Source organism: Archangium lipolyticum (genome assembly GCF_024623785.1).
GTDB lineage: Bacteria > Myxococcota > Myxococcia > Myxococcales > Myxococcaceae > Archangium > Archangium lipolyticum.
Window position 1 is genome coordinate 1 of record NZ_JANKBZ010000030.1, and the last position, 114001, is coordinate 114001.

The 114001-nt window shown below is 69.7% G+C and carries 104 protein-coding genes and 1 other RNA gene (1 of these 105 cut by a window edge); 44 read left to right on the plus strand and 61 right to left on the minus strand.

All coding sequences use genetic code 11. The features are described 5' to 3' along the window. Window positions 1-219: 219 nt before the first annotated feature. On the plus strand, window positions 220-345 hold the full coding sequence (locus NR810_RS40415; RefSeq protein ID WP_257460463.1) for a hypothetical protein: 126 nt from the start codon (window positions 220-222) through the stop codon (window positions 343-345). 53 nt (window positions 346-398) lie between these two features. On the opposite strand, the gene ssrA is transcribed toward NR810_RS40415, so the two are convergent. After that, window positions 399-761: a transfer-messenger RNA gene (gene ssrA / locus NR810_RS40420) on the minus strand. Between the two features lie 201 nt (window positions 762-962). On the opposite strand from ssrA, the gene NR810_RS40425 reads away from it, so the two are divergent. The 5 genes from NR810_RS40425 (at window position 963) to NR810_RS40445 (ending at window position 8623) form a co-directional block, all read left to right on the plus strand. Then, entirely contained in the window at window positions 963-2321 is a 1359-nt protein-coding gene (locus NR810_RS40425) for a M16 family metallopeptidase (protein ID WP_257460464.1), read from the plus strand. Then, window positions 2321-3937: a M16 family metallopeptidase gene (locus tag NR810_RS40430; RefSeq protein ID WP_257460465.1), complete on the plus strand. Its 1617-nt coding sequence runs from the start codon at window positions 2321-2323 to the stop codon at window positions 3935-3937. The genes NR810_RS40425 and NR810_RS40430 overlap by 1 nt, the downstream gene beginning before the upstream one ends. 169 nt (window positions 3938-4106) lie before the next feature. Further along, window positions 4107-5819, plus strand: coding sequence for an OmpA family protein (locus NR810_RS40435; RefSeq protein ID WP_257460633.1), 1713 nt, complete (start codon window positions 4107-4109; stop codon window positions 5817-5819). Window positions 5820-5925: 106 nt separating this feature from the next. Continuing rightward, window positions 5926-7248 carry a pyridoxal phosphate-dependent decarboxylase family protein gene (locus tag NR810_RS40440; protein WP_257460467.1) on the plus strand — a complete coding sequence of 441 codons (1323 nt, stop codon included), beginning with the start codon at window positions 5926-5928 and terminating at the stop codon, window positions 7246-7248. Between the two features lie 22 nt (window positions 7249-7270). After that, a complete protein-coding gene (locus NR810_RS40445) occupies window positions 7271-8623 on the plus strand; it encodes an outer membrane protein assembly factor (protein ID WP_257460469.1) in 1353 nt (450 codons plus the stop codon). Between the two features lie 13 nt (window positions 8624-8636). Here NR810_RS40445 and NR810_RS40450 read toward each other — a convergent pair whose 3' ends face one another. The 3 genes from NR810_RS40450 to NR810_RS40465 are packed head-to-tail and all read right to left on the minus strand — an operon-like array spanning window position 8637 to window position 11139. Next, window positions 8637-9446: an SAM-dependent methyltransferase gene (locus NR810_RS40450; protein ID WP_257460471.1), complete on the minus strand. Its 810-nt coding sequence runs from the start codon at window positions 9444-9446 to the stop codon at window positions 8637-8639. A gap of 11 nt (window positions 9447-9457) precedes the next feature. Further along, entirely contained in the window at window positions 9458-10072 is a 615-nt protein-coding gene (locus tag NR810_RS40455; protein WP_407653879.1) for a TlpA family protein disulfide reductase, read from the minus strand. Beyond that, the gene (locus tag NR810_RS40465) at window positions 10069-11139 is read right to left on the minus strand and encodes a CFI-box-CTERM domain-containing protein (protein WP_257460473.1); all 1071 of its coding nucleotides are present in this window, start codon (window positions 11137-11139) and stop codon (window positions 10069-10071) included. The genes NR810_RS40455 and NR810_RS40465 overlap by 4 nt, the downstream gene beginning before the upstream one ends. Before the next feature lie 114 nt (window positions 11140-11253). Between NR810_RS40465 and NR810_RS40470 the strand changes: the two genes are divergently transcribed. The 3 genes from NR810_RS40470 (at window position 11254) to NR810_RS40480 (ending at window position 13256) form a co-directional block, all read left to right on the plus strand. Continuing rightward, a complete protein-coding gene (locus NR810_RS40470) occupies window positions 11254-11559 on the plus strand; it encodes a hypothetical protein (protein ID WP_257460475.1) in 306 nt (101 codons plus the stop codon). 88 nt (window positions 11560-11647) lie between these two features. Continuing rightward, entirely contained in the window at window positions 11648-12847 is a 1200-nt protein-coding gene (locus NR810_RS40475) for a S1C family serine protease (RefSeq protein WP_257460476.1), read from the plus strand. Window positions 12848-12989: 142 nt separating this feature from the next. Next, window positions 12990-13256 (plus strand): vegetative protein, encoded by a 267-nt coding sequence (locus NR810_RS40480; protein ID WP_257460477.1) that lies wholly within the window; start codon window positions 12990-12992, stop codon window positions 13254-13256. Here the strand turns inward: NR810_RS40480 and NR810_RS40485 are convergent. After that, window positions 13253-14032: an RNA methyltransferase gene (locus NR810_RS40485; protein ID WP_257460478.1), complete on the minus strand. Its 780-nt coding sequence runs from the start codon at window positions 14030-14032 to the stop codon at window positions 13253-13255. The genes NR810_RS40480 and NR810_RS40485 overlap by 4 nt on opposite strands. Window positions 14033-14156: 124 nt before the next feature. On the opposite strand from NR810_RS40485, the gene NR810_RS40490 reads away from it, so the two are divergent. Together NR810_RS40490 and NR810_RS40495 are read left to right on the plus strand one after the other, a co-directional pair. Beyond that, window positions 14157-14672, plus strand: coding sequence for a hypothetical protein (locus tag NR810_RS40490; protein WP_257460480.1), 516 nt, complete (start codon window positions 14157-14159; stop codon window positions 14670-14672). Window positions 14673-14720: 48 nt separating this feature from the next. Beyond that, window positions 14721-15677, plus strand: coding sequence for a phosphoribosylaminoimidazolesuccinocarboxamide synthase (locus tag NR810_RS40495; protein WP_257460482.1), 957 nt, complete (start codon window positions 14721-14723; stop codon window positions 15675-15677). 138 nt (window positions 15678-15815) lie between these two features. On the opposite strand, the gene purB is transcribed toward NR810_RS40495, so the two are convergent. The 15 genes from purB to NR810_RS40575 form a co-directional block, all read right to left on the minus strand. Further along, window positions 15816-17129 (minus strand): adenylosuccinate lyase, encoded by a 1314-nt coding sequence (gene purB, locus NR810_RS40500; RefSeq protein ID WP_257460484.1) that lies wholly within the window; start codon window positions 17127-17129, stop codon window positions 15816-15818. Next, window positions 17126-18070, minus strand: a complete 945-nt coding sequence (locus tag NR810_RS40505; RefSeq protein ID WP_257460485.1) for an ABC transporter substrate-binding protein — start codon at window positions 18068-18070, stop codon at window positions 17126-17128. Before NR810_RS40505 ends, purB begins: the two co-directional genes overlap by 4 nt. Continuing rightward, entirely contained in the window at window positions 18067-20328 is a 2262-nt protein-coding gene (locus NR810_RS52365; protein ID WP_306818922.1) for a protein kinase domain-containing protein, read from the minus strand. Before NR810_RS52365 ends, NR810_RS40505 begins: the two co-directional genes overlap by 4 nt. Before the next feature lie 103 nt (window positions 20329-20431). After that, a complete protein-coding gene (gene dut / locus NR810_RS40520; protein WP_257460486.1) occupies window positions 20432-20887 on the minus strand; it encodes a dUTP diphosphatase in 456 nt (151 codons plus the stop codon). A gap of 43 nt (window positions 20888-20930) precedes the next feature. Continuing rightward, window positions 20931-21941, minus strand: coding sequence for a M23 family metallopeptidase (locus NR810_RS40525; protein ID WP_257460487.1), 1011 nt, complete (start codon window positions 21939-21941; stop codon window positions 20931-20933). Between the two features lie 12 nt (window positions 21942-21953). Further along, a complete protein-coding gene (locus tag NR810_RS40530) occupies window positions 21954-22742 on the minus strand; it encodes a hypothetical protein (protein WP_407653880.1) in 789 nt (262 codons plus the stop codon). A 303-nt stretch (window positions 22743-23045) separates the two neighbouring features. After that, window positions 23046-25232 carry a polyribonucleotide nucleotidyltransferase gene (pnp, locus tag NR810_RS40535; RefSeq protein ID WP_257460489.1) on the minus strand — a complete coding sequence of 729 codons (2187 nt, stop codon included), beginning with the start codon at window positions 25230-25232 and terminating at the stop codon, window positions 23046-23048. 396 nt (window positions 25233-25628) lie between these two features. Further along, window positions 25629-25901, minus strand: a complete 273-nt coding sequence (gene rpsO, locus NR810_RS40540) for a 30S ribosomal protein S15 (protein ID WP_204226295.1) — start codon at window positions 25899-25901, stop codon at window positions 25629-25631. Window positions 25902-26097: 196 nt separating this feature from the next. After that, entirely contained in the window at window positions 26098-26967 is an 870-nt protein-coding gene (gene truB, locus NR810_RS40545) for a tRNA pseudouridine(55) synthase TruB (RefSeq protein WP_257460493.1), read from the minus strand. Window positions 26968-26972: 5 nt separating this feature from the next. Further along, window positions 26973-27332, minus strand: coding sequence for a 30S ribosome-binding factor RbfA (gene rbfA, locus NR810_RS40550; RefSeq protein ID WP_204226293.1), 360 nt, complete (start codon window positions 27330-27332; stop codon window positions 26973-26975). Further along, window positions 27329-27946: a DUF503 domain-containing protein gene (locus tag NR810_RS40555; RefSeq protein WP_257460496.1), complete on the minus strand. Its 618-nt coding sequence runs from the start codon at window positions 27944-27946 to the stop codon at window positions 27329-27331. The genes rbfA and NR810_RS40555 overlap by 4 nt, the downstream gene beginning before the upstream one ends. A gap of 84 nt (window positions 27947-28030) precedes the next feature. Then, window positions 28031-31336 (minus strand): translation initiation factor IF-2, encoded by a 3306-nt coding sequence (gene infB / locus NR810_RS40560; RefSeq protein ID WP_257460498.1) that lies wholly within the window; start codon window positions 31334-31336, stop codon window positions 28031-28033. Between the two features lie 102 nt (window positions 31337-31438). Next, window positions 31439-31753 (minus strand): DUF448 domain-containing protein, encoded by a 315-nt coding sequence (locus tag NR810_RS40565; RefSeq protein WP_257460500.1) that lies wholly within the window; start codon window positions 31751-31753, stop codon window positions 31439-31441. A gap of 37 nt (window positions 31754-31790) precedes the next feature. Then, window positions 31791-33476 carry a transcription termination factor NusA gene (nusA, locus tag NR810_RS40570; RefSeq protein WP_257460638.1) on the minus strand — a complete coding sequence of 562 codons (1686 nt, stop codon included), beginning with the start codon at window positions 33474-33476 and terminating at the stop codon, window positions 31791-31793. A 60-nt stretch (window positions 33477-33536) separates the two neighbouring features. Continuing rightward, entirely contained in the window at window positions 33537-34019 is a 483-nt protein-coding gene (locus tag NR810_RS40575) for a ribosome maturation factor RimP (RefSeq protein ID WP_257460502.1), read from the minus strand. A 214-nt stretch (window positions 34020-34233) separates the two neighbouring features. Here NR810_RS40575 and NR810_RS40580 point away from each other — a divergent pair, with 214 nt between their 5' ends. The 6 genes from NR810_RS40580 (at window position 34234) to NR810_RS40605 (ending at window position 40347) form a co-directional block, all read left to right on the plus strand. Continuing rightward, the gene (locus NR810_RS40580; protein ID WP_257460504.1) at window positions 34234-35037 is read left to right on the plus strand and encodes a carbon-nitrogen hydrolase family protein; all 804 of its coding nucleotides are present in this window, start codon (window positions 34234-34236) and stop codon (window positions 35035-35037) included. Window positions 35038-35113: 76 nt separating this feature from the next. After that, a complete protein-coding gene (locus NR810_RS40585; RefSeq protein ID WP_257460505.1) occupies window positions 35114-35584 on the plus strand; it encodes a FecR family protein in 471 nt (156 codons plus the stop codon). Then, complete coding sequence (locus tag NR810_RS40590) at window positions 35581-36468, plus strand: LysM peptidoglycan-binding domain-containing protein (protein WP_257460506.1); 888 nt, start codon at window positions 35581-35583, stop codon at window positions 36466-36468. The genes NR810_RS40585 and NR810_RS40590 overlap by 4 nt, the downstream gene beginning before the upstream one ends. 15 nt (window positions 36469-36483) lie before the next feature. Next, window positions 36484-38184, plus strand: a complete 1701-nt coding sequence (locus NR810_RS40595; protein WP_257460507.1) for an HD domain-containing phosphohydrolase — start codon at window positions 36484-36486, stop codon at window positions 38182-38184. An 87-nt stretch (window positions 38185-38271) separates the two neighbouring features. After that, the gene (locus NR810_RS40600) at window positions 38272-38610 is read left to right on the plus strand and encodes a DUF971 domain-containing protein (RefSeq protein WP_257460508.1); all 339 of its coding nucleotides are present in this window, start codon (window positions 38272-38274) and stop codon (window positions 38608-38610) included. An 18-nt stretch (window positions 38611-38628) separates the two neighbouring features. After that, the gene (locus tag NR810_RS40605; RefSeq protein ID WP_257460509.1) at window positions 38629-40347 is read left to right on the plus strand and encodes a serine/threonine-protein kinase; all 1719 of its coding nucleotides are present in this window, start codon (window positions 38629-38631) and stop codon (window positions 40345-40347) included. 19 nt (window positions 40348-40366) lie between these two features. On the opposite strand, the gene NR810_RS40610 is transcribed toward NR810_RS40605, so the two are convergent. The 5 genes from NR810_RS40610 to NR810_RS40630 all read right to left on the minus strand — a co-directional run bounded on the left by NR810_RS40610 (window position 40367) and on the right by NR810_RS40630 (window position 43997). After that, on the minus strand, window positions 40367-40903 hold the full coding sequence (locus NR810_RS40610; protein WP_257460511.1) for a ClpXP protease specificity-enhancing factor SspB: 537 nt from the start codon (window positions 40901-40903) through the stop codon (window positions 40367-40369). Between the two features lie 30 nt (window positions 40904-40933). Next, a complete protein-coding gene (gene smpB, locus NR810_RS40615; protein WP_257460513.1) occupies window positions 40934-41416 on the minus strand; it encodes an SsrA-binding protein SmpB in 483 nt (160 codons plus the stop codon). Window positions 41417-41428: 12 nt separating this feature from the next. Beyond that, complete coding sequence (panC, locus tag NR810_RS40620) at window positions 41429-42283, minus strand: pantoate--beta-alanine ligase (protein WP_257460515.1); 855 nt, start codon at window positions 42281-42283, stop codon at window positions 41429-41431. Window positions 42284-42286: 3 nt separating this feature from the next. After that, complete coding sequence (panB, locus tag NR810_RS40625) at window positions 42287-43186, minus strand: 3-methyl-2-oxobutanoate hydroxymethyltransferase (protein ID WP_257460517.1); 900 nt, start codon at window positions 43184-43186, stop codon at window positions 42287-42289. A 166-nt stretch (window positions 43187-43352) separates the two neighbouring features. Further along, entirely contained in the window at window positions 43353-43997 is a 645-nt protein-coding gene (locus NR810_RS40630; RefSeq protein WP_257460518.1) for a deoxynucleoside kinase, read from the minus strand. A 175-nt stretch (window positions 43998-44172) separates the two neighbouring features. Here NR810_RS40630 and NR810_RS40635 point away from each other — a divergent pair, with 175 nt between their 5' ends. Then, window positions 44173-44454, plus strand: coding sequence for a hypothetical protein (locus NR810_RS40635; RefSeq protein ID WP_257460519.1), 282 nt, complete (start codon window positions 44173-44175; stop codon window positions 44452-44454). 4 nt (window positions 44455-44458) lie between these two features. Here NR810_RS40635 and NR810_RS40640 read toward each other — a convergent pair whose 3' ends face one another. The 6 genes from NR810_RS40640 to NR810_RS40665 form a co-directional block, all read right to left on the minus strand. Further along, the gene (locus NR810_RS40640) at window positions 44459-44857 is read right to left on the minus strand and encodes a hypothetical protein (RefSeq protein WP_257460520.1); all 399 of its coding nucleotides are present in this window, start codon (window positions 44855-44857) and stop codon (window positions 44459-44461) included. 57 nt (window positions 44858-44914) lie between these two features. Then, window positions 44915-45745: a 16S rRNA (adenine(1518)-N(6)/adenine(1519)-N(6))-dimethyltransferase RsmA gene (gene rsmA / locus NR810_RS40645; protein ID WP_257460521.1), complete on the minus strand. Its 831-nt coding sequence runs from the start codon at window positions 45743-45745 to the stop codon at window positions 44915-44917. A gap of 18 nt (window positions 45746-45763) precedes the next feature. After that, complete coding sequence (tsaD, locus tag NR810_RS40650; RefSeq protein ID WP_257460522.1) at window positions 45764-46762, minus strand: tRNA (adenosine(37)-N6)-threonylcarbamoyltransferase complex transferase subunit TsaD; 999 nt, start codon at window positions 46760-46762, stop codon at window positions 45764-45766. Between the two features lie 34 nt (window positions 46763-46796). After that, entirely contained in the window at window positions 46797-49529 is a 2733-nt protein-coding gene (locus NR810_RS40655; RefSeq protein WP_257460524.1) for a response regulator, read from the minus strand. Window positions 49530-49762: 233 nt separating this feature from the next. Beyond that, window positions 49763-54589, minus strand: coding sequence for a J domain-containing protein (locus tag NR810_RS40660; RefSeq protein ID WP_257460525.1), 4827 nt, complete (start codon window positions 54587-54589; stop codon window positions 49763-49765). Between the two features lie 33 nt (window positions 54590-54622). Next, window positions 54623-55126: a tRNA (cytidine(34)-2'-O)-methyltransferase gene (locus tag NR810_RS40665; RefSeq protein WP_257460526.1), complete on the minus strand. Its 504-nt coding sequence runs from the start codon at window positions 55124-55126 to the stop codon at window positions 54623-54625. A gap of 18 nt (window positions 55127-55144) precedes the next feature. Between NR810_RS40665 and NR810_RS40670 the strand changes: the two genes are divergently transcribed. From NR810_RS40670 to NR810_RS40685, 4 genes are all read left to right on the plus strand, one after another. Then, entirely contained in the window at window positions 55145-55501 is a 357-nt protein-coding gene (locus tag NR810_RS40670) for a DUF192 domain-containing protein (protein ID WP_257460527.1), read from the plus strand. Between the two features lie 124 nt (window positions 55502-55625). Further along, window positions 55626-56390, plus strand: coding sequence for a Stp1/IreP family PP2C-type Ser/Thr phosphatase (locus NR810_RS40675; RefSeq protein ID WP_257460528.1), 765 nt, complete (start codon window positions 55626-55628; stop codon window positions 56388-56390). Between the two features lie 400 nt (window positions 56391-56790). Continuing rightward, window positions 56791-57486 carry a hypothetical protein gene (locus tag NR810_RS40680; RefSeq protein WP_257460529.1) on the plus strand — a complete coding sequence of 232 codons (696 nt, stop codon included), beginning with the start codon at window positions 56791-56793 and terminating at the stop codon, window positions 57484-57486. 201 nt (window positions 57487-57687) lie between these two features. Beyond that, a complete protein-coding gene (locus NR810_RS40685) occupies window positions 57688-58059 on the plus strand; it encodes a helix-turn-helix domain-containing protein (RefSeq protein WP_257460530.1) in 372 nt (123 codons plus the stop codon). Here the strand turns inward: NR810_RS40685 and NR810_RS40690 are convergent. The 6 genes from NR810_RS40690 to NR810_RS40715 all read right to left on the minus strand — a co-directional run bounded on the left by NR810_RS40690 (window position 58049) and on the right by NR810_RS40715 (window position 65332). After that, window positions 58049-58510, minus strand: coding sequence for a helix-turn-helix domain-containing protein (locus tag NR810_RS40690; RefSeq protein WP_257460532.1), 462 nt, complete (start codon window positions 58508-58510; stop codon window positions 58049-58051). The genes NR810_RS40685 and NR810_RS40690 overlap by 11 nt on opposite strands. Before the next feature lie 8 nt (window positions 58511-58518). Next, the gene (locus NR810_RS40695; protein ID WP_257460534.1) at window positions 58519-59679 is read right to left on the minus strand and encodes a serine/threonine protein kinase; all 1161 of its coding nucleotides are present in this window, start codon (window positions 59677-59679) and stop codon (window positions 58519-58521) included. Window positions 59680-59921: 242 nt separating this feature from the next. Continuing rightward, a complete protein-coding gene (locus NR810_RS40700) occupies window positions 59922-60863 on the minus strand; it encodes a DUF2381 family protein (protein WP_257460536.1) in 942 nt (313 codons plus the stop codon). Window positions 60864-60971: 108 nt separating this feature from the next. Next, on the minus strand, window positions 60972-62939 hold the full coding sequence (locus NR810_RS40705; RefSeq protein WP_257460538.1) for a serine/threonine protein kinase: 1968 nt from the start codon (window positions 62937-62939) through the stop codon (window positions 60972-60974). Window positions 62940-63243: 304 nt separating this feature from the next. Then, the gene (locus NR810_RS40710) at window positions 63244-64272 is read right to left on the minus strand and encodes a nucleotidyltransferase family protein (protein WP_257460540.1); all 1029 of its coding nucleotides are present in this window, start codon (window positions 64270-64272) and stop codon (window positions 63244-63246) included. A gap of 22 nt (window positions 64273-64294) precedes the next feature. Continuing rightward, window positions 64295-65332 (minus strand): aminoglycoside phosphotransferase family protein, encoded by a 1038-nt coding sequence (locus NR810_RS40715; protein WP_257460542.1) that lies wholly within the window; start codon window positions 65330-65332, stop codon window positions 64295-64297. 267 nt (window positions 65333-65599) lie between these two features. Between NR810_RS40715 and NR810_RS40720 the strand changes: the two genes are divergently transcribed. From NR810_RS40720 to NR810_RS40740, 5 genes are all read left to right on the plus strand, one after another. Next, a complete protein-coding gene (locus NR810_RS40720; protein ID WP_257460544.1) occupies window positions 65600-66964 on the plus strand; it encodes a cystathionine beta-synthase in 1365 nt (454 codons plus the stop codon). Between the two features lie 256 nt (window positions 66965-67220). Further along, window positions 67221-68834, plus strand: a complete 1614-nt coding sequence (locus NR810_RS40725) for a hypothetical protein (RefSeq protein WP_257460546.1) — start codon at window positions 67221-67223, stop codon at window positions 68832-68834. Window positions 68835-68850: 16 nt separating this feature from the next. Further along, window positions 68851-69075 carry a hypothetical protein gene (locus NR810_RS40730; RefSeq protein ID WP_257460548.1) on the plus strand — a complete coding sequence of 75 codons (225 nt, stop codon included), beginning with the start codon at window positions 68851-68853 and terminating at the stop codon, window positions 69073-69075. Further along, window positions 69072-69860 carry a subclass B1 metallo-beta-lactamase gene (gene bla, locus NR810_RS40735; protein WP_257460550.1) on the plus strand — a complete coding sequence of 263 codons (789 nt, stop codon included), beginning with the start codon at window positions 69072-69074 and terminating at the stop codon, window positions 69858-69860. Before NR810_RS40730 ends, bla begins: the two co-directional genes overlap by 4 nt. 117 nt (window positions 69861-69977) lie before the next feature. After that, complete coding sequence (locus NR810_RS40740; protein WP_257460552.1) at window positions 69978-71537, plus strand: DUF4403 family protein; 1560 nt, start codon at window positions 69978-69980, stop codon at window positions 71535-71537. Between the two features lie 126 nt (window positions 71538-71663). Here the strand turns inward: NR810_RS40740 and NR810_RS40745 are convergent, their stop codons facing one another. Next, the gene (locus tag NR810_RS40745) at window positions 71664-72806 is read right to left on the minus strand and encodes a cystathionine gamma-synthase (protein ID WP_257460553.1); all 1143 of its coding nucleotides are present in this window, start codon (window positions 72804-72806) and stop codon (window positions 71664-71666) included. Between the two features lie 134 nt (window positions 72807-72940). Between NR810_RS40745 and NR810_RS40750 the strand changes: the two genes are divergently transcribed. Further along, window positions 72941-73936, plus strand: coding sequence for a class I SAM-dependent methyltransferase (locus tag NR810_RS40750; protein ID WP_257460554.1), 996 nt, complete (start codon window positions 72941-72943; stop codon window positions 73934-73936). Window positions 73937-73945: 9 nt separating this feature from the next. Here the strand turns inward: NR810_RS40750 and NR810_RS40755 are convergent, their stop codons facing one another. Further along, entirely contained in the window at window positions 73946-74788 is an 843-nt protein-coding gene (locus NR810_RS40755) for a DUF7107 domain-containing protein (protein WP_257460556.1), read from the minus strand. 214 nt (window positions 74789-75002) lie between these two features. Between NR810_RS40755 and NR810_RS40760 the strand changes: the two genes are divergently transcribed. From NR810_RS40760 to NR810_RS40775, 4 genes are all read left to right on the plus strand, one after another. After that, a complete protein-coding gene (locus NR810_RS40760) occupies window positions 75003-75749 on the plus strand; it encodes an RNA polymerase sigma factor (protein WP_257460559.1) in 747 nt (248 codons plus the stop codon). After that, window positions 75736-77154, plus strand: coding sequence for a FecR domain-containing protein (locus tag NR810_RS40765; RefSeq protein WP_257460561.1), 1419 nt, complete (start codon window positions 75736-75738; stop codon window positions 77152-77154). The genes NR810_RS40760 and NR810_RS40765 overlap by 14 nt, the downstream gene beginning before the upstream one ends. Before the next feature lie 236 nt (window positions 77155-77390). Next, window positions 77391-77537, plus strand: coding sequence for a hypothetical protein (locus NR810_RS52920; protein WP_306818925.1), 147 nt, complete (start codon window positions 77391-77393; stop codon window positions 77535-77537). 9 nt (window positions 77538-77546) lie between these two features. Then, on the plus strand, window positions 77547-78266 hold the full coding sequence (locus tag NR810_RS40775) for a hypothetical protein (protein ID WP_257460563.1): 720 nt from the start codon (window positions 77547-77549) through the stop codon (window positions 78264-78266). 21 nt (window positions 78267-78287) lie between these two features. Here NR810_RS40775 and NR810_RS40780 read toward each other — a convergent pair whose 3' ends face one another. Genes NR810_RS40780 through NR810_RS40790 form a run of 3 tightly spaced genes read right to left on the minus strand, consistent with a single transcriptional unit; the run spans window position 78288 to window position 79979 of the window. Further along, complete coding sequence (locus tag NR810_RS40780) at window positions 78288-78827, minus strand: FxsA family protein (protein ID WP_257460564.1); 540 nt, start codon at window positions 78825-78827, stop codon at window positions 78288-78290. Window positions 78828-78836: 9 nt separating this feature from the next. Next, window positions 78837-79541, minus strand: coding sequence for a DUF1499 domain-containing protein (locus NR810_RS40785; RefSeq protein WP_257460566.1), 705 nt, complete (start codon window positions 79539-79541; stop codon window positions 78837-78839). A gap of 42 nt (window positions 79542-79583) precedes the next feature. Further along, the gene (locus NR810_RS40790) at window positions 79584-79979 is read right to left on the minus strand and encodes a hypothetical protein (RefSeq protein WP_257460568.1); all 396 of its coding nucleotides are present in this window, start codon (window positions 79977-79979) and stop codon (window positions 79584-79586) included. Between the two features lie 148 nt (window positions 79980-80127). Here NR810_RS40790 and NR810_RS40795 point away from each other — a divergent pair, with 148 nt between their 5' ends. The 4 genes from NR810_RS40795 to NR810_RS40810 are packed head-to-tail and all read left to right on the plus strand — an operon-like array spanning window position 80128 to window position 83309. Then, complete coding sequence (locus NR810_RS40795) at window positions 80128-81420, plus strand: class I SAM-dependent rRNA methyltransferase (RefSeq protein WP_257460569.1); 1293 nt, start codon at window positions 80128-80130, stop codon at window positions 81418-81420. Window position 81421: 1 nt separating this feature from the next. Further along, window positions 81422-81907 carry a YkgJ family cysteine cluster protein gene (locus NR810_RS40800; RefSeq protein ID WP_257460571.1) on the plus strand — a complete coding sequence of 162 codons (486 nt, stop codon included), beginning with the start codon at window positions 81422-81424 and terminating at the stop codon, window positions 81905-81907. Between the two features lie 2 nt (window positions 81908-81909). Continuing rightward, entirely contained in the window at window positions 81910-83025 is a 1116-nt protein-coding gene (locus NR810_RS40805; RefSeq protein ID WP_257460572.1) for a glycerate kinase, read from the plus strand. Next, window positions 83022-83309, plus strand: coding sequence for a hypothetical protein (locus NR810_RS40810; protein ID WP_257460573.1), 288 nt, complete (start codon window positions 83022-83024; stop codon window positions 83307-83309). Before NR810_RS40805 ends, NR810_RS40810 begins: the two co-directional genes overlap by 4 nt. 63 nt (window positions 83310-83372) lie before the next feature. Here NR810_RS40810 and NR810_RS40815 read toward each other — a convergent pair whose 3' ends face one another. The 3 genes from NR810_RS40815 to NR810_RS40825 all read right to left on the minus strand — a co-directional run bounded on the left by NR810_RS40815 (window position 83373) and on the right by NR810_RS40825 (window position 87842). After that, the gene (locus NR810_RS40815) at window positions 83373-84290 is read right to left on the minus strand and encodes a hypothetical protein (protein ID WP_257460575.1); all 918 of its coding nucleotides are present in this window, start codon (window positions 84288-84290) and stop codon (window positions 83373-83375) included. Between the two features lie 3 nt (window positions 84291-84293). Next, a complete protein-coding gene (locus NR810_RS40820) occupies window positions 84294-86960 on the minus strand; it encodes a TonB family protein (protein WP_257460576.1) in 2667 nt (888 codons plus the stop codon). Between the two features lie 75 nt (window positions 86961-87035). After that, on the minus strand, window positions 87036-87842 hold the full coding sequence (locus NR810_RS40825) for a methylase (protein WP_257460577.1): 807 nt from the start codon (window positions 87840-87842) through the stop codon (window positions 87036-87038). Window positions 87843-87870: 28 nt separating this feature from the next. On the opposite strand from NR810_RS40825, the gene NR810_RS40830 reads away from it, so the two are divergent. Both NR810_RS40830 and NR810_RS40835 read left to right on the plus strand, forming a co-directional pair. After that, a complete protein-coding gene (locus NR810_RS40830) occupies window positions 87871-88629 on the plus strand; it encodes an AraC family transcriptional regulator (protein ID WP_257460578.1) in 759 nt (252 codons plus the stop codon). Window positions 88630-88693: 64 nt separating this feature from the next. Further along, entirely contained in the window at window positions 88694-89755 is a 1062-nt protein-coding gene (locus tag NR810_RS40835; RefSeq protein WP_257460579.1) for a C45 family autoproteolytic acyltransferase/hydolase, read from the plus strand. Between the two features lie 6 nt (window positions 89756-89761). On the opposite strand, the gene NR810_RS40840 is transcribed toward NR810_RS40835, so the two are convergent. The 4 genes from NR810_RS40840 to NR810_RS40855 all read right to left on the minus strand — a co-directional run bounded on the left by NR810_RS40840 (window position 89762) and on the right by NR810_RS40855 (window position 93634). Further along, complete coding sequence (locus NR810_RS40840) at window positions 89762-90214, minus strand: hemerythrin domain-containing protein (RefSeq protein ID WP_257460580.1); 453 nt, start codon at window positions 90212-90214, stop codon at window positions 89762-89764. Window positions 90215-90448: 234 nt separating this feature from the next. Next, entirely contained in the window at window positions 90449-91195 is a 747-nt protein-coding gene (locus tag NR810_RS40845) for an NUDIX hydrolase (RefSeq protein ID WP_257460581.1), read from the minus strand. Next, window positions 91192-92163, minus strand: coding sequence for a nicotinamidase (locus NR810_RS40850; RefSeq protein WP_257460582.1), 972 nt, complete (start codon window positions 92161-92163; stop codon window positions 91192-91194). Before NR810_RS40850 ends, NR810_RS40845 begins: the two co-directional genes overlap by 4 nt. A 25-nt stretch (window positions 92164-92188) precedes the next feature. Continuing rightward, window positions 92189-93634, minus strand: a complete 1446-nt coding sequence (locus NR810_RS40855; RefSeq protein ID WP_257460583.1) for a nicotinate phosphoribosyltransferase — start codon at window positions 93632-93634, stop codon at window positions 92189-92191. A 110-nt stretch (window positions 93635-93744) separates the two neighbouring features. Here NR810_RS40855 and NR810_RS40860 point away from each other — a divergent pair, with 110 nt between their 5' ends. After that, the gene (locus NR810_RS40860) at window positions 93745-94899 is read left to right on the plus strand and encodes an energy transducer TonB family protein (RefSeq protein WP_257460584.1); all 1155 of its coding nucleotides are present in this window, start codon (window positions 93745-93747) and stop codon (window positions 94897-94899) included. Between the two features lie 12 nt (window positions 94900-94911). Here NR810_RS40860 and NR810_RS40865 read toward each other — a convergent pair whose 3' ends face one another. After that, entirely contained in the window at window positions 94912-96066 is a 1155-nt protein-coding gene (locus NR810_RS40865; protein WP_257460585.1) for an MBL fold metallo-hydrolase, read from the minus strand. 130 nt (window positions 96067-96196) lie between these two features. Here NR810_RS40865 and NR810_RS40870 point away from each other — a divergent pair, with 130 nt between their 5' ends. After that, window positions 96197-96694, plus strand: a complete 498-nt coding sequence (locus NR810_RS40870) for a TetR/AcrR family transcriptional regulator (protein WP_257460587.1) — start codon at window positions 96197-96199, stop codon at window positions 96692-96694. 19 nt (window positions 96695-96713) lie between these two features. Here the strand turns inward: NR810_RS40870 and NR810_RS40875 are convergent, their stop codons facing one another. Both NR810_RS40875 and NR810_RS40880 read right to left on the minus strand, forming a co-directional pair. Then, window positions 96714-97712, minus strand: coding sequence for an alpha/beta fold hydrolase (locus NR810_RS40875; protein WP_257460588.1), 999 nt, complete (start codon window positions 97710-97712; stop codon window positions 96714-96716). 15 nt (window positions 97713-97727) lie between these two features. Beyond that, entirely contained in the window at window positions 97728-98660 is a 933-nt protein-coding gene (locus tag NR810_RS40880; protein ID WP_257460590.1) for a LysR family transcriptional regulator, read from the minus strand. 74 nt (window positions 98661-98734) lie between these two features. On the opposite strand from NR810_RS40880, the gene NR810_RS40885 reads away from it, so the two are divergent. Beyond that, window positions 98735-99736: an aldo/keto reductase gene (locus NR810_RS40885; protein ID WP_257460591.1), complete on the plus strand. Its 1002-nt coding sequence runs from the start codon at window positions 98735-98737 to the stop codon at window positions 99734-99736. 73 nt (window positions 99737-99809) lie between these two features. Here NR810_RS40885 and NR810_RS40890 read toward each other — a convergent pair whose 3' ends face one another. Then, complete coding sequence (locus NR810_RS40890; protein WP_257460593.1) at window positions 99810-100478, minus strand: inorganic pyrophosphatase; 669 nt, start codon at window positions 100476-100478, stop codon at window positions 99810-99812. A gap of 37 nt (window positions 100479-100515) precedes the next feature. Further along, window positions 100516-101502, minus strand: coding sequence for an EF-P lysine aminoacylase EpmA (epmA, locus tag NR810_RS40895; RefSeq protein ID WP_257460594.1), 987 nt, complete (start codon window positions 101500-101502; stop codon window positions 100516-100518). A gap of 30 nt (window positions 101503-101532) precedes the next feature. On the opposite strand from epmA, the gene NR810_RS40900 reads away from it, so the two are divergent. Beyond that, complete coding sequence (locus tag NR810_RS40900; RefSeq protein ID WP_257460596.1) at window positions 101533-103395, plus strand: chromosome segregation protein SMC; 1863 nt, start codon at window positions 101533-101535, stop codon at window positions 103393-103395. Between the two features lie 68 nt (window positions 103396-103463). Here the strand turns inward: NR810_RS40900 and NR810_RS40905 are convergent, their stop codons facing one another. The 6 genes from NR810_RS40905 to NR810_RS40930 all read right to left on the minus strand — a co-directional run bounded on the left by NR810_RS40905 (window position 103464) and on the right by NR810_RS40930 (window position 111116). Then, window positions 103464-104522 (minus strand): SPFH domain-containing protein, encoded by a 1059-nt coding sequence (locus tag NR810_RS40905; protein ID WP_257460597.1) that lies wholly within the window; start codon window positions 104520-104522, stop codon window positions 103464-103466. Window positions 104523-104702: 180 nt separating this feature from the next. Next, on the minus strand, window positions 104703-105503 hold the full coding sequence (locus tag NR810_RS40910) for an ABC transporter permease (protein WP_257460598.1): 801 nt from the start codon (window positions 105501-105503) through the stop codon (window positions 104703-104705). A 2-nt stretch (window positions 105504-105505) separates the two neighbouring features. Next, window positions 105506-106423, minus strand: a complete 918-nt coding sequence (locus NR810_RS40915; protein WP_257460599.1) for an ABC transporter ATP-binding protein — start codon at window positions 106421-106423, stop codon at window positions 105506-105508. Further along, a complete protein-coding gene (locus NR810_RS40920; RefSeq protein WP_257460601.1) occupies window positions 106420-108714 on the minus strand; it encodes an ArnT family glycosyltransferase in 2295 nt (764 codons plus the stop codon). The genes NR810_RS40915 and NR810_RS40920 overlap by 4 nt, the downstream gene beginning before the upstream one ends. Before the next feature lie 159 nt (window positions 108715-108873). After that, window positions 108874-110340, minus strand: a complete 1467-nt coding sequence (locus NR810_RS40925; RefSeq protein ID WP_257460603.1) for a DUF1302 domain-containing protein — start codon at window positions 110338-110340, stop codon at window positions 108874-108876. Continuing rightward, window positions 110337-111116 (minus strand): outer membrane lipoprotein-sorting protein, encoded by a 780-nt coding sequence (locus tag NR810_RS40930; protein ID WP_257460605.1) that lies wholly within the window; start codon window positions 111114-111116, stop codon window positions 110337-110339. The genes NR810_RS40925 and NR810_RS40930 overlap by 4 nt, the downstream gene beginning before the upstream one ends. Before the next feature lie 203 nt (window positions 111117-111319). Here NR810_RS40930 and NR810_RS40935 point away from each other — a divergent pair, with 203 nt between their 5' ends. Together NR810_RS40935 and NR810_RS40940 are read left to right on the plus strand one after the other, a co-directional pair. Then, complete coding sequence (locus NR810_RS40935) at window positions 111320-113086, plus strand: FHA domain-containing protein (RefSeq protein ID WP_257460607.1); 1767 nt, start codon at window positions 111320-111322, stop codon at window positions 113084-113086. An 82-nt stretch (window positions 113087-113168) separates the two neighbouring features. After that, the gene (locus NR810_RS40940) at window positions 113169-113762 is read left to right on the plus strand and encodes a response regulator (protein ID WP_108074968.1); all 594 of its coding nucleotides are present in this window, start codon (window positions 113169-113171) and stop codon (window positions 113760-113762) included. 21 nt (window positions 113763-113783) lie between these two features. Here the strand turns inward: NR810_RS40940 and NR810_RS40945 are convergent, their stop codons facing one another. Next, window positions 113784-114001 carry the end of an enoyl-CoA hydratase/isomerase family protein gene (locus NR810_RS40945; RefSeq protein WP_257460608.1) on the minus strand. Its footprint extends 556 nt past the window's final position, so the window shows 218 of its 774 coding nt (coding positions 557-774); its start codon lies off the right edge, out of view — the gene reads right to left on this strand; it ends in the stop codon at window positions 113784-113786.

The following is a 114001-nucleotide window of genomic DNA, read 5'->3' on the forward strand; positions in this document are numbered from 1 at the left end:
CGCCGGGCGCCAACGGCTCGTCCGCTTACTTGTCGAGCGGGTCATCGTGCTGGGGGAGGACGTCACCATCGAGCATGCCGTGCCCCTCTCCGGTCGTTTTTGTCGTTTGCGTCCTGATGATCGACGTGTTCGCCTGTCTGCGGTGTGGAGGCAGGCTCACTCAGGGGATGGCCCGAGATGATGGGCCGCTCACCGACGCCCGAAGACCTCGTGGTCCCCATGCCCCGGCCGACCAACCGAGGCCCCCGCGTGGAGTTCGGCGGAATGCGGACGGACCACCACTCCTACAAGCGGCTGGTGAAGGACATGGAGGCGCTCGGCCCGCGGCACCGGCGGGGGGCATGACCTGCGCCGACAAAGAAAAAGGCCCCAGGTTCCAGAGAACCTGAGGCCCTGAAGAGTGGAGGCGGCGGGAATCGAACCCGCGTCCGAAAGCCTTCCGTCCTTTGACCCTACGTGCGTAGTCCGCGGTTTGTTACGTCCCGCAGGCTCCCACGGACGGGATCCTACGAGCCGGTCCTGGTTGATCTCACCGCCGAGAGTCCAGGCACCCTCGACGGCCAGCCCGCATTATGACGGTCCTACCCCACCCCACGGGCCGAGAGCGGGAGGACCGCGCACTAGGAACTGTTGTTAGGCAGCCAGCGCGAGCTCAACGTTGTCGTTGGCTTTTGTGTCTTTGTCGGTGGTTTTACGAGCGAACCAACAAGCTCGGCACGCGTCTCGAACTTCCATGCCCCCGTCGAAACCAGGTCGCCCCCTTCGGGCACTTCAACTTCGCTCACTTCCTCGTTGCTCCATTCACCTTAACCGCTGACGGCACCGGGTCAATCCTTCTGACGACCCCCGGTGTCGTTCTCCAACACCCACTTCCCACGCACGCCCGCCCGTGGGAATAGCAACCAGGCTGCTACGTTCTCCGGCCCCCACCTCGTGGGTGCTTCAGCGACATGAGAACGCGCATGACCCAACGCCTCCTTCCCCTCCTGCTCCTCTTGCTGGGAGTCGCCCTCCCGGCCGCAGCCGAGCAGGTCCCCGCTTCCCCCTTCTTCCCCTACCCCATGCAGGTCGACCGCCTCCCCAACGGGCTCACGGTCGTCCGCGTGCCCTTCAAGTCGCCCGGCCTCATCGCCTACCAGACCGTGGTGCGCGTGGGCTCTCGCAACGAGGTCGAGCCCGGCCGCACCGGCTTCGCCCACTTCTTCGAGCACATGATGTTCAAGGGCACGAAGAACTTCCCCGAGGGCGAGCGCGAGAAGGTCATCAGCACCTACGGCTTCGATGACAACGCCTTCACCTCCGACGACATCACCGTCTACCACTCGTACGGCCCCACCGCCGGCCTCGAGAAGCTCGTGGAGATCGAGGCCGACCGCTTCCGCAACCTCGAGTACTCCGAGCCCTCCTTCCAGACCGAGGCCCTCGCAGTGCTCGGCGAGTACCACAAGAACGCCGCCCAGCCCTACCTGAAGATCGAGGAGGAGCTCGGCCGCACCGCCTTCACCAAGCACACCTACGGGCACACCACGCTCGGCTACTACGAAGACGTCAAGGCCATGCCCCAGGCCTACCAGTACAGCCGCACCTTCTTCGAGCGCTGGTACACCCCGGACAACGTCCTCCTCTTCGTCGTCGGCGACTTCGATGACGACAAGCTCATGCAGGCCGTGCGCAAGCACTACGGCCCGTGGGATCGCAAGGTCGCCTCCGTCAACGTGCCCACCGAGCCGCCCCAGACCAAGGAGCGCTCCGTCCACATCGACTGGCCCCAGAGCACCCAGCCCCGCCACTTCCATGCCTGGCGCACCCCCGCGGCCCGGCTCGACACCGCCAACGCCGCCATCCAGGCCGTGCTCGCCGACTACCTCGTGGGCTCCACCAGCCCCCTCTACAAGGAGCTCGTGCTGGACAAGCAGCTCGCCCAGGACATCGGCAGCGACTTCGGCCTCCACCGCGACCCGCACCTCTTCAGTGTCGTCGCCGTCCTCCAGAAGGAAGAGAACCGCGCCGCCGTGGCCAGCGCCTTCAACGCCGCGGTGAAGGAGCTCGCCACCGGCAAGGTGGATGCCTCCCGCGTCGAGGCCATCAAGAGCAACACCCGCTATGGCCTCCTCATGGGCATGGAGACGGCCAAGTCCGTGGCCACCCAGCTCTCCGTGTACGCCGGCATCTACGGCACGCCCGACGCGCTCGCCCGCCACTACCAGAGGGTCTCCGAGGTGAAGCCCTCCGACCTCGTCACCTTCGCCAAGAAGTACCTCACCGCCGCCAACCGCACCGTGCTCACCCTCACCCCCAAGACGGCCGGAGGTCAGAAGTGATGCGTTCCCTCATGTCCCGCTCCCTCTTCCTCTCCGCCGCGCTGAGCCTCGGCGGCTGCGCCACCACCTCCCAGACCTCTCCCCCGCCCGAGGCCCCCGCGCCCCAGGCCACGCAGCAGGAGCAGGCACAGGCCCCCGCCGAGCCCCAGGTTCCGGCCACCGTGCCCTCGGTGCCCCTCCACCGGCCCGCGCCCATGCAGCTCGTCGTGCAGGCCAATCCCGCCAGCCCCATCGTCAGCTTCCGGCTCGTCTTCCACTCGGGCTCGGTGGATGACCCGAAGGGCAAGGAGGGCCTCACCGCCCTCACCGCCGACGTTCTCTCCGAAGGTGGCACGCGCAGCCTCACCTCCGCCCAGCTCCTCGAGGCCCTCTTCCCCATGGCCGCCGAGCTGAACGCCTCCACCGACAAGGAGCTCACCGTCTTCTCCGGCCGCGTCCACAAGGACCACCTGGCCCGCTTCCTCGACATCTTCACCGACGTGCTCCTCGCGCCCCGTTTCTCCCCGCAGGAGTTCGAGCGGCTCCGCGCCCGCGCCCTCAGCGACGTGCGCAACGGGCTGCGCAGCGAGAACGACGAGATGCTCGGCAAGGTGGCCCTCGATGCCCTCCTCTACCAGGGCCACCCCTACGCGCACTTCGTGGGCGGCACCGAGAAGGGTCTGGAGTCCATCACCCTCGACGACGTGAAGGCCCATGCCGCCCGCGTCTTCACCCAGGACCGGCTCGTCATCGGACTCGCCGGCCCCGTGGACGAGGCGCTCCAGAAGACCGTCGTCTCGCGCCTGTCCGCCCTCCCGGCCACCGGCGCGCCCCGCGTGGAGCTGCCGCCCGTGCCCACCACCGCCGGCCGCGCCATCGTGGTGCAGAAGCCCACCCTCTCCACCGCCGTCTCCCTGGGCTACGTCACCCCCATGCGCCGCGGGGATCCGGACTTCTTCCCCGTGTCCTTCGCCCTCTCGTACCTCGGTGAGCACCGCCAGTCCTCCGGCGTCCTCTTCAGCGAGCTGCGTGAGAAGCGCGGCCTCAACTACGGCGACTACGCCTACGCCGAGCACTTCATCGAGCACCCCGGCACCACCTACAACCGCACCAACATCGCGCGCACCCAGCAGGACGTCACCGTGTGGATCCGCCCGGTGGTGCCCGGCAATGGAATGTTCGCCACACGCGGCGCCCTCTACTTCCTCGACCGGCTGGTGAAGCAGGGCATCCCCCAGGACCAGTTCGAGCTCCGCCGCGGCTTCCTCCTCGGCTACACCCGCCTGTGGGAGCAGACCGATCAGCGCCGGCTCGGGTACGCCATCGACTCGCTCTTCTACGGCACGCCGGACTTCCTGGAGCAGTACCGCGCCGCGCTCGCGAAGATGACTCCCGAGTCCGTCCAGGCCGCCGTCCGCCGGCAGATCCGCCCCGAGTCCCTCAACTTCGCCTTCGTCACCCAGGACGCCGACGGGCTCGCGAAGCTGTTGAAGGAGCAGCCTCCCTCTCCCATCTCCTATGCCTCGCCCAAGCCGCCCGAGCTCCTCAACGAGGACAAGGCCATCATCGCCCTGCCCCTTCCCATCCGGGCCGATGCCGTCCAGGTCGTGCCCGCGCAGACCTTCATGGAGAAGTAGCGCACGGCTGTAGTGCTTCCGGACACTCCCGAGGGGGTTTTCTTCCGCCCCCCGGGAGTGGGTGGTATGAGCCGCCACGACAGGCCCGAATTTCCGGGCCTCTCCCTGGGAGCGGTCCTTGCGAAGCGCAGCAACCCGACTCGCAGTGGTGTGCCTGCTGCTGGCCGGTATGGCCGCGCGGGCGGACCATGATCCCTTCGCGCGCGGCTTCGACGCCGTGCCGCTGAAGGCCACCCCTGCCCAGAGGAGTGGCATCGCCCTCGAAGGCGCCGCGGCCGACCCCGCCGGCAGCTTCCGGGGTGCCCTCCTCTTCGACTACAACCGCGGCATCCTCGCCCTCAAGCTGGGCGACGAGAAGCTGGGAGATCTCCTCCCCTACCGGCTCGACGCGCACGCGCTCTTCGCCTGGCAGCTCCACCGCCGGCTGGAGATCGCCGCGGACGTGCCCTTCACCCTCACCCAGGGTGACCGCTTCCAGTTGCTGCGCGATGCCCTCAACGCCCAGGACTTCCCCGGCGCCGCCGGCGTGAACACGTACGGCTTCGGCGACGTGCGGCTCCAGCCCCGCGCCTTCCTCCTGCTGCCCGAGGACTTCCCCGTGGGCGTCGCGCTCTCCGCCGAGGTGCGCCTGCCCACCGGGAATGGCGACAGCTTCCTCGGTGAGCGCAGCGTCCTGGTGGCCCCGCGGCTCGCCGTGGAGCGCGCCTTCGGCCCCGTGCGCGTGCTCGGCAACCTGGGCCTGCGCCTGCGCCCCCAGCATGCCCAGTACCTCAACCTCTACGTCGGCAACGAGGTGACCTTCGGCGCTGGCGCCATCGTGGACCTGCCCGACGTCGGCCCCCTCTTCAACGTGCAGGCCATCGCCGAGATGCACCTCGCCACGCCCACCTCCGCCCCCTTCAACTTCCGCCAGGCCGACTCCCTCAAGACGCCCTGGGAGGTGCTCGGCGGCGTGCGCGCCCACCTCTACCAGGGCTGGGGCCTGGAGCTGGACGTGGGCCGCGGCGTGACGCTCGGCAGCGGCTACGGCCGCGAGGAGCTGCGCGTCATCTTCGCCCTCCGCTACGACGAGACGTTCCTCGACTCCGACGGAGATGGCGTCCGCGACTCGTTCGACAAGTGCCCCAACGAGCTCGAGGACACCGACGGCTTCCAGGACAACGACGGCTGCCCGGAGCCGGACAACGATGGCGATGGCGTCGTCGACGGCCAGGACCAGTGCCCGGATTCCGCCGGCGACCCGGCCCAGGGTGGTTGTGGTGACGCCGATGGGGATGGTGTGCCCGACGGCCAGGATCTCTGCCCCGACAAGGCCGGCCCCAAGGGCTATGACGGCTGCCCCGACGCCGATGGCGACGAGGTGCCCGACAACGTCGACGAGTGCCCCGACCAGTCCGGCACTCCCGAGGCCGATGGCTGCCCCATCGACAACCCGCCGCTCGTGGTCGTCGAGTCCGACCGCATCCGCATCAAGGGCAACATCCTCTTCGAGACGGGCTCCGCCACCATCCAGAAGCAGTCGCTCAAGCTGCTCGACGAGGTGGCCATCGTGCTCGCACGCAACCCCGAGCTCGGGCCCGTCCTCATCGAGGGTCACACCGACAACGTCGGCTCCGACACCCTCAACCTGAACCTGTCCCAGCGGCGCGCCCAGTCCGTCATGAACTACCTCATCTCCAAGGACATCGACGCCGAGCGCCTGCGCGCCAAGGGCTTCGGTGAGTCCAGGCCCATCGCCACCAATGGCACGTCGCTCGGCCGCGCCAAGAACCGCCGCGTCGAGTTCCGTCTCATCAAGTCCGAGGTGGAGACGCCCGCGCGCACCGTGCCCGCGGAGAAGAAGGGCACGGGCAACGACAAGGGCAACGGCGGAAAGCAGTAGAGGGGCTCGCCCGGGGAGGTACCAGCGGGTGGAGGGGTGGGCAATCCCAGCCCCCTCCCCCCTATAGTGCGGGAAACCACCCCGCTTCCCCACTCCCGGAGTCGAGATGTCGAAGAGTCCCCGCCTGGCGTCCCAGGGTCTGAGTCACCAGGATGTGCTCTCGCGGATGCGCGAGATGCGCACCGAGGATGCCCGTTGGCAGGAGGGGCGGACCTGGAGCCTCGTCTACAACGCGGGCGAGGATCTCCGCCGTCTGGCCGCCGAGGCGTACACCGAGTTCATGTCCGAGAACGGCCTCAGCCCCCTGGCCTTCCCCAGCCTGAGGCGCTTCGAAGCCGAGGTGCTCACCATCGCGGCGGAGCTCTTCCACGGCGAGACCGCCGCGGGGACCATGACGTCCGGAGGCACCGAGTCCATCCTCATGGCCGTCAAGACGGCCCGGGACTTCGCTCGCGCCGAGCGCGGCATCTCCGAGCCGGAGATGGTGCTGCCCGCCACCGTCCACCCCGCCTTCCAGAAGGCCGCCCACTACTTCGGGGTGAAGGCCATCAACGTCCCCGTGGGGCCCGACTTCCGCGCGGACGTGGCCGCCATGCGCGCCGCCATCGGCCCTCGCACCGTGCTCGTCGTCGGCTCCGCTCCCGCCTACCCGCACGGGGTGATCGATCCCATCTCCGAGCTCGCCGCCCTGGCCCAGGAGAAGGGTGTCCTCTGCCACGTGGATGCCTGCCTCGGCGGCTTCCTCCTGCCCTTCGCCAGGCGGCTCGGCCACGCCATTCCCGACTTCGACTTCGCCGTGCCCGGCGTCACCAGCCTCTCGGCGGACCTGCACAAGTACGGCTACGCCGCCAAGGGCGCCTCCATCGTCCTCTACCGCACCCCCGAGCTGCGCCGGCACCAGTTCTTCACCTTCGCCAACTGGAGCGGCGGCATCTACGCCTCGCCCTCCATGGCCGGCACCCGCCCCGGTGGTGCCATCGCCGCCGCCTGGGCCGTCCTCAAGTACCTCGGCGAGGAGGGCTACCTGCGACTGGCCGGCACGGTGCTCGACACCTCGAGGGCCCTGCGCGAGGGCATCGCCGCCATCCCCGGGCTGAAGCTGCTGGGAGACCCCCGGCTCAGCGTCTTCGCCTTCTCCTCGGACTCCCTGGACGTGTACGCGCTGGGCGATGCCATGGAGGCCCGCGGCTGGAAGCTGGACCGGCAGATGATGCCCCCCGCGCTGCACCTCATGGTGACGCCCGCCCATGCCGCCGTGGTCGAGCCCTTCCTCGCGGACCTGCGCGCGTGCGCCGCCAGCCTCGCCTCCGGTGAGCCCGCTCCGGACGGCAGTGCCGCCATGTACGGCATGCTGGGCGCCATCCCCGACAAGAGCGAGGCCGAGGGCTTCATCCTCCAGTTCATGGACGCGCTGTACGCCAACGAGTGATGGAACAGGCCGGGGGGCCACCATGCATCCGACGCCGACGACGTGGGGAGTGGTGCTGTGCGCCGTGATGTTCGCGCTTCCGGTGGGGGCGGAGGAGCCCTCGCCGGAGGCACTGGAGGCTCCCGGAACCGGGGTGGAGGCGGCGCCCGCCGAGCCTCCCCGGACGGGGTGGCACGTGCTGGGCCTGCCGCTCGTCAGCTTCAACAGCGACGAGGGCTTCGGCTACGGCGCGCGGCTGATGCTGGTGGACTCGGGCGACGGCAGCCAGCGGCCCTACCGCTACTCCGTGGTGGCGCAGTTCTTCCAGTCCACGCGCGGCATCGCCCAGCACCGCCTCATGCTGGATGCGCCCAGCTTCCTCTCGTCGTCCTGGCGGCTGGGCGTGAGCCTGAGCATGCTCAATGACCGCTTCTCTCCGTACTTCGGCCTGGGCGGCGGAGCGGCCTACGTGCCGGCCTTCGAAGCGTGCGAGGACCGGAAGGCGCTGGAGTCGGACCCGAATGTCTGCCCGGGCAACCCGGACTTCCGCGGCCTGCGGTACTACAACTTCGAGCAGCGCACCCTCCCGAGCGTGGTGCTGAACGCGCGCCGGCCCCTGAGCGGTCCCTGGCAGGTGGCGCTGGGCTACCGCTTCCGCCTCACCACGGTGCGCACGCGCTACGGCGCGGAGGACCTCGGACAGGCCCGGGACTCGCGGGTGGTGGAGGACGCCCGCGCGGGGCTGCTCTCGGGGCTCGATGGCGTCGAGGACGGGGAGGCCGTCTCCCGCACGGCCGAGGTGACGGCGAGCCTGCTCCTGGACACGCGCGACAACGAGCCCGCCCCGGTGCGCGGCATGTTCCACGAGCTCGCGCTGCGCGGGGCCTCCACCGTCACGGGGAGTGGTTCGAATTACTGGGGGGCCACGGCCAACCTGCGCTTCTACCACCCCTTGGTGAGCGACCGGCTCGTGGCCGCCCTGCGGCTCTTCGTCGATGTGATGGGCGGTGACGTGCCCTTCTACCACCTGTCCTCGTTCGGCGGCGTGGAGTGGCTCGACGGTTGGGGCGGCATCGGCGGCGTGTACACCGCGCGCGGCATCCTGAAGAACCGGCTGCAGGGGCAGGCGAAGGCGCTCGCCAACGGGGAGCTGCGCTGGAACTTCCTCTCGGTGTCACCCTGGCAGCAGCGCCTGGACTTCACCCTCATCGCCTTCTTCGACGCGGGGCAGGCCTGGACGGATCTCCGCTTCGCCGATGGCGGCCTCCCCCGCTATGGCGGCGGCGGCGGCCTGCGCATCGCCTGGCAGAACGACTTCATCCTCCGCGTGGACTACGGCATCAGCCCTCGCGACGGCACCACGGGCTTCTACCTGGACTTCGGCCACATGTTCTGAGCCCGGCGCGGCATCACCGCTTCTCCAGGACGACGGCGTAGAACTCGATGCCGACGCCCTCGTGGTCCTCCTCCGTGATGTGCTCGGGCGGCAGGCCCAGGAACTCCCGGACCGTCAGCACCCCCATGGCATCCGGCTTCCAGGGCTCGCAGAACTCCAGGTACTCGTCGAGCGAGTACAGCTGGAACGACTCCCCCATCCGCTGGAACATGCCCACGAACTGCTCCCACCGGGGCGTCGTCTTGTCCGGGGCCTTCGTCTCGAACGTGGTGAAGAGCTTCGAGCCCGGTGCCACCTGGTCATAGAGGTCCCGGTAGAACTTCCGGTTCTCCTCGGCCGACAGGAACACGCCGATGCCACTGCCGCCGATGGCGAGCCGGCGCTCGCCGCCCAGGAACGACTGGACGTCGGGCCGCTGGAGGAGCTCCCCCGCCTTCTTGATGTCGCACTCCAGGTAGCGCACCCGCGGGTTGTCCCCGAGGAGCGCCCGCCCCTGGGCGATCGTCAGCGGGTTGATGTCGGAATAGAGCACCCGGGCTTGTGGCATCACCGCATGGACGTGATCGCCGGTCGGCAGCCCCGAGGCGAAGTCCACCCAGTGCGTGAAGCCCTCCGACGACAAGCGCCGGGCCGCAGCCTGCAGGCACGCCCGCAGCATCCGCATCCACTTCCGGGTGGAGGGCACCAGCGAGTACATGTACTCGGCCGCCTGGCGATCGGCTGGGAAGTTGTGCGACCCTCCCAGGGTGTAGTCGTAGATGCGCGCCGCGTTCGGCACCTCCGGGTTCACTCCCGGGATGCGGGCCAGCTCTTCCACGTTCATCCGCTCCTCCGTCACAAGCCCAGGGCCTGTTCGATGCGCCGGCGCAGCGCGGCCTCGTCCAGCATGCCCCGCTGCGCGTCCACCACCCGCCCCTCCCTGTCCAGGAAGTAGAGCGTCGGCAACGCCGTCACCTGGAAGGCCGCCGCCATCTCGTCCGGCGCGTACACCACGTACGGCGCCAGCTCCGGCATCCGGCTCAGGATGAATTCCTGCACGAACATCGGCGCGTCCGGCATCTCGTCCCGGCTCGCCGCCACGAACACCAGCCCCTTCCCCTCGTACTCCTTGGCCAGCTTCACCAGCGACGGCATCTCCGCCTGACACGGCGGGCACCACGTCGCCCAGAAGTCCAGCATCACCACCTTGCCCTTCAAGTCCGCCAGCGACAGCGTCCCGCCCTCGTACCGCTCCAGCTTCATCGTGGGCGCCGCCATGCCGTCCGACGCCAGCCTCGCCCTCAGCGCCTCCTGCACCCCCAGGTACGCCAGCGCCCCCACCCCGCACAGCCCCGTCACCAACAGTAGCACCCAGCTCCACCCGTGACGTTCCGGCTTCGGCCCGCTCCCCGTGCCCTCCTGCCCCACTCCGGGCCGCTGCCCGTCGCCTGCGTTTCCCTGCTCCGTCACGTGCGTCCACTCCTCGTCGTCGTCAATACCCGGTGCACCTGCTTCAACACCCGCCGCACTCCTCGCCGCACCCCCGGCCTCGCCACCACCCACTCCGCCAGCCCCGGCCCATACCGGTAGTACACCCGGATGAATTCCCGCCCCACCCCGTGGCGCCGCAGCACCTCGTCCCGGAACTCCCGGAACGCCACCAGCTCCGGCGCTCCCTCTCCGAACGCCGCCGTCACCACGAAGCACGAGCTGGCCGGCGAAATCCACATCAGCCGGTTGTTCGTCAGGTTCACCACCGCCTTCAGCTCGCGCGCCTCGGTGTACAGGAAGACCAGCAGATCCCTCCGCGCCACCGGGAAGTCCTCGCCGCTCGCCTCCTCGAACTCGATGCGCGAGCCACCCGCGCCCCTCACCTCGTCCACCGTGAAGAAGAAGCGCTTGGAGCTGCTCTTGTGCTCGATCTCCAGCCCGCGCAGCTCGCCGAAGTACGCCAGGAAGGGCGTGTTGCACGCCGGGCACACGTAGCGGCGCGTCCCCGGCCCCGGCACGTACCCGTAATCGTTGATGCGCTTGCAGCCCGTGTTGGGGCAGATGAGCTTCACCTGCGCCACCGGCTCCTGCCTCGGGTCGTACCGCGAGGCCCCCGTCGCCCGGTCGTACACCGGCGCCACCACCGTCTCCTTCGTCCCCAGCGCCCGCGTGGGGTGCGCCACCCGCTCCAGCTCCAGCGCCCGCCGCCACGCCTCCTCGGCCTGCACCAGCCGCCCGTCCACCGAGTGCACCAGCGCCTCGCCATGCGCCTTCAGCGCCTCGAGGATGCGCTCCGTGCCCTCCCGGCGCCCCACGTCCCGCTCCACCGCCAGCCCCAGCGCCAGCACCTTCTCCAGCTCCGGCAGCAACCCCTCCGCCGCCTTCCTCGCCGGGTCCTCCAACCGGTGGTACACCGGGGGCTCCGGCATCCGGGCGAAGAGCGCCAGCGCCTGCGCGCGCAGCTGCTCCTGCGCCTCCTGCGCTCGGGGAATGGACAGTGTCACCGCCCTCTGCTGGGCGGCCTGGAAGAGCTCGTCGGGCTGCAAGGCCGACGCACATTAGAGGGCCCCCCGCCCGCTGTCAGCGCTCTTCCCCTCCCCTCGCCGGAAACTGGCCACCTCCCCCACCTCGATGTATGAGGTGGTAGGAGGATGTGAACAATGGGCTTCCTGAAGTTCCTGGTGTGGACGGGTTGCGCGGTGGGGCTCGGAGTCTTCCTGGCGACAGCGGACATCGATGGCCGCTCGCCCCTGGAGTACGTGCAGCGGCAGTGGAAGCGCCACGTGCAGCCGTCCCAGGTGGACCGGCAGGTGGATCGGGTGAAGGACGGCCTGCGCGAGGCGATCGACGAGGCCAAGGTCACCGTCGACCGGACGACGAAGCAACAGGCCAAGGCGACGCCGCGCGAGCGCATCACCAACGAGGATCGCGCGGCCATCGATCGGATCATCGCCCAGAAGAAGTAGCTTTCCCCACCTTCGCCAGCCGCCCCGCTTCCCCCCGCGTGCCCCCCTCCCTAGCTTCTCCCGAGGTGGCTGGGGTGGAGGCGGGACGATGGTCGGTGGACGGTGGTGGGTGGGGGTCTCGCTGGCGCTGTTGTGTGGCCTGGGAACACCGGCCTGGGGCGCCCGGCAGGAGACGAATCGGCGGCTGTGGGTGGAGGCGCAACAGCGCAGCGTCCGCAAGGAGCGCTCCATCCTCAGTCAGGTAGCGCAGGCGGCCATGCCCGCGGTGGTGTCCATCACCACACGCCAGGCGAGCACCGGCGCCGAGGGGGAGTCGCAGAAGGGCATCGGCTCCGGGCTCATCATCCACGAGGACGGGTACATCCTCACGAGCGCCCACGTCATCGAGGGCGCCGAGGACATCACCATCTCCGTCTACTCCGAGCGGGGCTACCCCGAGGACTTCCCCGCCGAGCTGGTGGGAGAGGACACGCGCACGGACTTCGCGCTGTTGAAGATCCACGCGCCCCGGAAGCTGCCCGTGCTGAAGCTGTCCTCGGCCACGCGGGTGGAGGTGGGAGATCACGTCGTGGTGATCGGCAACCCGTTCGGGCTGGCGCACTCGGTGACGGCGGGCGTGGTGAGCGCCAAGGGCCGCACGGACGTGACGCCCAACGGGCGGGACGGCGACTTCGACTACATGCAGGTGGACGCCTCCATCAACCCGGGCAACTCGGGCGGACCGGTGTTGGATCTGAACGGGGACGTGGTGGCCATCGCCAACGCGGTGAACGTGGCGGGCCAGGGCATCGGCTTCGCCATCCCGGTGGACATCGCCAAGGCGATCATCCCGCACCTGCGCAAGTACGGGCGGGTGCGCCGCGGGTGGATGGGCGTGTCCGTGCAGGACTGCACCCCCACGGTCGTCGAGGCCTACGGGCTGGTCCACGCCCGGGGCGTGGTGGTGTCCGAGGTGCAGGATGGAGGCCCCGCCGCGCGCGCCGGGCTTCAGGTGGGAGACGTCATCGAGGGCCTGGACACCGGCCGGGTGGAGCGCGCCCACAAGCTGCGCTGGCAGGTGGCGGCCCGGGGGGTGGGCCGGAACGTGGTGCTCCACGTCCGCCGGGGGGAGCGCCCCATGAAGCTGCGGGTGAGGCTCGAGGACATGCCCGGGGAGGTGGATCAGCTGGCCCCGGCCGTCGCCACGCCGTCGTTCCATGGGCCCGAGGAGGCGCCGGGGACGGGGGGTGGAGGTGCCGAGGGGCAGGCGAACGGCCGTGCCCCTGGTGGAAAAGCTCCCACCCCGTGAGCTGGAAAACGGGGGTTGCGCCCGCATCCCCGCCTGCCTCCTTGCGTTCCGTTTCGGCCAGCGCTACACGATGCGCCTTTGCAAGCCTCGCGGGTTCTCCGCATGGAGATGCGGGGCAGCGTTTCGCAACAGGAGCATTTCCATGGCTGATGCACAGAAGACGACCCTGAAGGCTTGGCCGCGCCAGGCCAAGGGCGGTGGCAAGAAGGCGTGCAGCGTCGAGGGCTGCAAGCGCCCCTACCGCGCCAAGAGCTACTGCTTCTTCCACTTCAAGAAGTGGCGGCAGGGTGAGCTGCCCCACTCCCGCTACCGCACCTGCTCCAAGCCGGACTGCCGCGTGAAGGTGCTCAAGGGCGGTCTGTGCGAGAAGCACTACAACGAGACGTACAAGCCGGCCGCCGCGGCCTAGCCGTTCCGGTCCGGGCCTCGCGAGGGCGCTCCCTTCCCGGGAGTGCCCTTGCCCCCGGCCATCGCTCGTCCCAGGTGCTTGAAGGCCGTGAGCCACAGCTCCGCCTCGCGCTGGGTGAGCCTCGCACGCAACAGACTCCGCTCCAGCTCACGCAGGATGTGATCCGGCGCCTGCGGGTTGAGGAACTGCGCCTCCAGCATCACCTGGCGCATCCGCTCGCTCAGCGCGTGCACCGTCCCCATCTTCGCGCCCTCCTCCACCGCCGGGGCCGCCTGCTCGGCTGGCTTCCGGCCCTCGCGCGAGCACAGGTAGAGCAGCACCGCCGCCGCCTGCGCCAGGTTCATCGAGGGCTGCACCTCGCTGGTGGGGATGACGAGGATGTCGGTGCAGAACGCCAGCTCCTCGTTGGACAGCCCCCGCTGTTCGCCGCCGAGCACCAGCGCCACCCTCCCCCGCTGGCTGTGATCCGCCAGCCGGGCCATCGCCTCCTCCGGGGTGAGGGCCGTCCGCCCGTCCAACTGGGTGCGAGAAGTGGTGCCAACCGCGTACACGCAGTCCTTGAGGGCCTCGGGCAGGTTCCGGGCCACGGACATGGCGTCCAACACCGCGTCACCCTTGACCGCGAGCCGCTCGGCCCCTCGGAAGGCGTAGGTGGCGGGATCTGAGAGGATGAGACGCGAGAATCCGAAATTGGCCATCACCCGGGCCACCGCCCCGAGGTTCTCGGGTGATCGTGTCTGGTGGAGGATGACGGTCATGTTGTCGGCCGCGAGCATGCCTCCGAGTTTAGCTTTCCGTGTCAGACCCGCATCGGTATATTCCCGGGTGATGCGTCGCTGGGTCGCTGGCCTGCTCCTATCTCTCGTTACCCTGACGGGTTGTGGCGTCGGGGGTGCCCCCGTGCGCGCTTCCATCGGTGCGCGGCAGGCACTCACCAGCCCTCCCGAGATGCTCGAGTTCGAGAGCCCCTCCACCCGCCTGGAGCTGTACCGCGAGGTGGCCCGCCTCTCCGAAATGGAGTCGGGCCAGGCCGCGCAGGCGCTGGTGCTGTTCCCCATCAGTCAGAGCGGTGAGCTGGTGGCCGCTCCGGGCTTCGAGGCCCGCACGGATCTGCTCCAGTCTCCGGACGCGGGCGCGCCGCTGCAGCTGAGCTTCGATGGCCGGGCGGGCGAGCGCTGGCCGGAGGATCGCCGCGAGAGCCTGCAGGGTCTCTCCGAACGCGAGGCGGCCGAGCTGGTGGCCCGGACGCTGCTCGCCCACTGGAAGATCAATCCCGCGGGCGTCGTGCAGGTGGATCGCGCCTCGGGCGCGCCGTACGCGGCGGCGTACGTGGATGGAATCCTGCGTATCAATCCCGCTTTCCTGTACATGGCGGCGGCCTACGGTCCCGCTTCCCAGGCGGGCGCGGTCCAGTAGAGTCGCGCCTCCTTTCGCGCCCCGTGTCGGGGCCCCGAGGCGCCTCTCGTGAACACCTCCGCACTCCACGCGCAGCTTCCGCACACCCTCCGGCAGACGCACCTGTCAGCCCTGGGCCAGCACTACCAGGGCAAGGTCCGTGACACCTACCGCCAGGGCGACCGGCTCGTCCTGGTCACCTCGGACCGGTTGTCCGCGTTCGACCACGTGCTCACCACCATCCCCTTCAAGGGCGAGGTGCTCAACCGTCTGGCCACGTTCTGGTTCGAGCGCACGAAGCACATCGTCGCCAACCACGTGCTGGACGTGCCGGACGCGAACGTGACCGTGGCGCGCGCCTGCGAGCCCTTCGCCGTGGAAGTGGTGGTCCGTGGATACCTGACGGGCAGCCTGTGGCGCGACTACCAGAAGGGCACGCACACGGCTTACGGGGTGCCCTTCCCGGACTCGATGCGCAAGGACGAGGCCTTCCCCTCCCCCATCATCACCCCGTCCACCAAGGCGCAGTACGGACAGCATGACGAGCCCATCTCCGAGAAGGAGATCCTCGCGAAGAACCTGGCCAGCGCGCGCGACTGGGCCCGCATCACCGAGGCGGCCCGGGGGCTGTTCCTCGAGGGCCAGAAGTGGGCGCGCACCCGCGGGTTGATCCTCGTGGATACGAAGTACGAGTTCGGCAAGGTGGGCGATGACCTGTACGTCATCGATGAGATCCACACGCCGGACTCGAGCCGTTACTGGGTGGCCGACGAGTACGAGGCGCGCTTCTCCAAGGGTGAGGACCAGCGGATGCTGGACAAGGAGAACATCCGCCAGTGGCTCATCCGCGAGCGCGGCTTCCAGGGCCACGGCACGCCGCCGGCGATTCCGGATGAGGTGCGCGTGTCGCTCGCGGAGAAGTACATCGCGGCCTACGAGCGGATTACCGGCACGACGCTGGAGCTGAACGTGGGGGATGTGCACGCGCGCATCGAGAAGAACCTGAAGGCGCGCGGGTATCTCTAGAGTGAAGACCCTCACCCCAGCCCTCTCCCAGAGGGAGAGGGGGCATACACGGTGAGGAACCTGGTTGGACCCTCTCCCCCTGGGAGAGGGACGGGGTGAGGGTATGGGGTGGACTCGGGTTCCACCCCTCCTCCGTCACTACTCGCTCCGCCCGAAGACCCGCTGGAAGATGTCGTCCACGTGCTTGATGTGGTAGCCGGCCGAGAAGCAGTCCTCGATCTCCGCTGGCGTCATCACCTTCAGCAGATCCTGATCCTCCAGCAGCGCCTTGCGGAAGGACACGCCCTGCTCGTACATGCGCATGGCGTTGCGCTGGACGATGACGTACGCCGCCTGGCGATCCATCCCCTTGCGCGCCAGCTCCAGCAGGATGCGCTGTGAGTTCACCACGCCGCCGAGCAGCTCCAGGTTCTTCTGCATCTGCTCCGGGTAGACGCGCAGGTTCTCCATCAGCCCGGAGAAGCGGTGCAGCATGAAGTCCGCCACGATCGTCGCGTCCGGGCCGATCACCCGCTCCACCGACGAGTGCGAGATGTCCCGCTCGTGCCAGAGCGCCACGTCATCCAGCGCGCTCACCGCGTAGCCGCGCAGCAGCCGGGCCAGGCCCGACAGGTTCTCCGAGAGGATGGGGTTGCGCTTGTGCGGCATCGCGCTCGAGCCCTTCTGGCCCGGGGTGAAGGGCTCCTCGGCCTCGCGCACCTCGGTGCGCTGCAGGTGGCGGATCTCCACGGCGAACTTCTCGATGCTCGCGCCCAGCAGCGCCAGCGCGGAGAAGAACTCGGCGTGCCTGTCGCGCTGGACGATCTGACTGGAGGCCGGCGCGGGCGACAGCCCGAGCTTCTTGCACGCGAACACCTCCACCGCCGGAGGCAGGTGCGCGAACGTGCCCACGGCGCCGGAGATCTTCCCCACGGCGATGACCTCGCGGGCCCGGAGCAGACGGGCCTCGGCGCGGCGCAGCTCGTCGTACCAGATGGCCAGCTTGTGGCCGAAGGTGATGGGCTCGGCGTGGATGCCGTGGCTGCGGCCCATCATCACCGTGCGCTTGTGCTCGAAGGCGCGCTTCTCCACCGCGGCCATGGCGCGCCCCACGCCTTGGAGGAGGAGGTCCGCCGCGTCGCGCAGCGTCATCCCCAGCGAGGTGTCCAGCACGTCCGAGGACGTCATGCCCAGGTGCAGCCAGCGCGCGCTCGGCCCGATGCGCTCCTCCATGAAGGTGAGGAACGCGATGACGTCGTGCTTGGTGGTGCGCTCGATCTCCTCGATGCGAGCGACATCCGCCTCGGTGAAGTCACCGGCACGCGAGAGGCAGTCCTGGAGCGCCTCGCGCGGCGCGATGCCGTGCTCCACCATGCCCTCCAGGGCGGCCAGCTCCACGTCGCGCCAGCGGCGCATGCGGGCCACGTCGGACCAGAGGGAAGACATCTCCTTGCGGCTGTAACGAGGAATCACTCGAAGACCCTCACGGGGAAGTCCCGCTTCGCCGCGAACCGGAGCAGCTCCAACACCACGTCCTTGGAGCCGCCCAGCTTCCCGGCGGCGGAGAGGTTGACGGCCAGGTCCAACCCCTCGGGCTGCGATACCGCCAGCGCACCGGGGTCGACCTTCTCGTGGATGATGCGATTGGCCAGCCGTCCCGCCTGCTGCCCGATGGCGGTGGGGCTGGGAGCGAGCGCCACCGTGGCACCCTCCCGAACCTGGCTGGGAGTGAGCCCCACCAGCGGCAGGCGTTGGGCACTGGCGAAGGAGATGAGCTGCTGGACGACGGCGGCGTTGCCCACCGTCTTGTCCGCCACCATCAGCAGCGCATCCACCTTGTCCTTGGAGCCGGCGAGCACCTTCTCCGCCTTGGCCTGCCCGTCCGCCTCGAGCGGCACGATGGAGAGGCCCAGGGTGCCCGCGGCCGACTGCGCCGCCTCCACCAGCCCGGCGGAGAAGCGCGGATCATGCAGGATGCCCACCCGCTTCGCCGTGGGGGCCAGGGACTTGAGCGCGGCCAGCTCGGGGCGGAAGTCGCTGGTGAGGGCGATGCCGGTGATGTTGGGGCCCTCCAGACCGTACTTCTCGTAGTAGGGCACCATGGCGAAGAGCACGGGCACGTCCGGGCCCAACGCGCGGCGGGCGGTGTTGGCGGCGAGCGGCCCGAGCGCCAGCACCAACGCCGGCTTCTGCGCGGCGATGCGCTGGAAGGCGCGCTCCGCGGCCTGCTTGCTCTCCTCCAGCGTCACCTCCACCACCTCGGCGTGGACCTCGGCGCCGAAGCCGGCCACCACCGCCGCATAGGGCGCGAGCGCGGCGGACTTCACCACCACCACCCGGGGACGCGCCTGCTGCGCGCTGGCCACCAGCGGCAGCACGACCCAGAGCAGGAACAGCCATCCGCACCGTCTCATCGCGACACCCCCGCGCAGCAACGGAAGCCCACCGAATGGGAACGCGCGCTGGGGACACCGTTCTTCCGGGCCGCGCAGCGCGCCGCGTACTCGGGCCGCTCGAAGGAGCCGCCCTTCAGCGTCCGATCCTGCGTGTCGCCATAGCGCGAATCGGTCCACTCGGCCACGTTGCCGGAGAGGTCCGCGATGCCATAGCCCGAGCGGCATCCCGCGAAGCTCCCCGCGCCCGTCAGCTCGCGGTACTGCCCGGGGGCAATGGCCGTGTTGCACTTCTCCACGTCGAACGTGGAGCCATACGGGAAGCGCGCGTTGCCGGGGCCCTTGCAGGCCTTCTCCCACTCGGGCTCGGTGCACAGGCGCTTGCCGAGCGTCTCGCACTCGGCCTTCGCCTCCTCCCACGTCACGCCTACCCGGGGCGGCTCACCCGCCTTGTTGGGGTACTCGAACTCGTCGATGCAGAAGGAGGCGACCTGCACGGAGGCGAGCGGGAGCTCGTCCATGCCCACCGTCGGAGTGTCGGTGCCCATCTTGAAGGCCCCACCACTCACCAAGCGCATCCCCTGCGGACACGCCCCCACGGGCGCCACGACCCCCGACGGCTCCGCTCCACCCGGGCCCGCGCCTCCCCCCTGCACTGCGGCCTCGGAGGGCTGACGGGGCTTCCACAGCAACCCGTACCCCACCGCCACGCCCACTCCGAGCCCCGCGATCGTCAGCAGCACCAGCCCCAAGGGGAAACGGGAGCGGGGCGCCGCCACGGGAACTGGCGCGGCCCGGGGAGCCGTCCGTGAGGGAGCGGCCTGCGGTGCGGGCCGGGGCTCGGCACGCGGAGCCGGACGCGGCTTGGGAGCCGGACCCGGCGCGGGCGCGGGCTTGTGGGCGTTACCCATGATCCTCGCGAGCGTCTCCGCGTCGAGCGGCTGCGTGGCGTCCGGGGGAGGCGGCTCCTCCTCCTGCTCCTTCTCCTTGGACTTCGCGGCGACCCGCTGCGCGATGCTCGCGGCGGACAGCGGCTCGGTGGGCCCACCCGACACGGGCATGTCGAGCGTGGGGGCACTCGAGATGGGCGCCTCCAGGGTTTCCCGAGGTGCTTCCAGCGTAGTCGCCCGGGGAGCCTCTCGCGTGGGGCTGCCCCCCCCCACCACGGGCACCTGGATCGTCGGGGCGGCCAGGGACGGCAGCTCCGTCGTGGGCACGGGCGGGGGCGGCATGTTCGAGCCCAGGTTGGACGCCGTCGCCAGCTCGGCCGTGAGGCTGAAGGGAACCGGCTTCGGACGCGGGCGGGGAGGCACCGGGGTCTGCGCCGCCCCCGCGGGCTTCACCGAGCCCGGCGGCCGCGGACGCGACAGGGCCGCGGAGTACTCCGCGAGGAACTCACCGGCCGTCTTCGGCCGCGCGAGCAGGTTGGCGTTGGTGGCTCGCCGGTAGAGCGCCTCCAGGCCGGGCGGCAGCTCGGACTCATAGGCCAGCAGCTCCGGCACCTGGCCCTCCTCGGGCGTCTGGCCGGTGAGCAGCTCGCCGACGATGACGGCCAGCGAGTAGAGGTCCATCCGCGTGTCGAGCTCGCCGCCCTCGGCGTACTCGGGAGCCACGTAGCACGCCGTCCGCCAGCCCTTCTGGGCCTGGATGAAGGGCAGACGGGGAATCCCCAGCGCCAGCCCGTAGTCCGTCACCTTCAGCATGTCCGGCAGGACGATGATGTTCTCGGGCTTGAGGTCCGAGTGCGGCCCGTACTTGTGGGCGCTGTCCAGGGCCTCGACGAGCTGCGCGAGGAGCGGCTCCACCTCCTTGGGGGTGAAGCGCTGTCCCTGCGCCGCGCGCTGCTCCATCATCCGCCGCAGCGTCATGCCCTCCAGCAGCTGCGTGGTGAAGAAGGGCCGGTTGCGCTCCTCGCCCTCCTCGTAGACGCGCACGTGGTGGGGGTGGGTGAGCTTCTTGCCCGCGCGCAGCGCCAGCGAGAACTGGGTGCGCTCCTCGGGCATCTGCACCAGACGGGGGTTGATGATCTTGAGCGCGACCTCGACATCCATCTCCTGGTCGAGCGCGCGGAAGACGTGACCCACCGGGCCCGGCCCGAGCACCTCGCGGATGGCGTAGCGCTTCGCGAAGACGTCCCCGGGCTTGTAGGGCGCCTCCACGCTGCCCGGACGGCGGCGAGGGGCCGCGCCGCCCGGCGCCGCTCCCGCGAGCTTCAGCCCGCAGGTGGCGCAGGATTCGCTGTTATCGGGGACAGGGCTGCCGCAGCGGTAGCAGAGCAAAACGGTCGGACTCCCGGAGGTGGGGGGACGAAACGGGGCCCTCCAGAAGGCACCCGAAACCCTCTTAACCCGCCGCGCTGACAGTGGGCAAGGAACGCGGGGTTCAACGCCCCGTCGAGCCGAAGCCACCCTCCCCTCGCTCGGTGGACTCCAGCACGGCGACCTCCTCGAGTACCGCCTGGGTCACGGGCGCCACGACCATCTGGGCGATGCGCTCGCCCCGGCGCAGGGTGAAGGGCTCGTTCGAGAGGTTGACGAGCAGGACGTGGACCTCGCCCCGGTAGTCCGCGTCGACGGTCCCCGGGGGGTTCAACACGGTGAGGCCGTGCTTGAGCGCCAGCCCCGAGCGGGGCCGCACCTGGGCCTCGTAGCCGGGCGGCAGCGCGAGGGCGAGCCCGGTGGGAACCGCCGCGCGCTCCAGCGGCCCGAGGGTGAGCTCCCCGTCGATGTCCGCGCGCAGGTCCATGCCCGCGGCGAGGGCGGTCTCGTAGCGAGGCAGAGGCAGCGGCTCGGAGTGGGTGCGCACGCGGCGCACCTTCACGGTGACGGGCGAGGACATGCGGCCCGCTGTACCACACACGTCACACGGGCGGCGTGGGCATTCAGCGCACCGTCTCGTCCGCCACGGCGTGGCGCCTGGGACGGAAGCGCAGCGGGTCCACTGGCTGCGCGGCCAGCTCGAGCTGGTAGTGCAGGTGGGGCCCGGTGGAGCGGCCGGTGTTGCCCGAGAGGGAGATGAGCTCGCCCCGCGCCACGCGCTGCCCCCGCCGCACCAGCAGCTCCGAGTTGTGGCAATAGGCCGTCGTCACCCCGCGGCCGTGGTCGATGACGAGCACCTTCCCATTCACGTCGTCCTCGCTCGCGCGACGGACCACGCCATCCGCCACCACGTGCACCTCGGAGCCCTCGCGGAGGGAGAGGTCCACGCCCGTGTGCAGCTTGCGCACGCCCAGCACGGGGTGGAGGCGGTAGCCGAAGGGGCTCGATACCGGCGTGTGCTCGGGCACGGGCCACGCGAGCCCGAAGGCCGTGGCCAGCGCGAGCGCCTGGGCGGCCGCCACGGTGGCGTCCTCGAAGCCTGGGGGCAACTGCCGGGAGAGCCGCTCCAGGCTCGGGGTGCCGCCCTCGGCCGCCACGCGCTCGAGGGCATAGCGCGCCGGGACGCGGCCGGCGAAGACGGCGGTGAGGCGGGACTCGTCCTGGGGAAAGGACTCGGCGAGGGCCTCGTGGAGCCGACGGGCGGAGGCGGCACCCCGGGCCGCGTCCAGCAGGGAGGCGGGGGGGATGCCCAGTTCCTGGGCGAGCGCGAGCGCGGGAGCCCGAGCCGCGGGTGAGAGGCCCTTCAGCGCCAGGTGGGTGCCATACGCGAGCGCCTCCGCGCCGGTGAAGGGCCGGAGGGGCGGCGTGCCGGGCGCGAGCGTGGGCGCGGACACGCCGGTGCCACTGACACCGTCGTAGTAGGCCAGCAGCGGGCGTGCGGTGCTGCGCCCTCCGAAGGCCCACGCCGAGGCCCGTCGTACCAGGGCACCAGCGGGCGTGTGGTGCCAGGCGGTCCAGAGACACAGGAGGGCCAGGGAGAAGTCGAGCAGCCCTCGGGCGTTGCGCGAGAACATGGGGCCTCCTCCTCAACGCACGAAGGACAGCAGGGGCGAGGCATCGAGCGCGGCGGCGAGCGCCAGGGGGGCCACCAGCGCGGAGCCGAGCAGCCCGTATGTGAGGGCCCGGGCGAAGCCACGCGCATGGGCCTCGGAAGCCGCATCGGCGTGCTGGAGGTTGCGCAGCACCGCGCGCCAACCGAGCCGCCACAGCAGCCCCACCAGGGCCGCGAGCGCGAGGCCCCGAGCCACCCCATCCGCCGCGCCTTCGCCGAGCAGCTCGCGCCAGGAGAGATACACCGTGCCCTGGACGAGCCGTGCCACGGTACAGGCACCCGCCACGGCCACGAGCGCGGTGGCGAGCGGGCGGATCCACCGCATCGAGGTGGGTTTGCGCAGGCACCGGGCCAGCATCGCGCGCCAGCCGTGGTGCGGAGCGACGTGGAACGTGCCCCAGGAAGGGCCCCGGGGAGCCGACTCCTCGCGGTAACCGAGCGCGGGCAGGGCGAGCACCACGTCCGCCATCAGCTCCCAGGACAGGGCGAGGGCCCGCGCCAGGATGGTGCGGCGCTCCAGGGAGAGCAGCTCCACGAGGGACTCGGTGAGGGAGTAGCGGCCCACGACGCGGTCGAACGCGGCATCGGCCAGGTCGACCACGGCGAGGAGCCGATCATCGAGCGTGTCCGCGGCCGCATGGACGCCCACGGCGATGAGCGCCAGCAGGCCAAGCGGCATGAAGGCCCAGCGGAAATGACCGAGGAAGCGCGAGAACGCGTTGAAAGGGCCCTCGGGCCGGGGGACGGTCGGCGAGCGGTTCACGCGGGGCTCCGGGAGAGGACCCGCGCATCAACGCACGAGCCCGCGGGAAGATCTTTCCTGGAAGGAGCCCGCAAAGGAAGACGCCCTCCCCCGCCGGAGCGGAGAGAGGGCGTGGACCGTGGCCCCCTACCGGAGGCCGTGCCTCTCTCCCCTCTCCCTCTGGGAGAGGGAAAGGGTGAGGGTATCCATCACGGTGTTCAAATCCCTGGGGCACCAGGTACAGGTGGAACCCGAGTCCACCCCTAGACCCTCACCCCGACCCTCTCCCAGAGGGAGAGGGAGGAAGGGAGGGGAGGTAGAACCTCAGGCCTTGGCGCCGGGCTGGGTGGCCTCGGGGGACTGAGCGGCGGCCGGGGTGGCCTCGGCGGCGGGAGCGGGGGTGCCCTGCTGAGCGGCGGCGCGCTCGGCCATGGCCTCCTTGCGCGACAGACGGATCTTCCCCGTCTTGTCGATGCTCACCACCTTCACCAGCACCTCATCGCCCTCCTTCAGCACGTCCGACACGCTCTTCACGCGCTTGTCGGACAGCTCGGAGATGTGGATGAGGCCGTCGGTGCCGGGGAACAGCTCCACGAAGGCGCCGAACTCGGCGATCTTCCGCACCGTGCCCGTGTAGATCTTCCCGATCTCCGCCTCGCGCGTGAGCGCCTGGACCATGGCGATGGCGGCCTTCACCGACTCCACGTTGGCGCTGGCGATGTCCACCCGGCCCGAGTCGTCGATGTTGATGACCGCACCCGTGCGGGCGATGATGTCCTTGATCACCTTGCCGCCCGGCCCGATGACGTTCTTGATGAACTCGGGGCGGATCTGGATGGTGGTGATGCGCGGCGCGTAGGAGCTGATCTCCTTGCGCGGCTCGGCCATCGTCTTGAGCATCTCACCCAGGATGTGCAGACGGCCCTGACGCGCCTGCTCCAGCGCGCGGCTCATGATCTCCGTGGTGAGGCCGGTGATCTTGATGTCCATCTGGATGGAGGTGATGCCCTTCGAGGTGCCGCACACCTTGAAGTCCATGTCGCCCAGGTGGTCCTCGTCGCCGAGGATGTCCGAGAGGATGGCGATCTGGTCCCCCTCCTTCACCAGGCCCATGGCGATGCCGGCCACCGGCGCCTTGATGGGGACGCCCGCGTCCATCAGCGACAGCGTGCCACCGCACACCGAGGCCATGGAGGACGAGCCGTTGGACTCGAGGATGTCCGAGACGAGCCGCACCGTGTACGGGAACTTCTCGCTGGCGGGCAGCATGTTGCGCAGCGCGCGCTCGGCCAGGGCACCGTGACCGACCTCACGCCGGCCAGGGCCGCGCAGGGGCTTGGTCTCGTTCACGCTGAACGGGGGGAAGTTGTAGTGCAGCATGAACCGCTTGAAGGACATGCCGCCGAGCAGCTCCAGGCGCTGCTCGTCCTCGGAGGTGCCCAGCGTCGTCACCACCAGCGCCTGCGTCTCGCCACGGGTGAAGATGGCGCTGCCGTGGGTGCGCGGGAGCACGCCCACCTCGCAGGTGATGTTGCGCACCTCGGCGTGACCACGGGCGCCGATGCGGCCACCGTTCACCGTCAGCGTGCGCATGTGCTCGTACTTCAGGTCCTCCACCACCTGCTTGGCGTGCTTCTCCACCTGGGAGGTGTAGCCCTCGCCCAGCTGCTCCTTGAGCTTCGCCAGGGCCTCCTTCTTGGCCTTGGAGAGCGCCTCGTAGCGGGCCGCCTTCTCCTTGATGGTGTAGCCATGGACGATGCCGTCCCAGGCCAGCGCACGCACCTTGGCCTTCAGGTCCTCGGCCACCGCGGGGATGCGGTCGTAGTTGCGCACCGTCTTGTTCAGCGCGCGCCGCAGCTCGTCCTGGAGATCCAGCGCGGGCAGGGCCGCCTGCTTGCCGAACTCGAGCGCGGCCACCATGTCCGCCTCGCTCACCTCCTCGGCACCACCCTCCACCATGACGATCGCCTCGCGGCTCACGGCCATGACGAGGTCGATGTCGGACAGCTCGCGCTGCTTGAGCGTGGGGTTGGCGATGAGCTTGCCGTCCACGCGGCCCACGCGGATGCCCGCGATGGGGCCGTTGAAGGGGATGTCCGACACCCAGAGCGCCGCGGAGGCGCCGGTGATGCCGTGGATGTCACCCTCGTGCTCCGGGTCCGCGGAGATGACGCTCGCGATGACCTGGGTCTCGTAGGCGTACCCATCCGGGAAGAGCGGACGGCAGGAGCGGTCCACGATGCGGCTGGCCAGCGTCTCCTTCTCCGTCAGGCGCCCCTCGCGCTTGAAGTAGCTGCCGGGGATGCGGCCGGCCGAGTACAGCTTCTCCTGGTACTCCACCGTGAGCGGGAGGAAGTCCACGTCCTTCTTCTCGCGCGCGCTCACCGCGGTGACGAGCAGCATGGTGTCGCCGTAGCGAACCACCACCGAGCCGTCCGCCTGCTTGGCCATGTGGCCGGTCTCGATGCTCAGCTCGGTGTCGCCAATCTTGACGCTCTTCTTCAAGTGCATATCCGTCTCGCCTTGTAACTGCCTGATGGCCACGCGACGCGTGCCCTGCCTTTTCCAAAAGGTGAGGGCCCACGCGCCTCATTGCGAGGCCTGTGGGGTGATGCGGTCGCCGGGCCTGGAACAGGCAAAGACGGGCAACCGCGGTCTGACTGCGGAGGGGCGCCTCGGAAGCGCCGGCAGGGATGAGTCGGAGCTTTGATCCCTGATCGCGCGGGCCGACCCGGCTGCATCGGTCGGCCCGTCCGAACGGAAACCAAAACCTCCGTCCACATCACGCCCTTGCTCCCTCCCTCGCCCCGCTCCTACTTCCAAACTGGGGTGCTGCGACTGCGTACCGCGACTGGCTGGAACGACTCGGGGCGCTGACCTGCGCCAGCGCCCCGATTTGCTGCGGGCCTACTTGCGGATGCCGAGGCCCTCGATGAGCTTCTTGTAGCGGTTGGCGTCCTTGCTCTTCAGGTAGTCGAGCAGGCGACGACGCTGACCCACCAGCTTGAGCAGACCGCGACGGGAGTGGTGGTCCTTCTTGTGCGTCTTGAAGTGCTCCGTGAGCATGGTGATGCGCTCGGAGAGCAGCGCCACCTGGACCTCGGGGGAACCCGTGTCCGTCTCATGGGTGCGGTACTTCGAGACGACCTCTGCCTTGCGGTCCTGATGCAATGCCGACATGTGCTTCCTGACTCTCTGCCCGCTCCGGGGGGTGGGTACTGCGGTCGCCACGGTCCGCGGAGGGGTACAGACCGGGCTTCCTCCTACTAACGAATCGACGGCTTATAAGCATCGCCCGTGCGGGCGGTCAACCTCTAGCGTCTGGCTGGCCGCCTGGAGGCGGACGGGAGAGGCCGAAAGGACACAGAGGCCGGAATCAGACGAGCACTCGCAGATAACGCAGCCGGCCACGGACCACCTCGGCCACGGCGAGCAGCGTCCCCGAGGGGCCCACCACGCGCACCCGGCCAGGATGGGCGGGGGCCTCCACCGGCACCCCGTGGGACACGCGCGCCGCGTCCGCCTCGCTCACCCGCACCGCCGGCAGATCCACCAGGGCCTCGGACACGGGCAGCAACCGCTTCGCCAGGGCCTCGGGCTCCCTGGCCAGGGCGGGCAGGTCCGCCAGCGGCAGCGACTGGGCCAGGGCGAAGGGACCGCTCATGGTGCGCCGCAGCGCCTCCAGGTGGGCCCCGCAGCCCAGCGCCCGGCCGATGTCATAGGCGAGCGTGCGCACGAAGAAGCCCTTGGAGCAGCGCACCGACAGGCGCAGCTGCGTGGCGTTGAAGTCGCGCAGCACCAGCTCGTACACCGTGACCTGGCGGCTGGCGCGCTCCACCTCCTCGCCGGCGCGGGCGAGCTCGTACAGACGCTTCCCGCCCACCTTCACCGCCGAGTACATGGGCGGCACCTGCTCGAAGGTGCCACGGAAGCGCCCCAGCACCTCTTCCAGCAGCGCGGAGGTGAGCGCGGGCACCGGGGCCTCGGACACCACCTTGCCCTCGGCATCCTGGGTGTCCGTCTCGGCGCCCAGACGCACCACCGCGTCATAGGCCTTGTCGCCCTCGGTGATGAAGCCGGCCACCTTGGTCGCCTCGCCCAGGCACAGGGGCAACACCCCCGTGGCCATCGGATCGAGCGTCCCGGTGTGGCCCACCTTCTTCACCTTGAGCAGAAACCGGACCTGCCGCACCACGTCGAACGAGGTGGGCCCGGTGGGTTTGTCGATGACCAGAACGCCGTCCATGCTGACTACCAGCCTTCCTTCTCCTTCACCTCGCGCAGCAACCGCTCGATGCGGTCACCCCGCTCCACTGACTCGTCGAAGGTGAAGAAGACCTCCGGCGACACGCGCAGATTCACCGCCTCGGTGATTTCCCGGCGGATGTAACCCTTGGCCGCCTCGAGACCTTTCTGGGTCTCCTTGCGCTCCTCCTCGGTGCCCATCATCGAGTAGAAGACGCGCGCCACCTTGAGGTCCGGCGACACCTTCACGCCGGTGACGGTGATGAAGCCGATGCGCGGGTCCTTCAGCTCGCCCCGGGTCAACATCCTCCCGAGGGCCGCCTGGATCTCCTGCCCCACACGCTCCGGCCGATTGCTGGTGCTCATTTCTTCTCCCAATCCCTCGGGTTGCGCAGGCTCCGGGCACGCGCCCGGGCCTCGTCCAGCGAGACGGCGCCCGAGCGATCCGTGCCCTTGCCCGCCCGCTCGCCCTCACGCCCATTGTGCCGGCGCTCCCAGTCCCCCATCCCCTCGGCCTCGGCCATGGAGCGATTGCTCCGGCCCATGCCCGCGATGAGATCCTCCAGGTCCGCTTCCGGCCCGGCCTCCTCGTCGTCCCCGCCCTCCTCGAGCTCCTCCGCGGCCTCGTCGTCCTCCTCGTCCTCGTCCCGTTCGGCCGCGCGGGGCCGCCCGGGGAGGGTGTAGAGCGTGTCCCCGAAAGCCATGATCTCCGTCTGACGGGAGATGAGAGGGGCCACGTACATCTCCTCCACGAAGTGGATGATCTTCTCCATCTGCTCGTCGACATGGCGGCGGTCGTTGCCCACCACCGCCAGCGCGAGCGAGGCCTTCTGCCAGAGATCCTGGTCATCGACCTCGGCCACGGCCACGTTGAACCGGGCCTTCACGCGGTCCGTTATCCGGCGGAGAACCTGCCGCTTGGCCTTGAGGGAGCCACTCTCCGGAATCTGCAGGGTCAGACGCGCGACACAGACGAACATGGCACCAACCCCTCTCCCGGTGACCGCGCCAGGACGGCGGGCCACCGGGTGCGTTCCGGTGAGGGAGAACAGCGGCCCGAGCGACTAGCTCAGGCTGGGCCGCGTCTCCTCGATCTCATAGGCCTCGATGATGTCGCCGGGCTTGAGATCATTGTAGTTCTCGATGCCGATACCGCACTCGAAGCCCTGGGCGACTTCCTTCACGTCGTCCTTGAAGCGGCGGAGCGAGGCCATGCGGCCGGAGAACAGCTGCTTGCTGTCGCGCATCAGCCGGACGAAGGCGCCACGCTTCATCACACCATCGAGCACCGCCGCACCGGCGATGGTGCCCAGCTTCGGCACGTTGAAGGTGTTGCGCACCTCGGCGCGGCCCAGCTTGCGCTCGGTGCGGATGGGCTCCAGGAGGTCTTCCATGGCCTTGCGCACGCCGTCGATGAGCTCGTAGATGATGCTGTACGTCTGAAGCGTCACCTCTTGAGCCTTCGCGGCGGCCTCGGTACCGGACTCCGGCTTGACGTTGAAGCCCAGCACCAGACCCTTGGAGGCGGCCGCGCGCATCACGTCGCCCTCGGTCATGGCGCCCACGCCCGAGTGGATGATCTCCACGCGGACCTTGTGGGTGGAGAGCTTCTTGACGGCCTCGCTGACGGCCTCGGCCGAGCCCTGCACGTCCGCCTTGATGACGAGCCGCAGCTCCTTGGGACCACCGCCCGCCTTGGTCTTGGCGAACAGCTGCTCGAGCGTCTCGCGGGTGTCGGCCTTGCCGAGCTCCGCCTCGCGACCCTTCATGGCGCGGTGGGTGGCGATCTCCTTGGCCGCCTTCTCGTCGGCCACCGCGTTGAGGGTGTCACCCGCCGTGGGGACACCGGACAGACCGATGACCTCGGCGGAGTAGCCCGGGAGCACTTCCTTCACGGCCTCGCCACGGCTGTTGTTCATGGCGCGCACGCGGCCGAAGTGGGTGCCGGTGACGACGGCATCGCCCACGCGGAGCGTACCCTCCTGCACCAGCACGGTGGCCACGGGACCGCGGCCCTTCTCCAGCTTGGCCTCGATGATGGCGCCCACCGCCGGACGGCTCGGGTTGGACGTGAGCTCGAGCACCTCGGCCTGAAGCGCCAGGTTCTCCAGCAGCAGGTCGATGCCCATCTTCTGCTTGGCGGACACGGGCACCATGATGGTCTCACCGCCCCACTCCTCGGGGGTGAGCTCGTAGTTGGCCAGGTCCTTCTTCACGCGGTCCGGGTTGGCGCCGGGCACGTCCATCTTGTTGATGGCGACGACGATGGGCACCTCGGCGGCCTTGGCCTGCTTGATGGACTCCACCGTCTGCGGCATCACACCGTCGTCGGCGGCCACCACCAGCACCACGATGTCCGTCACGTTGGCGCCGCGGGTACGCATGGCCGTGAAGGCCTCGTGGCCCGGGGTATCCAGGAAGGTGATGTCACCGCGCGACGTCTTCACCGAGTAGGCGCCGATGTGCTGGGTGATGCCACCCGCCTCGCCGGACGCCACGTTGGCGGCCCGGATGGCGTCGAGCAGGCTCGTCTTGCCGTGGTCGACGTGGCCCATGACGGTGATGACCGGCGGACGCGGACGCTCGTCCTCGGGACGCGCCTCCACCTCGGGCAGGAAGTCCTCGACCTCGAAGCCGGCCTTCTCCACGCGCCAGCCGTAGTCGGTGGCGAGCAGCTCCGTGGTGTCGGCGTCGATGACCTGGTTGGCCGTGGCCATCTTGCCCAGGCCCATCAGCTTCTTGATGAGCTCGGCCGTACGCACACCCATGCGCTGGCCCAGGTCGGACACCGAGATGCCCTCCTGGATCTTGATGACCTTCTTCTCCTCGGCCATCTGGGTGATCTGCGTCTTGGCGCCCTTCTTGGTGGGCTTCTTCTTCTTGCCGCGCACCGGGATGGTGACGCGACCCCACACCAGGTCGGAGATCTCCTGCTTGGAAGGACCGCCCTCGGCGGCGGAGGTCCCGCGCTTGCCGCGCCCTGCCTTCTCCTTCTCCTTGTTCTTGGAGACGTCGACGAGCTCACGGCCGCGGCCCTGATGATCCTGGACGACCTTGTACTCGCGCTTCTCACCGATGGCGCTCTTGCCCGGCGCCATGGGGTACTGCCGGCCCTGGCCCGCGGTGGGCGTCACCCGGCGAACCTGGATGAGCGGACGCGAGATGACGACGGCCTGGGTGGCCGTGGGACGCATCGAGCGGCCATCCTGCGCCACCGGCTGGTGCGGCACGCCGCCGACCATGGTGACCGGCTGGCCCGGCTGGGCCGAGGTGGGAGAGGCGCTGGCCTGCGCACCGGAGCTCATCCCCGAGGGACGCACCGGACCCGTGGAGGACGGAGCCCCGCGCTGATACTGGCTGGGACCGCCGGGACGGCCACCCTGACCCCCACCGGGGCCACTGCGCTGATACTGGCCGGGGCCACCGGGACGACCACCCTGGCCGGGACCACCGGGACGACCACCCTGGCCGGGACCACCGGGACGACCACCCTGGCCTGGGCCACCAGGACGACCACCCTGGCCGGGACCACCGGGACGGCCCGAGGCACCCATACCGGGCGCACCCGAAGACGGTGCACGCGAGGCACCGGAAGACGGACCAGCCGAAGGCGTCCGGACAGTGGGGGGGACCGCCGAAGGCGGGCGGGTAGACAAGCTAGGCGTCTCCTTGGAGATGTGGGACTGCGGCTGCGCGACGGCGGCGGCCGGGGCCTCGGGGGCCTTCGGCTGCTCGACAGCCCGCGGCGCCTCGACGGCGGCGGCGGGAGGCTGCGCGACGGGGCGGGACGGCTGCTCCGCGGCGGCAGGGGTCTGGGCCGCGGCGGCCGGGGTCTCCGGAGCGGCGGCGGGGGCGGGCTGAGCAGCGGCCCGCGGTTCCTCGGTGGCGGCCACGGGCTGAGCCGGGGCGGCTGGTGCCTCGGCGGCCGGCTGAGCGGCGGCGGCAGGGGCGCGCGTCTCCTCGGCGGCCGGCTGAGCGGCAGTGACAGGGGCAGGAGCGCGCGTCTCCTCGGCGGCCGGCTGAGCGGCGGCCGGCTGAGCGGCGGCGCGTGGCTCCTCGACGGCACGCGGCTCCTCGGCGGCCGGAGCCTCCTCACCCGCCGACATATCGGCCGACGAAGGAGCGCTCGTCGGGGCCTTGCGGCGCACCACGAAGCCCTTGGCTGTCACCGGAGGGGCGGCCTGCTTCGGCTTGCGCTTGTCCAGGATCTTCTGGACAGCGGCTGTGGCCTGGTCGTCCTCGAGTGAGGACGAGTGGCTCTTGACGTCGTAGCCGAGCCCAACAAGCTCGGTCACGACCTCTTTGTTGTCGAGCTCGACCCCGTGGTCCTTGAGCTCCTTGGCAATTTCGTGAACGCGCTTCTTCGACATACCTTGCTTGGCCTTTTGCTCCGCCGGCTACCGGGCGCAGCACCCTAATCCAAAAATGTGTGCGAGTGGTGCTAACACCCACTCCCCCCCGGCCGCTCCTTACTACCGCACCGGGCCCGACTCCAACGCTTGTCCGAGCACCGACGGATCGACCGGACCCGCCCTCCCCCGGAAGGCCCTGCCAAAGGCCTTCCGCTTCACCGCCGCCGCCAGACACCCGACACCGCAAAGGTAGGCCCCCCGCCCGGGGAGCCGCCTCTGCCTGTCCACCACCACGCCGCCCTCAGGGCCCACCACCAACCGGGTGAGCTCCTCCTGGACCCGCCTCGCGCCGCAACCGATGCAGCATCGCACCGGTCCGGCGTTCGCCGGGAGTTCTTCTTTTCTTTTACTACCGGAACGAGCCTTCAGGCGCATCCCCCCTGGCGTCCGAGCGAGCTAAAGGCCTTGCCCCTCATGCACCCGCCGGCTGGGCCGCCGGGGAGGAAGAGGAGCCGCGTTCCGCGTTGAGCTCCGCCCGGAGCTTGGCCTCCTCCACCAGATAGTTCTCCGCCGCGCTCTTGAACTGGCGCGCCTTCTTGATACCAACCCCCGGCACGTCGCCCAGCTTGGCCAGGTCCTTCTCGTTGGCGAGGTCCTCGACCGTCTTGTAACCGGCCAGGGCCAGCTGCTCGATGGTCTTTTCCCCCATGCCCCTGACGCGGGCCAGACGCTCCGTCTGACTGAGCTCGTCCGGATGGCGGCGAGCCTCGGCCTGACGGGCCTGCTCGCGCTCCCGCTCCATCCTGGACAGCTCCGCGTCATCCACCGACATCTGCTTGCGGGCCTCCTCCTGCATGGCGGGAACGCGCGACGGGTCCACCCCCGGAATCTGCGACAGCATGTCCGGATTGGCCTCGGCGATGTCCTTGGCCCGACGGAAGCCGTGCGCGTAGAGCGTCTCGACCAACATCTCGTTGACACCCGGAAGGGCGCCCAGCGAACGGTTGGCGAACTCGCGCATCTCGCGCACCCGGCTCTCGCTGTTGATGTCCAGCTTCCAACCCGTCAGCTGGGCCGCCAGGCGGACGTTCTGCCCGCGCCGGCCGATGGCCAGCGACAGCTGGTCATCCGGGACGATGAGCTCCATGGCGTGGTTGGCCTCGTCGATGATGACGCGGCTCACCTCGGCCGGGGCCAGCGCGGCGCACACGAAGCGCGCCGGATCCTCGTCGTAGGGGACGATGTCGATCTTCTCGCCGCGCAGCTCCTGCACCACCGCCTGCACGCGGCTGCCCTTCATACCGACGCACGCGCCCACCGGATCCACGTCCGCGTCCCGGCTGGAGACGGCGATCTTCGCCCGTCCACCCGGCTCGCGCGCCGCGGCCTCGATGACCACGATGCCCTCGGCGATCTCCGGCACCTCCATCTCGAACAGCTTCGTCAGCAGGTTCACGGAGGCGCGACTGAGGACGATCTGCGGGCCCTTGGACTCGCGCAGCACGTCCAGCACGTAGGCCTGGACGCGGTCGCCGGCGCGGTACGTCTCGCGCGGCACCTGCTCGCGCACCGGCAGCACCGCCTCGGCGCGGCCCAGGTCCACGATGATGTTGCCGCGCTCGAAGCGCCGGGCAATGCCCGTGACGATCTCGTTCTTGCGGTCGCGGTACTCGTTGAAGACGTTCTCGCGCTCGGCGTCGCGGGTGCGCTGGAGGATGACCTGCTTGGCCGTCTGGGCCGCGATGCGTCCGAAGCCGCGGCGGAACGTCTTCAGCCGGAGGATGTCCCCGTACTGATCGTCCTGCGCCTTGGCCTCCGCCGCGTCCTCGTCACGGTAGAAGATCTGGAACACGAGCTCGTCGCCCGGCTCCACCTCCATGCCCTTCTTGTGCGCCTCGTCGAGGGAGATCTGGTTCACCGCCTGCACGGGGTCGGTGATGGTCTCCACCACGGTGATGGCCTGGAAGAGCTCGACGACGCCCTTCTCCGGGTCGTACTTCGCCTCGAGGTTGCGCTCCTGGCCAAAGTGCTTCTTGGCCGCGGTCGTCATCGCGTCCTCGAGCGTGGCGATGAGCACGCTCCGATCGATGCCCTTGTCCTTGGCCACCTGGTCCAGGACGAGGTTGAGGTTGATGTTGGGGTTGGCTGGCGTGGGCATCATCTTCTCCAAAGGTTCCACGGGCGCGCTCGCGCGAGAGCGCACCCTGTATGTGGACTGCTAGAACTCGAACTCCAGATTGGCCTTGGCGATGTCCTTGAAGGAGATGCGGAAGCTGCCCGCACCCTCCACGTCCACGGTGATGGCGTCGGCCGCCACCTCGGTGAGCGTTCCGGTGAAGTTCTTGCGCGGCGGCTCCCCGATGGGCCCGAAGGTCTTCACCTTGACCTTCTGCCCCTTCACCCGCTCGTAGTGGACGGGCTTCTTCAGGGGACGGTTCACCCCGGGGCTGGACACTTCCAGGTTGTATTCGTGGGGGACGATGTCCTCCACGTCCAGCACCGTATCCACCGCGCGCGATACCTGCGTGCACTCGTCCAGGCCCACCCGTCCACCGGGCTTGTCGATGAACAGGCGCAGGACCCAGCCCTCGTGCTCGCGGACGAACTCCACCTCGAGGAGCTCCAACCCCTCGCCCGCAACGATGGGCTCGAGCAGTTGCTGCGCCCTTGCTTCCACCGTTTGCTTGATGTTCTCCGCCATAGGCCGCTTGGAAGACTCCGGACTCCAAAAACACGAAAAGCGGGCACGACGGCCCACTTTTCGAGGAACTGCGTCGAAAAATGTCGGCGGCGTCCGTAACACACGCCACCTCGGGGTGTAAAGGATGACGCACCCCTTGTCCTGCCATCCAACAGTCCTCCCAGGGGTAGGGATTCCCGGGGTTTCCGTGGACGGGAATCGTTATAACGCCCCCATGCACCTGCTCGCCGCAGCCCAGATGGTGTCCACCGCGGACAAGGCCCACAACCTCGACTCGGCCACCCGGCTCGTCCGGCGGGCCGCCGACCTGGGGGCGCGCCTGGTGGGGCTCCCCGAGAACTTCAGCTGGATGGGACCGGAGTCGGAGCGCTCTGACGCCGCGGAGACACTCGATGGGCCGACGCTCTCGCGCATGGCCGAGCTGGCGCGCGAGCGGAAGGTGACGCTCCTGGCCGGCTCCATCCTGGAGACGGGCGCGCCCGGAGGCCGCCTCTACAACACCACCGTCCTCTTCGGGCCGGATGGCTCGCGGCTGGCGGTGTACCGGAAGATCCACCTCTTCGACGTGGACGTGGGCGACGGCACGCCCTACCGCGAGTCGGCGGCGGTGGCGCCGGGCACCGACGTGGTGGTGGCGGACACCCAGCTGGGCCGGCTGGGCCTCTCCATCTGCTACGACCTGCGCTTCCCCGAGCTGTACCGGCGCCTGGCGCACCAGGGCGCCACGTTGCTGGCCGTCCCAGCCGCCTTCACGCTGATGACGGGCAAGGACCATTGGGAGGTGCTGCTGCGGGCGCGCGCCATCGAGAACCAGTGCTACCTCTTCGCTCCGGCGCAGGGCGGACGGCACTCGCCCCAGCGCGTCACCTGGGGCCACGCCATGGTGGTGGACCCCTGGGGACTGGTGACGGCCCGCGCCTCCGAGGGCGAGGGTCTGGCCATCGCTCCGGTGGACCCCGAGCTGCTCACACGCATCCGCAGGAATCTGCCCTGCCTGCAACATCGACGACTGGACTGAACCAGCCGAGCGCATGTGACCAGCCCCCTGGGTGCCGGGTCCAATCCCCGGTACACTGAGGACTGGAACTCATCTCGTGAACAGTCGCTGGTCCTATAGTGTGTTCGTCCTCGTGCTCGCGGCACTGTCGGTGGGCTGTCCCGCCGACGAGAAGCCCGCGGCCGCGGTGCATGCGCCGGCCGTGCCGCCTCCCGTGAGGCGCGCCCAACTCAAGGGGTTGCAAGGGGACGTGAAAGTGAAACGCGCGGCGGGAGACGAGTGGCTCCCCGCCCAGGAGGGCATGCCCCTCTTCGAGAACGACAAGGTGCGGACCGTGGCGGGCGCGGGAGCTCAAATCGTCTTCGCCAACGGCAGCGTGGTGAACCTGGGTCAGGATGCGCTGATCGGCATCGCCGAGACACGCTCGAAGCCCGGGCAGGTCCGTACGGACCTGACCGTTCTCCGTGGACGGGTGGACGCCGAGCTCGAGGATCCGGCACGCCAGTCGCTCTCGGTCACCACTCCAGCGGCCACCGTTCGGGCCGGAAGGGAGATCGTGTTCCAATGAAGAGTTCCCTCCTGCTGGCCTTGCTCACGCTGGCGCCCGCCGAGGTGGTGGTGCGTGATGGTGAGTCGCTCGCCCAGGTGGCCCAGCGCACACTGGGAGACCGCGGTGGCGCCAGTGAGCTCAAGGCGCTCAATGGATTGAAGGATGACGCGGTCGCTCCGGGCACGAAGCTGAAGCTGCCGGGGCCGGACCGTGCGCGGGCGCAGAACGTGCTGGAGACGGCGCGCAACGCGGTGAAGCACGCGGACTCCAAGGTGACGCGGCGCGAGGAGGCGGCGGCCAAGCTGAAGGAAGCCGAGGCCCACTTCCAGAGCGCGCGCTACGAGGACGCCGCCCAGGCCGCGGACGGCGCGTGGAAGCTGTTGTCGGCGAGCGCGTCGCAGCCCACCGCCTTCACGGTGGCGGTGGACGACAAGGGCGCCACCACGGTGGAGTCCCGCTCCGGCCAGCCCGTGCGCGTGGAGGCCGAGGGCGTCACCCGGCCCGTCTACGTGGGCGAGAGCGTGCGCGTGGAGAAGGGCCAGCCGCCCCCGCCGTCCCGGCCCTCGCTGGGCACGCCCCACCCCACCCAGCCGGCCGACAAGCTCAAGCTGAGCGTGCAGTTCGCCAAGGGCGGCCTGGGCTCCGTCCTCCTCGCCTGGCAGGCGGTGGAGGGCGCCGAGGGCTACGAGGTGGAGCTGGTGCCCGCCCGGGGTGAGAAGCGGGTGCTGACGGCCTCCGCGCCCCAGCTGAAGGCGTCGCTGCCCCCGGGCAGCTACCGCTGGAGCGTGCGCGCCGTGGCCCGCGACGTCCGCTCCGAGGCCTCCGCCGAGCAGCTCTTCGAGCTCCTGGAGGCACCGGGCAGGCCCATCAATCTTCAGGTGCAGCACCCGAAGTGGAAGTAGCACGGGAGATCTCCCATGCGGCTCTTCAAGACCATCCTCCTGCTGATGCTCGTGGCCAGCCTCGTGCCCACGGTGATGGTGGGCTGGCTGTCCGTCTCCGACACGCGCGAGCTGCTGGTGCGCGATGCCCAGGAGCTGGCGCAGGAGCGCGTCAAGCAGCTCAAGCAGAAGACGGAAGGCTTCCTGGCGGAGCCCACGCGCGCGGTGCTGAGCATGGCGCGCGTGCCCAACTTCTTCGCCCTGCCGCTGGAGCAGCAGCAGACGTACCTGAGCGCGGTGCTCAACCAGAGCCGCGAGGTGCAGGCCATCACCCTCTTCGGGCCGGATGGCAAGCGGCTGCCGAAGCTGCAGGCCTTCGCCGTGAGCGACGTGCCGCCCACCGCGCTGGCCGAGCACGAGGCGCGCGCCGTGGCGCAGCTGGAGGGCCTGGGTGACCTGCGCTACGCCGACACGGTGTGGCGCCCCAGCGGCGAGGCGGTGGTGACGTTCCTCTTCCCCGTGGGCGAGCCCGTGAAGGGCTACGTCGCCGCGGACATCTCCCTGGCGGGGCTGCAGGCCATGCTCGCCCAGGAGCGCGTGGGGAGCACCGGCTTCGTCTACCTCGCCGACGCCAAGGGCCGGGTGCTCGCCGGTGGCGGCGGACTGGTGGCCAACCAGGACGTGGCCCAGCGGCCCGTGGTGGCGCACCTGCTCCAGGGTCTGGCACGCAGCCCGGACACGGACATCCTCCACGTGGGCAACTTCGGCGAGGGCGACGAGGCCGTCGTCGCCGCCTACGCCACCCTGAGCGACCCGCACTGGGCCATCGTCTCCGAGCAGCCGGTGGCGCTCGCCTACAAGCAGGTGGAGACGATGGAGCGGCGGCTGCTGCTCACCGTGCTGGCCGCCACCCTGGTGGCCCTGGCGCTCGCCGCCTTCTTCTCGCGCAGCGTCACCCGCCCCCTCAAGGGCTTCATCCAGGGCGCCCTGCAGCTGGCCCAGGGCAAGTTCGGCCTCGAGGTCAACGTCCCCCAGAAGAACGAGCTGGGCGAGCTGGCCCGGACGTTCAACTACATGAGCAAGCAGCTGCTCGCGTACGACCACGAGAACCGCGGCCTCTACGAGAGCCTCGAGCAGGGCTACCTGGAGACCATCGTCGCCCTGGCCAACTCCATCGACTCCAAGGACTCCTACACCCGCGGCCACAGCCAGCGCGTGGGGGACGTGGCCGTGGAGATCGGCCGCGAGCTGGCCCTCTCCGAGCGCGAGCTCAAGCAGCTCCAGTTCGGCGGCATCCTCCACGACATCGGGAAGATCGGCATCGTCGAGTCCATCCTCTGCAAGCAGTCGCGCCTCACCGACGAGGAGATGACCATCATGCGCGAGCACCCGGCCATCGGCGACACCATCATCAAGCCCATCAGCTTCCTGCAGGCCATGCGCTCCTGCGTGCGCAGCCACCACGAGCGCTGGGACGGCACCGGCTACCCGGACGGCCTCAAGGGCGAGGAGATTCCGCTGCTGGCCCGCATCGTCGGCTGCGCGGACACCTTCGACGCCTGCACCTCCACCCGCCCCTACCAGAAGGCCATGCCCCTGGAGAAGGCGATGGAGATCCTCGACAACCTCAGCGGCAAGCAGCTCGACCCGGCCGTGGTGGCCGCCCTGCGCCGCGTGCTGGAGAAGAAGGGCGTGCGCGTGGAGGGCCACCGCCTGCCCGTCAAGCTGGCCTCGTGAGGTCCTCGCCGGCTTCCCCTCCCCCATTCCCCATGCCGGGATGGTAAGCAGGGGCCACTGTCGTTCTGGCCCTGAAAGGGGAGACTCTTGAGCTTCTGGGATCGCATCAAGCCCACCACGCGCCCCGTGTCCGCCACCGAGGTGGATCTCTCACCGGACAAGACCCGGCTGAACCTCACCTGGGAGGACGGGGTGAAGACGGACGCCACCGCGCAGCACCTGCGCCAGCAGTGCCCCTGCGCCGGGTGCGTGGACGAGTGGACCAACAAGCGCACGCTGGATCCGTCCAGGGTTCCCGCGGACGTGCGCATCACCCAGGTGCAGCCGGTGGGCAACTACGCGCTCACCTTCGTCTTCAGCGACGGGCACGGCACCGGCATCTACCCCTGGAAGCTGCTGCGCGACATCACCCAGCCCCAGGGCTGAAGTGCACTGGAGAAACGCGTGAACGAGTCCCGGTACCGGCTGGTCCGCCCCCTCGCCACGGGAGGCATGGCGGAGCTGTTCCTCGGCGTGGCTCGTGGCGCGGAGGGCTTCGAGAAGCCCGTGGCCATCAAGCGCATCCTCCCGCACCTCGCGAGCGAGCCCACCATCGCGCAGATGTTCCTCGCCGAGGCCCGGCTGTCCACCCACCTGCACCACCAGAACATCGCCAGCGTCTACGACGTGGGCAACGGCCCCAATGGCCTCTTCCTGGTGATGGAGCTGGTGAACGGGTGGGACCTGGGCGTCCTCCTGCGGCACGCCGCCCGGCGCGTCCAGCGCTTCCCCCCGCACCTGGTGGCCCTCATCGGCGCCCAGGTGCTGGCGGGCCTCATCCACGCCTACCGCCGCGTGCACGCCGGCCAGCCCGTGCTGACCGCCCACCGGGACATCTCCCCCTCCAACATCCTCGTCTCGCGCGAGGGCGAGGTGAAGGTGACCGACTTCGGCATCGCCCGCCTCGAGGGCATGTCCATGGGCACCCAGCCCGGCACCTTCAAGGGCAAGCTCCCCTATGCCTCGCCGGAGACGCTCCAGGGCCAGCCCGCCACCGCCCTGAGCGATCAATTCGCCCTCGGCATCGTCCTCTACGAGCTGCTCGCCGGACAGCACCCCTTCTTCACCCATAACGGCGCGGACCCCATGGCCTTCGCCATGGCCATCAGCCAGCGCGAGCCTCCACCCCTCACGGGTGTCCCCGCGCCGCTCGCCGCGATCATCGCGCGCGCCATGGCCAAGGCCCCCGAGGCCCGCTTCCCCCGCCCCGAGGACATGGCCGAGGCGCTGGCCCGTTACCTGGCCCAGACCGGCGAGCCCGCCAACTCCCAGGCCCTGGCCGCGTTCATCAACGACCTCAACCCTCCCCCGACCCTCCTCGAGCTGGGCGACACCACCGACCATCTGGGCGAGCTGGACACGACCACCCGGCGCCCGACGCTGGCCACCCGGGCCGTGGAGTCCCCCTCGTTCGATCTCCAACCCGCGGACGACTGGAACGAGCTGCCCGGAGGGGCCGCGCTCAGCTCGAGCGGCCGGCTCATCCAACCCATCGCCCCCCCCACCCAGCCCCGCGAGTTCCGCTGCTCCCGGTGCAACGCGCCCCTGCCCTCGGCCCACGCGCCGTGCGACCGCTGCGCCCGGGAGCTCGCCCCGGGCCTCTCCATGCTCGCCGAGGACGTCTCCGGGCCCGCGCCCCAGCAGCAATACGAGGCCACCTTCGCCGCCCCACCCCGCTCGGTGATGGACATGCCCGCGGAGGAGCTGCAGATGGCCGAGCGGGTCCGTCCGGAGAGCGACTTCCCGCCGCTCGATGAGCCCGGCCCGAGATCCGCCGGAAGCGGCTTCCGGTGGGGCCCCCTCGTGGCGACCGCGGCGGTGCTGCTGCTCGTGCTGGGCGGAGCCGTGGTGGCCTGGCCGAACCTGAAGCCCCTGCTCGACCAGCTCCGCTACAAGATGATGGCGGACAGACCCGCGTCCACGCTCTTCATCTCGAGCCAGCCCGAGGGCGCCACCGTGACCATCGACGGGACGGTGATGGGCACCACGCCCCTGGCCCTCGACAACACCTACCCGCCCCAGGACATCCCGGTGCAGGTGACGCACAAGGGATACAAGCCCTGGAAGGGCACCTTCACCGGAAGCCAGCCGGCGTCCCTGGAAGTGAAGCTGCTCAAGCGCTGAGGGCGCGCGAGAGCCGCCCTCACTTCACCAGACGCAGGTGACCGCGCCGCGGCGGAGGCGGATCGTCCTTGGGCCCCTCGGACTCGGCGGCGGCCGGCGCGACGGCGGGCTCCGGAGCCTCCTGCCGCACCACCTCCCGGAGGATGGCCCGGGGACGGTCCACCGGCGAGGGCGGCTGCTCCGACACCGGCTCCGGCTCGGACACCGGCACCTTGGACGTCACCATCGTCTGCTGGATGAGCTCGGCCGGCATGTCGTCCGGGTACATCCAGAACTCCTTCGTCACGTGACTGGTGATGGCGAAGAGCGCCGACCAGGGCACCGCCACCATGAAGCGGCTCCCCGAGAAGCTCAGGGTGCAGCGGATGCCCCACTCACCCACCGAGAGGTCCGGTGGCTCGAACCGGTAGGAGAGGTTGAGGCGCAGGTGCGCCTCGTTGCGCAACGAGGAAGGCACGAGGACCCCCGGACGGCGCGCGTCCAGGTGGATCATCACCATGCCCTTGTCGAGCGCGGCCAGCAGCCGCGCCTTCTTCTCAGGACCCTTCTTGTCCATCGACGTGCGCCGGCGAGAGGTGGGGGCGTTTCAGCGACGGCGCATCGCCCGGTCCATCTCCCGCTTGGTCTCCCGTTCCTTGATGTCCTGCCGTCGATCCTCGTGCGTCTTGCCCTTGCACAACCCCAACTCCACCTTCGCCCGCCCGTTCTTGAAATACAGCAGGAGCGGGATGATGGAATAGCCTCGCTCCCGCACCTTCGTGAGCCAGCGGTCGATTTCCTCACGGTGCATCAACAACTTGCGGCCCCGCAGGGGCTCGTGGGTGAAGAAGCTGGAGGGGTTGTAGACGCCGATGTGGGCGTTGAGCAGATACAGCTCACTCCCCTTGGGAAGGGCGTAGGCGTCCGAGAGGTTGGCCGTCCCGGCCCGCAGCGCCTTCACCTCACTGCCCGAGAGCTGGAGGCCCGCCTCCACCTTCTCGTCCACGGTGTAGGCGGCCCGCGCCTTGCGGTTCTCCGCGATGATCTTGATGCCGGGATCCGACCCGCCCTTGCCCTTTCCACCCGCCATACGCTCGCGCCTCTAGCCTCCGATGGGCTGGTTGTCGATCAGCCGCGTGGTACCGACGAAGGCCGCCACCAGCAGACGCGCTGGCTGGCCCGGAGTCACGACGGACAGGGGGGTCAGCGAGGTGGCATCCACCAGCTCCACATAATCCTCCCGCAGACCCGCTGCCTCCAATTCACGCCGCACCGCCCCCACCAGGGCCGGGACCTCGCGGGTTCCATTCCGGCAGAGGGACTGGGCCGCGGACAGCCCGCGCGACAGAGCGAGCGCCCGTTGCCTGTCCTCCTGGGAGAGGTACGCATTGCGGGAGCTCATGGCCAGCCCGTCCGGCTCGCGCACGGTGGGCATGCCGACGATCTCCACGCCCAGGTTCAGGTCGCGCTCGAGGGCGCGGATGACCTGGAGCTGCTGGTAGTCCTTCTCGCCGAAGAGGGCCAGGTGGGGCCGGAAGAGGCACAAGAGCTTCGTCACCACCGTGGCCACGCCCCGGAAGTGGCCGGGCCGGCGCGCGCCGCACAGGCCCTGGCTCACCTGCTCCACCTCCACGTACGTCTGATACCCCGGGGGGTACACCTCGGCGGGCATGGGGGCGAAGATGGCCTCTACCCCCGCGCTGGCGCACTTGGACAGGTCCCCCTCCATGTCTCGCGGGTAGCGCGACAGGTCCTCGGTGGGACCGAACTGGGTGGGGTTGACGAAGATGGAGGACGCCACGACGTCCGCGCGCCGCAGCCCCTCCCGCATCAGCGAGAGGTGCCCCTCATGGAGAAACCCCATGGTGGGAACCAGGGCCAGCCGACGGCCCGAGCGGCGGATGGACTCCGCCCAGGCGGCGGTCTCGGCAACGGTGCGCAGGACGAGTGGCCGCATGGACTAGACCGGAGCTCCGTACACGGGGCCCATCTTCTCCGCGCCCTCGGCGGTGGTGGGCTCGCCCTCGGGGTTGGAGGGGACGAGGCGGATGGGCTTGGACTTGAAGGAGTGCTCCTCGTCCGGGAAGGAGCCCGCGCGCACCTCGGAGAAGAAGGTGCCCACGGCCTCCGTCATGGAGCCGTGGAGGTTGGCGTAGCGCTTGACGAACTTGGGCTTGAAGTCCGGGTTCATCCCCAGCAGGTCGTAGCAGACGAGCACCTGCCCGTCGCAGTACTTTCCCGCGCCGATGCCGATGGTGGGGATGGTGAGGCGCTGCGAGATGGTGCGCGCCAGCTCCAGCGGCACGCCCTCGAGCACCAGCGAGAAGCAGCCGGCGCGCTCCAGCGCGATGGCGTCCTCGAGAATCTGCCGCGCGGCGTCCTCGTCACGCCCCTGCACCACATAGCCGCCCATCTTGTGCACCGACTGCGGCGTGAGGCCCAGGTGGCCCATGACGGGGACACTGGCGCGGACGATGGCGGAGATGACGTTGGCGAACTCGGCACCGCCCTCCAGCTTCACCGCGCCGACCTTGCCCTCGGCCACCATGCGGCCGGCGTTGCGCACCGCTTCCTCCACCGAGACCTGGTAGCTCATGAAGGGCAGGTCGCCCACCACGAGCGCCCGCTTCGTCCCGCGGACCACCGCGGCCGAGTGGTAGACCATCTGGTCCATCGTGACCGGGAGGGTCGAGTCATGCCCCTGGACGACCATGCCCAGGGAGTCCCCCACGAGCAGCACGTCCGCTCCGGCTTCATCGAAGACCCGGGCGAAGGTGGCATCGTAGGCGGTGACCATGCAGATCTTCTGACCGCTCTGCTTCAGGCGCTTCAGCGTATGGATGGTGACCTTGTCCTTCACGGTTCACCTCCTCTGAGAGTGAGAGTTCAACGTCCCGCGGTGAATCGACGGACACCCCTCGCAGTCCCCATGGGGGATCGACGGGAGCGGCCGTCCAGGACACTCTAACGCGCTCCGGCGCGCCGCGGGGACTTCTCGTGAAGGCGGGCGGGCAGCCGGGCGTCACTCAGGGCTGCTTGCCGCCCGTGGGAAGGTAGTGCTGGGTCCCCTGACGCGCCCGGTCAATGGCGCCCAACAGCCCCTTGAGGTCTCCCTCGTTGTGGACGAAGTCGATGTCCGACGTGTCCACCACCAGCAGGGGTGTTTCCGTGTAGTGGGAGAAGAACTCGTTGTAGGCGTGGACGAGTTCCTCCAGGTAGCCGGCGTCGAACTGACGCTCGAACTCCCGGCCGCGCTTCTTGATGCGGTAGAGCAGCACGTCCAGCCGGGCCTGCAGGTAGATGACGAGGTCGGGCTTCGTCACGCGAGGGGTGAGCGCCTCGAAGACGCGGTCGTAGAGGCCCAGCTCGTGCGAGTCCAGCGTCAGGCACGCGAAGATGCGGTCCTTGGCGAACAGGTAGTCGCTCACCGTCACCGAGTTGAAGAGATCCTGCTGGACCAGTTCCTCCTGCTGCCGGAAGCGCGAGAGCAGGAAGAAGAGCTGCGTCTGGAAGGCGTACTTCTGCCGGTCCGCGTAGAAGTTGGCGAGGAAGGGGTTCTCCTCGACGATCTCGAAGATACGCCGGGCCCCGAAGCGCTCGGCGAGGATGTTGGAGAGGCTCGTCTTGCCGACGCCGATGGGCCCCTCGACCACGATGTAGCGGTTGTCCATCCGCTTCGAGACCTCCACCTCGCGAGAAACGGGGCGCGGAATAGAACACGGGAGTGGCGACCGGGCAATGATCCGGCTCGCCAGCCCATCACCACCCTTGACGCATGAGTGGGCGTCCACTACCAGGGACCCACGCGCGGTGCGGGACAGGTGGACCGTGCGGGGACCGAGGGAGATGAATCGAAGGCAGCGGGCGAAGACGGTCATCGAGCTGGAACCACGCCGCACGGCGTCCACCGAAACGACGAAGGCCCCCGAGCGGGAGTTGGAACCCGACCCGCTCTATGGCGTGGCCCTCCTCAAGACGGCCCTGGAGCTCAAGCGTCGCAAGGACGGCACCCCGGAGGAGATCCTCCGCGGCGTGCTCGCGCGCATGCGGCTGTCCGAGGAAGACTTCCGCGCCTGGCTGTCCCAGCAGGGCGGGCTGTTGAAGGTGCTCGGCGGCGAGGAGTCCTGAACCCCTAACGGGCGGCCACCCAGGCCTGCAGCGCACTGTCCACCGCGTTGCCGAGCGACTTGCAGAAGGCATACTCGGTGCGCAGCCGCTCCACGGGCGTGGCCGCCTCGAAGCGCCGCGTCTCGAAGAAGAGCGCGTACACCACCTGGTCGGCCACCTTCGAGCGGATGCCCAGGTACTCGCCCTGCACGTCCATCTGCGGCAGCAACATCCGCTCCAGCGAGCGGTAGACGCGGGCCATGTCCCGGGTGGCCCCGACGAAGGCGTTCTCGTCGAGGATGGGAATCGGACTCGCGTCACCCCAACGCAGCAGCACCTCCCCACTGGGGCGGGCGAACACCGCGTACAGCACGCTGAACCGGTGCAGCACCGGCTCCAGGGCCTCCAGGGGCAGGGGTCTCATCATCCTCTCCAACGCCCCTCTCGTTAGCACCAGGGACCGAGGGACGCCAGATTGGCGCTACTTCGCCACTGGCCCCAGCGCGCGCTCGATGGCGGCGAACTCCTCGGGAGAGAGCGTCTCCGCGCGCCGCGTCGGATCGATGCCCGCCGTCTCGAGAGCCTTCTGCACCTGCTCCGTCGTGCCCAGCGACTTGTCCGACTTGAGCGAGTTGAAGAGCGTCTTGCGCCGCTGCGCGAAGCCCGCCTTCACCAGGCGGATGTAGCGCGCGCCGTCCACCACCTGCGCCAGCGGCGCGGGCCGCCGCGTCAGCCGCAGCACCGCCGAGTCCACCTTGGGCGGCGGGTGGAAGCGCCGGGCGTCGATGTCGAAGAGGTGCTCGGACTCGAAGTACAGGCCGAGGATGGCGGTGAGCAGGCCGTACTCGCGCCCGCCCGGCTCGGCCGAGAGGCGATCCACCACTTCCTTCTGAAGGGTGAAGACGGCGCGCGTCACGTGCTCGCGCTGCTCCAGCACCTGGAAGAGGATGGAGCTCGTCAGGTGGTACGGGAGGTTGCCCGCCACCTTCAGCTCGGGGACACCCGCCACCTCGGCGAAGTCCACCGTGGCCGCGTTGCCGGACACCACGCGCACCCCGGGGATGGCCTCCTTCTCCAGCACCGCCACCATGTCGCGGTCCTTCTCCACCGCGGTGACGCGCGCCCCGGTGGCCGCGAGAAAGCGCGTGAGGTGCCCCAGGCCCGGGCCCAGTTCCACCACCGGCTCGCCCTCGCGCAGCTCCAGCGCGTCGGCGATGGCCTCCAATATCTGCGGATCTCCGAGGAAGTTCTGCCCCCAGCTGTGCTTGGCCCTCAGGCCATGGCGCTGGAGGATGTCACGTGGCGTATCCACTCGCGGCTCCCTTCACCTTCACATGCGCCAGGCCGGGTCCGCGGACAGACTGAAGTCGCCGCGCAGGCCCCTGCGCCAGGCCTCGTAACCCGCCACGGCGATCATCGCGCCATTGTCCGTGCACAACCGCACCGGCGGGAGGTACAGCTTCAGGTTGCGGTCCTCGGCGCGCTCCAGGCTCAGCGAGCGCAGGCGCGAGTTGGCCGCCACGCCCCCGCACACCACCAGGCGATTCAAGCCCAGCCGGCGCGCGGCGGCGACGAACTTCTTCGACAGCGCGTCCGCCACGGCCTCCTGGAAGGAGGCGCACAGGTCCGCCAGTTCCTGCCCCTGGGGCACGCCGTGCTTGCGCACGTGATGGAGCACCGCCGTCTTCAGCCCGGAGAAGGACCAGTCGAAGTTGTCCGAGCCGGGCAGCGCGCGGGGGAAGCGGATGGCCTCGGGGTTGCCCTTTTGCGCGAGCTGGTCGATGGGCAGCCCGCCCGGGTACGGCAGGCCGAGGATGCGCGCCGTCTTGTCGTAGGCCTCGCCCGCGGCATCGTCCCGGGTGCTGCCCACCAGCCGGTAGTGGCCGTAGTCCCGCACCTCGTAGAGGCTGGTGTGGCCGCCGGAGACGACGAGCCCGAGGAACGGAGGCTCCGGGGCATCCTCCAGCAGGCGGCTGGCGAGCAGGTGCCCCTCGAGGTGGTTGGCCCCGACGAAGGGCTTGCCGGTGGCGAGGCTCAGCGACTTGGCCACCTGCACGCCCACCAGGAGCGCGCCGATGAGGCCGGGCCCGGAGGTGACGGCGATGAGGTCCACGTCATCGAGCGTCTTGCCGGCCCGGGAGAGGGCCTCGTGCAGGACGGGCATGACCTGGACGACGTGGTTGCGGCTGGCGAGCTCCGGCACCACGCCACCCCAGCGGCGGTGGATGTCCACCTGGGTGGAGACGACGTCGGAGAGCGCGCGCCGGCCGTCCTCCACGACGGCGGCGGCGGTCTCATCACAGGAGGTTTCGAGTCCGAGTACGAGCAAGGGCTGCCTCTCTACCAGGAGCCCAGCCGCCCGACTACTGGCCGAGCTGCTTGAGCGCGGCACGAACCTCGGAAGCGGACGACCCAGAGGGCTCCAGCAGGAGATACTGCTTGTAGGCGTCGATCGCCTTCTTTTCCTGATTGGTGAACTGGCGGGCCATGCCCAGGTGCACCCAGGCCTGGGCATTCCGGGGCTGGGCCTTCACCACCTCCTCCAGCAACTTGGAGGCGTCGCGGTAGCCCGCGCTGCTGGTGGTGTCGCCACGAACCAGGGAGATGCCCAGACCGGCCTTGGCCTCGGCCGAGTCCGGCTTGAGGGCGAGCGCCTTGCGGTAGGTGAGGGCCGCCGTCTTGTAGCGGTTGGCCGCCATGAGCTTCTTGGCCCGGCGCGCCAGCTCCGCGTACTGAGCCTCGGGGCTCAGCTTCTGCGCCTCGACCTGCTCCGGCTCGTCGTCCTTCTCCTCCTCCTCGGCGGGCGGAGGAGTCGTCGTGGCGACGGTGGGCTGCTCGGTGGGCTTGGGAGCCTCCGGCGCCCCAGCCGCGGTAGCCGGCTGGGCCGGCGGGGTCTCGGGCGGCTTGCTCTCGGGAGGCTTCGCCTCGGGGGCCTTCGCCTCGGGCGCCTTGTTCTCGGGCTCCGGCACCTTCGCCTGCTCGGTGGGAGCGGGCCTGGCCTCCTGGGGCGGAGGCGTGGGCTGCTCCGAGCCACCGCCCCGGCTGAACACCACCGCGACGCCCACGGCGATCGCCGCGACCGCGAGTCCGACGAAGAGGCCGGTGCGCTTCGGCTTCGGCAGTTGCACGTCCTCGTCATCGACCGCCGGGGACTTCTTCTGGGGCTGCGCGGGCGTGGCCCTGGGCTGCGACACCGGGCGCGGCCTGGGCTCCTCCGCGGGCGCGGGCTTGCTGACGGCCTGCGGAGCCGGCTGGGGCTCGGGCTTGGGCTCCTCGGCGGGCTTGGACGCGACGGGCTCGGGGGCCACGGGCGCGCCATGGCCCGGGTACGGCGGGAGCGCGAGCTGTTGGGGCTTCTCGGCCGGAGCAGCCTCCACGGGCGGCTGGACCGCGACGGGCGCGGGGGCGGGCGCGGGCTCCTGGACCGGGGCGACGGGCTTCAGACCCGACACCAACGTCACCTCCTCGGCCGGAGTCGCGGGCTCGGGAGGAGGAACGGGCGGGAACGGATTGGGGCCCACGGCGGCCCCGCCGAAGATGGGGCCCCGCGGCGAGGACGCCGGAGGCTCCACGGGCGCCACGGGAGCGGGCGTGGACGCGGGCTCGTCGAAGGCCGCGAGCGCGCTGGAGGCCGTGGACACGGTGGAGGGCGCGGGGGCACCGGGGTTCGCCGGTGCGCGGGGAGCCGGAGACCAACCCGGACCCCAACCTCCCGCCGAGCCGATGCCGTCCACGTCCACCCGGTTCCAGTCGAGCAGCAGGCTGCGCCGCTCCAGTTCCTTCGCACGGTGGGCCGGCGCGGGATCCACGAGGAACGCCGAGCCCTCGGCCGTCCGCGGAGGAGCGATGATGTCCTCCTCGGCGAGGTTGTTCTGCGCGCGCCGCCGGGGCTCGAAGACGACGACGTTGGCGGGCTGCGGCGGCACCTCGGCCTGGGCCTGCACCTGCGGCTCCGGCATGGCCACGGGGGCCACCACGGGCGCCATGGGCTGCGCGGGCTGGGCCACCACCGGCGCTACCTGGGGCACGGGCTCCGGCGCGATCACGGGCGCCACGGGCTCCGGCGCGGGCTCGGCGGGAGCGCTCGGCGCCGGCGCGTTGTGGAGCCACTCCTCGATGCCGGGCTTGCCGCTCTGCACGGGCTCCTGCGAGACACTGCCCAGCTCGCGGATGAGGCCCTCGAAGTACAGCTTGCTGATGATGCCCAGCGCGGCCAGGTCGTCGAAGTCCGAGTCCTCCACCACCCGGCTCAAGTTGCGCTTGCCGTCGAAGAGGCGCAGCAGCCCGTTGACCTCGTCCGGAATCTCCGAGAGGCGCTCGGCGAGCTGGTGGTAGTCGATCTCGAACACCGTCTCCAGCGGGGGCAGCTGCTCGAGCATGCGGCCCCACTCGTCCAGCCGGCGCATGCCCTCCATGAGCAGGCCCTGGGTGGAGACCTCGATGCGCTCGGGGCGGTCCAGCGCGGTGAACTGGACCTCGAACTCACCCTCGGTGGCGTTGAGCAGACGGTAGAAGGCGTTCTCGCCCTTGAGCCGCCCCATCTCCGCGTCGATGACGCGGCCTTCCTTGAAGTAGATGGTGGCGACCCGGTCTCCCTTGATGGAGATGGTGCCCGTCTTGCGGCCGATCTCGAACGTCTGGACCAGGTCCACCACGCCCATGTCGGCCAGGTTGCCGGCGAACCCGCCCTTCGTCGTCTCGCGCCGCTCGATCCTCTCCTTGTCCACCTTCTGGAGGATCATCGTCAGGCGGGTGACGATCTCTTTGATGTAGATGGGCTTGGTCAGGTAGTCGTCGCCACCGAGCTCCAGGCCCTTCACCTTCGCCTCGACCGCCTTCTGGTTGGTGAGGAAGACGAAGGGGATGTGCTTGTAGCGCTCGTCGGACTTGAGCGTCTTGCACAGCTCGAAGCCGTCCATCTCCGGCATCTTCGTGTCGGCGAGCACGAGATCCGGCGGGCTGATCTGCACCTTCTCGAGCGCATCCTTGCCGTGGACGGCGGTCGTGACGGAGAAGCCGGCCTTCTTCAGGCTGACTTCCATCACACGGAGACTCTTCGGGTCACCATCGACCAGGAGCAGGTGCTGCTTGGCCACGTTCGATTGCCTTTCGCTGCGGGCAGCTGATTGAAAGCGCCCGGCGCGGAGAAGGTTCGGATGATCATGCCCGCTCTCCGGGCATGTCAATGGCGGAAGGACGGGGGGACTCGTTCGGTGTCCAGGTGAACGAGCATGCACCGCCACTCACCCCGGACCCCTCGCCCGAGGCCCTGCCAGCCAGGCGATGCGCCTGGTGACCCCCTCCCCTCCGCGCCAATGGAAACGGAGGGTTAGCCGAAGAGACCGCCGCCCTTCTTGGGGGGCGGATTCTTCTTGCGCATCTCGATGAGGCGCAGCTCCTGGTTGGCCTCGAGGTGCTTGGGGTTGGCGCGCACCGCCTCGCGGAAGTGACGCTCGGCGCGGAGCATGTCGCCCTCGACGCGCGAGATCACCCCGAGCTGGTAGTGGGCCCGATCACAGTTGGGATCCCGCTTGAGCGCCTCGGCCATCATCTGCTTCGCCTTGGGGATGTCGGCCTTGCGCTGGGGGTCCATGTAGATGGCCCACGCGCGAGCGGCGAGGTACACGGCCTTGGGCTCGACGTTGTAGGCGCGCTCGAAGTGGTCGGCCGCGGACGCGAAGTCCCGCTTGCGGAAGAAGACCTCTCCCATCTTGAAGAGATCGCTGGCTTCCCCGCCACCAGCGGGCTTCGCCGCCTGCGCCGAGGCCATGGAGCGCAGCTCCTGGAGGTAGGCCGCGCGCTTCGTGTCGTCGTAGAGGACCTCGTAGGCACCGCGGATGGAGTCGAAGACGGCGGTCATCTTGGGCGCCAGGGAGGAGAGCGCCGGAGGCAGACGATCCGGGTGGAAGCGCTTGGCGAGCCCGAGGAACGCGGTCTTCACCTGCTCGCGCTTCACATCCGGACCGATGGGGAGGCCGAGCATCGTGAAGTGGTCGCGATGGGCCTGCACGTCGGCGTAGCGCTTCTCGATCTGCTGGGCGAGCAGCTGCTCGTCACTGAGCGGAGCCGGCGCACCGGGAGCCGGCGCACCGGGAGCTGGCGGAGCGGCCGCGGGGCGGGACCCGATCTCCATGGCACGCTGGAGCAGGCGCTGGCGGCGGACCTTCGCCGCCTCGTCGGACACATCCTCCGCCAGGTCGTTCTCATCGAGGGACAGGTCGTCCCACGAATCGGGCATGTCGAAGTCGACCGTCGGAACCGAGGAGGCCGTGGTGACGGCCGGAGGCGGCATGGGCGCGGCGGGGGCCGGGGGCGCGGCGGGCGCCGGAGACACCGGAGGCTGGGGAGCGGGCTCGATGGGAGCCGGGGACTGGGGGACCTCCGCGCGGACGAGCGATTCCAGGTGGGCATCGACCTGCTGCAGCGCGGCCTCGAACGAGGCGTTGATGTCGCCAGGGGCCTCACCACCGGCGTTGTCGAAGGTGACGATGCGCCAGAGGTCCTCGTCACCCGAGGAGCGAGGTGCATCCGGCCCCAGCCGGAGCGGCTGAGCGGGAGCAGCGGGCGCACTGTTGCGAGCCCAGAGGTTGGGGGGAACGGAGCCCGCGGGGGCGGCCGTGTTGGCGGCGGGAGAACGCAGGCCCGGGGGAACGGGAGCGGCCGGAGCCTGCGTGCTGGCGGCGGGGGAACGAAGCCCCGGGGGAACGGCGGCCCGAGGCGGTGCCGCGGGCGGTGGCGGGCGCGCGGCCGGAGGCGGCATCGCGGGCGCCATGACGACGGGCGCGGGCACGACAGGGGCGGGCGGCTGGGACTCGGGGCCCGAGAGATCCGCCCAGAAGTTCAGATCGGCACCTGACTCGTTCGCCGATTCCTGGGGAGCGGAAGCCGCGGGCATGGCAGGCGCGATGGGTCGAGCGGGCTCGTCGACGAGCCATGACTCTGGAGGAGCGGACCCGGCGCGCCGCTGGGCCTCCTGCATGTCCCGGAGCGACGCGGCATTGGCCTGCTCGCGCGCCAGACGGAGCGCGTTCGTGTCCTCCTGCGCGGGCAACTCCGCGTCACCCGGGAACGCGTCGAACCACGCCTCGGGGGTGGACATGACTTCGGAGAGGGAGTTCTCGGCTCCGGTAACGGGCTGTGTGCTCGCCTCGGCGGGAGCGGAGCCGAGGATCAATTCTCCGTCCTGCAGTTCGGCCGCCTCGGCGATGCGAGCCACGTCCGACAACTGGGAGACCTCGGCGAGACGCCGCTGCTCGATGAGGCGTGACGCCTCTACGCGGCGAGCCTCTTCCGCGAGGCGCGCGGCCTCGGCCCTGCGAGCCTCTTCGGCATGTCGAGCCGCTTCCGCACGGCGGCGCTCCTCGGCGAGACGAGCTGCCTCGGCCCGACGAACCTCTTCCGCGCGGCGAGCCTCTTCGGCCAGCCGGGCTTCCTCGGCGACCCGAGCCTCTTCCGCCAGCCGCGCCTCTTCCGCCAGCCGCGCCTCTTCCGCCAGCCGCGCCTCTTCCGCCAGCCGCGCCTCTTCCGCCAGCCGCGCCTCTTCCGCCAGCCGCGCCTCTTCCACCAGCCGCGCCTCTTCCGCCAGCCGCGCCTCTTCCGCCAGCCGCGCCTCTTCCGCCAGTCGCGCCGCCTCGGCCCGTCGAGCCTCCTCCTCGGCTCGGAGCCGGGCCTCCTCCGCCAGCCGCGCCGCTTCCGCACGGCGACGCTCCTCAGCGAGACGAGCTGCCTCGGCCCGACGAGCCTCTTCCACGCGGCGAGCCTCTTCCACGCGGCGAGCCTCTTCGGCCAGCCGGGCCTCCTCGGCGAGACGCGCCTCTTCCGCAAGACGCGCCTCCTCCTCAGCTCGGAGCCGGGCCTCCTCGGCCAGTCGCGCCTCTTCGGCCAAGCGGGCTTCCTCGGCCAGTCGCGCCTCCTCTTCGGCACGGAGCCGGGCCTCCTCCGCCAGCCGCGATTCCTCAGCGAGACGCGCCTCCTCCTCGGCTCGGAGCCGGGCCTCCTCGGCGAGACGTGCCTCCTCCTCGGCTCGGAGCCGGGCCTCCTCGGCGAGACGTGCCTCTTCGGCCAGCCGCGCTTCCTCAGCGAGACGCGCCTCCTCCTCGGCTCGAAGCCGGGCCTCCTCCGCTAGCTGTGCCTCTTCGGCCAGCCGCGCATCCTCGGCGAGTCGCGCCTCCTCCTCGGCTCGGAGCCGCACCTCCTCCGCCAGCCGCGCCTCTTCCGCGCGACGGGCTTCCTCGACCTGTCGGGCTTCTTCCTCGGCTCGGAGCCGCGCCTCCTCGGCGAGTCGCGCCTCCTCGGCGAGTCGCGCCTCCTCTTCAGCGGCAAGACGCGCCTCTTCCGCGCGACGGGCCTCCTCGGCCAACCGCGCTTCCTCCTCGGCTCGGAGTCGAGCCTCCTCGGCCAGCCGCGCCTCTTCCGCGCGACGGGCCTCCTCCACCAGCCGCGCCTCCTCGGCCAACCGAATCTCTTCAGCCAGCCGGGCCGCCTCCTCCTCGGCACGACGAGCCTCTTCGGCGAGGCGGGCCTCTTCGGCCAGTCGCGCCTCTTCCGCACGGCGTGCCTCTTCCGCACGGCGTGCTTCTTCCGCACGGCGTGCTTCTTCTTCCGCAGCTCGACGCGCCTCCTCGGCCAACCGAGCCTCTTCCTCGGCAGCCCGACGCGCTTCTTCCTCGGCGAGCCGTGCCTCTTCGGCGAGTCTGGCTTCCTCAGCACGGCGGGCCTCTTCGGCTAGCCGTGCCTCCTCCGCCAGCCGTTCCTCTTCGGCACGTCGGGCCTCCTCCGCCAGGCGTGCTTCCTCCTCCGCACGGAGCCGGGCCTCTTCGGCCAGTCGCGCCTCTTCGGCCAGTCGCGCCTCTTCGGCCAACCGAGCCTCTTCGGCCAACCGAGCCTCTTCAGCGAGTCTGGCTTCTTCCGCGAGGCGAGCCTCCTCGGCCAGCCGCGCCTCTTCCGCGCGGCGTGCCTCTTCTTCCGCACGGAGCCTGGCCTCCTCGGCCAGCCGCGCCTCTTCCGCGCGGCGTGCCTCTTCTTCCGCACGGAGCCTGGCCTCTTCGGCCAGTCGCGCCTCTTCCGCGCGGCGAGCCTCCTCGGCCAACCGGGCCTCTTCGGCCAGCCGCGCCTCCTCGGCCAGCCGCGCCTCCTCGGCCAACCGCGCCTCTTCTTCCGCGCGGCGCCGGGCCTCTTCCGCGCGGCGAGCCTCCTCGGCCAACCGCGCCTCTTCCTCGGCAGCCCGACGCGCTTCTTCCTCGGCGAGCCGTGCCTCTTCGGCGAGTCTGGCTTCTTCCGCGAGGCGAGCCTCCTCAGCCAACCGCGCCTCTTCCGCCAGTCGTGCCTCTTCCGCCAGTCGTGCCTCTTCCGCCAGCCGCGCCTCTTCCGCCAGCCGCGCCTCTTCCGCCAGCCGCGCCTCTTCCGCCAGCCGCGCCTCTTCTTCCGCGCGGCGCCGGGCCTCTTCGGCCAACCGGGCTTCCTCGGCGCGCCGGGCCTCTTCTTCCGCCTGTCGCCGGGCCTCCTCCTCGCGCCGGTCCCGCTCGCGGGCCTCCCACGCCTCGATGGACAGCGACTCGACGAGCCCCTCACGCTCGAGAACGTGGAACAGCACTTCCTGGGCGGGCGTCAGCCCCTCCAACCGTTGGAAGTCCGCCAGCCTCAGGAGCAGCGCCATCTCCTCCGCACTGGCCACCCACGGGGTGCACGCCCCCGCGTTCTCACAGCGGTACATGCGAGGCTCGGGGGCCTCGGCGCCCGCGGGCTCCAGGGCGGCACGGACGACGCGCGTCCCCGCGATGGGGCGGAACATCTCCTCCACCCCTCCCTCCTCGAAGGCGGCGCGCTCGGCGAGCTGACTCAGCCGCCGCACCTCGGCGAGCACCTGGTGCTCGGCCACCGCCTCCGGCGCCAGCCCGAGCTCCTCCAACAGGTCCTCATCGGGAGTCCCCGCGCTCTCACGGGCCCACAGCGCATCCAGCATCTCGGGGCGGATGCGCCCGGCCTGAAGCAGAGCCTGCACGGGCGTCTGGTACCCGAAGCCGAGCTGCGTCCCCACCAGGTCTCCGGATTGGAGGAAGAGGAGCGCCTGGCGCCCTCCGGCGTGCAGCGTGAGCCGGCCGGTGGCACGGGACTTGTGGGCGGAGTACAGCGTTTCGGCGACCTGCGAGGGGGGCATGCGAGCCGCAGTGTAGTCCGTCCTTCCCTCCTCTCAACTCGGCGTGCCTGCCCGCCCGCCCGCCGGGGCGAATTGGACCTGCCGGAGGGCCTCGTAGGCGGCGATGCCCACGGAGGTGGACAGGTTGAGGCTGCGGCGCTCGGGCAGCATGGGGATGGTGACGGGGGTCCCCGAGCCCCCGGCGAGGATGTCCCCGGGCAGCCCCTGCGTCTCCGAGCCGAAGACGAGGTGGTCCCCCTCCTCGAAGCGGGCGGCGTACAGGGATGTAGCGGCGCGGGCGGAAAACATCCAGCGCCTGGCGGCAGGCCACTCGGCCAGGTAGGCGTCGAAGTCCGGGTAGAGCTTCAGGAAGACCTTGTCCCAGTAGTCCAGGCCGGCGCGCTTGAGGTGGCGGTCGTCGATGGAGAAGCCCAGGGGCTCCACGAGGATGAGCCGGCAGCCGGTGACGGCGCACAGCCGGGCGACGTTGCCGGTATTGGGGGGAATCTGGGGGGAGACGAGGACGAGGTGGAAGGGACGCGCCAGGGGCTGGAGCATTGAGGTAGAACGCGCGACATGCGCCTGAGGGTGAACAATGTGACACGAGACCGCCTGCTGGCGGACCGCGCGGAGCGGGCCACGTCGTTCGTGGAGCGCTTCGTGGGGTTGATGGGCCGGAGGTCGCTGGCCTTCGGGGAGGGGCTGCACATCGTACCCTGCAACTCCATCCACACCTTCTTCATGCGCATTCCCATCGACGTGGCCTTCCTCGACCCGGAGGGGACGATCGTCAAGCAATTCGTGGCCCTGCCGCCCTGGCGGGCGACCTCGATGTACTTCCAGGCGAAGTCGGTGCTGGAGCTGCCCGCCGGGACGCTCCAGGCGAGCGGCACCCAGGAAGGGGACCGGCTTGCATTCGAAGCTGTCCCTTGACCCCCCCATGGCCGTAAAGAGGCCAACCTTCCGGGCTCCTGGGGTTTTGACCCCTTTCGCGACGCTTTGTTAACCTGCCCCTCTCGTCCAAGGGACATCCTGGACACGTTGGAGACTCCGCAGCATGCGCATCGAGGTTGCTGGCACCACCCACGTCGGGATGAAGCGGAACCACAATGAGGACAACTACCTCATTCTGTCCGACGAGAACCTGTGCTGTGTCGCCGACGGAATGGGCGGCCATTCGTCCGGGGAGATTGCCTCGAAGATCGCCGTGGACGAGCTGGCCGAGTTCTTCCGGATGACGGCGCGCGACCAGGACGTGACCTGGCCGTTCAAGATGGACAAGGCGCGCAACTACGACGAGAACCGGCTGGCCACGGGCATCAAGCTGGCCAACAAGAGCATCTACGAGAAGGCGTGTACGGACACGAAGTACAAGGGCATGGGGACGACGATCGTCTCGCTGCACTTCATCAACGACACGGCGTACGTGGGGCACGTGGGTGACAGCCGGGTGTACTTCTTCAGGCAGGGCGTGCTGAAGCAGGTGACGGAGGACCACTCGCTGCTCAACGACTACCTCAAGGCGAAGAAGCTCTCGCCGGAGGAGATCGAGAACTTCCCGCACAAGAACGTCATCGTCCGGGCACTGGGGATGAAGGAGACGGTGCAGGTGGACGTGGCGAAGGTGGAGCCGCAGGAAGGGGACGTGTTCCTGCTGTGCTCGGACGGGCTGTCGGGCATGGTGACGGACCCGCAGATGCAGGAGATCCTGGCGCGCACGATGGAGCTGGACAAGGCGTGCTCGCAGCTGATCGACCTGGCGAACGCGGCGGGCGGCAACGACAACGTCACCTGCGTGCTGGCGCGCTACCACGCCAACTGAGAACTACCGCCGTGAGGTGACCCGGGTCTGCCCCTCTCCCTTTGGGAGAGGGACGGGGTGAGGGTATTGGACCCAAGAGGGTTCCTCACGTTCGCAGGCCCATCGACCAAGACAGGGCCACGATTTGATGTAGTTGACTACATCGAACGTAGGCTTTCATGCCACACAAAATGTAGTCGACTACATCGAATCGTCTCATGACAGGCGCTGTTCATCTCGCCTGCTGGACGGTCCCGTCTCTCACGTGGATGTCTCTCGCGCGAGCCCGATTCACAACCTCTTGAAACGAATGCTGTCTGTCTTTGGTCCGCCGAGTGCACTGCGACTGTTGGCCGCAATGCAGTTCCAGCGGTGGAAACACAGACACAACCACACTCTTGGATTCAAGAGGGGGACAGCAATGAACAAGACGATGACGACCGTTGGCATTGACCTGACGCTCGATCAAATCCGCGACACCCTGAATGCGCTGGCGAAGCAGGGCAGCACCAGCGCACACCAGATCGGTACGCTCTACAACCACGTCATGGACAAGCGGATGGCCGAGTCCGCCGGGTACAGGAGCGCGCAGGAGTACTTCAGCCAACACGTGAAGGCCATTTCGAAGGCCACGATGAGCAACTACGGCACCGTGGCCCGCAGCTTCACGGAGGCCATCTGCACGCAGTACGGCATGAGCAACCTGCGGGAGCTCCTCCGCTACGTGGAGGTGACCAACACGCTGCTGCCGGCGGACCCGGGCGCCCTGAGCATCGACGTGCCGCAGGATGACGGCAAGGTGGTGGCGAAGCCCTTCTCCGACTGCAGCGTGGACGAGCTGGAGCGGGCCACGCGCGCCAAGCGGAACCCGCCCCCGGTGCGGGTGCCCGTGGCGGACCAGGCGCGTCTGCTCTTCTTCGCTGACAGCATCACCCGCAGCTTCGAGGGCGTGGCCGACGTGCGCTTCAGCTCGCGCAGCAAGGGCGGCAAGACGCTCGTCAGCCTGCAGGACGTGCCGATGACGGAGGTGGAGCGCCTCATCCAGGCGCTCCAGGACGGAATGAACGCCGAGCCTACCCTGGCGGCGGAGCAAGCAACACCGCTCCCACTGACGTGAGGTGAGCGCGGGGAGGGGGGCGCCGTGCCCCATCTGGACGGGGCACGGCGGACTCTTACAGCGAAGAGACCACCCCTGAGCATCGTTGACGAGCCGCTCATCATCGGCCGGAACGGCTGCTCGGCTTGAGCTGGAACGAGTGCTCACCTTGGCTGGAATACGCAGTCGCGGATTCACAACCTTTGCGGTAGACCCGTGTGCATGGACGAAAAGCTGCAACGGCTCATGGGGGCGGCGGCCCGGGCCGCCCGGCTGCGGTTGGGTCTCACGCAGGCGGAAGTGGCTGCCAAGGTGGGCCTGCGCTCGAGCGTCTACGGCCGGGTGGAACGCGGCCACATGACGCCCAGCGTGCCCACGTTGCGGCGCTTGTGTGAGACGCTCGGCATCTCCTCGGACGCGCTGCTGTCCCTGGCTCCCCGTGAACCGGCACAAGCATCTGGCACTGCCGCGCGCACGGATGGTGAGCACCCGGAGCTGAGCCGTATCATCCACCTGCTGAGTGGCTGGACCCCGGAGAGGTTGGTGCTGCTGCGCAAGCTGTTGGAGACGGCCGACTCCCACCTCACGACGTGAACGGTCGGGACTCGCGCCCCTCTTCGCCAGCGGAGGGCTGGCTCCCGGAAGGGAGCTTCTCCAGGGCGAGCACCAGGTTGTGGACCACGGCGAGCCGCGGCTCGTCCAGGTGACGCAGGTGGCGCAGCAGCCGGCGCATCAGGGGAGGGTTCTCCTGAGTGGGCGCGGCGTCCGCCAACCAGGCCGCCATGTCATGGCCAGCCAGATCGAGGGCGTGGTTCGCATCCAGCCGGAGGATCCCGCACAGCCGCCGCAGGGTGGGCACGCTGGGAAGCATCAGCCCGCGCTCCGTCCGCCCGTACACCTCAGTGGCGATGCCCACACGCTCGGCCACGTCTGCCTGGGTCAGGCCCCTGGCCCGCCGGGCCTCGCTCAGCACCTCCCCCAAGTGGACGAGAAGCCGCGTCCTCTCCACTGTCTCCTTCGCCTCGTGTCTCTTTGGGGTCGTCATGGTGGCCGCTAGTGCAGGGGCTTCTTCTTCCAACCCGCCATCTCCTCCGGTGTGGGCACGACGCCCTTTTCGGAGGGAAATGCGAGTGTCTCGTCGGGGGAGGGGTTCTTGCGCAGAATGGACGCCAGCTCCGTCGCCGCCTCGGAGGGCCCGAAGGGACCGTCCAGGCGCAGGTACGCTCTCAGGTCATCGCGCAGCTCGGCGCCCGTCTGATAGCGGTCCTCCGGTCTGGCGCGTAGCGCCTTGTGGAGGATGCGCTTGAGCTGCCCCGGAACCCCCTGGGCCATACGCTCCACGTCCTCCGGGCCGAAGCGCAGGATGCGGTCGGCCAGTGCCCCCACGCTGGCCCAGCTGGTGCGCTCGGTGCGTACGTGGGCGTTGTAGCGAGCCACCTCCAGGGACTCATCCGGGGGCAGAGCCACGTCCGGCGGGTCCAACGGGTACTGGCCCGAGAGCATCTCCAGCAGCACCATGCCCAGGGAGTAGAGGTCCGCCCGCCCATCCGGCGGCTGAAAGCGCACCACCTCCGGGGCGGCGTAGGCGACGTCCGCCCGCAGCACGCGGGGAGCGGTGTGGACGCGTCCGGTCATCCGCGACCAGGCCACACCGAAGTCGGTGAGTTTGACCTGCCCCTTGCGGCTCAGCCGGATTGCCATGGGACTGACGGCCCGGTGAACGACGTGCAGTGACTGGCCGTCCTCACCCTCGAGGCTCCAGGCGTAATGGAGTGCATCGGCCACGGCGGCGGCGATGTAACAGGCGAAGGCCGGGGACAGCGGGTGGCCCAGTCGCTCGAGCGAGGTGCTCTCCGCCGTGTCGAGGAAGCAGCCCGGCATGAATTCCGTCACCAGGAAGGGTCGGCCCTGGTGCTCCTCCAACCCGTGGACCCGGGCGATGTGGGGGTGGCGCAGGTGCACGGCGAGCCGCGCCTCCTCCAAGGCCCGCTGACGCCGCTCCGACCGGGGTGGCATCACCACGTGCCGCAGGAGGACGGTGCGGGCGGGGCCGCTCCCCGTCAGCGGCTTTCGCCGGGCAAGCACCAGCGGGCTGTAGTCCACGTGGTTCAGCAGCCGACGCAGAAACTCGTAACGGTACTCGGGACCCTCGAAGAGCAGGGAGCCAGGGCTCGGGACGCGGAGGGTGGAGTCTGAGCTGGGCGGCGTATTCATGGCTCACTCCCGAGAAGGGGGCTACCGGGCGGAGATGTTGGGGACATGTCCAGCCTTGAAATCCCCATGTACCCGGAAAGGTATCCTGACAAAAACCAAGGCCCCATTCAGGTAACACGATGGGGTGCGGAATGGAAGTCCCGGCTGACCGTCCAGGTTGGCGTGCGGATTCAACCTCTCAGAACAGAACAACTCCTGGAGTCAGGCAGAGCCGTCACGCCCACGCCGTGACGTGTGACGGCCTACGGGAAGGTCACACCATCGAAGAGCTCGATCCGGGCTGCGTCTTCCTGGCCCCACATCTCGAGGGTGAAGGCGCCCCGTGCCTCGCTCTCCGGCGCCTCCACCTCCACCACGACCTGGCGCATCAGCCCCGGCGGAATGGACTCCCCTGGCCAGACGTTGAGCGCCTTCCATTTCGTGCGCCTGAATCCCACCAGCGCAGCACCAGCGGGCGTCCAGGGCCTCTTACCGGTATTTATCAATGCCTGCGCCACGGCGAGCCGCACCACGCCGGTTTTCTCGCCCTCGCGGTAGGTGTCGGAGCGGTAGCTGCTCGCGTGCATGCTGGTGACGGTGTTGCCCGAACGTGAAGTGACTTCGTGACCGAGGTCCTTATAGGCGACGCCCCCTTTGCCCATGCGCTCCTGGGCGATGAGGCCCGTGAGCCCCACCTGCCCGCTGCACTCGGCCTGGAGGCGTGCCTTGTCCTCCCGGCACTGTTGAGATTCCGCCCGCGCCTGCTGCTCGCCCTGCCGGTAGGAGGCCAACGTCCGCGGGTGGCGCGTCACCTCCACCTGCCGTTCGGCCTCGGAGGGATGCACCACCAGTTGGAAGGTGACGCTCGCCGGGGCCGCGCCGTCCTGGAAGTGGACTGTCACCGGCACGCGCTCCCCATCGTGAAGCGATTCCGAGGGAACGAGCGTGAGGCCGAAGTCCCCCTCTATCACCCGGAACCGCTCCCGCGCGGCCAGTTCCACACGTGCCAGCTTCGAGTCGAAGAACAGGTTGGTGGACAGCTGCGGGTGGATGCACACCTCCGAGGGGATGTCAGGAGCATCCGCTTCCAGTTCGATGTGACGGGTGCCCGTCTCGCAGGTGGGGAATGGGGTCCGCTCGGCGGCACCAGCGGGTGCGGCGAGCAAGACGAGACCCAGGAGGGCGGCGGAGGACGGGGCGAACACAGGGCAGGAACCTCCAGGGACGTGGATGAGACCGCAAAAGTGGGCCTCTACCACACTTCCCACCCGGTAGTGCATGGCAGCTCGCTCGGGACAGCGGCCCCGCCAACTCTATTCTTCGAAGTGGTCCACGACCTGCACGGCCGCAACAGGAGCGACCACCATGTTCTCAGGCGTGCTGCCGGGGTCGAAGGGCAAGCCAGGCCCGCCTTGCCATTCGTACAGTCGTATGCAGACCTTGTACGTCTCTCCAGTAGGCGTGCGAGCCTCGGTGAAGAGGCCGTACACGCGCTTCTCCCCGAGGTAGAGCCGCCCGTAGAGGACGGTCTTGTGGGGCAGCTTCTCCCCCAAGGCACCGCCCAATCGGAGCGGGGTATCCTCACGCACGGAAACGGCTCTGCCCCGCACATCGGACCAGTCGGCGACGTGGACCTGGCCGATGCGCAGGCCGAGCGTGCGGGTCATGGTCTCCACGGCCCCGGCGGGGCACTCCAGGCGTGGAGGCTCCCGGCGCACCGGTGGCACCTGCTGCTGCGCACTGAGACAGGCCTGCAGGGCGGCTCCCGTGAGGCCCAGGCACGCGTTGCGCGCGGCGGCCCCCGCGCTCCTGGACTGTGTTTCCCGCTGGGGGCTGTTCGTCTTCTGCCGCTGCTGCTTCTTCACGGGGGCTGTGTCCTTTCCGGACGCCGCGGGCGAAGCGGCGGCCGCGGGGGTCGACTCCACCAGTGGAGCCGCGGCTCCGTCAGCTTCCGGCCGCTTCCAAGGGGGCGCCACTTCGCCGCCAGACCCGGCCATCCAGGAGGGGACCTCCCAGGGAAACCCTACAGGTGGGCGGAACGCAGGCCCCGGCAGGCCGGGAGGCGTGATGGGTGGCGCGGGAGGCGCTGGACTCAGGCGCCGCATGAGCTCCTCCACCCCCAGGCCCGCCAGCAGCAACACGCCCAGCAGCACGGCCGCCTTCAGCGAGGACGCCAGCACATCCATCCAGCGAACGGCGGCCAGGGGCCAGAGCATGCCCGGAGCGGACACCGTCACCGGAGTGGCCGGCGGGAGGACGAGCTCCGGGCGCTTGCCCCGCCGAGGCTTCTCCCCTACCCATCTGCGCATCCAGGGCACGAGCGACTTGTCCACCAGTTCCGGCTCCTGCTCGGTGCTGGCCCCGTTCGCGTCCCAGCCGTAGCACAGCGGCACGTCCCAACTCGCATCCCCTCTCGCTTCCTTCAGCGCCGCCTCCAGGGCCTCGGCCAGAACCCCGGCGGTGCGCGGGCGCGCCTCCGGCTCCTTCTCCAGCAGCCGCATGCAGAGGGCGCTGAGCGCTCGCGGCACCCGGCCGTTCATCTCGTGCGGCTCCGTGGGTCTGCGCGAGACAATCTCCCCCAACATCACCTGGTCATCCCCATCAATGGGGTAGCTGGCGGTGAGCAGTGCGTAGAAGATGACGCCCAGCGCATACAGTTCGTCCGCTGGCGAGTAGAGGTAGCATTCCTCCGGCCTTCGCTCCTGGCTGAGGAAGAAGGCAACGGACTCGGGGCTGCGAAAGCGCAGGTCGCCCGGAGCCAGGACGCCGCGCGTGACGCGCGGGGCGCCGGACATGGCTCCTGCGCCAAAGTCCACCAGCACCGGCTCCCCGTCCCCCTGACGCACCAGCACGTTGTCGTCCTTGAGGTCGCGGTGCAGCACCCCGGCGGCGTGCACCTTGTCGAGCACGCGGGCCAGCGTCAGCATCTTGCCGGCGATGTCCCGAGCGCACGGATTCTCCTCCTGGGCCCACTGGCTCAGGGTACGGCCCGGCACGTACTCCATGACGAGCACCAGGTACTCGGTTGCTTCCTCTGGCCACTGAAAGTGGCTCAGCAGCCTCACCACGTTGGGCCAGTGGTGACGCATGAGGATGAGCAGTTCGCGCCAGCCCCATTCCCCCACGCGCTCCAGGTGGATGAACTTGAGCGCGAAGAGGCGCCCATCCCGCCGCGCCAGGTACACCTTGCCGAAGCCCCCACTGCCCAACTTGCTGTCGATGCGGTACCCGCCCACCAGCGCGCCAGGTCGTACCACTTCCTTCCCGGGTCCGGACCTCACGAGGCTCCTCCAGCGACGGCGGCGGGCAGTAACGAAAGAAGTCCGGTCATGGCGTTGAACCTCCGGAGTGGGGAGGCTAACAGACCGGAGTCCACGGCTCGGCGAGATGGGTGCCCAGCAGGCCAATTGATGTAGTCGACCACATCAAATGTAGGTTTCAATACCACACTCGATGTAGTCGACTACATCGAATCCCCATGTCCTCGGCCACGAGGCCGAGGCACTCACGGGTACCGGCTGGGAATGCAGGTACCCAAGGGTGCGTGCTCAGCAGAAGCCTCGCTCTCGTAGAGGCCTGGGAGTGCTACGCGTTGAGCGGAGCGGGCACGCGATGTGCCCCCCAGGCCACCACGTCGACCAGCTCCTCGCCGGGAGCGATCTCTGTCCCCTCGAGCACGGCGCAGCGCTCCAACCGGGCCCCCGCGCCCACCCGGACCTGAGCGCCCACGTACACCGAAGCGCCCACGCGGACCCCATCGGCCAGGGAGCAACCCGCGTCGAAGTAGGCCGGGCCCGTCACCTGGGCGCCGCCCACCTGGGCCGAAGCATGAGCCCAGTAATTCCCCTGCGCACGAGGAGCCGGGGCGAACGGTGAATCCGCCCCGAGCCCCTCCAGCGGCACCTGTCCGGACAACACATCCCGCACGGTCGCCAGGTAGCGCGAGGGCATGCCCAGGTCAGACCAGTACGCGCGCACCACCTCACCGCGCACGGTGAGGCCCGCCTCCATCATCCGCACGTAGACGTCGCGGTTGATGTCCTCGGGGCCCTCGGGAGTCATGAAGTCGAAGGCGCGCGGCGAGATGACGTGCACGCCGGTGAAGTGCCAGGGAGTGAGCCCCTCGCCTCCAGGCCCGAACCTGGCGATCCGGCGCACGCTCTGCCGCGAGTCCATCTCCACGGCGGCGTACTTCTCGCTCTCGGGCATGGGCATCAACACCATGGTGGCCGCCGCGCCCGAGGCCCGGTGCGCGGCCACCACGGGCCGCAGGTCCACCGGGAAGAGGATGTCGCCGTTGAAGACGATGAAGTCATCCCCCGAGAGGAAGTCCCGCAGGCCGCGGATGCCGCCGCCGGTGCCCTGGATGACGGGCTCGTGCACCACGTGCAGCGGCAGCCCCGCGCGAGCGCACTCGGCGCGAGCCGTCTCCGCCATGACCTCCGGCAGGTGGTGGGTGTTGATGCCCACCGCCTGGACGCCGGCGGCGCGCAGCACCGCCAGGTGGTAGCGGAAGAGGGGCTGCCCGAGGAACGGCATGGCTGGCTTGGGCCAGCGCTCGGTGAACGGACGCAGGCGCGTACCCAGCCCCGCGCAGAGGACCATCGCCTTCATGTGCGGCCCCTCCCCTCTCCTGTCAGCCCAGCTCGGGCACGTACTTCGCCACCAGCTTCTGCAGCCCGCTCATCTCCGGCCGCGCCTTGAACGCATCGCGCACGTAGCGCAGTGAGGCGGGGATGGACACCAGGAAGCCCGGGTTGCCCTTCACGCGGTTGATGAACTCGAAGCGGCCCGCGTCCTTGAGCTTGCGCTGGATGGTGAGCAGGTCGAAGAAGGCCTTGAAGGACTTCGCGTCGATGCGCTCGCCCGTCACCTGAGAGAAGGTGGCGATGTAGCGGTCGAGCATGGTGTCCACGAAGCCGCGGTCCAGCTCCACGTAGCTGTCGCGCAGCAGGGCCACCAGGTCGTACTGGCGCGGGCCCTGGAGGGCGTCCTGGAAGTCGATGACCACCAGCTCGCCGTCCTTCACCATGATGTTGCGGCTCTGGTAGTCGCGGTGGGTGAAGCCGCGCGGGGCGGCGGCCAGCTGCTTCGCGATGTCGCGGAAGGTGCGGTCCAGTTCGGCGCGCTCGGACTCGGTGGGCTTCTTGCCGCTCCACACCTCGAGGCCCCACTCGCGGAAGTGGTGGAGCTCCCAGTCGTACAGGTCCTCGTCGAAGGCGCGGGTGAAGGCGAGACACTCCGGGTCGGGCTTGCGCTCGGCCTCGGCGCGCAGGCGGGCCAGCAGGTCCACGGCGCGGGTGTAGAGGGCCTCGTTGTTGCGGCCGCCCTCGAGCGCGGCCTCGAAGGTGACGTCGCTCAGGTCCTCCAGGACCATCATCCCCGCGGGCTCGTCGTAGCGCAGGATGCGCGGCACGCGCACGCCCAGCTTCTCGAGGTAGCGGTGGACGTTGACGAAGGGCAGCTCCTTGGGCGGCTCCCCCTTGGAGGCCTCCTCGCTCTTCTTCGAGGCGTCCAGGGGCATCTCCATGACCACCCAGCTCTCCGGGGCCGTGCCCACGCGGTAGTAGGAGCGGTTGCTGGCATCGCCCTTGAGCTTCTTGATGGGGGCCTGGGGCACGGGGCGGCCGATGGCCTTCCCCACCTGGTCGCGCAGCGCGGCCTCGAGTTCCATAGGTAGACGCTTCTCCCGGAGTGGTGAGAGGGAGGCGGGAGTATGGGAGCGAGGAGGGCCGGGTCAAAGCGCCAAGTGCGCGGACGTTTCACGGCCGGTCGAATGCCCGACATGCGCGGAAGCAGGATCCGGAAGGCCACTCGCGCCTCCCGCTACGCCGCACCGTGTCGGAGGCACCCAGGAGGGCGGGCAGCCGGCCGAGGTCGACCGGCAGCAGCGTGGCGGATATAAGTCGCGCCGGTTTCCTTACCCCCAAGAGAGAACCCGATGGAAATCCACGACAACATCCTTTCCGCTATCGGCCACACACCGCTGGTCAAGCTCAACCGCCTGGTCGGGCCCAATGACGCGACCGTGCTGGTCAAGTGCGAGTTCATGAACCCGGGCGCGTCCATCAAGGACCGCATGGCCCTCTACATCATCGAGAAGGCCGAGAAGGAGGGGAAGCTCAAGCCGGGCGGCACCATCGTGGAGAACACGAGCGGCAACACGGGCATGGGCGTGGCGCTGGCGGCGGCGGTGAAGGGCTACAAGTGCATCTTCACCATGCCGGACAAGATGTCGCTGGAGAAGATCAACCGCCTCAAGGCGCTGGGCGCGCAGGTGGTGGTGACGCCGACGAACGTGCCGGCGGAGGATCCGCGCAGCTACTACGAGACGGCCAAGCGCCTGCACCGGGAGACGCCGGGGGCGTTCATGCTCAACCAGTACCACAACCCGGACAACATCGAGGCGCACTACAAGGTGACCGGTCCGGAGATCTACGAGCAGACGGACGGGAAGATCGACTACTTCGTGTCGGGCCTGGGCACCGGCGGCACGATGAGCGGCGCGGGCAAGTACCTCAAGGAGAAGATCCCCGGCCTGAAGAACGTGGGCGTGGACCCGGAGGGCTCTGTCTACGAGGGGTACTTCAAGACGGGCAAGATGACCGAGCCGCACGTGTACAAGGTCGAGGGCATCGGCGAGGACATGCTGTGCGGCGCCATGGACTTCAAGGTGGTGGACGACATCCGGCAGGTGGATGACCGTCAGAGCTTCGTGGCGGCGCGGCGGCTGGCGCGCGAGGAGGGCATCTTCGCGGGCGGCTCGGCGGGCGCGGCGGTGCACGTGGCGGTGCAGCTGGCCAAGGAGGTCGGCAAGGGCAAGACGATCGTCGTCATCCTGCCGGACACGGGCATGAGCTACATCAGCAAGTTCCACTCGGACGAGTGGATGCGCGACAACGGCTTCATGGAGGAGAAGGGCGCGGGGACGGTGCGCGACCTGCTCAACGGCAAGCGGGCGGTGGTCACGGCGCGCAAGGGCCAGAAGGTGGACCAGGTGGTGGAGACGATGCGCCAGCACGGCATCAGCCAGATGCCGGTGCTGAGCGAGGACAGCCGCGCGGTGGGGATGATCCACGAGTACGATCTGCTCAACGCGCTGGTGGCGAACAAGGTGAAGTTCGCGGACACCATCGACAGCATCATCGCGCCGCTGCAGGGCGTGGTGGCGCCGGAGACGAGCCTCAACCGGCTGCGCGAGGTGTTCAACCAGGACAAGGTGGCGGTGGTGAAGGAGGGGGAGAAGATCCTCGCCATCGTGACGAAGATCGACCTCATCGAGTACATGCACCGCACGGCGGCCTGACCCCCACCACCCCTCTCCCTTCGGGAGAGGGACGGGGTGAGGGTACCGGGAACACCCGGGTTCGCATCCCCGCACCAGGACCAGGGCCTCGGGTTCTCCGGAACCCGGGGCCCTTCGTCTTCAGGGGCCCCCCGGGAATCCAGGGGGCCGGTGCTGTTAGGATGCGAAGCCAGGCCAGGGGAGCAGCTCGGTGGGTGAATAAGCAGCCCCCGAGTGCGTCCAGTGCCTCACACCCCGTTGCCCCAAGATCGTCCGCATGCGTTCCCATCTCCCGCTGTCGCGCCTCTCTCCGCTCCTCGGTCTCCTGGTCCTGAGCGGCTGCAACACCGCCTACCGTGAGGCCATGTCCCGCGCCGAAGACGCGGCGGTTCGCGGGGACTTCCTGACCGCGGCCATCGCCTACCGGTCGGCCTGTGCCGCCTCTCCCGATGACGAGAAGGCCTGTAGCCGGGCCCCCATCTTCGCCCGCAAGGCGACGGACAACGCCATCGCGACCGCGCGCCCGGCGTGCGACGCGGGCGATCTCGACCAGTGCCTCCCGCCCCTGCTCGCGACCCAGGACATCATGCCCGGCGATCCCGAGGTCTCCTCGATGCTCGAGAAGGCCAGCAAGCTCCACGCGGAGCGCTGCGCCTCCCAGTGGAAGGCGGAGGGCCCGCTGAGCACGGCGCTGGCGGAGGTGGCCTGCCTCCAGTCCCGCGCCAGGCAGCTCCCCGTTCCGAGCTACGAGGCGCTCCTCACCCAGCGCGCCACCCAGCTCTCCTCGCGCTTCGCGAGCCTCGCCGCCACCGCGCAGGGCCCGGCCAACGCGGGCGCCGCCTCCGTGCTGTGGAACGCGGCGAAGTGCCTCGCGCCCGACACGAACACGACTTCGCGTTTCGAGCAGGCCCGCCAGGGCTTCCTCACCCAGAGCGCCATTCCCGTCTCCGCCCGTATCGGCGGGAAGATGTCGCCCCAGATCTCCGAGCAGCTCTCCAACCTGTGCGAGCGCATCTCCGGGAACCTGGCTCCCGCGGCGCGGTGCGCGGAGAGCGGGGTGATGCCCGGCCAGCCGGAGCCGCTGGAGATTTACGTGAACGCGTTCATCCAGCGCGCCGTGGAGAACGTCTCCGAGGACGTGCGCCGCCTGAACTACGTCAGCGGCACGCGGCAGGTCCCCAATCCCGAATTCCGGGAAGCGCGCAAGAACCTCAGGCGCGCCGAGCAGGACTACGACCACGTCGTGCAGCAGAAGAAGAACAAGGACGCCGAGTGCGCGGAGTCCAAGCGCACGCACGATGCCTCCTGTGTCGGCTGCACCGAGCAGCAGAAGAAGTCGCCCTGCGACGAGGCCAAGGAGCTCGCCGATGTCGTCGATCGCCGCGCTCGCGAGCGCAACGACGTGCGCAATCACCTCAACAACCTCCCCGAGACGCTGACCGAGAACGTGTACGAGGACTTCACCTACTCGGTGCTGACCCACCGCTGGGCGTCGGCCTACCGCTTCACGGTGCAGGCGAGCACCCCGGGCTCCGCGCCCTCGGCGTCGCAGGAGGGCGAGCTGCGCTTCGAGGACATGGAGCACGTGGGCTTCGGGCCCGCCGGGCTCCAGCCGGATCCCCTGGAGATTCCCACCTCGGGGAGCTACGCGAACGCCTTCCTCCAGCAGGTCACGCCCCACGTGTTCGCGGCGGTGCAGCAGGACAGCGTGGCCCGCGGAGCCGCGCGCCGGGCGCAGTGCAGTGCGCTGCCGGCGAACTGGGGGCTGCCCTGGGTGCAGTGCTGGGCCGAGGCCTCGCTCTGGCAGAACGGACAGGAACCCCAGGTGAATGAGTTCCTCAACCTCCTGGCCACCAGCGCTGGCACCTCCGACCAGCCCCAGTGCCGCTGAGGAGAAGGTGCCGCGGATGGATGACGTGGACGTGAACGACGCGACGGTGAAGGAGGCGGTGCAGCGCGCCTGCGTGGACGTGGGCCTGCCCCTGTCCTACCGGTCGGCGGTGAGCCAGATGCTGCGCACCCCGTCCTCGGAGTGGCCGGCCTGCTGCGGCGAGGGCTGCTTCCCCTGCCAACAGTCGCTGGCCGACGCGACGCTGCGCACTCTCGAGCTGCTGGGCCGGAGCCCCCGATGAACCCCTCTCTCTTCTCGAAGTGCCGTGCCTGGACGCTCCTCGCGCTGAGTCTGGCCTGTACCGCCCCCACCGGAGGCACGAGGACGCCACCCGCCCCTGCGTCGGAGGAGTACCGGCTCGCGGAGGACCTGACGGTGCGGCTGATCGCCCCCGGCGTGTGGATGCACACCTCCGTGGCCGGAGAGGCCGACGGCGGCTACCCCGCCAATGGTCTCCTCGTCGAGGACGGAGAGGCATCACTCCTCATCGACACGGCATGGGAGGACGCCCAGACCGAGCGGCTGATCTCCTGGGCACGCGACACGCTCCACCGCCCCATCCGGGCCGCGGTCGCCACGCACTTCCACAAGGACAGGCTCGGCGGGGCGCCCGTGCTCATCGAACACGACATCTCGGTGCTCGCGCTGGAGGAGACAGTCCAACTCGCCCGGACGCACGGCAAGACGCTCCCCTCGGGCACCGTCCTCCATGACGCGAAGCTCGGGCCCCTGGAGCTCTTCTACCCCGGTCCCGGTCACGCGCCCGACAACATGGTGGTGTGGCACCCGCAGAGCGGCATCCTGTTCGGCGGCTGCTTCGTGAAGGACGCGACCGCGAAGGGGCTCGGCAACGTGTCCGACGCCAACGTGAACGCGTGGCCGGAGAGCCTCGAACGGACACGGGCGCGCTTCCCCGCCATCCGCACGGTGGTTCCGGGTCATGGGCCCATCGGGGGCCCGGAGCTGCTCGCGCATACCCGTGACCTGCTCGACGAGGCCGCCCGCCGCGCCCAGCCGTCCCCCTGAGGGAGGAGTCACACGGGGGGTGAAAAACCCGGGCGAGTCCGCTCGCCGGGCTTGGGTGGGCGGGCCAAGGTAGCGGAGAATGCCCGCCACCCGCCCCCCTGGGCGGCTCCGTCTCCCATGTCTCTCTCGCGCCTCCGCTCTCTCCCCGCGCTCCTCGCGTCCCTGGCCCTCCTGTCCTGCGCCGGCTCTCGCATCGAGAAGCAGAACCTCCAGCCGCCACCTCCCGCCGCCAACGGTGGCCGCCCGGTGTCGGATCCGCCGCCCTCGCGCATCGTCATCCACGCCACCATCTTCCGCGAGGCCCTCGTCAAGAAGATGGCCGAGAGCCTGCCGCGCTCGGGCGAGGGCGATGCCCAGCTCTTCGCCGGACAGTCCGTCCACTACACCTGGCAGCGCGAGCCGGTGTCGCTCAAGTTCGATCGCGGCCGCGTCGTGGTGGGCGTCAACGTGCTCGGCCGCTTCAACATGCTCGGCGAGCGGGAGCTGCCCATCTCCATCACCATCGCCGGCGAGCCCGTCATGACCGCGGACTTCAAGGCGCTCCTGCAGTCCACCGACGTGCAGGTGGTGGCCTCCGGGCCCGTGGACGCCGTCAACCGCGCCCTCGAGGCCAAGCTGCGCGGCCTCATCGCCCAGACGCTCGAGGACTTCCGCTTCGACGTGCGTCCGCTGGTGGCCAGTGCCTTCTCCCGCCTCGCCCGCCCCATCGAGATTCCCGTGGGCGACCAGGTCGCCTGCGCCGAGCTGAAGGTGACCAACCTGGAGGCCTCTCCCACCGTGCTCGCCGACGGCCTGGAGAAGGACCTCGGCATCGTCGTGCTCCCCTCGGTGACGCTGCCCTGCACCCCGGTGGCCAGCCTCGCCGGCCCCACCTCCAACGATGGGGGCACGGGGCTCGATGGTGGCCCCCAGACGGCCAGCACCCAGTTCGCCAGCTACACCGCCGGTGCCACGGGCACGGACGGCGGCGTGCCCCAGGCGGACGGCGGCGCGCAGTACGCCACCTATACCGTCGGCCCCACGAGCAACGACGGAGGCACGGGTCTCGACGCGGGCACCCCGGCCGCGCAGGTGGCCATGCCGCTGCTGCAGAACGTCTCCACCCTGCCCTCCGGCCCCTTCAAGGTGGTCATTCCCGTCGCCGCCCGCTACGAGGAGCTCTCCAAGGCGCTCGAGTCCTCCATGAACGGACGCCTCCACTTCTCCTCGTCCCACCCCGAGCTCTACATGGAGAAGCCCCAGGTCTACCCGTCCGATGACACGGTGGTCATCCGGATGAACCTGGGCGGCAGCGCCAGGGTGGGTGATTACTCCGTGCCGGTGGGCGGGGAGATCTTCTTCGCCGGCCATCCCCATGTCATCGACAACCAGCTCTCCGTCCCCGACCTGGAGATCACCCCGGGCACGGCCAGCGAGCTGGTGAAGCTCAAGTTCGCCCTGGACTACCAGTCCATCCGCGAGCAGGCCCGGCAGGCGCTCCGGGTGGATGTCTCCGAGCGCCTGGCCGCGGTGAAGGACAAGATGTCCACCGAGCTGTCCTTCTCCGAGGACCTGGGCTGCGTGCGCGGCCAGGTCCTGCGCTCCGAAGTGACGGGTGTTTATCCGCACCCGAGCTTCCTGCGCATCTACGTCCAGGTGGATGCACAGGTGGGGCTGTACCTTCCCTGCAAGAAGTAACGCGAAGGGCCTCCTGTTCCGAAGCACGGAACGGAGGCCCTTCTTGCTCGGGAGGCGAACCCGGTTGCTCCCGATACCCTCACCCCGTCCCTCTCCCAGAGGGAGAGGGGAGGTGGTTGGTGGGGGTCAGGCCACGTCGAGCGCGCTCTTCAGGTCGTCGATGAGATCCTGCGCGTCCTCGATGCCCACCGACAGACGGATGAAGCCGTCCGAGATGCCCAGCATCTCGCGCGTCTCCTTCGGCACCGAGGCGTGCGTCATGATCGCCGGGTGCTCGATGAGCGACTCCACTCCACCGAGTGACTCGGCGCAGGCGAAGATCTTCACCGTCTTGAGGAACTTGCGCGCCGACTCCAGCCCGCCCTTCATGTCGAAGGTCATCATCCCGCCGAAGCCCTTCATCTGCTTGCGCGCCAGCGCGTGCTGCGGGTGGCTCTCCAGGCCCGGATAGGTGACCTTCTGCACCTTGGGGTGCGTGGCGAGGTACTGGGCCACCTTCATCGCGTTCTGCGCGTGGCGCTCCATGCGCACGCCCAGCGTCTTCACCCCGCGCAGCACCAGGAAGCTGTCCATGGCGCCCGGCACACCGCCCACCGCGTTCTGCAGGAAGTACATCTTCTGCGCCAGCTCGTCGTTGCTCGTGCAGACGAAGCCACCCACCACGTCGCTGTGGCCGTTGATGTACTTGGTGGTGGAGTGAGTCACCACGTCGAACCCCAGCTCCAGCGGACGCTGGAAGTACGGGCTCATGAAGGTGTTGTCGCACACCGAGAGGATGTTCCGCTTCTTCGCCGTCTCCGCGATGCGCGCCAGGTCGATGAGCTTGAGCATCGGGTTGGTGGGCGACTCCACCCAGACCATCTTCGTCTTCGGGGTGATGGCCTTCTCGAAGCTGTCCGGATTGGACAGGTCCACCCAGGAGAAGCTCAGGCCGTGGCGCTTGAAGACCTTGTCGAAGATGCGGAAGGTGCCGCCGTACACGTCATCCGACACGACGACGTGGTCCCCGGCCTCCAGCATGTGCATCAGCATGTCCGTGCCGGCCAGACCCGAGGCGAACGCGAGGCCGTGCTTCGCGCCCTCGAGAGCCGCCAGGCACGCCTGAAGGGCGTTGCGGGTGGGGTTCTGCGTCCGGCTGTACTCGTAGCCCTTGTGCTCCCCGGGGCCCGCCTGGACGTAGGTGGAAGTCAGGTAGACCGGCGTCATGATGGCGCCGGTGGTCGGATCCGGCTCCTGGCCGGCGTGGATGGCGAGAGTGTCGAAGCGCATGGCCGGGGGCCTATCACACTCCCCTGCCCCTCGGGAGTGGTGCCCGGGCCCCACCTCGTGTCCGGAACGCTTGCCCGACGGCGGGGAGTCGGGGAAGAGGGGGCGGCGGTTGTACGGGAGAGGACAGGGCAGCCATGACGACAGCGGACCAGGGCTCCGGAGCGGCGGTGGGGATGTTCGAGAACCGCCTGCGCAAGAACGCACGGCACTTCCGCAAGTGGGCGAAGGCGCGCGGCCTCACCGCCTTCCGCATGTACGACCGGGACATCCCCGAGTATCCCTACGCGGTGGACCTCTACGGGGACCGGGTGCACCTGGTGGAGTACCCGCGCCGGCAGGCGTTGAAGAAGGCCGGTGGCCTGGAGGAGCAGCGGGCGGAGGTGCTCGCGGCGGTGGCGGCCGTGCTGGAGGTGCCCCCGGACCACGTCCACGTGAAGACGCACCTGCCCCAACCCTGGGGCCGCTCGCAGTACGGCCGGGTAGGCCAGGGCAGTGAGCGCCTCGTGGTGGAGGAGCAGGGGCTGAAGTTCTGGGTCAACCTCGGGGACTACCTGGACACCGGCCTCTTCATGGACCACCGGCTGACGCGGGCCCGCGTGCGCGAGGAGGCCCGGGGAAAGAGCTTCCTCAACCTCTTCTGCTACACGGGCGCCTTCACCGTGTACGCCGCCGCGGGCGGGGCCTCGCGCACCCTCAGCGTGGACCTGTCCAACACCTATCTCGACTGGGCCGAGGAGAACCTCGCGCTCAACGGACTGTCGGACACGCGCCACACCCTGCTGCGCGCCGATGCCCTGGCCTGGGTGCTCGCCGAGAGCAAGGCGCCCGAGGAGCGGTTCGACCTGGTGGTGTGCGATCCACCCTCCTTCTCCACCTCGAAGAAGATGCAGGGCACCTTCAACGTGCAGCGCGACCACGTGCGGCTGCTGGAGGGCATCCGGGAGCTGCTGACTCCCGGCGGTGTCCTCTACTTCTCCACCAACTTCCTGGGCTTCGAGCTGAAGGACACCGCCATCCGCGACTACGAGGGGGTGGAGGAGCTCACGCCCGGCTCCATCCCCGAGGACTTCCAGCGCAAGGAGATCCACCGCTGCTGGCGCATGGTGGCTCCTCGCGCCGGACGCCGCTGAGCCACCGCGTCAGATGCGGCAGAGGCCCTCGACGCAGCGCTCACCCGAGGGGCAGTCGCAGTTGGCCTGGCAGGCCTTGCCACTGCCCGGGTTGTCCGCCGGAGTGCAGTAGCCGATCTTGCACACGCTGCCGGAGGCGCACTGGGTGCTGGAGGTGCAGGGCGGGCGGCAGGTGCCGTCCACACAGTCGTTCCCGGTGGCGCACTGCGAGGCGCTGGTGCACGAGTCCGTCGGGCGCGGGCGGCACAGGCCGCTCGAGCACATCTGCGTGGAGGAGCACTCCGAGTCGGAGGTGCAGCCACGGACGCAGGTGCTGTTGATGCAGTAGCTGCCCGAGCCGCAGTCGCTGTTGCGCACGCAGCTGCCCGGCGTGCCGGCGTCGACAGGAGGAGGAGGCGGCGGCGTGCCAGCATCGGGCGGAGGAGGAGGCGGCGGCGGGCAGGTGGTGCCACCGTCCGGCGGCGGCTTCGTCCCACCGTCCGGCGGCTTCGTCCCACCGTCCGTGCCCGGCTTCACGCGGCAGTAGAAACCATCGCAGTAGGAGCCCGAGGCACAGTCCGCATCACGCGAGCACCGGTGGTTGCACAGCCCGTTGACGCAGATGTCACCCGTGCCGCAGTCCTTGGAGGTGGTGCAGGACGTCGAGTTCACGGGGACGTCCTGACACGACCCGCGCATGCAGTACTGGTTGACGTGACAGTCGGACGAGTCGACGCAGGCGTGATGGTCGTCCTCGCACCAGTCGCCGTGGTCACGGTAGTCGCCGCTGATGATGCATCCGGAGACGAGGCCCGCCAGGAGCGCGAGCAGGGGAGGCAACAGGGAGGATTTACGGGGGAGAGGGTTCAGCATGAGGGACTCCGTCGAGGCGGCCGGCCACCGGCCCGGGGGTTTCGAGGCGCTTTGACGCCGGGGCCCGGAGAATTGATCAAAGAATTTCCCGAGGCTCCCGGACGTCGGCTCCCGCGACTCCTTCTGGACGACGGACCCCCCTCTTTGTCGTTCATCGAGAATTCTTTTTGATCAATTCGCGTCGCTGCGGCGACTCAGGGCACGGAGAGGTAACGTGCTCACCCGAACCATCCACATGCCCGTGGCGGATTTCCTCGGAGGGGACTTCGCCCGGCTCTCGTTCCAGGGGGAGCACCCGGTGACGACGCACGGAGCACGCCCGGTGGAGACGCCGCTGGGCTCCGCCTTGTGTGTGGACGGGCCGTCCACCCCCGCGCTCCCCGCGGACGAGGCCCAGTTCCTGGCGCTCGTGCACCGCGTGCGGGAGGGAGACCTCACCGCCTTCGACCGGCTCTACCAGCTCACCCGGGCCGACGCGGCCCGGACCCTGCGCCACCTGGTGGGCAATCGCACCGAGCTGGAGGACCTCCTTCAGGAGACCTACCTGCGGCTGCTCACCGCGGTGAAGGGCTTCCGCGGCGAGTCGCGCTTCCGCACCTTCTTCTACCGGGTGTGTGCCAATGTGGCACTGTCGCACCTGAGGTGGAAGCGGCGCCGGCCGGAGGATCCGTTCGCGGAGCCGCCCGAGTCCGCGTGTCCCGGGGAGGACCCGGAGCGAGCGGCGGCCCGGCGCCAGGCGGCCCGGCTGGTGGAGACGGCGCTGGAGCGGCTCAAGCCCAAGAAGCGCATCGTCTTCGTCTATTACGAGCTGTGTGGGATGAGCCCGGACGAGATCGCCCTGGCCGTGGGAAGCTCGCCCAACACCGTGCGCAGCCGGTTGCACCACGCACGACTGGAGTTCAACGAGGCCATGCAGCGACTGCTCCACACCCGCGCCGGAGGCCCCCATGGCTCGCCATGAAGCGGAAGCACTCTGGGCGCTGGCCGCGGGAGAGCTGGACGCGGAGGCGCGCGTCCGGGTGGAGGCGCACGTGGCTGGCTGCGGCGAGTGCGCCCGGCGGCTCTCGGAGGTGCGGGAGACGCGCGCCCTGCTGCGGGTGGCGAGGGACGAAGCGCCCCCGGTGCGCTGGGCGGAGGCGGATGACCGGGTCCTGACGATGGCCACCCGGCGCTTCGCCCGGCTCGAGCACAAGCCCCGCTGGCCGTGGATGCTGGCGGCGATGGGTGTCTGCGCGGCGGCGATGCTCGTCCTGCTGGCGCCACGGCCCGGCACGGTGACGCGCGCGGTTCCAGAGGAAACGGTGGTGGCGAAGCAGGTGGAGGCCCCCTCCCCCACCGTGCAGGTCGAGGGCGAGGCGGGCGCGTGGGCGCGCGACGTGGACGGGACGGAGCAGGTGCTTCGGAAGGACGCGGGCCTGCGGGCGGGCACCACGGTGAGGACGCCGGGCCGGGGAAGCGCCCGGCTGCGGCTGCCCGACGCGAGCCGCATGCAGGTCTCGTCCGACTCGGAGGTGGTGCTGGCCCGCACCGAGGCGGACGACGTGCACCTGCGCGTGGTGCGGGGGCGCGTCTCGGTGCAGGCCTCGCACGCCGAGCGGCGTGGCTTCGTCGTGGAGGCGGACGGCCTGCGCGTCTTCGTGGTGGGCACCGTCTTCACCGTGGAGAACACGCCCCAGGGGCCCGCCGTCTCCGTGCTGGAGGGCAAGGTGCGCGTCGAGGCCGAGGGCCAATCGCCCCAGTTCGCCACCGCGGGCCAGCGCGTGGAGCTGCACGCTGGCGAGCGCGCTTGGAAGAACCGGCCGCTGTCGGCGCAGGACCGGAAGGCCTTCGAGGCGCTCGGTGTCCGGGTGAAGGCCGCGAGCACCTCGCGGCCCACGCCGGCTCCCGCCGCGCCTCCGCCCCAGGTGGCGCAGGCCCAGCCCGAGGCGACTCCGCCCTCGCCCGAGGTGGCCCAGGCCTCCGTGCCGGACACGAAGCCCGCGCTCGCCCCGGGGCCCCAGCCCGAGGCGGCGAATGACGCGAGCCCCACACCGGTAGAGCCCGAGCCTCCGGTGGCGATGAACACGCTCGCGCCCGAGGAGGAGTGGCAGCGCTTCCCGGCACCGCGCGAGGTGGAGGAGCGCTTCCTCGCCCATGCCCGCGCGGAGGTGGCCACCCGTACCTGCGAGAGCTACCTGGTGGGACTGGGGGAGATCGCCGAGCAGAGCCACGTGCGCCCGTTCCGCGAGGAGGCACGCTACCTGCGGGCGCGCTGCTACGAGGTCCGCTTCCAGCGCAACGAGGCCACGGTCGAATACCTCCGCTATTTGAGGGCATACCCCTGGGGCCGCTGGGCCGCGCAGGCGCGCGCCGCGCTCTTGAGGTAGAGAGCCACTCTTTCCCCTTTCAGACGCAAGGAAGCGACCACGGCACCCGGAACTGGGGTGCCGCGCACCTCGGCCGCCAGCGAGCTTGTAGTGTGAACTCGCTCCGCGAGGCCCTACATGAAGCTCCCTTTGCCGAGGTGGAAAAAGCCGTGGGGCCTCCTTCCCAGCGCCTGCCTTGCCACGGTTGGCAAGGAGGTCGCCTCCGCCGCCGTGGTGGTGACACCGAGCAGGGTCTGGTGCTTCCCGCCTACCGGGAGTTGACGCGCGTGCTGGAGCCCTGGCTCTTCCACCAGAAACCCCTCAGGGACCCGAGCTTCACCCCGGAGGACATGCGGCGCTGGGAGCGCCGCTTCCTCGACGGACCGAGGGAATGCGTGGCATAGACCTGGACCATGCTCTCCGCTCTCACCGTGCTCGCCCTGCTGCTCGCCGCGGACGGGGCCCAGGACAAGAAGGACTCCCCCAAGGCCGCTCCCCCCGAGGTCACCGCGCTCGCGGTGGACGTGGACTTCGTCTGCCGCACCCGCGCGACCCAGAGCCTCATCCTCACCCCCAAGGCCCAGGTCCAGCTGGAGATACCCGATAGCTGTCCCGACGCCGGGGCCGACTGGCGCCTGTCCGTCGATTGTGACGCCAAGGGCTGCTCGGGCTACGTCCGCACCAAACATGGTGCCATCGCCCTCATCCAGGGCACCCGGCAGCAGCTCACCGTGAAGCCCCTCGCCGAACAGCACCCGCCCACCCTGGACTCCCTCGCCGTGAGCATCACCGGCCAACACACGTTGAAGCTGGCGAGCCCCGAGGAACACCAGCCGCCGGTGCAGCTCCTCCTCCAGGTCCCCACCGTCACCGGGGTCTACACCCTCGCGCCCTCGGAGTCAGCCGCGGCCCTGGACTTCGAGTACCGGGGCAAGCGCATCTCGCTGCGGGCCCAGGCCTCCTGGACCGACTCCAAGCACGTCCACCTCAAGCTCTGGGACGCCCGGAACGAGCTCCTGTTGGACGAGACGCTCGAGATTGACCAGCCGCGCGAGCTCGACTGCAAGCGGCTGAAAGGCATCTGCGAGGGCGCCATGAAAGTCCTGGTCCGCGAGAACCAGCGCGTCCTCTGACGGACTGGCGGCGCCCGGCTGCTACCCGCGCCCGGGACCGTCGTCCTCGGAGAACTCGGCATCCACCTCGTCCCCGGGCCGGCGCTCCTTGCGCGGCCAGGAGGAGCCCCGGGCGGAGGGCGCATCCTGGGGAGGCGCTCCGAACGGGCCTCCCATGAAGGGACCCGACTGGAACGAGGTGAAGCGCACCGCGCCCGAGGCCATGCCGCGCTCGAGCTTCCGGCGCACCAGCGTGGCCACCACCTTGCGCGTCGGAGGGAACAGCAGCAGGAGGCCCACCACGTCGGTGAGCACCCCGGGCGCCACCAGCAGCACCGAGCCCACCAGCACGAGCAGCCCGCTCACCAGTCCCTCCTCGGGCATGCGGCCCTGGGCGAGCGACTGCTGCCAGCGGCGGAAGACGCGCAGGCCCTCCTTCTTGGCCAGGAAGGCGCCAACCAGGCCCGTGAGCAGTATCCCGCCCACCGTGGGCCAGAAGCCGACCTCCCGGCCGATGGCCAACAGGAGGTACAGCTCGATGAACGGAATCAGCGTGAACGCGAGCAGGAGGTACTTGAACACCTGTCCAACCTAATGCGCCGAGCCCGCCAGCGCCTCCAGGAACTCGTGGATGCGCGCGGCGTTGGCGCCCATGTCACCCCGCCCCGCCCGCGACTTCGAGCGCATGTCCACCCGCGTTCCCCCTCCCTCCTCCGGCCTCACCCGCACCACGAAGTCATCCCTCAGGCGGAAGACCCGGGACTCGGCCACGCCCTCGAAGGTTCGCGCCTGGACATCCACGTTCGTCACCGTCCACCCGGGGTGCGCCCGCGCCAGCGCGACGGCCCGCTCGAAGACCGCGTCCGGGGGCTCGGCCAGCTTCCGCGACTTCAGGTCCGGGTAGAACTTCTCCACGACGATCTTGAAATCCTCCGGGTAGCCCAGGTCCTTCCCCGCGTTCTCCGGCAGCGTCCGGGCGTGGGTGAACGCGGGCACGTCCTTCAGGTCCGTGCTGATGTCGTTGATGGGAGGCTTGCCCCCACCCGCGAAGGCCGGTGTCAGCACCACGACCAGCGCGAGGGTTCCGAGCGCCATCGCCGTGAAGCCGGGAACCACCCTGCCCCGGACCACGGTGACGATGCTGGCCACGATGCCCACCAGGCCCACCAGCGCCGCGCTCGCGAACACGAGCATGGCCTGGAACCCGGGGAGCACCCCGAGGAAGCCCAGCAGCGGACCGAGGACCAGCAACAGCACCGCGACGAGCGAGATGCGCAATGACCAGGAGCGAAACATGCGCGAGGCATGCGTCACCCGCGCCACGAAATCCAGCCTTTTTCAGCCCCAGAGCTGGCCGTTCATCCAGTCGATCAGCAGGTACAACAGGAGGAAGAAGCCGAGCACCCCGAAGAAGAACTTCGTCGTCGGTTGGAAGCCCTCGCTCTCGGAGGGGACGTGGATGGGCATGGCCGAGGCCAGCCCAAGCATCTCCCCCGCGTAGCGCGCGGTGCGCTCGAACTGGTCCGCCACCGTCCCGTCATCGTGCGCCGTCAGCGCGCGTCCCAGCTGCGGGTCGAAGAAGCGGACCTCGGCCTCTTTGGCCAGTTCCGCCACCCGGGACACCACTTCCCGGATGAGGTCCGTCCGGTCCGACAGCGGCACACGCACCTCGGTGGCCACCCACTGCCCGCCCTCGCGCAGGGGGTGGACCTCCACCAGGCCATGTTCCAGCATCCAGGCACGCCCACCGCCCGGCAGCTCTTTCGCCCCCCGGGCTTCCAGGAGGGCTTCCACCCGGGCGCTGTCGAAAGGCGCCCCGGGGACCATGGATTGAAGGAGCAGGTCGTATCTCACACGGGTTGGAGTATACGCCCGAGAAGCCATGCCCAAGCCAACCCCAGGACCCCGTCACGACCGCCGCCCCGGAGCCCCCGCCGGCCGCAACAAGCGCCCCCAGCACCGCCCCGAGGTGGTCGCCCCGGACCGGACCTCTCCGGAGATCGGCCCCGATGGGCTGCCCCAGGTCCAGCTCATCCGCCGAGGCGTCGACCGCTGGCAGGCCGGCCACCCGTGGATCTACCGCGCCGACCTCAACGGCGACCCCGCCCTCCAGGGTGGCGAGGTGGTGCGCGTCATGGATGCCCGCGGCTGGTTCCTGGGCAAGGCCTTCTACTCGAAGCAGTCGAAGATCTCCCTGCGCTGGCTCTCCTACGAGGACGTGGCGGTGGACACGGACTTCTTCCGCCAGCGCCTGGCCCTCGCGGATGCGATGCGCCGCCGTGCCCTGCCCGGAGAGACCACCTACCGCGTGGTGCACGGCGAGGCGGACCTGCTGCCCGGCCTCGTGGTGGATCGCTACGGCGACTGCCTGAGCGTGCAGTTCCTCATCCCCGCCACCGAGCAGCGCAAGCAGCTCATCGTCGACCTGCTGGTGGAGCTGTTCAAGCCGCGCGCCATCATCAACCGCTCGGACGTGGGCGTACGCGCGTTGGAGGGTCTGCCCCAGGAGAAGGGCGTGCTGTACGGCACGTCCCCTGGACCCGTGGCCTATGACGAGGGCCTGGTGCGCGTGCGCGCGGACCTGATGGAGGGCCAGAAGACGGGCGCCTTCCTGGACCAGCGCGAGAACCACGTGGTGGCGTCCCAGTACGCCTTCGGCGAGGCGCTCGACTGCTTCTCGTACGTGGGCGGCTTCGCGCTGCAGCTCGCCACGCGGGCGAAGAGCGTCACCGCCGTGGAAATCTCGGACCAGGCGGCGGCGCAGCTGCGCGAGAACGCGGCCTCCAACAAGCTCACCAACGTGGACGTGGTGGTGGCCAACGCCTTCGACTTCCTGCGCGACGCGGTGGACGAGGGCCGGAAGTTCGACACCATCGTGTTGGATCCGCCGTCGTTCGCGAAGAACAAGGACGCCATCGAGGGCGCGCTGCGCGGGTACAAGGAGATCAACCTGCGCGCCATGCAGCTGCTGCGGCCGGGCGGCTACCTCATCTCCGCGAGCTGCACGTACCACATCGACGAGCAGGGCTTCGAGGACATGCTGGCCTCGGCGGCGGCGGACGCGAAGCGGCGGGTGCAGATCATCGAGAAGCGCGGCGCGGGCAAGGACCACCCCGTGCTGCTGAACCTGCGCGAGACTCGCTACCTGAAGTGCTTCGTGCTCCGCGTGCTGTGACATGAGCCACCGGGACTGGGACGACGACAGCGGCGAGGGCTCCCCGGTCCCGGGTGCGCGCGAGGAGGCGCGGGCCCTCCAGGAGCTGCGCGCCATCTACCGGCAGGCGGACGCGGCGTACGCGCCCTTCTCGTGCCCGGCCAGCGGCGAGTGCTGCCAGCTCGCGAAGACGAAGCGCCAGCCCTGGCTCTGGGCCCCCGAGTGGCTGCTCCTGGCGCGCCACCGCCCGCTGCCGCCCCCGAGAGAGGACGGCGGCTGCCCCTACCTGGATGCCGCGGGGAAGCGCTGCACCGTGTACGCGGACCGTCCCTTCGGCTGCCGCACCTTCTTCTGTGAGCGCATCCGGGGTCCGGCGCGTCAGCCCGCGGAGACCGTGAGCGCGCTGCTGATTCGACTGGAGCGTGTCTCCGAGCGCATCATGCCGTCACTGACCAGCCCTCGACCCATCCTCGAGTGGCACGCGGAGGCAGTCGACCGCGAGGAGTGACCATGAAGGTGAGCCGCTGGCTCGTGGCGCCCCAGGAGTACAAGGGCACCCTCACCGCCGCCGAGGCCGCCGCCGCACTCTCCGAGGGGCTGCGCCAGGGGGCGCCCGGGGTGGAGCTGGACGTGGCACCGCTCGCGGATGGGGGCCCGGGCACGGTGGACGCGCTGCTCACGGGCGTGGGCGGCGAGCGGGTGACGCTCACCGTCCAGGGGCCTCTCGGCGCGCCCGTGCGGGCCACCTACGGGCTGCTGGACTCGGGGCGCACGGCCGTCATCGAGATGGCCGCGGCCTCCGGGCTGTCCCTGCTCGCACCCGGACAGAGGGACCCACGTCGTGCCTCCACCTCCGGCACCGGCGAGCTGATGCGCGCGGCGCTGGATGGGGGCTGCGAACGGCTCATCCTCGGGCTCGGGGGCAGCGCCACCAATGATGGCGGCACGGGGGCGCTCGCGGCGCTCGGGTTCCGGTTCCTCGACGCGCACGGCACTCCCCTTCCTCCGGGTGGGGCCGCGTTGAAGCGGCTCACGCGGGTGGAGACGAACGGGCGGCATCCTCGGCTCGCCCAGGTGGAGCTGCTGGTGGCCACGGATGTCACCGCGCCACTGCTGGGGCCGGATGGGGCCTCGCACCTCTTCGGTCCCCAGAAGGGCGCGGACGCGGCGGCCGTGGCCGAGTTGGAGGCGTCCCTGGCCCACCTCGCCGAGGTCGTTTCCCCCGGGCTCGCCCACCTTCCCGGCGCGGGCGCCGCGGGAGGCTTTGGCTACGGGCTCGCGGCGCTGGCCGGAGGGAAGCTCGTCTCCGGGTACGGCCTGGTGGCCCGGACACTCCGGCTGCCCGAGCGGCTCGCCGCCGCGGAGGCCGTGCTCACCGGCGAGGGACGCTTCGACCGGCAGACGGCGCTCGGCAAGGGCCCGGGTGCGCTGGCCAGGGAGGCGCGAGGACTCGGCAAGCGCACGGTGATGTTCGCGGGAATCGTCGCACCCGACGTCGATGCGAGCACCTCGCCCTTCGACGCGGTGGTCGAAGTGTCCGCGATTGCCCCGTCAGGTGTCTCCCATTCCGAGGCACTGCGTCATGCTGGTAGACTCTGGGCCTCCCAACAAGGAGCGCGCACATGAACTCCCACCTGCGCTTGTGGACCCTGATGCTCGGCTTCGTCCTGGCGGTCACCGGCTGCGGCAGCGGCGCCATGGGTGGCGTCATCTGGGGGCTCGCCATGGCCGGCGTCTCACGGTCCCAGGGTGGCTGCTACGCCTCCTGCTACCCCGGCACGACCTGCAACCGGGAGACGGGTTATTGCGATCCGCTTCCCTGCCGCGGCGAGTGCCTCCCCCACGAGCAATGCGTGGAAGAGGGGCTGAGCAGCCGTTGCGTCGCGGGCCGTCAGCCGGTGCCCAGGTAGCGGGAAGGACGCGAATCTCCAGGAGCTCGCGCTGTCAGTGACTCCTTGAGCACCCGTCCGGGCTCACGGCGTGTACTTCACCGTGCGCGTCACCCAGGACATGCCGCCACGCCCATCGCGTGCCGTCACCCAGAAGCGCACCTCCTGGGCCGGCGCATCCCTCGGCGGCGTCCACTCCACGCGGTGCTTCCCCTCTCCTCCTCCGAGGTCCGCCCCACCCGTCACCCCGGGCGAGATGTTGCCCAGCGTGCTGTGCCAGGTCAGCTCCCACGCCTCCTGGAGCTGCACCGGCTTCAGCTCGAAGGAGGGCACCACGTAGGACTCCTCCAGCTCGGAGAAGTCCGGCGCCTCCAGCTTGAAGGGACCCGGGCCGCTCAGCTCGCGCGGCACCTCCGCGTCCCACGGCTCGCCCGCCAGCAGCAGGCCCGGCAGCTCCGGCTGCACGTTGGCCTTCATCTCCGGGAAGAAGCGGCAGCCGTACACCATGATCTTCTGCGCGTACACCTGCTCGCCGCCGCCGCGCACCCAGAGCACCAGCGGCATGCGCACACCACCGAGGCCCCTGTACGTGTCCTTCTCGAGGACCTTCTGCGCGAGGAAGGTGCCGTCCGGCAGCCGCGCCGCACCCGGTCCCGGGAACAGGTTGATGACCAGCTCGCCGGCCTTGGTGATGCCGCGCGCCAGCTCCACACGGTCCTCACGGCACGTCTCGTCGCCCAGCGAGGCACACGCCCACAGGGTGTAGTCGAGATCGCGTCCATCGCCCACGGGGTCGGGGATGAGCGCGGTGAGACGCACGGGGCGCACGAGCGTGTCGGCGAGCACCGCGGGGTCGGTGGAGCACGTGTCGGCGTACAGCTCCGGCGGGTCCGTGCGCATGCCGAGCACGCGCAGGTCCTTCACCTTCGTCGCGTTGTCCTCGGGTCCCACGCAGGCGGCGCAGAGCAGCAGGCCCAGGAGGGCGGGCAGGATGTGGCGCATGACTTAGAAGCTCCCCTTGACGCCGACGACCGGGAGGATCGGGATGCCAGGCACCTCGAAGAGCTCGCGGTAACGGTAGTCGTAGAAGGTCGCCTCCACATTGGAGGCGTTGTAGACGTTCTGCACGTCGACGTAGGCGGACAGCGTCCAGCTCTGGAAGAGCCAGCTCCGCTCCAGCCTCAAGTCCAACTGGTGGAAGGGCTTGAAGCGGATGGAGTTCTCCGCGCCGAAGGTGCCGTAGAAGCGGTTGCGGTCCACGCTGTACACGTCGAAGGTGTGCTGCAGCGGCGTGGTGGGCCGGCCGGTGACGTAGCGCATGCGCGCGCCCAGCTCGAAGTTGGCCGGCAGCCGGTAGCTGGCCACCGCGGTGAGGATGTGCGTCTGGTCCCACGTGGTCAGCTCGTAGTCATCGCCGCCCGCGCGACGCTGCTCGGAGCGGTTGAACGTGTAGGCCAGCCAGCCGAAGAAGTCGCGCGTCACCGCGTGCCGCAACATCACCTCCACGCCATACGCGCGCCCCAGACCCAGGTTCGAGTACTGGTAGCGCGTCAGCGTGCCGTCCTCGTTCTGCACCGTGGCGCCCGGAGAGACGACCAGGTCGTAGCGCCGGTTGTAGTAGCCCGTGACGTCCACGCTGATGATGTCGGTGAGCTGCTGCTCCACACCCAGGCTCGTCTGGAAGGCGCGCTCGTGGGTGAGGGCCGGATTGCCCAGCGGCGCCGGCTCCAGGTTGAACGCCTGCGGCGGCTGGCTGTAGAGGCCCACGCTGCCCTTGAGCGCCGTCTTCTCCGACGCCTTGACGTTCACCCACAGCCGCGGGTCGTAGACGAAGCGCTCCTGCCCGTAGATGCGGGCATAGGTGGCGCGCAGGCCCGGCGTCAGCGTCACCGGTCCGGCCTCGATGTCCAGCTCGCCGTAGAGCGCGCCATCGAAGGCGTTGACCACCCGCTTGATGGTCTGCACCTCCGCCTTGGGCTCGGCGCCGGGGAAGGCCGGGTACTGGACGCCACCGAGGACCGGGAGCGTGCCCTCGGCCACCGTGTGCTCGAACCGGGCGTCCGCGCCAGCGCGCGCGGTGAGCCAGGGCAGCAGCTCCAGCGACAGATCCTCGCGCCCGCCGATCGACCAGACGTTCGCGTCGAGCTTCGTCTCGCCGAAGCCCAGGCCGGCCAGGTCGTAGCCCGCGTACGGGGTGAAGACGGAGGTGAAGCCACCGAGGCGGTACGTCCAGTCACCCTTGACCCGGTGGAAGAGGGTGCGCGCGTCCACGGTGACGTCACGGTTGCGGCCGCCGCCCGTGGCCACCACGCTCAGCAGGTCGTCCGAGCCGAAGGCCATCACGTAGCCGGTGCTGCGCCCTCCCGGGCCAGGCTCCGCGTTCTTCGCGCCGAAGTCCACGCGCAGCTGGTAGTCCCAGTAGCGCGGCAGCACGAGCAGCGTGCCACCCTCGGGGTCCTCGGGCAGCACCATGGGCAGCAGCACGTCCACGTACGAGCGGCGCGCCGCGGCGGCCACCGAGATGCCGGGAGCGACGGGCGCCTCCACGAAGAAGCCCGAGTCCAGCAGGTCGATCTTCACCGAGCCGTGCAGCGTGTCCTTGGCGCCCTTGCGCGTGGCCACGTCCACGATGCCGCCCACCGCCCGGCCGTAGCGCGAACCGAAGCCGCCTGGGAAGAAGTCCACCTTGTCGATGAAGTCGGCGTTGAGCACCGAGGGCCCACCGCCCAGGTGGTAGAGGAGCGGCACCTGCACGCCATCGAAGAAGGTGAGCGTCTGGTCCGGCGCCGCGCCGCGCACGATGAGCTGCCCCAGGACGAAGGGCGCGCGCGCCACACCGGGCAGGTTCTGCAGCACGCGAATGGGGTCACCGAAGGTACCGGGCACCTTCTGCAACTCCTGACGCTCCAGGGTGCGGCGCACCACCTCCTTCTTCTCGCGCGTGCCGCGCACCACCGTCTCGTAGCCCGGGGCCTTGGGCAGCAGGTAGTAGATGACCTCCAACTTCTCGTCCTGAGCGAGCGTCTCCTTCGTCGTGAAGAGGTGGAAGTCGTTGGCCACCACGCGCACGTCACAGGCGCCGGGCGTCACCTTCAGGGTGAACTGGCCCTCCTCGTCCGAGAGCGCCTCGGGCGCCTCCGGATCATCACCGCAGCGCACCGTGGCCCCACCCACGCGCGAGCGGCTGCCACGCGCCAGCAACTGGCCCGTGAGGGTGGCCTGCGCGGGAGGCGGAGGCGGCGCGCTCTCCTCCACCTTCGGCGGCTGGAGGACGAAGTTGTAGACGTACTGGATTTGAATCGGAGCCGGCACACCGTCGACCTCGGCCGGGGAGAACTGGAACTGCCGCACCGCCGCGAGCGCCGCCTCGTCGAAGCCCTCGCCCACCGGCGTCGTCACCTGCGCGTCGGACACCTGGCCCTTCTCGTCGATGGTGATGAGCATCTCCACCGACGCTGCCCTGCCCGCCTTCGCGGCCTCGGGCGGATAGACGGCCTCCACGAAGTGGAGGAGCTCGGGTGCCTTCGTCAGCACCGGAGTATGGACACCGCCATCCACCTCCTCCCTGCGTGCACCCTCGTAGGCCTGGGCCCACGCGTTCACGGAGGAGAGGGAGAGGACGGCGAGCAACAACCAGGGGAAGGAGCGGGTTGGGGCCACGGTGGCGGGCATTTAAGGGGGTCCTTACCGTCTGGACAAATCACAATCCTACAGGTGTCCATAACGAATACGGATGCCTACCTGCTCTCACCGGAAGACGCCCCCAGGAGGCCTCCAGAGCAGGAAGCCCTCGTCGAGCAGCCACGGCTCGGTCGTGACCCCCTCGACACGTGAGGCCAGCCGGAGGACGGAGTGCCGGAAGGCCTCGGGGGGCTCCACGTGTCCCTCCTCGCGAGCCTCCTGCCACGCCGCCGTCCAATCGGCGAAGAAGGCGTGGATGGGCTCTCCGGGTTTCACCCGGCGGCGAAAATCCCGAGGCAGCCAGTCACGGAAGAGCACGGGCGCGAAGCCCCGGCTGAAGTCGGTGTGGAACAGCAACGCCTCGCGCGAGAGGCCCTCCGGGACGCGCCGGAGCAGATGCGCCACCAGCACCGCCCCGGGCGTGTCCGTGCTGCCCTCGACGAGCAGCCCGCCCTCGAGCAGCGCCTCGCCCAGCTTCCGGTGGATGCCGGGCACCTCCTCGGGGCGGTAGCCGCGCAGCAGGTTCATGGCGCGGATGAGGCGGACGGTCTCCCCGGGCCACAGGGGCAGCTCGAACCCGCCCTCCCGGAAGTCGGTGAGCGCATCGGCATGGGTCTGGGCGGACTGCACCCGTTGGGGCTCCAACTCCACCCCCACCACCGGGAGTCCCGGGTTGAGCTCGCGGAAGGCCCGGGCGCTCTCGAGCGTGGTCCACGGGTGTTCGCCGAAACCGAGGTCCACGAAGGCGGCTCGCGCCCACGCGCCCCCATCACGGGCCAGCAGCTCACGCTCGCGGTGGACCAGGAACACATCGAGCGCCTGCAGGCGCTGATGAGTCGTCCTTCCTCGCGTCTTCCTGTCCAGGGAGGTCATGGCCGGCTCCGGGCACTATATTCTGGCCATGCCCGCCACGACCCAGCCGATCCGGTGGACTGAGCAGGTGTCCGCACCCGCTTCCCTGGCCGAGCGCGTGGAGTTCATGCTCTGGGTGCCGCCCGACGTCTCCATCACCTGGGAGCACGAGGTCATCCCGGACGCCAACGTGGACCTGCTCCTGGAGCTGTCGGACGAGCGCTGCCGGGCCCTCCTCTATGGTCCGCTGACGCACACCATCCATGTGCCGACCCGAGCCCATCATGGCTACCTGGTCGTGCACTTCCACCCAGGGGCCATGCCCCGGCTCGTGGATGCCAGCCCCTCGGAGCTGGTCAACGAGGCCGTGGAGCTGCGGACGCTGGGAGGTGTCTCGCTCGACGCCATGGGGGAGCGGCTGCTGGCGGCCGGCTCGTTGGAGCGGATGAGCGAGGTGCTCGTTCCACTGTTGGAGCAGGTGCCCTACCCTTCCGGTGACAGCTTCGACCGGGCCCTGCGCCGCATGGCCGCGCGGTCGGAGCCCCTGCGTCCGGGCGTGCTGGCGGACGAGCTCCATCTCAGCACGCGAACACTGCAACGGGCCTTCAAGGAGCGCGTGGGATTCTCACCGCGCATGTACACCCGCATCGCCCGGCTCCAGGAGGCCCTGTCCGTCCTGCGTACCACCCCCGGCTGCTCCATCTCCGAGGTGGCACACCGCATCGGCTACGCCGACCACGCGCACATGACGCGGGAGTTCCGCGAGCTGACGGGCCGGACCCCGAGCCACTTCCGCCAGCCGGCCTGAGCAGGGCCCCGCGTGTCGCATCCGTTCAAGCGAGGGAGCTGTCCTCCCTCGTAGATTGCGCTCCATGACGACGCTTCGAGTCATCGAGTGCCGTGGGACTCCGCGACAGATTGGCCAGCAATGGGGCGAGGCGAGCCGGGAGAACCTGCGCGCCTCGGCCGAGTACCTCTTCCAGACCATGGCCCTGGGACCCTTGAAGGCGCCTCGCGAGGACGTGATGCGAGCGGCGTTGAAGCTGGAGGCCAACGTGCGAGCCTTCGACCCGGGGGCCCTCGAGCTCATCCAGGGGCAGGCCGAGGGCGCGGGCCTGCCGTACGAGGATGCCTTCGCGCTCCAGTGCACGCTGGAGCTGGCCATCAACTACGCCCAAGTAGGAGCCATGTGCACCTCGCTGGCCGTCACCGGCGAGGCCACCGCCGACGGTCAGGCGCTCATCGGGCAGACGATCGACTGGAACCCGGACGCCACGGTGGAGCTGCTCCGCATCCGCCACTCGGATGGACGCGAGCAACTCTCGCTGTGCCTGTCCGGCTCGCCGTACTACCACCTCAACAGTGATGGGGTGGGCAACTGCGCCAACCTCACGCTCGTCGCGCCGAAGCCGTGCCCCTCGCTGGTGCCGCTGAGCGTGTACGTGCCCAAGGCGATGCGCCAACCAAGCCTCTCGGCGGCACTGGAGGTGCTCGTCACGGCGGCGCGGGGCATCGGCTACTACCACCTCGCGGACGCACACGGGCGCGTGGTGGGCATCGAGAGCACGTACGACGACCACGTGCTGCTCCAGCCGGAGCGAGGAGTGCTCGTCCACGCCAACCACTACCAGTCCGAGCGCTTCCGCGAGCAGGACATCACCCGCCAGTTCGTTCCCTGCACCGTCAAGCGCAAGGACCGCATCGCGGAGCGGGTGGCCGCCGAGCACGGGCGGCTCACACCCGAGTCGGTGATGCGCCTGCTCGGCGACCACGGCACGCCCGAGGGCCGTATCTGCATGCACGACACGCCGGCGGCACCAGGGACGATGCCGATGGAGACCAAGGCCACGGTGGTGATGGCCCCCGCGCGCCGCACGATGTGGGTGGCCGTGGGGCCCGCGTGCCGCGAGCCCTTCACCGAGATTCGCCTCTGAGAGGACTCAGGAGACCAGCGACACCTGGCTCCGGACCGGCGTCAGCATGAAGGGCCGCATGCCGAAGAGGGCCGCCTCCTCGTGCTCCATGTCGAGGGTGACGGCCTGGGTCATCGCCTCGATGAACTCCCCGAGCCGCCGCGTGGACTGGACGCTGTCCACGCGCGTGTCGAAGGAGGCGAGCATCTGGCGCTGATGGGCGTGGTTGTGGTGGAGGTCCGCGAGGTGCTCGGCGGACGGGGCATGACCCGCGCGGGCGAGCTCTTCGAGGATCCGCTCCTCGTCGGCCATGTGGCGCAGGAGCTCGGTGGAGAGCTGGTGGGCGCCCTGGCGCAGCACCATCTCGCAGGAAGCGTCCCCCTCGGCCACCTTCCGGGCCACGTCCCCGAGGTTCACCAGCAACGCACGGAGGATGTGGTGCTGCGCGAGAATCTCATACTTGAGTTCATCGACCTTCATGGGCGCTCCCCGGGCACCGCTGTGCCCCGGCCATCTGGGTACTGATTCGAGGCCAGAGCAGTGCAAGGGATGGACCGGGACGGAGCGCCGGAGGGTTCCCTCCGAGATGGCACGCGGGGCCCTCACGGGCACGCAAATTTTGCACCTGCCTCCGTGTACCCCGACACGGCTTGCGCTGGCTGCGAAGGTCCACAACCCGAGAGCGCTGGTGACCCTCTCTTCAGCCCAATACCCTCACCCCGTCCCTCTCCCAGAGGGAGAGGGGTGTGAGGCTCGGAATCGGTACAGAGCGGCGGGTTTCGAGGCCGTCCGCCGCACCCCCGGCGCCTTCTCCAGCACACCGTCCTCGATGAGCCGTGTCACCCGACGCCGGAAGTTGCCTGGATCCTGCGGCTCGCCCTTCACCGCGGAGTACACCGCGCGCAGCTCGGGAATGGTGAAGGTCTCCGGCACCAGCGAGAACGCCAGCGCCGACGTGTCCACCTTCTCCCGCATCCGCGCCAGCGCCACCCGGAGGATGTCCTCGTGGTCGAAGGCCAGCACCCCCTCGCGCAGCTCCGCCACCGGCACCCAGCACGTCTCCGCCGCGTCTCCGCCCGCACGCACCCGCTTCGCCAGGTCCGAGCGCACCAGCGCGTAGTACGCCACCGAGAGCACCCGCATGCGCGGATCCCTCCCCGGCCGGCCGAAGGTGGAGAACTGCTCCAGCAGCACGTCCCCCACCCCGAGCCCCGTCTCCTCCTCCAGCTCGCGCGCCGCCGCCGCGTCCAGGTCCTCGCCCTGGTCCTCCACCCCGTCCCCCACCCGCAGGAAGCCACCCGGCAACGCCAGCTTCCCCTCGAACGGAGGCTCTCCCCGGCGCACCAGCAGCACGCTCAGCGCGCCGTCCAGCAGCGTCAGGATGACCAGGTCCACCGCCACCGCCGGGCGCGCGTGGGCCACCAGCGCCTCGCGGGCCCGGAGGACCCCGGGCGCTCTCACACGTCCAACGGGTCGGTGGTCCGCACCACCTTCATCCCCGCCTCCTGGAACGTCCGCATCGCCTCGTTGGCCACGCGCGGGAAGTCCAACCCCGGCGGCAACGGGTCCAGCGGCGGCGCCGGCACCGGGCTCATCGCGTCCTCCAGGATGTGGATGCGCCCCATCTTCGAGCGGTCCGTCGCCTCGATGTGCTGCTTCAAGTCCAGCAGTGTCGACAGCACGCAGTGCGACTTCGCCTGCCCGAACACGTACACCCGGTCGAACGTCAGCAGGTGGTCGAAGAGGTCCTGGTTGAACTCGCCCACCTTCCTCCCGGACACCTCCGTCACCTCGGGCGACAGCACCGAGTAGTTCTCCGTCAGCGGCTCCTCGCCCTTCTGCTCGAAGCGCGTCTGCGTGTCCCTCGCCACCGAGTGGAAGAGGCTCGCCTCCATCATCGCTGGCAGCAGCGCGTGGCTCAGGCCCCCGAGCAGCGCGTGGTACGGCCACACCGTCAGCACGTACCGGCCCGTGGCCTCCAGCCGCTCGCAGTAGTGCAGGCTCTCCTCCGGGTGGCGCGTGGCCCGCCACTTCCCCGCACGGATCTCCGCCGACGTAATCGGCGTCAGCGGTGCGGGCGGCCGGCCCTCCGCGTCCTGCCACCATGCCGGATGGAAGATCTGGAAGACGCGGTGCGTGTCCAGCGAGAACACCAGGCCGGTGATGCGATCCAGGTGCGAGTACAGCCACCGCAGCGTGCGCTGCGAGTCCTCCACCGCACCGGGCACGAAGAGGCTCGCCTCCGGCTGGCAGAAGGCCACCTGCACGTCGATACCGAACGCGGCGATGCGTACACGGTCCTCTCGTGCCGGTTTCACCTTATGGGCCACGGCGTAACGCCGGGCCTCCTCGGTCACCCGCGCGGCACGCTCCAGGTACAGCGAGCCCACGCGCTTCTCGTCATGGAACTCGGGAATGGGCAACGGCATGGCGTCCTCCAGGAGAACTTCAGGATTATCGTGCGCGACCCTGAGGGAAGTGATGGTGGCGCAGCTCCTCCACCAGCTTCTGCGTGGCCGGCGTATAGGCGACACGCTGCTCCCCGGCCCCGTCCGTGGGAATCGCCGAGGCCGCCTCGGGGCTGGCTCCTGAGAGCAGCTCGTAGCCCTCGGGCACCGGCTCGCCCTCCTGGCCGATGAGCCCGATGGGCCCCGCGCCGCTCCGGCGCCGGAACACCACCGGCACGCCCGGAATGCTCTGCTTGCCCTCGGCCAGCTCGTTGCCGAACTTCATCGTCGGCACGTGGCCCGTACGCGACAGCTTGTACACCGCCGCCACCCGGTCCCGCGTGAAGGGGCACGCCATGGTGCGCGCCACGATGAAGCCACCGTACCCGTAGAACTGCTTCGAGGGCTCCCAGCCGTACTCGACGCGCATCGCCTCGAACTCGCGCGTGGCCTGCGCGTCCAACCCGTCCTCCAGGATGAGCACCGGCTTGATGCCCTCCGCCTGCGCCCGCGACACCGCCTGCGTGTACTGCTTCTTCTTGTCCCCCGAGTCGAAGCGGATGGAGTCCCCCGCCTCGGGCGCCTCGTGGATGATGCGGAAGGCCTTGGGTAGGCCCGAGGTGAGCGTGTCGTAGGTGTCCAGCAGGTAGCTCGAGCGCTCCGGCCGCCGCTCGCGGATGGCCCGGAAGGCCGCCTCGTCCTCCCCGTAGCGCTGCACGTGCTCGTGGCCCATGGTGCCCACCGGAATCATCCCCAGCTTCCACGCCCCGTACACGTTGCTGGTGCGCATCACCCCCGCCTCCTTGCAGGCCCGCAGGGCGATCTCGTGCTGCTCCATGCACGTGGCCGCGCGCAGCCCCACCTCGAAGATGCGGCTCGGGTCCTTCACCGCGTCCACCAGGTCGCGCACCACCGCCATCACCCGCGCGTGGTACCCCTCGGAGTCCACCGTCATGGGCACCGGCTTCACGCCCACCGCGTCCAGCGTCTCCAGGGCGATGCGCTTCTCCTCCTCGCACGACAGCGCCGCGAGCGCCTTCGCCAGGCCCTCGCGATCCGCCAGCGCCTGCGTGGCCACCTGGATGCGGAAGTTGAGCTGCAGCAGCAGCGGCTCCAGCCACGACACCAGCGCCGAGGGCCCCGTCAGCGTGAACACCGGCTCTCGCGCGTAGAAGCGCGCGCCCTTCGGCAGGGCCCGGATGACCAGCTTGTCCTTCTGCTGGATGGCCGCCTTGAAGCCCGCCCCCATCTCATAGCTGTTGCGCGCCAGATAGGCGTAGTCGCTCTCGGTCGGCTCCGGGAGCAGGGCGCGCACGTAGGACTCGATGTCCAATGGCACAACCTGCTGCCCCCCCTTGCGGTGCGAGTAGTAGAACGTCTCCCGGCGCAGCGGCCAGCCGGCCTCCGCCATGCTGAACTTGTAGCCGTCCGTCGCGAGCAGCGAACTCCCCATGGTGTGCCTCCCGGAACGGAATCTAACGGGTGGGGAAAGAGTCAGCAATACTCTTTCTCGCCCGAAGGGGGTCGGGAATGGGCGTGAAGGGTGCTTGAATCGGGGCCGCGATGCCGGACTCCCGCCGCCGACTGCTGCTCACGCTCGCCCTCAGCCTCGGGCTGCACGCCGTGGCGTGGCTGTGGCTGGAGTCCCGGCGGGCCCCGCCCGATGAGCAGCGGGCTCGGGCTCCCGTGCCGGCGACACTCCAGTTCGTCGAGGTGGAGGTGGCTCCGCCGCCCGAGCCGCCCAAGCCTCCGCCACCGGGTCCCCCGCCTCCGCCAAGGCCTCCCCGTCCCAAGCCGTCCGCCGTGGCGCAGGCCCCGAAGCCACCGCCCACGCGTGTCGAGACCGCGCCCCCTCCGGTCGAGCCTCCCGCCGTCGCCGGGAACCCCGCGCCCCCGAGTGGGGACATGCCTCGCGCGGATGCTCCTCATGCGGAGGGTCCCCGCCTGGGCGCCTCACGGTTGCTGCCCTCACCGTCGCTGTCGTGGAGCCCCGAGGGAGGTGTCGCCGTACCAGACGCGGGCGTGCCGGTGCCCTCCACGCCGGAGGAGAAGGTGGCCGACATGGTGATGGAGGGCGTGCGCCGAGGGAAGGTGGACAGGGGTCTCGTGCACCCCTACTTCTCCGAGCTGGGCAAGTCCCTGCTGAAGAGCTGGGACGCCGAGCGCGCCGTCTCCGCCAAGGGGCTCCAGGGCTTCCTCGATCAGACCCGGGGCAACTCCAAGGAGTGGATACGCGTCTGGCAGGACCGCGCCTCGGCCTACGCCAACACGGGCTCACCACTCGATACCGATGCGCCCGCGGCGAACGATCGCCCTCCTCCCGGAGGAGATCCGACGCTCGGGATGCGCCGGACCCTGCGCAAGCAGATGCGTGAGGACTTCCGGGCCACCCGCCGCGCCACCGTGCGCGTGGTGCAGGACACCCAGGGAAAGCTGCTCAGCGTGGAGCTCGTCACGCCCAGCAACGACATTCAGGTGGACCGGGAGGCCCTCGTCGACATCCGTGCCGCCGCCGAGCGTCTCCCCATCCCTCCCCCCGAGGCTCTCCAGGGCCGCACGCAACTGGTGAGCCTCTGGCAGATCGAGCTCATCATCTCCATCAGCCCGCCCGTGCCCACCGTCAGCATCGAGTTCGACGCGGAGATGAAGCTCACGGACCTGCGGCTGCCGCTCGACCGCCGCCTCTACAAACGCGTGCGGCTGCTCGAGGTGCGCTAACGCCAGGGGTCCTCAGTCGAGCTTCGTGGAAACGATGGGGTGCTGCGTGGCGGTTTCCCATGCCAGGTCCGGCCACCAGCGCTCGAAGGGCGGCGGCGCACCCGGCTCGATGCTCTGCCCGGGCTTGGGCACGACGACGGTGTCGCCCGTCCCGGCCGCGGCGAGCACGCGCTCGATGGGCTCGGTCCAGCCGTGGAGCGCGAGGGTGAAGAGTCCCCAGTGCACGGGGAGCAGGACACGGCCCCGCACCATCCGGTGGGCGAGCACCGCCTGCTCCGGGCCGATGTGCCAGTCGGGCCAGGCCTTGTTGTACTGGCCCACCTCGATCATCGTCACGTCGAAGGGCCCCAGGCGCTCGCCGATGTCCTTCATCGCCGGGAAAAGCCCCGTATCACCCGAGTAGTACGCGCGATGATGGGCGCCGAGCAGGGCGAAGCCGGCCCACAGCGTCGCGTCCTTGTCGATGACCGTGCGCCCCGACGCGTGGCGCGACGGAGTGGCGACGATGTCGAGCCCGCGCACCCGCGTGCGGTCCCACCAGTCGAGCTCGACGATGCGCGCCTCGGGGATGCCCCACGACGCGAGGTGCGCGCCCACCCCGAGCGGCACCACGAAGGTGGTGTCCCAGTCCTTCATCGCCAGGAGGGTGGAATGGTCCAGGTGGTCATAGTGGTCGTGCGAGATGACCACCGCGTCGACCGGGGTCAGCTCTTCGAGCGCGATGGGTGGCGAGTACCAGCGCTTGGGACCCACCCAGGTCAGGGGCGAGGCCCGCTCGCTCCACACCGGGTCCATGAGGACGCGGTGCCCGTCGATCTCGATCAGCGCCGTGGAGTGGCCGAGCCAGGTGACGCGCAGGCCCGTGGCGGGCGGTGTCGCGAAGCGGCGGCGGTCACCGGCCACGGTGGGCGGGGGCTCGGAAGGCCCGAGGTTGGGGCTCGAGTCGAACATGCTCGTAACGGAGCCCCACACATCGTTCCAGAGCGGCTGGGGGTTCTCGAAGTGCCCGTCCTTCCACTGAGGCGAGCGCTCCATCCGCGTGCGCCGCTCCCCTTCCGCGCGCTTGCCCAGCGCGGGCCACGCGTCGGCGGCGATGGCGGCCAGGGCCACGGCCAGCAGCGCTACCCCTCCCAGTGCCGCGCGGGCCAGCCCTTTACGAACCTTCATGCGATTCACCTCCGGACCGCCGCGTGGAGCTCGTGTCCATCGGCGGATACAAATTGACGAAATGAGTATTTTTTGTCAATTTGTTCGCATGTCGGATGAAAGGAACGAAGAGCGAGACACGGCTCGCCGGGTGGCGATCCTAGAGGCCGCGCAGGAGTGCTTCCTCCAGTTCGGGTTCGCGAAGACCTCGCTCGACGACATCGCCAGGCGGGCGGGCATCTCGCGGCCGCTCATCTACCGGAAGTTCAAGAACAAGGAGGACATCTTCGCCGCGCTCTTCGAGCACATGTTCGAGGGCCGCTACCCACGTGCCGAGCAAGTCCTGCTCGGGCCGGGCAGCAAGCAGGACAAGCTGATGAAGGTCTGCGAAATCCTGCTGCTCGAGCCGTGGGACCAGCTGGTGGGGGCCCCCATGGCGGCCGAGTTCTACGAGGCCTGCGAGCGGCTACTCCCGGAGGTCGAGGCCAGGCACCAGCGGCTGTGGCTCAAGTACACGCAGGCGGTGCTGGAATCGAAGGAGCTCTCCGAGCTGTTCATGCTCGCGGTGGACGGGTTGCAGTCGGACCTGCCAGCGACGCGCGTGCTGCGCCGCCGCCTGCAGTTGCTCATCGAGCGCTTCGTGTCGTGAGGGCTCGGCCGCCCCGGCGTCAAGGCGCGAGGAAGGCGCGCATCTCCCGCACGACCTCGGCCCGGTTCGTGAGCCAGATGTAATGCCGCGCGTTCTCGAGCATCACCAGCTTCCAGCCCGGCAGCTTCCGCAGCGCGGCATCCTTTTCGGCCGTGCTCCGTCGCAGCTCGGGCAGGAAAGCCCTCGCCTTCTCCCGGAAGTCGGCGGGCGTGCTCTCGAGGCCAGCAACGAACTCCAGCCACTGGGGGAATCCCTCTCCGTCGAACAGGGAGAGCGCGGGCGCGCACAGTGCGGAGAAGTCCGCCTTCGCCACCTCCCGGAGCATCTGTTCCACCACATCCGGGCGCCGGCGCGGGCGCAGGTAGCGGCCCGTGCTGGGGTCGAACTCGTGGCCCAGATCGATCTCGTGATCGGGGACGGGGCCGCCCAGGTCACGCGCGAGGGCGGCCGCGGCGGCATCGCGTGACGGCAGGCCGTCGAGGGAGACGGTGGGCATGGGCGGATTCGAGAAGCTCCTCAGGAACTCGGAGATCTCGGCCCTGTCATCCGTCGCGTCCAGGAAGACCAGCTTGTCGATGCGCTCCGGGTGTTGGCGCCCCACCCAGGTCATCTCGTCCCCCGCCATGGAGTGGCCCGCGAGCGACACCTTGCCGATTCCCAGGCCGTCGAGCGCGCGAACCACATCCCGGCCCAGCGTGGCGGTGTCATAGCCCGTGTCGGGCCAGCTCGAAGAACCGAACCCACGACGCGTGAAGGCGTAGACGTGGTGACTCGTGGTGAACTCGGGCGCGAGCCCGTCGAACACGTGGCCGGTGTTGCCCAGGCCCGACAGGAACACGAGCGCCGGGCCCTGCCCGCCGAAGTCGAGCACCTCGAGCTCGACACCCTCGGCGACCTTCACGCGCTTCACCTGGTGCAGTGAATCGGCGCCAGCGGGGGACCCCGTCACCGGTACCGACGGGGTGGAAGCACAGCCAGGCGACAGGAGCAGACAGGAGATCAAGAGGAGCTTTCGCATGGGCCCGCGATGTTCTCACACACCGCGCGGCCGGGCTTCCGTTTCGCTCACGCGGACCACCAGGTCGCGCATGAAGCGGATGGCCTCGTCGTCCTCGACCGTGCTCCGCCAGAGGAGCTCCATCGGCGCGCCCTCCAGTTTCATCTCCACCGGCAGCATCGTCATGCGGAGATTCGGGCGCAGTGAGGTGATCTCGCGTGCGACCCGCTCGGGCACCGTGGCGAGCAGGGCGCTGCCCTCCACGAGGGCACCGATGCTCTGGAACGTCGGCACCGACACCCGCACGCGCCGCTGGATGCCGAAGGTGTCCTCGACGACGCCTCGCAGGTCCCCGTTGTACGAAACGATGACGTGCTCGTGCTCGAGGTAGCGCTCCAGTGTCAGGCGCTTCCCCAACCGGGCATGCCTCGGGTCGAAGAGACAGACGAAGCCTCCGACGAACAGCGTGAGGCGCCGCATGTCGGCCGGCAGCTCGTCCGCCACCGTCACCGCGAGGTCCACCGCCGAGGAGACCAGCGCTTCCTCGATGGTGCGGAACTGGACTGGCATCACGATGAGCTTCATGCGTGGCGCCTCCTCGGCGAGCACCCGAAGGAGCAGCGGGAGGAGCCACGCCTCGTTCGCGTCCGAGAGACCGAGCCGCACGGTCCGCTCGCTCGTCTTCGGATCGAACGCCACCGGAGAGACGGCCGCCTCGACGAGCGCCTGAAGGTGCGGCCGCGCCGAGGCGAACAGGCGCTGCCCGCGCGTCGTGAGCGCGAGTCCACGTCCCGCGCGCACGAAGAGTGGCGCCCCCACCGTCGCCGTGAGGCGCCGGAGCGCCGCGCTCACCGCGGGTTGCGTGAGGTAGAGGCGGCTCGCGGCCTCCGTGACACTTCCCGCCTCCGCCACGACGACGAAGACTCGGATCAGGTTGAGATCGAGATCCTTCTCATAGATGCCGTGCATGTTCGGGATACATCCTATTCATTGGATTTCAGGGTGTCGAAGCATGACTCTTCGCGTGGAAGGAGAGACGAACGATGAGCACGCACGAGGCGAAGAAGACGCAGCGCACGGTGAAGCTGGGTTCCACGGGCCCCGAGGTATTCCCGCTGGGGCTCGGCTGCATGGGAATGTCGGGCATGTACGGCGCGACCGATGACGCCGAGAGCATCCGGACGATCCAGACGGCGATCGATCGCGGCGTCACCCTGATCGACACGGGTGATTTCTACGGAATGGGCCACAACGAGATGCTCGTGGGACGAGCCATCGCCGGCCGGAGGGACCGGGTGCAGCTCTCCGTGAAGTTCGGTGCGCTCCGAGGACCCGATGGGACATGGGGCGGCAACGACACGCGCCCGGTCGCGGTGAGGAACTTCATCGCCTACAGCCTGAAGCGCCTGGGGGTGGAGTACATCGACATCTACCGCCCCGCGCGGTTGGATCCCAACGTCCCCATCGAGGACACCATCGGCGCGATCGCGGAGCTCGTGAAGGCGGGCTACGTGCGCCACATCGGCCTGTCCGAGGTCGGCGTCGAGACGATCCGCCGCGCACACCGCGTCCACCCGATCGTCGATCTACAGATCGAATACTCGCTCGCCAGCCGGAGTCCCGAGGCGGAGATCTTCCCCACGCTCACCGAGCTCGGCCTCAGCGCGACGCTCTACGGCGTCTTCTCGCGAGGCCTCCTCACCGGCAGCAAGCCGACGGGACCGGGAGACTTCCGCGCCCACCTTCCCCGCTTCTCCGGCTCGAACCGGGAGAAGAACGAGGACTCCGTGGGCGCCCTGCAGCGCTTCGCCCAGGAGCGCCGCATGACACCGGGGCAGCTCGCGGTCGCCTGGGTGCTCGCGCGCCAGCCGGCGTTCGTTCCCGTGGTCGGTGCGAAGACCGTCGCGCAGCTCGAGGACTCGCTCGGCGCCCTGGAGCATCCGCTGTCGAAGGAGGATCTCACGGCGCTCGAGGCGCTCGTGAAGATCTCCGGCGAACGCTACGACCCGAGCCAGATGAAGCACCTCGACAGCGAGCGCCACTGACACCTCGACGCGGCACGCGGCGAAGGAGCGGACACGGCGATGGCTCGTCTCCGCCCCTTCCTGGGAGCGCTGATCAGGCCTTGCGGCCGCGTGGCTTGCTCGCGGGCGCCGCGCCGTAGTCCTTCTGGTAGTCCTTCATGCTGCGCATGATGATCTCATGCGCCTCGCTCTGGTCGTACATCTCCACGATCTGCACCGAGCGCTTCCCCTCACTGGGGATCTGCTTGTAGGTGAGGAAGTAGTGCTTGAGGCGCTCCACGAGCGCCGTCGGCAGCTGCGCCACGTGCTGCAGGGCCCCGTAGACCAGGTCCGACTCCAGCACGGCGATGATCTTGTCGTCGGCCTCGTTGCCGTCGACCATGCGGAAGCCGCCCACCGGAATCGCGCGCACCAGCAGCGCCCCGCTCGGAATCACCTTCTCCGTCAGCACGCAGATGTCGAGCGGATCTCCATCGCCCTTGATGTCCTTGATGCCGGTACGGTCGGCGCAGCGCTTGGCCACGAGAGCCCCGCAGTACGTCTGGGGGATGAACCCGTAGAGCGTGGGGCACTGGCTGGAGAAGCGCTGCGGCCGATCCAACCGGAGGATGCCCGTCTCCTTGTCCAGCTCGTACTTCACCGTATCGGTGGGCACGATCTCGATGTAGGCGGTGACGACCTCGGGCGCATCCGCGCCAGGCGAAACGCCATGCCAGGGGTGGGCCTGCAAGGTGTGGAGCTGCGGTTGATTCTTCGTGGCCATATCGCTTCTTCTCGGGCGCTCGCGCGTCCGGGGTCCTTCATACGAATTCATGTGCTGGGAAGAGGAGGACATCCGAGATGGATTCCACTCCCAGCAACAGCATCAAGATACGATCGAGCCCCACGGCGATGCCCGCCGAGGGCGGCATGCGCCCTACCGCGTCGAGGAAGCGCTCGTCCAGTGGATAGACGGCCCGGTCTGCTTTCCGCCGGAATTCCTGCTCCTCCAACAAGCGGGCGCGCTGCTCCACCGGATCCGTCAGCTCGGAAAAGCCATTGGCCAGCTCCAGGCCCCGCGCGTACAGCTCCGTGCGCTCGGCCACCGAGGGGTCCCCCGGCTTGAGCCTCGCCAGCGAGGCCATGGAGGCGGGGTACTCCGTCAGGTAGGTGGGCCGCTCCCACCCCAGCGTCCCCTCCACCTTCTGCAGGAAGAGGTGGAAGAAGACGTCGTCGAAGAGCGTGGCGTCCCCCGTGCGCACCCCGGCCGCCTCCGCCGCCCGCTTCAGTGAGGCCCCGTCCGGGCACGCCCGCAGGTCCACCCCCGTGGCCCTCAGCACCGCGTCCCGCACTGACAGTCGCTCGTAGGGTGTCTGGGAGAAGAATCCGCCGCCGCCCACCGCCCGGTCCGCCTCCGCCAGCGCCCCTTCCAGGTCCGCCATGATGGCGTGGTAGTCCGCCTGGGGCCGGTAGAACTCCAGCATCGTGAACTCGGGGTTGTGCGTCTTCGACACCTCCCCGTTCCGGAATACCTTGCAAATCTGGAAGATGGGACCGGCCCCGTCCGCCAACAGCCGCTTCATCGCGTACTCGGGGCTGGTGTGCAGGTAGAGGGTGCGGCGCTGTCCCACGTCCGTCTCGGGGACGAAGGGCACCTCGAAGGCGGTGATGTGGGGCTCCATCCCCGGAGCGGGGATGAGCAGCGGGGTGTCCACCTCGAGGTAGCCAAGCTGGAGGAAGAACCGGCGGAGGGCTCCGTAGAGCGCCTGCCTCCCGGCGGCCGAGCGCCACTGGACAGGATTGGGCATGAGCGGCGCGGAAGTTACATTGCGCGTCCCATGCGCCCAAGGCTTCCCGCACTCGTCCTCACTCTCGGTCTCAGCGCCCTCGGCGGTTGCGTCACGGCCAAGGCTCCCGCCCCACCAGCCCCCCTCACCGAGGAGCAGAAACTGGCCGCCGAGGTGGCCCGGCTCTCCTCCGAGGCGCAGACGCTGCTCAAGGCCCAGGACGAGCTGGTGTGGCGCTACTGGGCCGAGGGCGCCCGCGCGGACGTGGCCTCCACGTACGTGGGCAAGGAGGGGCTCTTCAGCCTCGACAACATCCGGAAGATCGACCGGCTGCGCCAGCGCACCACGCAACCCGCCGAGCTGCGCGCCCTCACCGCCCTCCAGTCGCACTTCGCCGGCGAGTACCTGTCGCAGCAGCTCGCCGAGGTGAACGACGCCATCGCCAACCTGGAGGCCTCGCTGAGCTTCCAGGTCGATGGGCGCGAGGTGCGGTGGCGCGATCTGGAGCGGCTGCTGGCCAACGAGAAGAGCGCGGTGAAGCGCAAGGCCCTCTACACCGCGGCCACGCCCGCGCTCGAGCGGCTCAACCAGCTCATCCGCCGCCGCGAGGAGCGCACGGAGCAGCTGGTGCGCGAGCTGGGCTATGCCTCGTACGAGGCCTTCGGCGGCGAGCTGCGGCAGGCCGACCTGGGCCGGCTGGGGCTGCTCGCCGAGGAGGTGCTCCAGTCCACCGAGGCGCCCTACAAGGAAGTCATGGAGCGGCTCTCCCAGCGCGAGCTGGGGCTGCCCTTCGCGAACCTCACCCGGGCGGATCTGCCCCGGCTGTTCCGCCCGCGTGACGTGGACGGGCTCTTCCCCAAGGACAAGCAGCTGGCGCGCGCGCACGCCACCCTGGCCGGAATGGGCCTCGACCTCTGGACGATGAAGAACGTCACCATCGACGGCCGGGACGACGTGAAGCGCAAGAACTCGCGCCCGCTGACGCTGGGGGTCGCCGTCCCTGGTGACGTGCGCCTGTCGGTGCGGCCCGTCGAGGGCGCGCTGGAGCAGGGCCGGCTGTTGCACGAGCTCGGCCATGCGCTGCACTACGCCTTCACGAAGGAGCCTCGCTTCGAGCTGGCCAAGCTGGGCAACCCCACCGTCACCGAGTCCTACGCCGCCCTCCTCGAGGATCTGATGGAGGACCCCGTCTGGCTGGAGGAGCACGCGGGCCTGACGGGGAAGGACCGCACCGAGTACCTGGCCGCCACCAGCGCCCACAAGCTGTTCCTCATCCGCCGCGCCGCGGGCCGGCTGCTGTACCAGCTCGCCCTGCACCGCCAGGAGGGCGCGGACGCCCGGGAGCTGTACAAGGCCCTCATCGAGCGCGTCGACGAGATGCCCGCGACGGATGACGACGTCGCGCGCTACCTCGTGGAGCAGGAGGACTTCTACCAGTCAGCGGACAACTTCCGCGCCTGGTTCCTCGCGGGCCAGCTCCAGGGTCAGCTGAAGGCGCGCTTCGGCCCGTCCTGGTGGCACAGCCCCGAGGCCGGCACGTTCCTCTCGGGCCTCTGGGCCCACGGCAACGCGCTCTCCGCGCGCGAGGTCGCCCAGCAGATGGGCGAGAACGGCATCGCTCCGGACGTGCTCCTGCTCCGGCTCGGCACCACCCTGGGTGTGCCCATCAAGCTGGACGTCCGGGGCGAGGACAAGGCTCCCGTACAGGAGCCACCGCCCCCCTCCGCTCCGGCCTCGCCCGAGAACACTCCGGCGGCTCCTCCGGCCCCCAGGACGGAAACCGCTCCCTCCGTGTCGAAGACGGCCTCGACCCGCAAGGCAAGCCGCGCCAAGGCCCGCGCCTCCAAGGTCCCCAGAAAGCACCAAGGCTCCCGCCCGGAACACGGACGGAAGCCTCGGCGTGGAACCCACTGAGTCCTAGACCCTCACCCCGTCCCTCTCCCAGGGGGAGAGGGGTGGGGGGCGAGGTCTGAACCCCGGGACTACAGCAGCTTCATCAGCTCGGCACGCTTCGCGTTGTACTCGTCGTCCGAGAGCACTCCCGCGTCCTTCAGCTCCTTCAGCTCCTTCAGCCGCTGCGCCGGGCTCCTCGTGTCCGCCGGAGCCGCCGCCGGAGCAGGCTGCTGCTGCTGCTGCTGGAACTGCTGCTGCTGATTCTGCTGCTGCTGGTTGGAGAACATCTGGGCCATTCCGAAGCCCATCCCCATCCCCATCCCCTGCAGCGCGCCATCCGCACCGCCACCACCCTTGGCCATGCCCTCGGACGCCCCCAGCATCGCCTGACCCTGCGCGTACTGCTGGAAGCCACCCGCCAGACGCGAGTACGCCACGTCCTTCGACAGCTTCTTCAGCGTCGCCTCGTCCTCCTCCTTGATGCTGACGTGGAAGTTGCCCATCCGCACCACGGTCATCCCGTAGGTGTCCACGTGCGGCTTCAGGCCGGCGATCACCTCGGTCTCGATCTCCTCGGTGTACGCACCGCTCGTCACGTCCAGCAGCGGCCACTTCTTCTTCACCAGCAGCTCGGCGATACGGTCCCGCGTCACCTTGAGCACCTGGTTCTTGAACCAGCCCAGGAACTCCGCGTTGCTCGTGCGGCCCATGCCCACCAGGCCCACCACCAGCTTCTCCGGCTCCGTCACCCGGAGGGAGAAGTCGCCGTACACCATCGTCCCGATGCCCAGCCCCGTCTCCGGGTCGCGCACGTCACCGATGGGGCCGCCGAACTTCACGCCCGTGAACTCGCGCGTGGAGACGAAGAAGACCTCGGAGATGAACAGGTTGCCGCCGGTGAAGCCCTCCACCAGCCGCGACAGGAACGGGATGTTGCTCGTGTCCAGCTGGTGCCGCCCTGGCCCCAGCTTGCCCTCCACCTTCCCGTCCTTCACGAAGAGGGCGACCTCGTCGGCATCGACGGTGAGCTGGGTGAGCATCCGGATGTTCTTCTCCGGATACTTGTAGACAATCTCGCCCTTCGCCTCGTCAGCGCGCGCGATGAAGTTGCGCTTCGCCTCGTCCTTGATCGTACCGAAGAATCCCATCGTGCTTTCGTCGCCTCCAGAGAACGCGTCGACCTACCGGGGGCCCACCTACCCCTCTAACGGATAGCGTCCGGGTCCATTGCATGCCCGCCGATCGCACCTCCCCCGGCCTGCTCCCCCAAACATGCCAGAGGTTCCGCGTACTTGGCCAGTCAACCCGGCATGCGCATGTCCGCCCGTCTACCCCCAGCGGCTCAGCAGCCGCTCCCGGTCCAGCAGGCGGATGCTCGCCCAGAGCAGCCCCGCGTCCAGCAGGAGCACCACCGCCCCCTGGAGGGCGTAGTAGGCCGCCCCCGCCGTCAGGAACCCCGCCACCTGGCCCGCCACCAGCCCCACCAGGGGGAGCACCACCAGCGCTGAGAGCTGCTGCGCCGTCCGGGCGTCGGCCACCCGCGCGGAGATGAGCACCGCCACCCCGTTGCCGAAGAAGGCGAACAGCGGCGCCAGCACCAGCACCCCGAAGAGCCACAGCGCGTTGGGCATCATCAGGCCCTCCCCCAGCGGCCACGACACCACGTCCACCCCCACACACAGCAGCGCGAAGGCCACCCAGGTGATGATGACCGCCGGCACCAGCGAGGCCAGGCTCTTGCCCATCACCAGCTCCGCCGCCGTCACCGGCGAGGCCAGCAGCGGCTCCAGCGTGCGCCGCTCCTTCTCCCCCGCCACGCTCTGCGAGGAGATGAGGATGGGCACGAACACCGGCATCACCAGGAACATGCCGAACCAGTCCAGCAGCGTGCGCTCCACCAGGTAGCGCGCCGCGCTCGCCCCCAGCGGCAGGCCCGGGTTGTAGTAGAGCGCCACCACCCGCAGGCCGGGGTCATCCGGGTTGTGCACGTACGTCCACACCACCCCGATGGGCACCACCACCAGCACCATGGGCAGTGCCGCCATGGCCAGCAGCAGCGACGGGTTCCTGCGCAGATCCAGGAAGTCCTTCCAGAAGACGGCCAGCGCGCGCCGGGGACGGAACGCCATGCTCACACCCTCCCCTCGCGGATGAGCTCCAGGTAGACCTCCTCGAGCGGACGCTGGGCCGGCACCGCGCTGCGTACGCGAGCCCCCGCCCCCACCAGGCACGCCACCACGTCCGGGGCCTGCTCCTCGTCCTCCAGCATCACCCGCAGCCTCCCGCCCTCGGCGAGCACGTTGGGCGCGAAGGGCAGCGCCGACAGCGCGGCGACGAAGCGCCCGGCCTCGCCCTCCACCTTCACCTCCAGCGCGCTGCCCGCGCGCCGCAGCTCGCTCACCGGCGCCATCGCCAGCAGCCGCCCCTTCACCACCGCCACCCGTGTGCACAACCGCTCCACCTCGGCCAGGTTGTGCGAGCACAGCACGATGGTGCGCCCCTCCGCCGCCAGCTCCGCCACCGCGTCACGCACAGTGCGCGCGGACTCGGGGTCCAACCCGCTCGTGGGCTCGTCCAGGAAGATGACCTTGGGGTCGTGCACCAGCGTGCGCACGATGGCCAGCTTCTGCCGCATGCCCTTGGAGAAGCTCCCGCAGGGATCGTTCTCGCGGCCCGCCAGCCCGAAGCGCTCCAGGTAGGCCAGGGCCCGCGGCCAGGCCACGCGCTCGTCCAGCTCGTGCAGCTTCATGAAGAAGCGCAGGTTGTCGCGCGCGCTGAGCCGCTCATAGAGGCCGGGCTGCTCGGTGAGGAGCCCCACCACGCGGCGCAGCGCCTCGCCGTCCTCGCGCACCGAGTGGCCCCACACGCGAGCCTCCCCCTCCGACGGTCGGAGGAGGCCGGTGAGCATGCGCACCGTGGTCGTCTTCCCCGCCCCGTTGGGCCCGAGCAGGCCGAACACCTCGCCCGGATTGATGTCGAAGGTCAGCCCCTCGACCGCGGTGCGCGCGCCGAAGCGCCGGGCGAGGCCCTGGACGGAGATTCCACTCAATCGACGGTCACCAGGACGAACTTGTTGTTGATGTCGCGGTCGATGACGGTGACGACCCTGTGGGTGCCCACGGTCTGCTTCAGCAGCCCGAGCCGGTTGTGCTCCACCAGCGCCCACTCGCGGCCGGGCTGGTCCACGAAGGGCTTGAGCTTGCCCACCTCGCGCACCTGCTTCACCTGGTTGCGCGAGTAGAACGTCTCCCCGCGCCAGTTCATCAGGAAGGCGGCGATGGGCTCGTCCGGCTTGCGCTGGGCGTAGTAGCGCCAGAAGAGATCCCTCTGCGTCCAGTGGTGGGAGAGGTCCACCCAGTGGCCCCAGTTGAACCAGAGGGCGAAGCCGGCCGCGAGCGCCCAGAAGGTGCTGTACAGCATCACCCGCGAGCGCTGCACCGCCGCCACCACCGCCAGCGCCCCGGCCACCGCGAAGGTGAAGCCCATGGCCATCTTCACGTTGACGGGCTCGGACAGGCTCCTGAGGAGCGAGTCGCTCGGCGCCGACAACCGGACCGAGCGCGCGAAGAGCACCGCGCCCACCATCAGGAAGGCGGTGGCGGAGACCCACAACCCGGTGCGCGACTCCTCGCCCGCCGCGTAGGCATTCCACGCCAGCCAGGCGCCCAGGAGGAACAGGGCCACGCCCAGCGGCCACGTGGCCCCCACCGTGCCGCGCGAGGCCAGGGGAAGCAGGAAGGCGCCGCCCACCAGCAGGCACAGCAGCGCCACCGCGCGCGCGCCCACCGAGGAGCCTCGCGCCTTGGCCGGGAACACCCCCACCGCGAGCCAGGCGCCCACGGCGATCAGCACCAGCGCCAGCATGTCGCCCATCCACAGCGGGCGCGAGGCGAACATGGCGATGGGCTTGGTGACGAGCTCGGAGGGGTAGGGCCGGTCGTAGTTGTAGACGAAGAGATCGGTGAAGTCCTTCGGGTTGTTGGCCAGGTCGTGGCCCACGAGGATGAAGAGGACGAGCCCGAAGACGAGGCTCATCGCATGGGTGGCGATGCCCTCCTCCCACAGCCGGTCCACGAAGAGCGCGATGAGGACGGCCAGGCCCGGCAGCACCGGGAAGACGTAGTGGTGGAACTTGGTGGCCGAGGACGCCAGCAGGGTGAAGGAGAAGGCCACCCAGAGCGCGGCGATGAGGGCCAGGTGGTCCGCCTTCTTCTCCGAGCGCACCCGCAGCCGCGACACGACGGCGAAGGCCCCCGGCACCAGCGCCACCCAGGGGAAGATGGCGAAGCCACCCTGCTCGATGAAGTAGATGAAGGTGCCGCCCGGCGTCGTGGTGTGCACGCCCGCGCTCAGGCGGTTGAGGTGGTCGTGGATGAAGAAGCGGTACCAGAAGAGCTTGCCCTCGTCGTCCACGCCCTTGAAGAGGCTCAGCACGAGGTACCAGGGCACGGCCACCGCGCAGAACACGAGGATGCCGGTGCCCAGCTTCATCTTGTACATCTGCGCCCACAGCACGGGCATGGGGCGCTTGCCCTCGCGCACCTCGGCGCGGAAGGCCGGCTCCAGCAGCCAGCGCAGGTGCGCGTTGAGGCTCGGCCCGTCGTAGGGGATGACGGCGAAGAGGGCGTAGAGGATGAGGATGACGGCCGGCAGGCCCACGCCCAGCAGGCCCTTGGCCAGGGCGGACAGGCCCGCGAAGACGTAGAAGGCGTACCACCAGGCGGCGCGGTGCTTCGTGGTCTCGTCGAGCTGGCCGATGAGCGCGCACGCCATGGCGCACACCAGCGTGGTGACGAAGGGCGTGTCCGTCACCGTCTGCCGGGTGAGCAGGAAGTAGAGGGGCATGGTGGCCAGCACGAAGCCGGTGGCCAGGCCCGCGCGCCGGTTCACCACGCGCGCCACCGCCAGCGACAGCAGCGACACCGCGGTGATGCTCAGCAGGGCGAAGGGCATCCGCATGCCCCACTCGGTGTAGAGGCCCAGCGCACCCTCGGAGCGCAGCGTGCCCACCACCTGCATGCCCAGCGCCTGCATCCACATGGTGAGCGGCGGCTTGGAGAAGAACCACGCGTTCTCCCAGAAGGGGAACACATAGTCGCGGCGCTGGACCATCTCGCGCCCCACCTCGCCGTAGTGCGTCTCCCAGGGGTCCCACAGGCCCACCGCGCCCAGGTAGGGGATGAAGAGCAGCGCCGCGAAGATGGCCGTCGCCAACGCCACGCGCAGCGAGGGCTCCAGCGCCATCCAGCGCTTCGCCCATGACTCCTGGTGGATGCCCTGACCGAGGATGGCCTCGGTGAACGTCCGCGGTTCCTGCTGCTGGGGTCCGTCACTCGCCACGGGGAAACATGCCTCCGTCTGCTCGGGCCCGCGCATCCGGCGCGGGTCGCGGCCTTATATCCCCGCCTCCCCCTCCGGTCGACCTCGGCCAGAGCCCGGGGCCCTCCATCCGTTCGCTCCCCTCCCCTCGCCGGGCCGGCCGCCAGGCGGGGGCAGGGGCTACAGCATCACTCGCAGCGAGGCGAGCACCTGGTCGTTGCGGCCGAAGTAGCCGAAGGGGCTGTAGGACGGGCCACCGTACACCTCGGCCGCGAGCCCCAGGTGTACCCGCTCGTCCACCCGCCACTCGACACGCGGCGCCACGAGGAAGGAGCGCTGGATGGGCTCGAAGGCCCCGCGCAGGCCCACCTCCAGCCGTCCTCCCAGCAGCGAGTACCGGACATCGCCCACCAGCAGGTGGAGGAAGGCCGTGTGCTCCCGTCCCCGTGCCGTGCCCGGCTCCAGCAGGAAGAGCAGCTCCTGCTCGCCCACGCGCGGCACCGCGAGCCCGGTATAGGTGACGGAGTAGAAGAGTTCCGACTCCTCCGCCTGGGACACGCCCACCACCCACGTCGCCGCGGGCTTGCGCAGCGGGCGCAGCCGGTCTCCGTAGAAGGTCCGCGAGGGGCTGAAGCCCACGTCCACGTCGAGTTGCGCGGGCCCCACCAGCGTGCTCGCCTCGGCGGCCACCACGTGCTGGCGCGCATAACGGCCGGTGACGAGCGACTCGCCCGAGCGCACCCGCTCCTGAAGGGACAGCAGCAGGGCGGTGTCCGCCGGCTCGCCGCGCTGCTGGGCACGCCACAGTGCGTCCAGCTCCGGGTCGATCGTCACCTGGGGCAGCTTCTCGTTGGCCCAGACCCAGGAGCCCCCCAGCTTCACCCGGCCCACGTCGCCGGTGACGCGCAGGCCCAGGTCTCCCGGCAGGCCGGGCCGCTCCGTCTCGAGCAGGCGCGGCTGCAACCAGTCCTCCACCGAGGGCTTCACCGACAGGGGCACCGCCACCCCGAGCGGCGGCTGCAACGCCGCCATGTCCTGGCCGAACACGTCATAGCGGTTCGGGGCGAAGAAGGGCGCCCACACGCCGGTGACGGTGAGCGGCCCCACCGTGGCGATCGCCCGGGCGGCGAACACGGGCAGCTTCAGGTCGTCCGGCTCCAGCACCACGAAGCCCTGGCGCAGATCCCTCGGGTTGAGGAGGTCCGAGGGCGCGAAGAACGTGTTGGCGCCGAAGGCCAACGTCTGCTGCCCCACCCGCACGTCCACCCACTTCGTGTACACGTCGAGGAAGGCCTCGCCCAGGTAAGGCTCGAAGGAGGACTTCGCCCGCTCGAAACCCTTCTCGGCCCCGCCGCGCCAGAAGGCCCGTCCCTCGACCACGGCCCGCAGGGTGGGGCTCAGCTTCACGTCCGTGACGAGCGACGCCCGCCCCCACCCGTCCACCACGTGCTCGCTCAGGCCGTCCGCGCGGCGCGGCTGGAAGCCGGTGTCCACGCCCGCCAGCAGCCGCACGTCGCCGCTCACCCGCACCTCGGGCATGGCGGCAGTCCCCGACGAGAGCTCCTCCAGCGGGGCACCCGCCTCCTGCGTGGACGCGAGCGCCAGCGCGGGCACCAGGGCCAGCAGTGTCGTCGAGCCGTGCCTCACCCGCGCTCCAGGGCCCGCTCGGTGAAGGCCTCGTCGCCGAGCTGGACCTCCTCCAGCTTCAGCACCTCCAGCGTCGTGCTCGAGCCCGTCTGGAGGTTCTCCATCACGGAGGGCGAGGCGACGACCCGGTCCTTGAACTTCTTGAGCTGCACGGCGCGGTACACCTTGAAGGGCTTGCCCTCGCGATCCGAGTACTCGGCCTTCAGCGGCACATCCGTCTCCTTGTCCACGTAGAGCGTCACCTCTCCGTAGGGCGAGTCCGGACCGGCCTGGCCGCGCAGCACGTGGGCGGGCCGGTCCAACACCTTCGCCTCACCCGCCAGCCGGAGCGACTCATCGCGCTCGCCGCCGGTGCCGCCCAGGTCCGCGTAGTTGAAGTCCGTGTCCATGAAGGACTGGCCCCGCTGCCCCTTCGCCACCTTCCGCACCCGCTTCAGCTTGGGCAGGTAGAGCGAGATGTCGGACGGCTCGCCCTTGGCGCCCTCGATGGAGAGCACCGCCACCCCGGCCACGCCCGCGGGCTGCGAGAAGCGCGCGAGCGAGCACAGCCGCCCCTCCACCCGCTTCGCCGTCGAGGTGAGCACCTGCTCCTTGCGCCGACCCTCCTTCGTCACCGTGGTGAGCTTCAGCTCCGCCCGCAGGCCGAGCAGGTTGAGGGCTCCCCGCTCACGGCTCCGGCGGGCGATGTCCGCGGCGGACTCCTCGGCCCGGGCCGGAGGAGCCACCAGAAGCGCCACGGCCGCAGCGCACAGGAGGCTGCTGATGATCTTCCGCATGGGGGCGGACTCTATCCCACCTCCCCAGGGCCCGATTCCCTCCTTATATGCGGGAGCCCTGATCCACCCCCCGCGGCCATCTGTCCGATAGACAACCGACCGGGCGAGGCAGCTTGGTGCGGGAAAAGCCCTGTCATTTGGGGTGGATGCCCTCCTTGAGGTGCCGGGGGACGTTCTGCTATAGCTGTAAGGGGACCCAACCCGTGCTGAAGCTCATCATCGAAGACGACGAGGGGCGAAAGACTGTAGTCCCCTTCGCGCGCGACGAAATCACGATCGGCCGTCAGGAAGGAAACACCATCCGCCTGACCGAACGAAACGTGTCGCGTCGTCACGCGCGCCTGCTACGCCAGAACGGACACGTGCTGGTGGAGGACCTGGGCAGTTACAACGGGGTGCGCATCAACGGAGAGCGCATCCAGGGCCAGGTCCAGGTCGGGGATGGAGACCTCATCCAGATCGGCGACTACGATCTGGCCCTGCAGCAGGAGGGAGCACAGGCCGGCCCGGTTGCCGGCTCCGGTGCGCCCACCGTGCGCATGCCCGCGCTGGCACTACAGGCGGCCATGGCCGAGGCTCAGAGCTCGCAACCCACCACCATGACCGACGCCGAGCCGGAGGCGGAGCATTCCGCGCCGGAGGAGGAGGAAGAAGAGCAGGAGGAGGACACCTCCACCACTCCCTCCCCGGAGGATCAGCGCCGTCACTCCACCGCGGTGATCCGGTTGGATCAGGTGGAGATGAACCGGCCGCGCAAGGTCCAGGCGGTGGCCGTGAACGACGCCCCGCGCCTGCTGGTGGTGAGCGCCGAGTTCAAGGGCCAGGAGTTCGCCTGCATCCGCACGGAGATGCGGATCGGCCGCACCGAGGACAACGACATCGCGCTCGACCACCGGTCGCTGTCGCGCACGCACGCCAAGATCGTCCGCGAGGACTCCGGCGAGTGGCGCATCATCGACCTGCAGTCGGCCAACGGGATGAGCGTCAACGGCGAGAGCTACGCGCAGGCCCCGCTCGCGCATGGCGACCTCGTCGAGCTCGGCCACGTGAAGCTGCGCTTCATCGGCCCCGGGCAGAACGCCAAGGGGCTGGCCAACGAGGCCGCCGCCGCCAAGGGCTCGAAGATGCCGCTGGTGGCCATCGCGGTCGTCGCCCTGGTCGTCGTGGGCGGTGGCGCGGCCTGGTTCATGTTCGGCCAGTCCTCGGATGACGGCGGCACTCCGCAGCCCACCAAGCCCGTCGTGGCGGCCGAGCCGAAGGAGCCCACCCAGGCCCAGAATCCGGCCGATCCCGCCCAGCAGCTCGCGGAGAAGATCCAGAGCGCCCGGGCCGCCATCGACGCGCGTGACTTCGACAAGGCCGTCGACACGCTCGAGACCATCAAGGACGCCAACGGCCAGCGCCCCTCCGAGGCGGAGGAGCTGCTGACCCAGGCGCTCGCCGAGCAGCAGTCCAAGCAGAGCCTGGACCTGGCGCAGAAGGAGTTCGACGCGGGCCGCTACGAGGAGGCCCAGAAGCACCTCGAGGCCTCCGAGGGCACGCTCGCCTTCGCCCCGGAGCACGCCGAGCTGAAGGCCAAGGTGGACGCCGCGCTCGGCTCCACGAAGCCCGCCAGCGACAAGCCCGACACGGGCACGGCGCGCCGTCCCACGGCGACGGAGACGCCCAAGGCCGACCCGGCCCGGGAGCAGGCCAAGAAGTTCTTCGAGGATGGTCGCGTCCTCAACCGCAAGCAGCAGTACCGGGAGGCGGATCGGCTCTTCAAGAAGTGCATCGACACCGACCCCTCCTTCGCGCCCTGCTACATGCTGAAGGGCTCCACGGCGGCCCAGCTCGGCCGCTTCGATGAAGGCGCGCAGTACTACCGCGACTTCCTGCGGCTCGCGCCCGATCACGAGATGGCGCCTACCGTCAAGAAGATGGTCGAGGACTACGAGAAGAGCCGAAAACAACAGGGAGGCGGCAAGTAGCCCGAGGGATCTTCCGTGCGCCGCCCCCATGGCGCACGACCCCGGGCCACGGGCTTCCACCCCACACGGGAGGAGAAGGTTCGTGCAGATTCGTATCCTGGTGGTCGATGATGAGCAGGACAACTGCGACTACCTCAAGCTCGTGCTGATGCGTGAGGGCTACGACGTCGTCACCACGACGGACCCCACCAAGACGGTGGAGATCCTCCGCAGTGCGGACTTCCACCTGGTCATCCTGGACATGATGATGCCCGTCATGTCCGGCACCGAGGTGCTGGAGCAGATTCGCAAGTACGACACGGACGTGGCCGTCATCGTCGCCACCGCGTACCCCACCGTCGACACGGCCGTGGCCTCGCTGAAGAACCAGGCGAGTGACTACGTGAAGAAGCCGATGGAGCCGGACCAGTTCCTCGGCGCCGTGCGCAACGCGCTGGCCAAGAAGGGTCTGTCGCAGGACCCCGAGGCGGATCTCCACCGCGCCATCGGCCGCACCATCCGCGACGCGCGCAAGACGCAGGATCTCACCCTCAAGCAGCTGGCGCGCCGCACCGGCCTGTCCGTGTCGCTGCTGTCGCAGATCGAGCGCGCCGAGTCCTCGGCGTCCATCTCGTCGCTGTACAAGATCGCCTCCGCGCTGCAGCTGCGGATGGGCGAGCTCTTCGGCGACACCTGAGCCGTCAGGGGGCGGCCAGCCTCACTGGCCGCGGAAGCGGGGCGTGCGCTTCTCGAGGAACGCCGCCCTGCCCTCCTTCGCGTCCTCGCTGGCGAAGGAGCGGGCCCGCACCTCGCGCAGGTGCGCCCGCTCCTCGTCGGACAGCGCCGGGCGCGTGAGCAGCCGGAAGGTCTCCTTCATTCCCGCCACCGCCAGGGGAGCCTGCGCCGCGAGCGTCCGGCACAGCTCCAGGGCCCGCG

Coding starts and splice junctions, on each gene's coding strand:
- NR810_RS40415 (WP_257460463.1), top strand. CDS start 220: ATGCCCCGGCCGACCAACCGAGGCCCCCGCGTGGAGTTCGGCGGAATG.
- NR810_RS40425 (WP_257460464.1), top strand. CDS start 963: ATGACCCAACGCCTCCTTCCCCTCCTGCTCCTCTTGCTGGGAGTCGCC.
- NR810_RS40430 (WP_257460465.1), top strand. CDS start 2,321: ATGCGTTCCCTCATGTCCCGCTCCCTCTTCCTCTCCGCCGCGCTGAGC.
- NR810_RS40435 (WP_257460633.1), top strand. CDS start 4,107: ATGGCCGCGCGGGCGGACCATGATCCCTTCGCGCGCGGCTTCGACGCC.
- NR810_RS40440 (WP_257460467.1), top strand. CDS start 5,926: ATGTCGAAGAGTCCCCGCCTGGCGTCCCAGGGTCTGAGTCACCAGGAT.
- NR810_RS40445 (WP_257460469.1), top strand. CDS start 7,271: ATGCATCCGACGCCGACGACGTGGGGAGTGGTGCTGTGCGCCGTGATG.
- NR810_RS40450 (WP_257460471.1), bottom strand. CDS start 9,446: ATGAACGTGGAAGAGCTGGCCCGCATCCCGGGAGTGAACCCGGAGGTG.
- NR810_RS40470 (WP_257460475.1), top strand. CDS start 11,254: ATGGGCTTCCTGAAGTTCCTGGTGTGGACGGGTTGCGCGGTGGGGCTC.
- NR810_RS40475 (WP_257460476.1), top strand. CDS start 11,648: ATGGTCGGTGGACGGTGGTGGGTGGGGGTCTCGCTGGCGCTGTTGTGT.
- NR810_RS40480 (WP_257460477.1), top strand. CDS start 12,990: ATGGCTGATGCACAGAAGACGACCCTGAAGGCTTGGCCGCGCCAGGCC.
- NR810_RS40485 (WP_257460478.1), bottom strand. CDS start 14,032: ATGCTCGCGGCCGACAACATGACCGTCATCCTCCACCAGACACGATCA.
- NR810_RS40505 (WP_257460485.1), bottom strand. CDS start 18,070: ATGAGACGGTGCGGATGGCTGTTCCTGCTCTGGGTCGTGCTGCCGCTG.
- dut (WP_257460486.1), bottom strand. CDS start 20,887: ATGTCCTCGCCCGTCACCGTGAAGGTGCGCCGCGTGCGCACCCACTCC.
- NR810_RS40525 (WP_257460487.1), bottom strand. CDS start 21,941: ATGTTCTCGCGCAACGCCCGAGGGCTGCTCGACTTCTCCCTGGCCCTC.
- pnp (WP_257460489.1), bottom strand. CDS start 25,232: ATGCACTTGAAGAAGAGCGTCAAGATTGGCGACACCGAGCTGAGCATC.
- rpsO (WP_204226295.1), bottom strand. CDS start 25,901: ATGTCGGCATTGCATCAGGACCGCAAGGCAGAGGTCGTCTCGAAGTAC.
- truB (WP_257460493.1), bottom strand. CDS start 26,967: ATGGACGGCGTTCTGGTCATCGACAAACCCACCGGGCCCACCTCGTTC.
- rbfA (WP_204226293.1), bottom strand. CDS start 27,332: ATGAGCACCAGCAATCGGCCGGAGCGTGTGGGGCAGGAGATCCAGGCG.
- NR810_RS40555 (WP_257460496.1), bottom strand. CDS start 27,946: ATGTTCGTCTGTGTCGCGCGTCTGACCCTGCAGATTCCGGAGAGTGGC.
- infB (WP_257460498.1), bottom strand. CDS start 31,336: ATGTCGAAGAAGCGCGTTCACGAAATTGCCAAGGAGCTCAAGGACCAC.
- NR810_RS40565 (WP_257460500.1), bottom strand. CDS start 31,753: ATGCGCCTGAAGGCTCGTTCCGGTAGTAAAAGAAAAGAAGAACTCCCG.
- nusA (WP_257460638.1), bottom strand. CDS start 33,476: ATGCCCACGCCAGCCAACCCCAACATCAACCTCAACCTCGTCCTGGAC.
- NR810_RS40575 (WP_257460502.1), bottom strand. CDS start 34,019: ATGGCGGAGAACATCAAGCAAACGGTGGAAGCAAGGGCGCAGCAACTG.
- NR810_RS40580 (WP_257460504.1), top strand. CDS start 34,234: ATGCACCTGCTCGCCGCAGCCCAGATGGTGTCCACCGCGGACAAGGCC.
- NR810_RS40590 (WP_257460506.1), top strand. CDS start 35,581: ATGAAGAGTTCCCTCCTGCTGGCCTTGCTCACGCTGGCGCCCGCCGAG.
- NR810_RS40595 (WP_257460507.1), top strand. CDS start 36,484: ATGCGGCTCTTCAAGACCATCCTCCTGCTGATGCTCGTGGCCAGCCTC.
- NR810_RS40610 (WP_257460511.1), bottom strand. CDS start 40,903: ATGGACAAGAAGGGTCCTGAGAAGAAGGCGCGGCTGCTGGCCGCGCTC.
- smpB (WP_257460513.1), bottom strand. CDS start 41,416: ATGGCGGGTGGAAAGGGCAAGGGCGGGTCGGATCCCGGCATCAAGATC.
- panC (WP_257460515.1), bottom strand. CDS start 42,283: ATGCGGCCACTCGTCCTGCGCACCGTTGCCGAGACCGCCGCCTGGGCG.
- NR810_RS40630 (WP_257460518.1), bottom strand. CDS start 43,997: ATGGACAACCGCTACATCGTGGTCGAGGGGCCCATCGGCGTCGGCAAG.
- NR810_RS40635 (WP_257460519.1), top strand. CDS start 44,173: ATGAATCGAAGGCAGCGGGCGAAGACGGTCATCGAGCTGGAACCACGC.
- NR810_RS40640 (WP_257460520.1), bottom strand. CDS start 44,857: ATGAGACCCCTGCCCCTGGAGGCCCTGGAGCCGGTGCTGCACCGGTTC.
- NR810_RS40660 (WP_257460525.1), bottom strand. CDS start 54,589: ATGCCCCCCTCGCAGGTCGCCGAAACGCTGTACTCCGCCCACAAGTCC.
- NR810_RS40665 (WP_257460526.1), bottom strand. CDS start 55,126: ATGCTCCAGCCCCTGGCGCGTCCCTTCCACCTCGTCCTCGTCTCCCCC.
- NR810_RS40670 (WP_257460527.1), top strand. CDS start 55,145: ATGCGCCTGAGGGTGAACAATGTGACACGAGACCGCCTGCTGGCGGAC.
- NR810_RS40675 (WP_257460528.1), top strand. CDS start 55,626: ATGCGCATCGAGGTTGCTGGCACCACCCACGTCGGGATGAAGCGGAAC.
- NR810_RS40680 (WP_257460529.1), top strand. CDS start 56,791: ATGAACAAGACGATGACGACCGTTGGCATTGACCTGACGCTCGATCAA.
- NR810_RS40685 (WP_257460530.1), top strand. CDS start 57,688: ATGGACGAAAAGCTGCAACGGCTCATGGGGGCGGCGGCCCGGGCCGCC.
- NR810_RS40690 (WP_257460532.1), bottom strand. CDS start 58,510: ATGACGACCCCAAAGAGACACGAGGCGAAGGAGACAGTGGAGAGGACG.
- NR810_RS40695 (WP_257460534.1), bottom strand. CDS start 59,679: ATGAATACGCCGCCCAGCTCAGACTCCACCCTCCGCGTCCCGAGCCCT.
- NR810_RS40710 (WP_257460540.1), bottom strand. CDS start 64,272: ATGAAGGCGATGGTCCTCTGCGCGGGGCTGGGTACGCGCCTGCGTCCG.
- NR810_RS40715 (WP_257460542.1), bottom strand. CDS start 65,332: ATGGAACTCGAGGCCGCGCTGCGCGACCAGGTGGGGAAGGCCATCGGC.
- NR810_RS40720 (WP_257460544.1), top strand. CDS start 65,600: ATGGAAATCCACGACAACATCCTTTCCGCTATCGGCCACACACCGCTG.
- NR810_RS40725 (WP_257460546.1), top strand. CDS start 67,221: ATGCGTTCCCATCTCCCGCTGTCGCGCCTCTCTCCGCTCCTCGGTCTC.
- NR810_RS40730 (WP_257460548.1), top strand. CDS start 68,851: ATGGATGACGTGGACGTGAACGACGCGACGGTGAAGGAGGCGGTGCAG.
- bla (WP_257460550.1), top strand. CDS start 69,072: ATGAACCCCTCTCTCTTCTCGAAGTGCCGTGCCTGGACGCTCCTCGCG.
- NR810_RS40740 (WP_257460552.1), top strand. CDS start 69,978: ATGTCTCTCTCGCGCCTCCGCTCTCTCCCCGCGCTCCTCGCGTCCCTG.
- NR810_RS40745 (WP_257460553.1), bottom strand. CDS start 72,806: ATGCGCTTCGACACTCTCGCCATCCACGCCGGCCAGGAGCCGGATCCG.
- NR810_RS40750 (WP_257460554.1), top strand. CDS start 72,941: ATGACGACAGCGGACCAGGGCTCCGGAGCGGCGGTGGGGATGTTCGAG.
- NR810_RS40755 (WP_257460556.1), bottom strand. CDS start 74,788: ATGCTGAACCCTCTCCCCCGTAAATCCTCCCTGTTGCCTCCCCTGCTC.
- NR810_RS40765 (WP_257460561.1), top strand. CDS start 75,736: ATGGCTCGCCATGAAGCGGAAGCACTCTGGGCGCTGGCCGCGGGAGAG.
- NR810_RS40775 (WP_257460563.1), top strand. CDS start 77,547: ATGCTCTCCGCTCTCACCGTGCTCGCCCTGCTGCTCGCCGCGGACGGG.
- NR810_RS40785 (WP_257460566.1), bottom strand. CDS start 79,541: ATGTTTCGCTCCTGGTCATTGCGCATCTCGCTCGTCGCGGTGCTGTTG.
- NR810_RS40790 (WP_257460568.1), bottom strand. CDS start 79,979: ATGCTGGAACATGGCCTGGTGGAGGTCCACCCCCTGCGCGAGGGCGGG.
- NR810_RS40795 (WP_257460569.1), top strand. CDS start 80,128: ATGCCCAAGCCAACCCCAGGACCCCGTCACGACCGCCGCCCCGGAGCC.
- NR810_RS40800 (WP_257460571.1), top strand. CDS start 81,422: ATGAGCCACCGGGACTGGGACGACGACAGCGGCGAGGGCTCCCCGGTC.
- NR810_RS40805 (WP_257460572.1), top strand. CDS start 81,910: ATGAAGGTGAGCCGCTGGCTCGTGGCGCCCCAGGAGTACAAGGGCACC.
- NR810_RS40810 (WP_257460573.1), top strand. CDS start 83,022: ATGAACTCCCACCTGCGCTTGTGGACCCTGATGCTCGGCTTCGTCCTG.
- NR810_RS40815 (WP_257460575.1), bottom strand. CDS start 84,290: ATGCGCCACATCCTGCCCGCCCTCCTGGGCCTGCTGCTCTGCGCCGCC.
- NR810_RS40820 (WP_257460576.1), bottom strand. CDS start 86,960: ATGCCCGCCACCGTGGCCCCAACCCGCTCCTTCCCCTGGTTGTTGCTC.
- NR810_RS40825 (WP_257460577.1), bottom strand. CDS start 87,842: ATGACCTCCCTGGACAGGAAGACGCGAGGAAGGACGACTCATCAGCGC.
- NR810_RS40830 (WP_257460578.1), top strand. CDS start 87,871: ATGCCCGCCACGACCCAGCCGATCCGGTGGACTGAGCAGGTGTCCGCA.
- NR810_RS40835 (WP_257460579.1), top strand. CDS start 88,694: ATGACGACGCTTCGAGTCATCGAGTGCCGTGGGACTCCGCGACAGATT.
- NR810_RS40840 (WP_257460580.1), bottom strand. CDS start 90,214: ATGAAGGTCGATGAACTCAAGTATGAGATTCTCGCGCAGCACCACATC.
- NR810_RS40850 (WP_257460582.1), bottom strand. CDS start 92,163: ATGCCGTTGCCCATTCCCGAGTTCCATGACGAGAAGCGCGTGGGCTCG.
- NR810_RS40855 (WP_257460583.1), bottom strand. CDS start 93,634: ATGGGGAGTTCGCTGCTCGCGACGGACGGCTACAAGTTCAGCATGGCG.
- NR810_RS40860 (WP_257460584.1), top strand. CDS start 93,745: ATGCCGGACTCCCGCCGCCGACTGCTGCTCACGCTCGCCCTCAGCCTC.
- NR810_RS40865 (WP_257460585.1), bottom strand. CDS start 96,066: ATGAAGGTTCGTAAAGGGCTGGCCCGCGCGGCACTGGGAGGGGTAGCG.
- NR810_RS40875 (WP_257460588.1), bottom strand. CDS start 97,712: ATGCGAAAGCTCCTCTTGATCTCCTGTCTGCTCCTGTCGCCTGGCTGT.
- NR810_RS40880 (WP_257460590.1), bottom strand. CDS start 98,660: ATGCACGGCATCTATGAGAAGGATCTCGATCTCAACCTGATCCGAGTC.
- NR810_RS40885 (WP_257460591.1), top strand. CDS start 98,735: ATGAGCACGCACGAGGCGAAGAAGACGCAGCGCACGGTGAAGCTGGGT.
- NR810_RS40890 (WP_257460593.1), bottom strand. CDS start 100,478: ATGGCCACGAAGAATCAACCGCAGCTCCACACCTTGCAGGCCCACCCC.
- epmA (WP_257460594.1), bottom strand. CDS start 101,502: ATGCCCAATCCTGTCCAGTGGCGCTCGGCCGCCGGGAGGCAGGCGCTC.
- NR810_RS40900 (WP_257460596.1), top strand. CDS start 101,533: ATGCGCCCAAGGCTTCCCGCACTCGTCCTCACTCTCGGTCTCAGCGCC.
- NR810_RS40905 (WP_257460597.1), bottom strand. CDS start 104,522: ATGGGATTCTTCGGTACGATCAAGGACGAGGCGAAGCGCAACTTCATC.
- NR810_RS40910 (WP_257460598.1), bottom strand. CDS start 105,503: ATGGCGTTCCGTCCCCGGCGCGCGCTGGCCGTCTTCTGGAAGGACTTC.
- NR810_RS40930 (WP_257460605.1), bottom strand. CDS start 111,116: ATGCGGAAGATCATCAGCAGCCTCCTGTGCGCTGCGGCCGTGGCGCTT.